Source organism: Klebsiella sp. JN_Kp127 (genome assembly GCF_040062505.1).
GTDB classification, from domain to species: domain Bacteria; phylum Pseudomonadota; class Gammaproteobacteria; order Enterobacterales; family Enterobacteriaceae; genus Klebsiella; species Klebsiella quasipneumoniae.
On record NZ_JBEAHS010000003.1, the window covers coordinates 57,672 to 171,719 of the forward strand.

At 59.0% G+C, this 114,048-nt stretch carries 106 protein-coding genes and 2 pseudogenes (2 of these 108 running past the window's edge); 48 read left to right on the forward strand and 60 right to left on the reverse strand.

The window, feature by feature from the left end; translation table 11 throughout:
• From ABLV04_RS02080 to ABLV04_RS02110, 7 genes are all read left to right on the forward strand, one after another.
• On the forward strand, window positions 1-86 hold the 3' portion of the coding sequence (locus ABLV04_RS02080; RefSeq protein WP_180266434.1) for a SulP family inorganic anion transporter. Its footprint begins 1,384 nt before the window's first position; only the last 86 of its 1,470 coding nucleotides appear in the window; its start codon lies off the left edge, out of view; the stop codon is at window positions 84-86.
• A gap of 111 nt (window positions 87-197) precedes the next feature.
• The gene (locus ABLV04_RS02085) at window positions 198-1,217 is read left to right on the forward strand and encodes an NAD(P)-dependent alcohol dehydrogenase (protein ID WP_348815294.1); all 1,020 of its coding nucleotides are present in this window, start codon (window positions 198-200) and stop codon (window positions 1,215-1,217) included.
• 130 nt (window positions 1,218-1,347) lie between these two features.
• Entirely contained in the window at window positions 1,348-2,232 is an 885-nt protein-coding gene (locus ABLV04_RS02090; protein ID WP_165453662.1) for a sugar ABC transporter permease, read from the forward strand.
• Entirely contained in the window at window positions 2,222-3,109 is an 888-nt protein-coding gene (locus ABLV04_RS02095) for a carbohydrate ABC transporter permease (RefSeq protein WP_147734197.1), read from the forward strand. The genes ABLV04_RS02090 and ABLV04_RS02095 overlap by 11 nt, the downstream gene beginning before the upstream one ends.
• A gap of 10 nt (window positions 3,110-3,119) precedes the next feature.
• On the forward strand, window positions 3,120-3,944 hold the full coding sequence (locus ABLV04_RS02100) for a phosphodiesterase (protein WP_085551683.1): 825 nt from the start codon (window positions 3,120-3,122) through the stop codon (window positions 3,942-3,944).
• A 5-nt stretch (window positions 3,945-3,949) separates the two neighbouring features.
• Window positions 3,950-5,023: an ABC transporter ATP-binding protein gene (locus tag ABLV04_RS02105; RefSeq protein WP_086076502.1), complete on the forward strand. Its 1,074-nt coding sequence runs from the start codon at window positions 3,950-3,952 to the stop codon at window positions 5,021-5,023.
• On the forward strand, window positions 5,016-6,326 hold the full coding sequence (locus ABLV04_RS02110; protein ID WP_147734196.1) for an ABC transporter substrate-binding protein: 1,311 nt from the start codon (window positions 5,016-5,018) through the stop codon (window positions 6,324-6,326). The genes ABLV04_RS02105 and ABLV04_RS02110 overlap by 8 nt, the downstream gene beginning before the upstream one ends.
• A gap of 154 nt (window positions 6,327-6,480) precedes the next feature.
• Here ABLV04_RS02110 and iolE read toward each other — a convergent pair whose 3' ends face one another.
• Genes iolE through iolD form a run of 4 tightly spaced genes read right to left on the reverse strand, consistent with a single transcriptional unit; the run spans window position 6,481 to window position 11,330 of the window.
• Window positions 6,481-7,380, reverse strand: a complete 900-nt coding sequence (gene iolE / locus ABLV04_RS02115; RefSeq protein WP_147734195.1) for a myo-inosose-2 dehydratase — start codon at window positions 7,378-7,380, stop codon at window positions 6,481-6,483.
• 23 nt (window positions 7,381-7,403) lie between these two features.
• Window positions 7,404-8,288, reverse strand: a complete 885-nt coding sequence (locus tag ABLV04_RS02120; RefSeq protein WP_004152193.1) for a sugar phosphate isomerase/epimerase — start codon at window positions 8,286-8,288, stop codon at window positions 7,404-7,406.
• A 41-nt stretch (window positions 8,289-8,329) separates the two neighbouring features.
• Window positions 8,330-9,343: a Gfo/Idh/MocA family oxidoreductase gene (locus tag ABLV04_RS02125; RefSeq protein WP_004152192.1), complete on the reverse strand. Its 1,014-nt coding sequence runs from the start codon at window positions 9,341-9,343 to the stop codon at window positions 8,330-8,332.
• A 46-nt stretch (window positions 9,344-9,389) separates the two neighbouring features.
• Complete coding sequence (gene iolD, locus ABLV04_RS02130) at window positions 9,390-11,330, reverse strand: 3D-(3,5/4)-trihydroxycyclohexane-1,2-dione acylhydrolase (decyclizing) (protein WP_060592105.1); 1,941 nt, start codon at window positions 11,328-11,330, stop codon at window positions 9,390-9,392.
• Between the two features lie 505 nt (window positions 11,331-11,835).
• On the opposite strand from iolD, the gene iolC reads away from it, so the two are divergent.
• Window positions 11,836-13,749, forward strand: a complete 1,914-nt coding sequence (gene iolC / locus ABLV04_RS02135; protein WP_023291778.1) for a 5-dehydro-2-deoxygluconokinase — start codon at window positions 11,836-11,838, stop codon at window positions 13,747-13,749.
• Window positions 13,750-13,900: 151 nt separating this feature from the next.
• Complete coding sequence (locus ABLV04_RS02140) at window positions 13,901-14,758, forward strand: MurR/RpiR family transcriptional regulator (protein WP_004206536.1); 858 nt, start codon at window positions 13,901-13,903, stop codon at window positions 14,756-14,758.
• 1,122 nt (window positions 14,759-15,880) lie between these two features.
• On the opposite strand, the gene iolB is transcribed toward ABLV04_RS02140, so the two are convergent.
• Complete coding sequence (iolB, locus tag ABLV04_RS02145; RefSeq protein WP_023291777.1) at window positions 15,881-16,690, reverse strand: 5-deoxy-glucuronate isomerase; 810 nt, start codon at window positions 16,688-16,690, stop codon at window positions 15,881-15,883.
• An 18-nt stretch (window positions 16,691-16,708) separates the two neighbouring features.
• Window positions 16,709-18,214, reverse strand: a complete 1,506-nt coding sequence (locus ABLV04_RS02150; protein ID WP_023291776.1) for a CoA-acylating methylmalonate-semialdehyde dehydrogenase — start codon at window positions 18,212-18,214, stop codon at window positions 16,709-16,711.
• 351 nt (window positions 18,215-18,565) lie between these two features.
• Here ABLV04_RS02150 and ABLV04_RS02155 point away from each other — a divergent pair, with 351 nt between their 5' ends.
• Together ABLV04_RS02155 and ABLV04_RS02160 are read left to right on the forward strand one after the other, a co-directional pair.
• On the forward strand, window positions 18,566-19,387 hold the full coding sequence (locus ABLV04_RS02155; protein ID WP_180266213.1) for a TIM barrel protein: 822 nt from the start codon (window positions 18,566-18,568) through the stop codon (window positions 19,385-19,387).
• A 97-nt stretch (window positions 19,388-19,484) separates the two neighbouring features.
• Window positions 19,485-20,987: a helicase HerA-like C-terminal domain-containing protein gene (locus ABLV04_RS02160; RefSeq protein ID WP_048336515.1), complete on the forward strand. Its 1,503-nt coding sequence runs from the start codon at window positions 19,485-19,487 to the stop codon at window positions 20,985-20,987.
• Between the two features lie 50 nt (window positions 20,988-21,037).
• Here ABLV04_RS02160 and lptG read toward each other — a convergent pair whose 3' ends face one another.
• Together lptG and lptF are read right to left on the reverse strand one after the other, a co-directional pair.
• On the reverse strand, window positions 21,038-22,120 hold the full coding sequence (gene lptG, locus ABLV04_RS02165; RefSeq protein WP_002886956.1) for an LPS export ABC transporter permease LptG: 1,083 nt from the start codon (window positions 22,118-22,120) through the stop codon (window positions 21,038-21,040).
• A complete protein-coding gene (lptF, locus tag ABLV04_RS02170; RefSeq protein ID WP_023291773.1) occupies window positions 22,120-23,217 on the reverse strand; it encodes an LPS export ABC transporter permease LptF in 1,098 nt (365 codons plus the stop codon). The genes lptG and lptF overlap by 1 nt, the downstream gene beginning before the upstream one ends.
• A 389-nt stretch (window positions 23,218-23,606) precedes the next feature.
• Between lptF and pepA the strand changes: the two genes are divergently transcribed.
• From pepA to ABLV04_RS02185, 3 genes are all read left to right on the forward strand, one after another.
• The gene (pepA, locus tag ABLV04_RS02175; RefSeq protein WP_004206531.1) at window positions 23,607-25,118 is read left to right on the forward strand and encodes a leucyl aminopeptidase; all 1,512 of its coding nucleotides are present in this window, start codon (window positions 23,607-23,609) and stop codon (window positions 25,116-25,118) included.
• A 121-nt stretch (window positions 25,119-25,239) separates the two neighbouring features.
• Window positions 25,240-25,683 carry a DNA polymerase III subunit chi gene (holC, locus tag ABLV04_RS02180; protein WP_048296514.1) on the forward strand — a complete coding sequence of 148 codons (444 nt, stop codon included), beginning with the start codon at window positions 25,240-25,242 and terminating at the stop codon, window positions 25,681-25,683.
• Complete coding sequence (locus tag ABLV04_RS02185) at window positions 25,683-28,538, forward strand: valine--tRNA ligase (protein ID WP_101990711.1); 2,856 nt, start codon at window positions 25,683-25,685, stop codon at window positions 28,536-28,538. The genes holC and ABLV04_RS02185 overlap by 1 nt, the downstream gene beginning before the upstream one ends.
• A gap of 47 nt (window positions 28,539-28,585) precedes the next feature.
• On the opposite strand, the gene ABLV04_RS02190 is transcribed toward ABLV04_RS02185, so the two are convergent.
• Together ABLV04_RS02190 and ABLV04_RS02195 are read right to left on the reverse strand one after the other, a co-directional pair.
• Window positions 28,586-28,780, reverse strand: coding sequence for a hypothetical protein (locus ABLV04_RS02190; RefSeq protein ID WP_348815297.1), 195 nt, complete (start codon window positions 28,778-28,780; stop codon window positions 28,586-28,588).
• Window positions 28,777-29,778, reverse strand: a complete 1,002-nt coding sequence (locus ABLV04_RS02195) for a DUF898 family protein (RefSeq protein WP_348815299.1) — start codon at window positions 29,776-29,778, stop codon at window positions 28,777-28,779. Before ABLV04_RS02195 ends, ABLV04_RS02190 begins: the two co-directional genes overlap by 4 nt.
• A gap of 185 nt (window positions 29,779-29,963) precedes the next feature.
• Between ABLV04_RS02195 and ABLV04_RS02200 the strand changes: the two genes are divergently transcribed.
• A complete protein-coding gene (locus tag ABLV04_RS02200; protein ID WP_023291770.1) occupies window positions 29,964-30,467 on the forward strand; it encodes a GNAT family N-acetyltransferase in 504 nt (167 codons plus the stop codon).
• 283 nt (window positions 30,468-30,750) lie between these two features.
• Here the strand turns inward: ABLV04_RS02200 and miaE are convergent, their stop codons facing one another.
• Both miaE and rraB read right to left on the reverse strand, forming a co-directional pair.
• Window positions 30,751-31,515: a tRNA isopentenyl-2-thiomethyl-A-37 hydroxylase MiaE gene (gene miaE, locus ABLV04_RS02205; RefSeq protein ID WP_023291769.1), complete on the reverse strand. Its 765-nt coding sequence runs from the start codon at window positions 31,513-31,515 to the stop codon at window positions 30,751-30,753.
• A gap of 57 nt (window positions 31,516-31,572) precedes the next feature.
• Entirely contained in the window at window positions 31,573-31,995 is a 423-nt protein-coding gene (gene rraB / locus ABLV04_RS02210) for a ribonuclease E inhibitor RraB (RefSeq protein WP_023291768.1), read from the reverse strand.
• A gap of 163 nt (window positions 31,996-32,158) precedes the next feature.
• Between rraB and argF the strand changes: the two genes are divergently transcribed.
• Window positions 32,159-33,163 carry an ornithine carbamoyltransferase gene (gene argF, locus ABLV04_RS02215; RefSeq protein WP_032454662.1) on the forward strand — a complete coding sequence of 335 codons (1,005 nt, stop codon included), beginning with the start codon at window positions 32,159-32,161 and terminating at the stop codon, window positions 33,161-33,163.
• A 69-nt stretch (window positions 33,164-33,232) separates the two neighbouring features.
• Here argF and ABLV04_RS02220 read toward each other — a convergent pair whose 3' ends face one another.
• On the reverse strand, window positions 33,233-33,685 hold the full coding sequence (locus ABLV04_RS02220) for a YhcH/YjgK/YiaL family protein (protein ID WP_110243617.1): 453 nt from the start codon (window positions 33,683-33,685) through the stop codon (window positions 33,233-33,235).
• 194 nt (window positions 33,686-33,879) lie between these two features.
• Here ABLV04_RS02220 and ABLV04_RS02225 point away from each other — a divergent pair, with 194 nt between their 5' ends.
• The 5 genes from ABLV04_RS02225 to ridA all read left to right on the forward strand — a co-directional run bounded on the left by ABLV04_RS02225 (window position 33,880) and on the right by ridA (window position 35,971).
• Complete coding sequence (locus ABLV04_RS02225; RefSeq protein ID WP_002886930.1) at window positions 33,880-33,984, forward strand: pyrBI operon leader peptide; 105 nt, start codon at window positions 33,880-33,882, stop codon at window positions 33,982-33,984.
• The gene (locus ABLV04_RS02230; RefSeq protein WP_227650304.1) at window positions 33,959-34,018 is read left to right on the forward strand and encodes a pyrBI operon leader peptide; all 60 of its coding nucleotides are present in this window, start codon (window positions 33,959-33,961) and stop codon (window positions 34,016-34,018) included. The genes ABLV04_RS02225 and ABLV04_RS02230 overlap by 26 nt, the downstream gene beginning before the upstream one ends.
• 2 nt (window positions 34,019-34,020) lie before the next feature.
• Window positions 34,021-34,956, forward strand: a complete 936-nt coding sequence (gene pyrB, locus ABLV04_RS02235; protein WP_004206522.1) for an aspartate carbamoyltransferase — start codon at window positions 34,021-34,023, stop codon at window positions 34,954-34,956.
• 13 nt (window positions 34,957-34,969) lie between these two features.
• Entirely contained in the window at window positions 34,970-35,431 is a 462-nt protein-coding gene (gene pyrI, locus ABLV04_RS02240) for an aspartate carbamoyltransferase regulatory subunit (RefSeq protein WP_002886927.1), read from the forward strand.
• A 153-nt stretch (window positions 35,432-35,584) separates the two neighbouring features.
• A complete protein-coding gene (ridA, locus tag ABLV04_RS02245; RefSeq protein WP_002886926.1) occupies window positions 35,585-35,971 on the forward strand; it encodes a 2-iminobutanoate/2-iminopropanoate deaminase in 387 nt (128 codons plus the stop codon).
• A gap of 73 nt (window positions 35,972-36,044) precedes the next feature.
• Here ridA and mgtA read toward each other — a convergent pair whose 3' ends face one another.
• Complete coding sequence (mgtA, locus tag ABLV04_RS02250; protein WP_032454660.1) at window positions 36,045-38,753, reverse strand: magnesium-translocating P-type ATPase; 2,709 nt, start codon at window positions 38,751-38,753, stop codon at window positions 36,045-36,047.
• Between the two features lie 379 nt (window positions 38,754-39,132).
• Here mgtA and treR point away from each other — a divergent pair, with 379 nt between their 5' ends.
• From treR to nrdG, 5 genes are all read left to right on the forward strand, one after another.
• Complete coding sequence (gene treR, locus ABLV04_RS02255) at window positions 39,133-40,080, forward strand: trehalose operon repressor TreR (RefSeq protein ID WP_180266214.1); 948 nt, start codon at window positions 39,133-39,135, stop codon at window positions 40,078-40,080.
• A 130-nt stretch (window positions 40,081-40,210) separates the two neighbouring features.
• Window positions 40,211-41,629 carry a PTS trehalose transporter subunit IIBC gene (gene treB, locus ABLV04_RS02260; RefSeq protein WP_023291762.1) on the forward strand — a complete coding sequence of 473 codons (1,419 nt, stop codon included), beginning with the start codon at window positions 40,211-40,213 and terminating at the stop codon, window positions 41,627-41,629.
• Window positions 41,630-41,680: 51 nt separating this feature from the next.
• Entirely contained in the window at window positions 41,681-43,336 is a 1,656-nt protein-coding gene (gene treC, locus ABLV04_RS02265; RefSeq protein ID WP_180266215.1) for an alpha,alpha-phosphotrehalase, read from the forward strand.
• Between the two features lie 385 nt (window positions 43,337-43,721).
• Window positions 43,722-45,860, forward strand: coding sequence for an anaerobic ribonucleoside-triphosphate reductase (nrdD, locus tag ABLV04_RS02270; protein ID WP_004206513.1), 2,139 nt, complete (start codon window positions 43,722-43,724; stop codon window positions 45,858-45,860).
• Window positions 45,861-46,255: 395 nt separating this feature from the next.
• Window positions 46,256-46,720, forward strand: coding sequence for an anaerobic ribonucleoside-triphosphate reductase-activating protein (nrdG, locus tag ABLV04_RS02275; RefSeq protein WP_012969085.1), 465 nt, complete (start codon window positions 46,256-46,258; stop codon window positions 46,718-46,720).
• 48 nt (window positions 46,721-46,768) lie between these two features.
• On the opposite strand, the gene ABLV04_RS02280 is transcribed toward nrdG, so the two are convergent.
• From ABLV04_RS02280 to pmbA, 14 genes are all read right to left on the reverse strand, one after another.
• Entirely contained in the window at window positions 46,769-47,008 is a 240-nt protein-coding gene (locus ABLV04_RS02280) for a type II toxin-antitoxin system RelE/ParE family toxin (RefSeq protein WP_130941649.1), read from the reverse strand.
• On the reverse strand, window positions 46,998-47,240 hold the full coding sequence (locus tag ABLV04_RS02285) for a type II toxin-antitoxin system RelB/DinJ family antitoxin (RefSeq protein WP_110237778.1): 243 nt from the start codon (window positions 47,238-47,240) through the stop codon (window positions 46,998-47,000). Before ABLV04_RS02285 ends, ABLV04_RS02280 begins: the two co-directional genes overlap by 11 nt.
• A 77-nt stretch (window positions 47,241-47,317) precedes the next feature.
• Window positions 47,318-49,228 carry a PRD domain-containing protein gene (locus ABLV04_RS02290; protein ID WP_032454658.1) on the reverse strand — a complete coding sequence of 637 codons (1,911 nt, stop codon included), beginning with the start codon at window positions 49,226-49,228 and terminating at the stop codon, window positions 47,318-47,320.
• Window positions 49,229-49,250: 22 nt separating this feature from the next.
• The gene (locus tag ABLV04_RS02295) at window positions 49,251-50,405 is read right to left on the reverse strand and encodes a lactonase family protein (protein ID WP_065805920.1); all 1,155 of its coding nucleotides are present in this window, start codon (window positions 50,403-50,405) and stop codon (window positions 49,251-49,253) included.
• A 66-nt stretch (window positions 50,406-50,471) separates the two neighbouring features.
• The gene (locus ABLV04_RS02300; protein ID WP_004206507.1) at window positions 50,472-51,212 is read right to left on the reverse strand and encodes a KDGP aldolase family protein; all 741 of its coding nucleotides are present in this window, start codon (window positions 51,210-51,212) and stop codon (window positions 50,472-50,474) included.
• Complete coding sequence (locus ABLV04_RS02305) at window positions 51,209-52,327, reverse strand: DgaE family pyridoxal phosphate-dependent ammonia lyase (RefSeq protein WP_180266216.1); 1,119 nt, start codon at window positions 52,325-52,327, stop codon at window positions 51,209-51,211. The genes ABLV04_RS02300 and ABLV04_RS02305 overlap by 4 nt, the downstream gene beginning before the upstream one ends.
• Entirely contained in the window at window positions 52,311-53,444 is a 1,134-nt protein-coding gene (locus tag ABLV04_RS02310) for an amidohydrolase/deacetylase family metallohydrolase (RefSeq protein WP_044525199.1), read from the reverse strand. Before ABLV04_RS02310 ends, ABLV04_RS02305 begins: the two co-directional genes overlap by 17 nt.
• Before the next feature lie 112 nt (window positions 53,445-53,556).
• On the reverse strand, window positions 53,557-54,201 hold the full coding sequence (locus ABLV04_RS02315; protein ID WP_004206504.1) for a DUF4310 family protein: 645 nt from the start codon (window positions 54,199-54,201) through the stop codon (window positions 53,557-53,559).
• Window positions 54,202-54,214: 13 nt separating this feature from the next.
• Window positions 54,215-54,991: a DUF4311 domain-containing protein gene (locus ABLV04_RS02320; protein ID WP_002886897.1), complete on the reverse strand. Its 777-nt coding sequence runs from the start codon at window positions 54,989-54,991 to the stop codon at window positions 54,215-54,217.
• A 21-nt stretch (window positions 54,992-55,012) separates the two neighbouring features.
• Window positions 55,013-55,312, reverse strand: a complete 300-nt coding sequence (locus tag ABLV04_RS02325) for a DUF4312 family protein (protein WP_004206503.1) — start codon at window positions 55,310-55,312, stop codon at window positions 55,013-55,015.
• Between the two features lie 2 nt (window positions 55,313-55,314).
• Window positions 55,315-55,677: an SFCGS family glycine-rich protein gene (locus ABLV04_RS02330; RefSeq protein ID WP_032454653.1), complete on the reverse strand. Its 363-nt coding sequence runs from the start codon at window positions 55,675-55,677 to the stop codon at window positions 55,315-55,317.
• A 10-nt stretch (window positions 55,678-55,687) separates the two neighbouring features.
• On the reverse strand, window positions 55,688-56,026 hold the full coding sequence (locus ABLV04_RS02335) for a PRD domain-containing protein (RefSeq protein ID WP_004206500.1): 339 nt from the start codon (window positions 56,024-56,026) through the stop codon (window positions 55,688-55,690).
• A gap of 288 nt (window positions 56,027-56,314) precedes the next feature.
• The gene (cybC, locus tag ABLV04_RS02340; protein ID WP_002886893.1) at window positions 56,315-56,701 is read right to left on the reverse strand and encodes a cytochrome b562; all 387 of its coding nucleotides are present in this window, start codon (window positions 56,699-56,701) and stop codon (window positions 56,315-56,317) included.
• A gap of 36 nt (window positions 56,702-56,737) precedes the next feature.
• A complete protein-coding gene (pmbA, locus tag ABLV04_RS02345) occupies window positions 56,738-58,090 on the reverse strand; it encodes a metalloprotease PmbA (RefSeq protein ID WP_032429082.1) in 1,353 nt (450 codons plus the stop codon).
• Between the two features lie 95 nt (window positions 58,091-58,185).
• Between pmbA and yjgA the strand changes: the two genes are divergently transcribed.
• Window positions 58,186-58,737 carry a ribosome biogenesis factor YjgA gene (gene yjgA, locus ABLV04_RS02350; protein ID WP_004206498.1) on the forward strand — a complete coding sequence of 184 codons (552 nt, stop codon included), beginning with the start codon at window positions 58,186-58,188 and terminating at the stop codon, window positions 58,735-58,737.
• A 511-nt stretch (window positions 58,738-59,248) separates the two neighbouring features.
• Window positions 59,249-60,457: an aldose 1-epimerase family protein gene (locus ABLV04_RS02355; protein ID WP_180266217.1), complete on the forward strand. Its 1,209-nt coding sequence runs from the start codon at window positions 59,249-59,251 to the stop codon at window positions 60,455-60,457.
• A 42-nt stretch (window positions 60,458-60,499) separates the two neighbouring features.
• Here the strand turns inward: ABLV04_RS02355 and ABLV04_RS02360 are convergent, their stop codons facing one another.
• Window positions 60,500-61,027, reverse strand: a complete 528-nt coding sequence (locus ABLV04_RS02360) for a GNAT family N-acetyltransferase (RefSeq protein ID WP_131080050.1) — start codon at window positions 61,025-61,027, stop codon at window positions 60,500-60,502.
• Window positions 61,028-61,094: 67 nt separating this feature from the next.
• A complete protein-coding gene (mpl, locus tag ABLV04_RS02365; protein ID WP_048296492.1) occupies window positions 61,095-62,468 on the reverse strand; it encodes a UDP-N-acetylmuramate:L-alanyl-gamma-D-glutamyl-meso-diaminopimelate ligase in 1,374 nt (457 codons plus the stop codon).
• A gap of 175 nt (window positions 62,469-62,643) precedes the next feature.
• Between mpl and fbp the strand changes: the two genes are divergently transcribed.
• Complete coding sequence (gene fbp / locus ABLV04_RS02370; protein ID WP_004206493.1) at window positions 62,644-63,642, forward strand: class 1 fructose-bisphosphatase; 999 nt, start codon at window positions 62,644-62,646, stop codon at window positions 63,640-63,642.
• A 44-nt stretch (window positions 63,643-63,686) separates the two neighbouring features.
• On the opposite strand, the gene yjfF is transcribed toward fbp, so the two are convergent.
• The 4 genes from yjfF to ytfQ form a co-directional block, all read right to left on the reverse strand.
• A complete protein-coding gene (yjfF, locus tag ABLV04_RS02375; RefSeq protein ID WP_180266218.1) occupies window positions 63,687-64,685 on the reverse strand; it encodes a galactofuranose ABC transporter, permease protein YjfF in 999 nt (332 codons plus the stop codon).
• Entirely contained in the window at window positions 64,672-65,697 is a 1,026-nt protein-coding gene (gene ytfT, locus ABLV04_RS02380) for a galactofuranose ABC transporter, ATP-binding protein YtfT (RefSeq protein WP_023291747.1), read from the reverse strand. The genes yjfF and ytfT overlap by 14 nt, the downstream gene beginning before the upstream one ends.
• A gap of 10 nt (window positions 65,698-65,707) precedes the next feature.
• Window positions 65,708-67,210, reverse strand: a complete 1,503-nt coding sequence (gene ytfR / locus ABLV04_RS02385; RefSeq protein ID WP_044525196.1) for a galactofuranose ABC transporter, ATP-binding protein YtfR — start codon at window positions 67,208-67,210, stop codon at window positions 65,708-65,710.
• Window positions 67,211-67,333: 123 nt separating this feature from the next.
• Window positions 67,334-68,290, reverse strand: a complete 957-nt coding sequence (gene ytfQ / locus ABLV04_RS02390; RefSeq protein ID WP_002886769.1) for a galactofuranose ABC transporter, galactofuranose-binding protein YtfQ — start codon at window positions 68,288-68,290, stop codon at window positions 67,334-67,336.
• 403 nt (window positions 68,291-68,693) lie between these two features.
• Between ytfQ and ppa the strand changes: the two genes are divergently transcribed.
• Window positions 68,694-69,224: an inorganic diphosphatase gene (ppa, locus tag ABLV04_RS02395; RefSeq protein ID WP_002886766.1), complete on the forward strand. Its 531-nt coding sequence runs from the start codon at window positions 68,694-68,696 to the stop codon at window positions 69,222-69,224.
• A gap of 74 nt (window positions 69,225-69,298) precedes the next feature.
• Window positions 69,299-69,502: pseudogene (locus ABLV04_RS02400) on the forward strand (hypothetical protein); the annotation flags it as partial.
• 114 nt (window positions 69,503-69,616) lie between these two features.
• Here ABLV04_RS02400 and ABLV04_RS02405 read toward each other — a convergent pair.
• Genes ABLV04_RS02405 through tamA form a run of 3 tightly spaced genes read right to left on the reverse strand, consistent with a single transcriptional unit; the run spans window position 69,617 to window position 75,470 of the window.
• Window positions 69,617-69,961 (reverse strand): gamma-glutamylcyclotransferase, encoded by a 345-nt coding sequence (locus ABLV04_RS02405; RefSeq protein ID WP_002886724.1) that lies wholly within the window; start codon window positions 69,959-69,961, stop codon window positions 69,617-69,619.
• 2 nt (window positions 69,962-69,963) lie between these two features.
• Window positions 69,964-73,740, reverse strand: a complete 3,777-nt coding sequence (tamB, locus tag ABLV04_RS02410) for an autotransporter assembly complex protein TamB (RefSeq protein WP_348815306.1) — start codon at window positions 73,738-73,740, stop codon at window positions 69,964-69,966.
• The gene (gene tamA, locus ABLV04_RS02415; RefSeq protein WP_023291743.1) at window positions 73,737-75,470 is read right to left on the reverse strand and encodes an autotransporter assembly complex protein TamA; all 1,734 of its coding nucleotides are present in this window, start codon (window positions 75,468-75,470) and stop codon (window positions 73,737-73,739) included. Before tamA ends, tamB begins: the two co-directional genes overlap by 4 nt.
• Before the next feature lie 209 nt (window positions 75,471-75,679).
• Here tamA and msrA point away from each other — a divergent pair, with 209 nt between their 5' ends.
• The 5 genes from msrA (at window position 75,680) to araC (ending at window position 82,200) form a co-directional block, all read left to right on the forward strand.
• On the forward strand, window positions 75,680-76,318 hold the full coding sequence (msrA, locus tag ABLV04_RS02420; protein WP_002886721.1) for a peptide-methionine (S)-S-oxide reductase MsrA: 639 nt from the start codon (window positions 75,680-75,682) through the stop codon (window positions 76,316-76,318).
• A gap of 180 nt (window positions 76,319-76,498) precedes the next feature.
• Complete coding sequence (locus ABLV04_RS02425; RefSeq protein WP_023291742.1) at window positions 76,499-77,836, forward strand: hemolysin family protein; 1,338 nt, start codon at window positions 76,499-76,501, stop codon at window positions 77,834-77,836.
• A 200-nt stretch (window positions 77,837-78,036) separates the two neighbouring features.
• Window positions 78,037-79,269: an oligosaccharide MFS transporter gene (locus tag ABLV04_RS02430; RefSeq protein ID WP_032454642.1), complete on the forward strand. Its 1,233-nt coding sequence runs from the start codon at window positions 78,037-78,039 to the stop codon at window positions 79,267-79,269.
• A gap of 18 nt (window positions 79,270-79,287) precedes the next feature.
• Window positions 79,288-81,297, forward strand: a complete 2,010-nt coding sequence (locus ABLV04_RS02435) for a beta-galactosidase (protein ID WP_180266220.1) — start codon at window positions 79,288-79,290, stop codon at window positions 81,295-81,297.
• Between the two features lie 30 nt (window positions 81,298-81,327).
• Window positions 81,328-82,200 (forward strand): arabinose operon transcriptional regulator AraC, encoded by an 873-nt coding sequence (gene araC / locus ABLV04_RS02440; protein WP_023291739.1) that lies wholly within the window; start codon window positions 81,328-81,330, stop codon window positions 82,198-82,200.
• Window positions 82,201-82,261: 61 nt separating this feature from the next.
• Here the strand turns inward: araC and ABLV04_RS02445 are convergent, their stop codons facing one another.
• Window positions 82,262-82,468 (reverse strand): DUF1107 domain-containing protein, encoded by a 207-nt coding sequence (locus ABLV04_RS02445; RefSeq protein ID WP_002886707.1) that lies wholly within the window; start codon window positions 82,466-82,468, stop codon window positions 82,262-82,264.
• 323 nt (window positions 82,469-82,791) lie between these two features.
• Here ABLV04_RS02445 and ABLV04_RS02450 point away from each other — a divergent pair, with 323 nt between their 5' ends.
• Window positions 82,792-83,349 carry a YtfJ family protein gene (locus ABLV04_RS02450; RefSeq protein WP_023291738.1) on the forward strand — a complete coding sequence of 186 codons (558 nt, stop codon included), beginning with the start codon at window positions 82,792-82,794 and terminating at the stop codon, window positions 83,347-83,349.
• On the opposite strand, the gene cysQ is transcribed toward ABLV04_RS02450, so the two are convergent.
• Window positions 83,339-84,082, reverse strand: coding sequence for a 3'(2'),5'-bisphosphate nucleotidase CysQ (gene cysQ / locus ABLV04_RS02455; RefSeq protein WP_023291737.1), 744 nt, complete (start codon window positions 84,080-84,082; stop codon window positions 83,339-83,341). The two genes, ABLV04_RS02450 and cysQ, sit on opposite strands and share 11 nt — an antisense overlap.
• A gap of 192 nt (window positions 84,083-84,274) precedes the next feature.
• Between cysQ and cpdB the strand changes: the two genes are divergently transcribed.
• Entirely contained in the window at window positions 84,275-86,218 is a 1,944-nt protein-coding gene (cpdB, locus tag ABLV04_RS02460; RefSeq protein WP_348815308.1) for a 2',3'-cyclic-nucleotide 2'-phosphodiesterase, read from the forward strand.
• A 128-nt stretch (window positions 86,219-86,346) separates the two neighbouring features.
• Here the strand turns inward: cpdB and ABLV04_RS02465 are convergent, their stop codons facing one another.
• Complete coding sequence (locus tag ABLV04_RS02465; RefSeq protein WP_032429258.1) at window positions 86,347-86,718, reverse strand: helix-turn-helix domain-containing protein; 372 nt, start codon at window positions 86,716-86,718, stop codon at window positions 86,347-86,349.
• 90 nt (window positions 86,719-86,808) lie between these two features.
• Here ABLV04_RS02465 and ABLV04_RS02470 point away from each other — a divergent pair, with 90 nt between their 5' ends.
• From ABLV04_RS02470 to ytfE, 4 genes are all read left to right on the forward strand, one after another.
• Window positions 86,809-87,657, forward strand: a complete 849-nt coding sequence (locus tag ABLV04_RS02470) for an SDR family oxidoreductase (protein ID WP_048296478.1) — start codon at window positions 86,809-86,811, stop codon at window positions 87,655-87,657.
• A 78-nt stretch (window positions 87,658-87,735) separates the two neighbouring features.
• Complete coding sequence (locus tag ABLV04_RS02475; RefSeq protein WP_023291733.1) at window positions 87,736-88,560, forward strand: AraC family transcriptional regulator; 825 nt, start codon at window positions 87,736-87,738, stop codon at window positions 88,558-88,560.
• A 75-nt stretch (window positions 88,561-88,635) separates the two neighbouring features.
• Complete coding sequence (locus tag ABLV04_RS02480; RefSeq protein ID WP_044525189.1) at window positions 88,636-89,607, forward strand: DMT family transporter; 972 nt, start codon at window positions 88,636-88,638, stop codon at window positions 89,605-89,607.
• Window positions 89,608-89,689: 82 nt separating this feature from the next.
• Complete coding sequence (gene ytfE, locus ABLV04_RS02485) at window positions 89,690-90,352, forward strand: iron-sulfur cluster repair protein YtfE (RefSeq protein WP_032454637.1); 663 nt, start codon at window positions 89,690-89,692, stop codon at window positions 90,350-90,352.
• Window positions 90,353-90,456: 104 nt separating this feature from the next.
• Here ytfE and cycA read toward each other — a convergent pair whose 3' ends face one another.
• Both cycA and fklB read right to left on the reverse strand, forming a co-directional pair.
• A complete protein-coding gene (cycA, locus tag ABLV04_RS02490) occupies window positions 90,457-91,860 on the reverse strand; it encodes a D-serine/D-alanine/glycine transporter (RefSeq protein WP_023291730.1) in 1,404 nt (467 codons plus the stop codon).
• A gap of 305 nt (window positions 91,861-92,165) precedes the next feature.
• Window positions 92,166-92,786 carry an FKBP-type peptidyl-prolyl cis-trans isomerase gene (fklB, locus tag ABLV04_RS02495; protein WP_002886687.1) on the reverse strand — a complete coding sequence of 207 codons (621 nt, stop codon included), beginning with the start codon at window positions 92,784-92,786 and terminating at the stop codon, window positions 92,166-92,168.
• Window positions 92,787-93,005: 219 nt separating this feature from the next.
• On the opposite strand from fklB, the gene ABLV04_RS02500 reads away from it, so the two are divergent.
• Window positions 93,006-93,680, forward strand: coding sequence for a LysM-like peptidoglycan-binding domain-containing protein (locus ABLV04_RS02500; RefSeq protein WP_023291729.1), 675 nt, complete (start codon window positions 93,006-93,008; stop codon window positions 93,678-93,680).
• A gap of 108 nt (window positions 93,681-93,788) precedes the next feature.
• Here the strand turns inward: ABLV04_RS02500 and rplI are convergent, their stop codons facing one another.
• From rplI to rpsF, 4 genes are read right to left on the reverse strand one after another with little or no spacing between them, the layout of a single operon-like run.
• On the reverse strand, window positions 93,789-94,238 hold the full coding sequence (gene rplI, locus ABLV04_RS02505) for a 50S ribosomal protein L9 (protein WP_004206464.1): 450 nt from the start codon (window positions 94,236-94,238) through the stop codon (window positions 93,789-93,791).
• Between the two features lie 41 nt (window positions 94,239-94,279).
• Window positions 94,280-94,507: a 30S ribosomal protein S18 gene (gene rpsR / locus ABLV04_RS02510; RefSeq protein WP_000135199.1), complete on the reverse strand. Its 228-nt coding sequence runs from the start codon at window positions 94,505-94,507 to the stop codon at window positions 94,280-94,282.
• Window positions 94,508-94,511: 4 nt separating this feature from the next.
• Window positions 94,512-94,826 (reverse strand): primosomal replication protein N, encoded by a 315-nt coding sequence (priB, locus tag ABLV04_RS02515; protein ID WP_002885722.1) that lies wholly within the window; start codon window positions 94,824-94,826, stop codon window positions 94,512-94,514.
• Window positions 94,827-94,831: 5 nt separating this feature from the next.
• Window positions 94,832-95,227, reverse strand: a complete 396-nt coding sequence (rpsF, locus tag ABLV04_RS02520; RefSeq protein WP_008807174.1) for a 30S ribosomal protein S6 — start codon at window positions 95,225-95,227, stop codon at window positions 94,832-94,834.
• A 341-nt stretch (window positions 95,228-95,568) separates the two neighbouring features.
• Between rpsF and ABLV04_RS02525 the strand changes: the two genes are divergently transcribed.
• Entirely contained in the window at window positions 95,569-95,844 is a 276-nt protein-coding gene (locus tag ABLV04_RS02525; RefSeq protein ID WP_004206463.1) for a DUF1471 domain-containing protein, read from the forward strand.
• A 149-nt stretch (window positions 95,845-95,993) separates the two neighbouring features.
• Window positions 95,994-97,187: an MFS transporter gene (locus tag ABLV04_RS02530; RefSeq protein ID WP_023291728.1), complete on the forward strand. Its 1,194-nt coding sequence runs from the start codon at window positions 95,994-95,996 to the stop codon at window positions 97,185-97,187.
• A 62-nt stretch (window positions 97,188-97,249) separates the two neighbouring features.
• Here the strand turns inward: ABLV04_RS02530 and ABLV04_RS02535 are convergent.
• Both ABLV04_RS02535 and yjfP read right to left on the reverse strand, forming a co-directional pair.
• Window positions 97,250-97,735: pseudogene (locus ABLV04_RS02535) on the reverse strand (L-ribulose-5-phosphate 4-epimerase); the annotation flags it as partial.
• A 10-nt stretch (window positions 97,736-97,745) separates the two neighbouring features.
• A complete protein-coding gene (gene yjfP / locus ABLV04_RS02540) occupies window positions 97,746-98,462 on the reverse strand; it encodes an esterase (RefSeq protein ID WP_023291719.1) in 717 nt (238 codons plus the stop codon).
• Window positions 98,463-98,671: 209 nt separating this feature from the next.
• Here yjfP and bsmA point away from each other — a divergent pair, with 209 nt between their 5' ends.
• Together bsmA and yjfN are read left to right on the forward strand one after the other, a co-directional pair.
• A complete protein-coding gene (gene bsmA / locus ABLV04_RS02545) occupies window positions 98,672-98,980 on the forward strand; it encodes a biofilm peroxide resistance protein BsmA (RefSeq protein WP_023291718.1) in 309 nt (102 codons plus the stop codon).
• Between the two features lie 137 nt (window positions 98,981-99,117).
• Entirely contained in the window at window positions 99,118-99,393 is a 276-nt protein-coding gene (gene yjfN, locus ABLV04_RS02550) for a DUF1471 family protease activator YjfN (RefSeq protein ID WP_004206450.1), read from the forward strand.
• Here yjfN and ABLV04_RS02555 read toward each other — a convergent pair.
• The 6 genes from ABLV04_RS02555 to ABLV04_RS02580 all read right to left on the reverse strand — a co-directional run bounded on the left by ABLV04_RS02555 (window position 99,384) and on the right by ABLV04_RS02580 (window position 106,604).
• Window positions 99,384-101,021 carry an isovaleryl-CoA dehydrogenase gene (locus ABLV04_RS02555; protein ID WP_348815309.1) on the reverse strand — a complete coding sequence of 546 codons (1,638 nt, stop codon included), beginning with the start codon at window positions 101,019-101,021 and terminating at the stop codon, window positions 99,384-99,386. The two genes, yjfN and ABLV04_RS02555, sit on opposite strands and share 10 nt — an antisense overlap.
• A 124-nt stretch (window positions 101,022-101,145) precedes the next feature.
• Window positions 101,146-101,877 (reverse strand): 23S rRNA (guanosine(2251)-2'-O)-methyltransferase RlmB, encoded by a 732-nt coding sequence (gene rlmB / locus ABLV04_RS02560; protein WP_002885669.1) that lies wholly within the window; start codon window positions 101,875-101,877, stop codon window positions 101,146-101,148.
• Window positions 101,878-101,954: 77 nt separating this feature from the next.
• Entirely contained in the window at window positions 101,955-104,393 is a 2,439-nt protein-coding gene (gene rnr, locus ABLV04_RS02565) for a ribonuclease R (protein ID WP_023291716.1), read from the reverse strand.
• Window positions 104,394-104,429: 36 nt separating this feature from the next.
• The gene (nsrR, locus tag ABLV04_RS02570; RefSeq protein ID WP_002885667.1) at window positions 104,430-104,855 is read right to left on the reverse strand and encodes a nitric oxide-sensing transcriptional repressor NsrR; all 426 of its coding nucleotides are present in this window, start codon (window positions 104,853-104,855) and stop codon (window positions 104,430-104,432) included.
• A 150-nt stretch (window positions 104,856-105,005) separates the two neighbouring features.
• Window positions 105,006-106,304 (reverse strand): adenylosuccinate synthase, encoded by a 1,299-nt coding sequence (locus ABLV04_RS02575; protein WP_012543110.1) that lies wholly within the window; start codon window positions 106,302-106,304, stop codon window positions 105,006-105,008.
• A gap of 102 nt (window positions 106,305-106,406) precedes the next feature.
• Window positions 106,407-106,604 (reverse strand): DUF2065 domain-containing protein, encoded by a 198-nt coding sequence (locus tag ABLV04_RS02580; RefSeq protein ID WP_002885664.1) that lies wholly within the window; start codon window positions 106,602-106,604, stop codon window positions 106,407-106,409.
• 223 nt (window positions 106,605-106,827) lie between these two features.
• On the opposite strand from ABLV04_RS02580, the gene ABLV04_RS02585 reads away from it, so the two are divergent.
• Window positions 106,828-107,118: a hypothetical protein gene (locus ABLV04_RS02585; RefSeq protein WP_023291715.1), complete on the forward strand. Its 291-nt coding sequence runs from the start codon at window positions 106,828-106,830 to the stop codon at window positions 107,116-107,118.
• An 83-nt stretch (window positions 107,119-107,201) separates the two neighbouring features.
• Here ABLV04_RS02585 and hflC read toward each other — a convergent pair whose 3' ends face one another.
• The 6 genes from hflC to mutL form a co-directional block, all read right to left on the reverse strand.
• Complete coding sequence (gene hflC / locus ABLV04_RS02590; RefSeq protein ID WP_004192484.1) at window positions 107,202-108,206, reverse strand: protease modulator HflC; 1,005 nt, start codon at window positions 108,204-108,206, stop codon at window positions 107,202-107,204.
• Window positions 108,207-108,208: 2 nt separating this feature from the next.
• Window positions 108,209-109,471 (reverse strand): FtsH protease activity modulator HflK, encoded by a 1,263-nt coding sequence (hflK, locus tag ABLV04_RS02595; RefSeq protein WP_004206443.1) that lies wholly within the window; start codon window positions 109,469-109,471, stop codon window positions 108,209-108,211.
• Window positions 109,472-109,536: 65 nt separating this feature from the next.
• On the reverse strand, window positions 109,537-110,817 hold the full coding sequence (gene hflX, locus ABLV04_RS02600) for a ribosome rescue GTPase HflX (protein WP_004146725.1): 1,281 nt from the start codon (window positions 110,815-110,817) through the stop codon (window positions 109,537-109,539).
• Between the two features lie 75 nt (window positions 110,818-110,892).
• Window positions 110,893-111,201: an RNA chaperone Hfq gene (hfq, locus tag ABLV04_RS02605; protein ID WP_002885659.1), complete on the reverse strand. Its 309-nt coding sequence runs from the start codon at window positions 111,199-111,201 to the stop codon at window positions 110,893-110,895.
• A 92-nt stretch (window positions 111,202-111,293) separates the two neighbouring features.
• Window positions 111,294-112,244: a tRNA (adenosine(37)-N6)-dimethylallyltransferase MiaA gene (gene miaA / locus ABLV04_RS02610; protein WP_004206442.1), complete on the reverse strand. Its 951-nt coding sequence runs from the start codon at window positions 112,242-112,244 to the stop codon at window positions 111,294-111,296.
• Window positions 112,237-114,048, reverse strand: partial view of a DNA mismatch repair endonuclease MutL gene (mutL, locus tag ABLV04_RS02615; RefSeq protein ID WP_085551710.1) — the 3' portion only. The gene runs 48 nt beyond the window's last position; only the last 1,812 of its 1,860 coding nucleotides appear in the window; its start codon lies off the right edge, out of view; its stop codon occupies window positions 112,237-112,239. The genes miaA and mutL overlap by 8 nt, the downstream gene beginning before the upstream one ends.

Genomic DNA, 114,048 nt, shown 5'->3' on the forward strand with positions numbered 1-114,048 from the left:
ACGTGCAGGCGGTGCTGGATGATTTTGCCGAGAGCGCCCCGCAGCGCGGCATCCACCTTAATCAGTGGCCGCTGGCCAGCCGCTGACCTTAACGGGCGGCTGGTCCGCCCGCTTCGCTACCCCTCCGATTGCCAAGCGCCGGGGAATACCATGCTCTACACTTTCTGGGTTATCACGCCAACCCCAAGGAAATAAACATGAGCATCATTAAAAGCTACGCCGCCAAAGAAGCGGGCGCCGATCTGTCGCTGTGGGAATACGATGCCGGCGAGCTGCAGCCGGAAGATGTCGAAGTTGAGGTGGAATACTGCGGGATCTGCCATTCTGATCTGTCGATGATCGACAACGAATGGGGGATGTCGAGCTACCCGCTGGTGGCCGGTCACGAGGTGATTGGCCGGGTGGCGGCGCTGGGCAGCGCGGCGCAGGATAAAGGGCTGAAGATTGGCCAGAAGGTCGGCATCGGCTGGACGGCGCGCAGCTGCGGCCATTGCGACGCCTGCATCAGCGGCAACCAGATCAACTGCCTGGAAGGCTCGGTGCCGACCATTCTCAACCGCGGCGGCTTCGCCAATAAGCTGCGCGCCGACTGGCAGTGGGTGATCCCCCTGCCGGAGAGCATCGATCTGGCGTCCGCCGGCCCGATGCTGTGCGGCGGCATCACCGTCTTTAAACCGCTGCTGACCCACCACGTCACCGCCACCAGCCGCGTCGGGGTGATCGGCATCGGCGGCCTCGGCCATATCGCCATTAAGCTGCTGCGGGCGATGGGCGCGGAAGTGACCGCCTTCAGCTCCAACCCGGCCAAAGAGCAGGAAGTGCTGGCGATGGGCGCCGATCGCGTGGTCAACAGCCGCGATCCCGAAGCCTTAAAAGCGCTGGCCGGCCAGTTCGACCTGATTATCAACACCGTCGCCGTCGACCTCGACTGGCAGCCGTACTTTGAAGCGCTGGCGTACGGCGGCAACTTCCACACCGTCGGCGCGGTAATGAAGCCGTTCCCGGTGCCGGCCTTTACCCTTATCGGCGGCGACCGCAGCATCTCCGGCTCGGCGACCGGTAACCCGTCCGAACTGCGCACGCTGATGAAGTTCGCCGGGCGCAGCAAGGTGGCCCCAACCACCGAGCTGTTCCCGATGTCGCAGATTAACGAAGCGCTGAAGCACGTTCGCGAAGGCAAAGCCCGCTACCGCACGGTGCTGAAAGCCGACTTCTGATGGTTCTCTCCCGCCGGGCGGCCCGCTCGCCCGGCGTTTTTCCCGTCGCTTCATCAAACCGTCATCTCCCCGCCATGCCTCTGTAGTCATTGCTTACCACAATCCGGGCTTCGATAAATGGCTGAACGAGATGTGCGTCACCATGAGAAAGACCTGGCTTCCCTGGCTGATCCTGTCGCCTTCCCTGCTGTTTTTACTGCTGTTTACCTGGTTCCCGCTGGGGCGTTCGGTGTATGACAGCCTGTTTGATACCCGCATGGCCAGCGACGGCGCGCAGTACGTCGGGCTGGATAATTTCGCCCGCCTGTTTGCCGATAACGTCTTTTGGCAGTCGCTGGGCAATAACTTGCTCTATATCCTGCTGACGGTGGTGCCCGGGGTGACCCTCGCCCTGCTGCTGGCGGTCGCCCTGAGCGAGAACCATCGCGTCAACCGCTGGCTGCGCACCGCCTTCTTCTTCCCGATGATTATCCCGATGGTCAGCGCCGCCGCGCTGTGGCTGTTTATCTTTATGCCCGGCCTCGGCCTGCTCGACCACTATCTGGCGAAGCTGTTCGGGCCGATGAACAACAACTGGCTGGGGCGCAGCAACAGCGCGCTGCTGGCCCTGGCGCTGATCGGCGTGTGGAAGTTCGCTGGCTACTACATGCTGTTTTTCCTCGCCGGGCTGCAGAGCATTCCGGCCTCGACGCGGGAAGCGGCGCTGATGGAGGGGGCTACCCGCACGCAGGTCTTTTTTAAAGTCACGCTACCGCTGCTGCGCCCGACGCTGAGCTTTGTGATCACCACCGCGCTGATCTACTCCATCACCCAGATCGACCACGTGGCGGTGATGACCCGCGGCGGGCCGGACAACGCCACCACCGTGCTGCTCTATTACATCCAGAATCTCGCCTGGGATACCCATGATCTCGGTAAAGCCTCCGCCGCCACCTTCCTGACCCTGGCCGGGCTGTTCGCTTTCTCGCTGATTAACCTGAAACTGCTGGAGAAAGGAGCCCACTATGAGCGCTGACATCTCGCCGCTGCTGGTCCGCACGCCAGCCGCCGCCCGTCCGCTGTGGCTGCGCCTGCGCCGCTCGTCGCCCTTTACGCTCACAGTATTAATGTGCTGCCTGGCGCTGCTGTGGGTCAGCCCGTTTATCTGGATGCTGGCCACCTCGTTCAGCGCCACCACCTTCGGGGAAGATATGGCCTCGCTGCTGCCGCGTCTGCCGCTGACGCTGAATAACTTCCGCGATGCCTGGGCCAGCGCCGACTGGCTGAGCCTGTACGCCAACACCCTTATCTTCACCTTCGGCACCTTCTTCGTGCAGCTGTTGACCATCACCACCGCCGGGTACGTCTTCGCCTGCCACGAGTTTCGCGGCAAGCAGACGCTGTTTCTTCTGTTCCTCGTCCAGTTGATGATCATGCCGGTAGTGATGATGGTGCCGAACATGCTGACCCTGAAAACCTTCGGCCTGCTCAACACCCTCACCGGGGTGATGATGCCCTACTTCACCTCGGCGTTCGGCGTGTTCCTGATGCGTCAGGCGTTCCTCGCCATTCCGAAAGAGCTGGAGGAGGCGGCGCTGATGGAGGGCTGCCGCTGGTGGCAGGTGCTGTTCCGCGTGCTGCTACCGATGTCCTGGCCGTCGGTGCTGGCCTTCGCCACCGTCAGCATTACCTACCACTGGAACGAATACCTGTGGCCGCTGATGATGCTCAACGATCCCGATAAGCAGGTGCTGACCGTCGGGCTGGTCTCCTTCGCCATGGGCGCCGAATCCGGCGGCCAGTGGGGCACCATCGGCGCCGGCACGCTGATGGTCTGTCTGCCGCTGATGCTGGCGTTCATCCTTTTTCAGAAACAGTTCCTGCGGAGCTTCGGCTTCTCCGGGATCAAATAAGGAGTGATTCATGCTGTTAGCGCACATTTCCGATACCCATTTCCGCAGCCGCGGCGAAAAGCTGTACGGCTTTATCGACGTCAATGCCGCCAACGCCGACGTGGTCTCCCAGCTTAACGCGCTGCGCGAGCGCCCGGACGCGGTGGTGGTGAGCGGGGATATCGTCAACTGCGGCCGCCCGGCGGAGTATCAGGTGGCCCGCCAGATCCTCGGCAGCCTGAACTATCCGCTGTATCTGATCCCCGGCAACCACGACGACAAAGCCCATTTTCTGGAGCATCTCCACCCGCTGTGCCCGCAGCTGGGCAACGATGCGCAAAATATGCGCTATGCGGTGGATGACTTCGCCACCCGCCTGCTGTTTATCGATTCCAGCCGCGCCGGCACCTCGAAGGGCTGGCTGACCGACGAGACCATCGGCTGGCTGGAAGCCCAGCTGTTCGAGGGCGGCGACAAACCGGCGACCCTCTTTATGCACCACCCGCCGCTGCCGCTGGGCAATGCGCAGATGGACCCGATCGCCTGCGAAAACGGCCACCGTCTGCTGGCGCTGGTGGAGCGTTTCCCGTCGCTGACGCGCATCTTCTGCGGCCACAACCACAGCCTGACCATGACCCAGTATCGCCAGGCGCTGATCTCCACTATCCCCGGCACCGTCCATCAGGTGCCGTACTGCCACGAAGACACCCGGCCCTATTACGACCTTTCTCCGGCCTCGTGCCTGATGCACCGCCAGGTCGGCGAGCAGTGGGTGAGCTACCAGCACTCGCTGGCCCACTACGCCGGGCCGTGGCTGTACGACGAAAACATCAGTTGCCCAACGGAAGAGCGCTAACCGCCATGCTCAGTCTGCAAAACATCAGTAAACGTTTCGACGGCAAGCCGGCGCTCAGCGCCCTGTCGCTGGATATTCACGAAGGCGAATTCGTGGTGCTGGTCGGCCCGTCGGGCTGCGGGAAAAGCACCCTGCTGCGCCTGCTCGCCGGCCTGGAGCCGGTCAGCGAAGGCCAAATCTGGCTGCATGATGAGAACATCACCGCCACCACGCCGCGCGAGCGCAACTTCGCGATGATCTTCCAGAACTATGCCCTGTTTCCGCATCTGTCGGTGCGCGACAACATCACCTTCGGCATGAAGGTGCGCAAGGAAGAGAAAAGCAGCTGGCAGCCGCGGGTGGACAACGTGGCGCAGATGCTGCAGCTGGAGGCGCTGCTCGATCGCAAACCGGCGAAGCTCTCCGGCGGCCAGCGCCAGCGGGTGGCGATGGCCCGGGCGATTGTGCGTAATCCGCGGCTGTTCCTGATGGACGAGCCGCTCTCCAACCTCGACGCCCGCCTGCGCAGCGAAGTGCGCGACAGCATTATGGCGCTCCATCAGCAGCTGAAAACCAGCACCATCTATGTGACCCACGACCAGACCGAGGCGATGTCGATGGCCGACCGCATCGTGGTGATGAACGGCGGCCACGTGCAGCAGGTCGGGCGCCCGGAGTATCTCTACGCCAACCCGGCCAACCTGTTCGTCGCCGGGTTTATCGGTTCGCCGGCGATGAACCTGCTGTCGCTGCCCTGCGCCAACGGTGAAGTACTGTTGGGAGAACAGCGCCATCCGCTGCCGCCGCGCCACCGGGATCAGACCCGCGTCTGGCTGGGCATTCGCCCGGAACATATTACCGACCGCGTAGAGGAGGGCCATCTGCGCCTGCCGGCCACCGTTCTGCAACGAGAACTGATGGGGGCCGACTACCTGCTCCACGTCAGCACCCCGATCGGCACCCTGCGCTTTAGCCGCCGCCACCGCGGCACGGTGCCGGAGAAAGGCGAGTCGCTACCGATCGGTTTTTCGCCTGCCGATGTGCATCTTTTTCATGCTGAGACCCAGCATAATTTACTGATGGAGTGTAATCATGTTTAAACCTCTTACGGTAGTCGCGGTTAGCCTCAGTCTTGCCCTGAGCGGCGCGGCGCTGGCGAAAGAGAAAATAGACTTCATGTTCCCGGCGCCGGTGGACGGCAAGCTGACCATGGAGATGACCCGCGTCATTAAGCAATTCAACGACTCGCAGCAGGATGTGGAAGTGCGCGGCATCTTCACCGGCAACTACGACACCACCAAGATCAAAGCCGAATCGGCGCAGAAGGCCGGCCAGCCGCCGGCTCTGGTGATCATGTCCGCTAACTTCACCACCGATCTGGCGCTGAAGGATGAGATCCTGCCGATGGATGAGTTGTTTAAATATGGCGATCAAAAGGCCGGCGATTTTCTGCAAAAAGAATTCTGGCCCGCGATGCATAAGAACGCCCAGGTGATGGGCACCACTTATGCGATCCCGTTCCATAACTCGACGCCGATCCTCTACTACAACAAGACGATGTTCGATCGGGCCGGGATCAAACAGCCGCCCCAGACCTGGGCCGAGCTGCTGGCCGATGCCAAAAAGCTGACCGACGAGAGCACCGGCCAGTGGGGGATCATGCTGCCGTCGACCAACGACGACTACGGCGGCTGGATCTTCTCGGCGCTGGTGCGCGCCAACGGCGGAAAATACTTTAACGAAGATTATCCGGGCGAAGTGTATTACAACTCGCCGACCGCCATCGGCGCCCTGCGCTTCTGGCAGGATCTGATCTACAAGGACAAGGTGATGCCGTCCGGGGTGCTGAACTCGAAGCAGATCAGCGCTGCGTTCTTCTCCGGCAAGCTCGGGATGGCGATGCTCAGCACCGGCGCGCTGGGCTTCATGCGCGAGAACAGCAAAGACTTTGAGCTTGGGGTAGCGATGCTGCCGGCCAAAGAGCAGCGGGCGGTGCCGATCGGCGGCGCCAGCCTGGTGAGCTTTAAAGGCATCAACGAGGCGCAGAAGAAAGCGGCGTATCAGTTCCTGACCTATCTGGTGAGCCCCGACGTGAACGGCGCGTGGAGCCGCTTTACCGGCTACTTCTCGCCGCGCAAGGCGTCATACGATACGCCGGAGATGAAGGCCTATCTGCAGCAGGATCCGCGGGCGGCGATCGCGCTTGAGCAGCTGAAGTACGCGCATCCGTGGTACTCCACCTGGGAGACCGTGGCGGTGCGTAAGGCGATAGAGAACCAGCTGGCGGCGGTAGTTAACGATGCCAAAGTGACGCCGGAAGCGGCGGTGCAGGCGGCGCAGAAGGAAGCCGACGCGCTGATGAAACCTTATGTGGATAAAACCGCGCTGGCGGAAGTGAAGTGACGCTTTACCCGTCATCGTCACCCTCTCCCTGAGGGAGAGGGGACGGTCCGGCGCCGGGGTTAAGATCCAGTCAGGCGGTTTGCAAGCGGGAACAGGGATTGAGAAAGGAAAAAAAGCAGGCCATACCCGGTATGGCCTGAAAATGTCACAACGATTAGATCCCTGCCGTTTCGCGGATATATTTGCGCGCTTTTACGGCGTATTCGAAAGGATTGGCCAGAGCAGGATCCTGCTCGGCTTCCACCACCATCCAGCCTTTATAGCCAAAGTCGTCCAGCAGCTTGAACACCGGACGGAAATCGATCACCCCGTCGCCCGGGACGGTGAAGGTGCCTTTTTTCACGCCGTCGAGGAACGACAGGCCGTCGCGGCGCACCTGGTCGATCACCGGCGGGCGGACGTCCTTCAGGTGAACGTGGTTGATGCGCGGCAGATACTTTTTGAGGATCGCCAGCATCGGCGCTTCGCCGCCTTCGGAGTACCAGGCGTGGCCGGTGTCGAACAGCAGGAAGATGCGCTCGTCCACCAGCGACATAAACTTGTCGATTTCCGCAGTGGTCTGGATGCCGGTGCCCATGTGGTGGTGCAGACAGACCTGCATCCCCTTCTCCGCCGCCAGGCGACCAAGGGTGTTGTAGCCTTCCGCCACCCGCTGCCACTCTTCGTCGCTGAAGCACGGCTTCGCATCGCCGAGAATCGGCTTATCCAGCCCCTGGATGCTGCCGCTCTGCTCGGAGCAGCCGATGACCTTCGCGCCCATCGCATGGAGGAAGTTCATGTGATTGACGAATTCATCAATGGTTTTTTCCCGCTGGCCGTTAGCGAAAAAGGTGCTGAACCATGCGTTGCAGATCTGAATGCCGCGGATGTCCAGCATCGGCTTGAGAACCGCCGGATCGCGCGGATATTTGCTGCCGACTTCGCTGCCGGTAAAGCCGGCCAGCGCCATTTCGCTGACGATCTGCTGGAAAGTATTTTCGCTGCCGAGCTCCGGCATATCATCGTTAGTCCAGCCGATTGGGGCGATAGCCAGTTTGACGTTATCTTTGTTCATAGTAGGGCTCCTGCCGCTGCGCCTTAGCGGCGCAGCAATTCACGTTCAATGAGTTCACGGGTTTCCACTGCCTGGTATTTCATTTTTTCCGGGTAGCCAAACAGCGAGGTGGCGACAATCGGCTCCCCGCCGACCTTGAAGGTCTGCTCGGCGAATTTCATTTCGCGCAGGGTGCGGAACAGCGCGTCGAAATCCACATCCCCTTCCCCGACGCCTACGTGCTGGTGCACCACGGCATCCACGCCCGGCGGGTTAACGATATAGCGGCAATGTTTCGTATGATTGCGGGTATCCGCAATCAGGACATGGGAGAGATCGCTCCCGGCATAGCGCAGCATGCTCGCCACGTCGCCGACGCCTTTGTCGTAGAAAAAGGTGTGCGGCACGCTGTAGACGTACTTCACGTTATCGCTGCGGAACGACTTCACGATATCGACGGTTTCATTGTTCTCTTCGCAGAAATCCCAGGGATGCGCCTGGATCTCCACGCGGATGCCTTCCCGCTCAAAAATCGGCAACAGCTCTTCCATCGAGCGATAGAACATTTCATCGCAGATCTCAGGCTGATTCGGATCGCCGGAGAACTCGGTGTTGATCACCTGAACGCCCATCTCCACCGCAATTTCCACCAGCCGTTTCCAGTTTTTCACCGCCGCCTGGCGGCGCAGTTCGTCCGGGCCGGACCAGCGGTAGACGCAGATAAACGACGACAGCTCAAGGCCGGTATCGCGCAGCGCCTGCTTGTACTCGGCCATGATCTCCCGGCTGGCGCGCGGGTGCTTGTAGAACGGGTTAATCTGCGGGTGCGGCGACTGTTCAATGTACTTGTAGCCCCACTCCGCTACCTGATGGACCATGCGGGTGATCCCGAGGTCCTTAATCACATCCACATCAAAGGCAATTTTCATCGTCGTTACCTGTGCAAAGAAGTTCCGTCGGCAAAGCGTGCTTAACGTTTGTAGAATGCCGGGCACTCAGGCAGCGTCACCTCAACCGGCTCGCTGGTTCCCTGCGCTTTAATGCAGGCGTCCGCCGCTACCGACGCCGCATAGCCGTCCCAGGCCGACGGGCCGTGCAGCTGACCGGCTTTGACGTCGTTGATAAAGGCCTGCAGTTCGACGTCGTAGGCTTTGATAAAGCGGTCTTTCCAGTCGGTCAGAATGGCGGTCGACAGGCTGGCGGACTTGCGCATCTGGACGGCAGACGGCTCCGGCAGACGGGCAATCCCGGTCTCGCCGACCACTTCGCACTGGATGTCATACCCGTACTGGCAGTTCACGAACACCTCGACGTCGATCAGGGTGCCTTTTTTGGTTTCAAAGGAGACGATCTGCGGATCTTTCAGGCGCGCATGGGTGTGCGAGGTGGAGCGCGGGAAGCGCACCTGCACGGAACGGTAGTCATCGTTCAGCAGCCAGCGCAGCACGTCCAGCTCGTGGATCAGGGTGTTGGTGATCGCCATATCGGTGGTGTAGTTCTCGCCAACCGACTGGTTGCGGTGGGCGCAGCGCAGCATCAGCGGCGCGCCGATATCGCCATCGTCGATCACTTTTTTCAGCGCCAGATAGCCTTCGTCGTATGGGCGCATAAAGCCAACCTGCACCAGGCGACGGCCGGCCTTCATTTCAGCATCGACGATACGGCGGCAGCCTTCCGCAGACATCGCCAGCGGTTTTTCGCAGAACACCGGCTTACCGGCGGCGATGGCGGCCAGGGTGTACTCTTCGTGGGTCGGGTCCCAGGAGGTGACCAGGATGGCATCGACATCGCTGGCGTTAATCACGTCGTGGCCGTCGGCGTAGACTTCCGCCTGCACGCCCGGCAGCGCGACCGCCGCACGGGCGTTGTCGGCATTGATATCAGACACCGCCACAACGGTGGCGCCCTGCAGAACCTGGGTGCAGCGACGGATGTGTTCTTTACCGATAGCGCCAGCGCCGATGACACCTAATTTGAGCGACATAATGGTTTTCTCCGTAAGTCTGTAGGATTCAGGGTGGATGTTCGTTTTAGTAATCACGCGCCTGGGCGCGCTTTTCATTAATCATTTGCGCAACTTTGCGGATCCGCTCTGAGAGCGCCGTCTGGGCGACCCCGACGTTCCACCAGCTGCCGTATTTGTGCACCATGGTCTTCGGCAGTACTTTAATATCAATCAGGGTGCTGACCGTTTCGCGACGGGCGGCGTCCAGCGCGTGGCGCAGTTCGTCCAGGGTGGTGACGCGCCAGGTTTTGCAGCCGTAGCCGGCGGCGATGGTGGCGAAGTCCACCGGCACCAGACCGCCCTGCAGCTGGCCGGTTTCCGGCTGGCGGTAGCGGAACTCGGTGCCGAAGCTGTCCATCCCGTGCTCCATCTGCAGGTTGTTGATGCAGCCGTTGGCCATGTTGTCGAACAGTACGACGTTGATCTTCGCCCGCTCCTGCAGGGAGGTGACCAGCTCAGAGTGGAGCATCATGAACGAGCCATCGCCGACCAGGGAGTAGACTTCGCTCTGCGGCTGCGCCAGCTTCACCCCCAGCGCCGCGTTGACTTCGTATCCCATGCAGGAGTAGCCGTACTCCACGTGATAGGTGTTTTCCGCGCGGTTGCGCCAGACGCGCTGCAGATCGCCGGGCAGGCTGCCCGCCGCCGCGACGATCACCGCCTCGGCCGGCAGCGTTTCATTCAGTACCCCGAGGACGCTGCTCTGGGTCAGGGTGGAGTCGGTGATCTGGCGGAACTCGCGATATACCGATTCGCGATCGAGATGATCGTCGATCTCCGGCACAAAGGATTTCTCCTGCCACACCGCCTGGTACACGCGCTGGGTCTCTTTTAACTGACGGCTCTGCACGCTCTCGATCTGCGCGCCCCAGCCGGCCTGCCAGCCGCTGTCCGCCAGCGCCGCGCCGAGGGCGGTCATCGCCTCCCGGGCGTCCGCCAGCATGGCAATGCCGTCCAGCTTCCAGGCGTCGAAGTTGCTGACGTTAATATTCAGGAAACGCACCTCCGGGTGCTGGAAAATCCATTTCGAGGCGGTGGTAAAATCGCTGAAACGGGTGCCGACGCCGATCACCAGGTCGGCCTCTTTCGCCAGCAGGTTCGCCGCCAGACAGCCCGTCTCGCCGACGCCGCCGACGTTCAGGGGGTGAGAAGAGACCACCGTCCCCTTCCCGGCCTGGGTTTCGGCAAAAGGCACTCCGTAGCGCTCGGCGAAACGGGACAGCGCTTCGCCCGCGCCGGAGTATTTCACCCCGCCGCCGCAGACGATCAGCGGTTTACGGCTGGCTTTGATGGCCGCCACGGCGTCCGCCAGCTGCGCGGCGCTGGCCGGACGGCGATCGAGACGGTGTACGCGACGCGCAAAGAAGGATTCCGGGTAGTCCCAGGCTTCGCCCTGCACATCCTGCGGCAGGCACAGCGTCACTGCGCCGGTTTCCGCCGGGTCGGTCAGGACGCGCATGGCGTTGATGCAGGCGCTCATCAGCTGTTCCGGGCGGGTAATGCGGTCCCAGTATTTGCTGACCGCGCGGAAGGCGTCATTGGTGCTGATGCTGAGATCGTAGCTCTGTTCAATCTGCTGGAGCACCGGGTCCGGCTGGCGGGTGGCGAAGACATCGCCCGGCAGCAGCAGCAGCGGAATGCGGTTGGCGCTGGCGGTGCCGGCGGCGGTGATCATGTTGGCCGCCCCCGGGCCGATGGAGGAGGTGCAGGCGATAATCTGCCGGCGCAGGGCCTGGCGGGCAAAACCGGTGGCCGCGTGGGCCATCCCCTGCTCGTTGCGCCCCTGATAGACGCGCATGTCGCCGCTATCCTGCTCCAGCGCCTGCCCCAGCCCCAGGACGTTGCCATGGCCGAAAATCGCAAAAATGCCTTTCACGAACTTCAGCTCTTCGCCATCCACTTCCAGGTACTGGTTATCGAGGAACTTCACCAGCGCCTGCGCCGTTGTCAGTCTCAGTTTGCCCATGTTGCACAATCCTTATTGTTCAGTATTTGTGTGTGGCGTCGCGCCGATGCCGCCGGGGCCGTCGTTCACGTCACTGGAATACCTGTGGATTATAGGCAAACATTTTTTTCATTAAATACAAATACAGAAGAAATATTTCATTTTGCGAGAAGGATCAAACTCTCTACCCATTTCATACGTTTCACTTACATTCCTGACACGTTTTCGGGTCCTGTTTGGCGGCGCCAGACGGCAATATCCCCTTAAAAATCATAGGTAAATGGCTATCGTTTGGCGTTTCATTTTTCTCCGGGTCGACAGAGGGGGCGATCCGCGCTAACGCGAGGCTCAGTGCGGCAGAGTGGTAGATCCCTCACACTTTTGGTTTTTTAATTTCGAACGAGTTTGCAAATGAAATATTTATTTCTCAAACTAAGGGTAACCAATAACCCTCAGGCTGTTCACGGAGTCGACGTCGGGATCCCGACCCTTCCAGGCAGCAGACACCAAAAAGGAAATCCTAGCTATGAATGCAGCAGTAAAGCGGCTCGACGTCATCTGTATAGGTCGGGTGGCCGTCGACCTCTATGCCCAGCAGATCGGTTCGCGGCTAGAAGACGTTGCCAGTTTCTCGAAATATCTGGGCGGCTCCTCCGGCAACGTGGCCTTTGGCACCGCGATTCAGGGGCTGAAATCGGCCATGCTGGCGCGCGTTGGCGATGAACACAACGGCCGTTTCCTGCGTGAAACGCTCAACCGCGCCGGGGTGGATACCGAGTATCTGATTACCGACAAATCCCGCCTGACCGCGCTGGTGATGCTGGGGATCAAGGATCAGGAGACCTTCCCTCTGATTTTCTACCGCGATAACTGCGCCGATATGGCCTTAACGCCTGACGACATCAGCGAGGAGTATATTGCCTCCTCCCGGGCGCTGGCGGTGACCGGCACCCACCTGTCGCACGCCAACACCCGCGCCGCGGTGCTGAAGGCGCTGGAGTACGCTCGCCGTCACGGCCTGCGTACCGCGCTGGATATCGATTACCGTCCGGTGCTGTGGGGGCTTACCTCGCTCGGCGATGGCGAAACCCGTTTCATTGAGTCCGGGCCGGTCACCAGCCAGCTGCAGGAAGTGCTGCATCTGTTCGATTTGGTGGTGGGAACCGAAGAAGAGTTTCATATTGCCGGGGGCAGCACCGATACCCTGACCGCGTTGAAAAATGTGCGCCATGCCACCAAAGCCACCCTCGTCTGCAAGCGCGGACCGATGGGCTGCGTGGTGCTGGAAGGCGACATCCCGGACAGCTGGGACCAGGTGCCGCTGCAGCAGGGCGTGCGCGTGGAAGTGCTCAACGTGCTGGGCGCCGGAGATGCCTTTATGTCGGGCCTGCTGCGCGGCTGGCTTAACGACGAGGGCTGGGAGCAGGCTTGCCGTTACGCCAACGCCTGCGGGGCGCTGGTGGTCTCCCGCCACGGCTGCGCGCCGGCGATGCCGACCAAAGTCGAACTCGATGACTACCTGCAGCGCGCCGAATCGGTGCCGCGCCCGGACGTCGACGAGCGCCTCAACCATCTGCACCGGGTGACCAGCCGCCGCCAGCAGTGGCCGGAGCTGTGCATTTTCGCCTTCGACCATCGCAAACAGCTGGCCGACCTGGCGCGGGAGACCGGGCGCGATGAAGCCTGCATTCCGCAGCTCAAGCTGCTGTTGTTGGCCGCGGCCGAAGCGGCGGCGCAGGAGGCGGGACTCGACCAGCGCAGCGGCATTCTGGCCGACGGCACCTACGGCCAGCGTGCGCTGAACGCCATTACCGGCAAGGGCTGGTGGATCGGGCGCCCTATCGAACTGCCCAGCTCGCGCCCGCTGCGTCTGGAGCATGGCAACATCGGCTCGCAGCTGATCGACTGGCCGCTGGAGCATGTCGTCAAATGTCTGGTCTTCTATCACCCGGACGACCCGGCGGCGCTGCGTGAAGAGCAGGACGCTCTGCTGCTCGAGGTGTGGCAGGCCTGTAACAAATCAGGCCACGAGCTGCTGCTGGAGGTGATCCTCCCGGAAAATGGCCCGGACAAAGACGAGCGCCATTACCACACCATGCTGGAGCACTTCTATCAGCTGGGGATCAAGCCGGACTGGTGGAAGCTGCCGCCGCTCTCCAGCGCCAGCTGGCAGCAGATCACCGCCCTTATCGAGCGCGAAGATCCGTGGAGCCGCGGGATCCTGATCCTCGGTCTCGATGCGCCTTCCGACAAACTGCGCGCCGGTTTCGCCGAGGCGGCCGCACACCCGATGATCAAAGGTTTCGCCGTCGGGCGCACCATCTTTGGCCAGCCGTCGCGGCGCTGGATGCAGGGCGAGCTCAGCGATGAGGCGCTGATAGAGGAAGTAAAACGCAACTACCTGACGCTCATTGGCTACTGGCGCGAAGCCCGCCGCTGATCCCCCAACGCCCGTCTCCGTCACCTTGCGGAGCGGGCGTTTTTCTGTTTCTTCGTGAAATGAATCGCGTATTTCGTCGCAATAAATGAAAAATTCGCTTCATTTGGTACACTGGAAGCCATATTCCTTCCATTTTCTCAGAGCGCACTCTATGGCCAATAACCCAACACAGCTGACCATCCTGCAGGATGAAATCAGGCGTCGCTACGATACGTTAAGCAAACGTCTGAAACAGGTCGCCCGCTATATCCTTGATAACAGCAATAGCGTGGCTTTCGATACCGTGGCCTCCATTGCGCAACAGGCGGATGTTCCCCCTTCCACGTTGATTCGTTTTGCCAACGCCTTCGGCTTCAGCGGCTTTAACGAAATGAAACAGATGTTCAAGCAGCATTTGATGGAAGAGACCGCCAACTATACCGAGCGCGCCCGTCTGTTCCGCCAGACCACCAGCGATGAGTCCAGCCCGCCGGAAACGCCGACGGAGATCCTCAATATGTTCACGATGGTGAACAACCAGGCGCTGCAGCAGCTGGCGATGCAGACCTCCAGCGATGAGCTGGAGCGCGCGGTGGCCCTGCTGGGCGAGGCGGAAAATATCTACGTCATTGGCCTGCGCCGGTCGTTCAGCGTCGCTTCCTATCTGACCTATGCGCTGCGCCACCTCGATCGCAAAGCCTTTCTGATCGACGGCCTCGGCGGCATGTTCACCGAGCAGCTGAGTCTGGTCGGCCCGAAAGACGTGGTGGTGGCGGTGAGCTTCTCGCCGTACGCCCGGGAAGTGGTCGAGCTGGTGGAGCTGGGCGCGCAGCGCAAAGCGCGGCAGATCGCCATTACCGACAGCCAGGTCAGCCCGCTGGCGGCCTTCAGCGATGTCTGCTTTGTGGTGCGGGAAGCGCAGGTGGATGGCTTCCGTTCGCAGGTTGCTTCCCTGTGCCTGGCCCAGACGCTGGCGGTTTCGCTGGCGCTGAACAGCAGTCAGGAGTCCGAGGCCAAGCAGAAGGCGTGAGATAGGCCGCCTGGCGTCGATTGCGCGGCGGCGCGGGATAAGCCTGCGGGGGGACCCCGTAGGCCGGATAAGCGTAGTCGTTGTAGGCCGGATAAGGCGAAGCCGCCATCCGGCACAAAGGAGGTTGCGTGCCAGCGCTCATCGCCCGGCGGCGCTGCGCTTGCCGGGCGTGTGATATATGCGCCTGCGGGTCGCCGTAGACACTGTTTTCGGTTTGCAACTTTCCCGGCCAGACAAAGCGTTTATCACGTATAACTTCAGTGAAATTTGCGCTCCCGGTTAATTTTCTGCGTTATGCCTGGCATGGCGCAGGGAGCGCACAGGGGGCGGCCAGTCGCCGCCGCCCCCTGTACCCCCGGGCTCCGGCCAGCAAAATCGCCGCTACGCGGTCCCTTCGACTTATCCCTGCAGGCTTCGGGTCGGGCCGAGGCAGCGTCCGTGCAAAACACGGCCCTCAGCCCGCATCCATGCGGGCTGCCCCGGCCTTCCGGGAACGTCTCAGCGATTTTGAGGCCGTCAGCACCGGCAGTTTCAGCAACAATGGTGAATAAATTAACGACAGGTCGTACGAACGTAGGCCGGGTAAGGCGCCAGCCGCCACCCGGCAACATGACGGGTATCGAGCCTGATATCTTGCCCGGTGGCGCTGCGCTTACCGGGCCTACGAGGTATGAGCCTGTGAGAGGCCCCCGTAGGCCGGATAAGGCGAAGCCGCCATCCGGCACAAGACGGGTATGGCGCCAGAGGTGTCCTGCCCGGCGGCGCTGCGCTTGCCGGGCCTACGAGGTATGAGCCTGTGAGAGGCCCCCGTAGGCCGGATAAGCGTAGCGCCATCCGGCACAAGACGGGTATAGCGCCAGAGGTGTCCTGCCCGGCGGCGCTGCGCTTGCCGGGCCTACGAGGTATGAGCCTGTGAGAGGACCCCGTAGGCCGGATAAGCGTAGCGCCATCCGGCACAAGACGGGTATGGCGCCAGAGGTGTCCTGCCCGGCGGCGCTGCGCTTGCCGGGCCTGGGAGTGGGATTCCGCGGAGCCTTTCGCGAAAAAACACCCGCAGCCCATAGACAAGAAGGCCGGTTAGCATCGCTAACCGGCCTTTTTTATCGGCGTCTGCGCGTCACGTTAGTCGTGGCGCGGATATTCCGGGGTGTTGATCCAGGCGTGGTCCTCTTCCCAGGTGAACAACCATTTCCGATCCGGCCCGGCCATGACGTTCAGATAATAGCTGTCGTAACCGGCAATCGCCGCCACCGGATGGTAACCGCGCGGCACCATCACCACATCGTGGTTATAGGGCGCCATGCAGGCGTCCAGGCTGCGGTCGTCGGTGTAGACCCGCTGGAAGGCAAAGCCCTGCGGCGGATCGAAGCGGTGATAGTAGGTCTCTTCCAGCTGCGTCTCTTTGCCCGGCTGGGCGGTATCGTGCTTATGCGACGGCCACGAGCTGGTGGCCCCTTCGTCGGTGTAGACCTCGACCACCAGCAGGCAATCCGCCTCGGCGCTGTCCGGCAGAATATTATGCACCCGGCGCTGGTTGCGCCCTTTCCCGCGGTGCTCCACGCCGACGTCTTCCGGCCGAATCAGGCGTGCCGGGAAACTGCCTTTGCCCGGCGCGCTACACACCGCCAGCTCCAGATCGGAATCGGCGGTCACCTCGACCCGATCCTGCGGTGGCACGTACACCGACCACGGCGGGGTGCGTTCAAACGGCGACATTCGTTTACCGAGATTCGGGAAATCGGCCTGCTGCGTTTTCACCGACGCCAGGCCGGCGACCAGCACCAGGCACAGCTCGCGGTCGCCGCTCTCCAGCGTCACGGTCTGCCCTTTTTTCAACATCCAGACATCAAAGCCGATATAGCGCCAACCGGCGCTCTGCGGCGTAATGTGCTGGATCTGTCCCTCTTTTCGCGATTTAGCCAGTAACGACATGGCGCTCTCCTTCGCCGATTAACCTAACGTCGGCATGCTGAATTCAGATACGGTCTGCTGCCCTGCCGGCCAGCGTACGGTGGCGGTCTTCATGCGCGTGTAGAAGCGCACGCCGTCCGGCCCGTGGACGTTCAGCGCGCCAAACACTGAGCGCTTCCAGCCGCCGAAGCTGTGGAACGCCATCGGCACCGGGACCGGCACGTTCACCCCGACCATCCCCGCCTGCACGTCATGGACGAATTCACGCGCGGTGTGGCCGTTGCTGGTGAAGACGGCGCTGCCGTTGCCAAACTCGTGGCTGTTGACCAGTTCGAGGGCGCTGTCATAGTCCGCCGCGCGCACAATCCCCAGCACCGGGCCAAAGATCTCTTCGCGCCAGATGGTCATCTCCGGGGTGACGTGATCGAACAGGGTGCCGCCGATATAATAGCCCGCGTCGTAGCCCGGCACGCGCAGTTTGCGGCCATCGACCACCAGTTTTGCCCCTTCGCTTTCGCCTTTATCAATATAGCCGAGCACTTTTTTCTGGTGAGTATCAGACACCACCGGCCCCATCTCGTTCTCTTCCTGGCCGCGCATGCAGCCCGGGCCCACTTTCAGCGCTTCCACCAGCGGCTTCAGGCGAGCGATCAGTTTGTCGGCGGTTTCATCTCCCACCGCCACCACCACCGGCAGCGCCATGCAGCGCTCGCCTGCGGAACCGAAGGCGCCGCCCATAATGGCGTTAACGGTGGCGTCGAGATCGGCATCCGGCATCACTATCGCGTGGTTCTTGGCGGCGCCGAAGGCCTGCACGCGCTTGCCGTGGGCGCTGGCGGTCTTATAGATATACTCCGCCACGCCGGAGGAGCCGACGAAGCTCACCGCCGCAATGCGCGGGTCAGTGTACAGCTGCTCGGCATCTTCATTGCTGCAGTGCACGACGTTAAACACGCCGTCCGGCAGACCGGCCTCTTTCAGCAGCTCTGCCAGACGCACGGCGGCCGTTGGCGCCAGCGCCGGCGGCTTGAGGACGAAGCTGTTGCCGCAGGCCAGCGCCAGCGGGAACATCCACATCGGCACCATCGCCGGGAAGTTGAACGGGGTGATCCCGGCCACCACGCCCAGCGGCTGCATCAACGAGTAGCTGTCGACGCCGGTGCCGACGTCAGAGGAGTATTCGCCTTTAATCAGGTGCGGGATCCCGCAGGCGAATTCGACCACTTCCATGCCGCGGGTCAGCTCGCCCAGCGCATCCGACCACACTTTGCCGTGCTCGCTGACGATGATCCCCGCCAGCTCTTCCACGTGCTGCTCCAGCAACATTTTAAAGTTGAACAGCACGCGGGCGCGGCGCAGCGGCGTGGTGCGAGACCAGCTGTCAAACGCATCGCGAGCAACCTGAATCGCCTCAGAGACTTCCTGCGCGGTCGATACCGTGACTTCGCGCACCGCTTTGCCCGTCGCCGGATCGTACACCGGCATCGTTTCGTTGCTGCTGCTGATAACGGTTTTCCCGCCAATAAAGTTTCCTGTGATCGTCATGTTCTCGCCTCATAGTGAAGAGGGCCAGCGCACGCCGGCCCGTCGCTGATTCTGCTGTGCTATAACCGTAGTAAAATGAAATTTATATTTCAACATTGTTGTGAAATGAAATTTCATTTTGGTGATAACAGTCGCATTTTGCGCTCACGCATCGCTTACGCGCTTCCCCCATCGAGCCGCGCCGCCTCGCGATACCTGGCTCCCGGTCCCGGTCGCTCCCGCCGCGGCAGCCGGGAATATTTTGCGAGGCAGCTCAAACAATCATCATTTTCATTCTTGCTTATTTTGGAATAAACGTTTTGACTGTTAGCCAATTGAACGAACCCAACCCTCTTCCGTCAGGAGTGTCCTATGGCCATCGCAATGCAACGTTTTTGTATTAACCGCAAAATCGCGCCAGCGCTCAGCATTGAAGCGTTTTTCCGTCTGGTGAACCGTCTGGGCCTGAATAAAGTCGAGCTGCGCAACGATTTACCCAGCGGGAAAGTGACCGACGATCTGAGTCATCAGCAGGTGCGCGAGCTGGCGGCGCGTTACCACATCGAGATCCTGACGATTAACGCGGTCTATCCCTTTAACCGCCGTAGCGAAGAGGTGCGGCAGCTGACCGAGTCGCTGCTGAAAGAGGCCCAGGCCATCGGCGCCAAATCGCTGGTGCTCTGCCCGCTCAACGACGGCAGCGAGGTGCCGGCCAGCGACACTCTGAGCGCCCTGCGCGACCTGGCGCCGCTGTTCGCCTTCTACGGCATCCACGGCCTGGTGGAGCCGCTGGGCTTCCCGCAAAGCTCACTGCGATCGGCGCACCAGGCGCAGACGCTGATCCATGACGCCCGCGTGCCGTTTAAGCTGCTGATCGACACCTTCCATCACCATCTCTACCCGCAGGCGGCGGACGAGTTCAGCCAGGTGGAGGTGGCGGACATCGGTCTGGTACACCTCTCCGGGGTGGACGATACCCGTCCGCGCGAGCAGCTCACCGATGCCGAGCGCATCATGCTGACGCCGAAGGATCGCCTCGGCACCTGCGAGCAGGTTAAAGCGCTGGAAGCCCGCGGCTATCAGGGGGTATACGCTTTTGAACCCTTCGCTCCCGAGCTGGCGCAGTGGAGCGAAGCGGATATCGAGCACGAAATTGAGCAGAGCATTGCGCTCATCCAACGCCACTGCGCCTGAGGCCTCTCGCGACAGCGTGCGCGGCGCGTGACGATTTCCCCAACGCCGAACGACGAGGTTGCCTATAATCGTCGCAGGATAAATGGAGGAATCGATCATGAGCTCACCCCTGTTGATTGCGCGCACGCTGGATAACGCGCTCTATTTGTTGCCCGCGATGGCCAACCGCCATGGGCTGATCACCGGTGCGACCGGCACCGGTAAAACCGTCACCCTGCAAAAGCTGGCTGAGTCGTTCTCGGAAATTGGCGTGCCGGTATTTATGGCGGACGTCAAGGGCGACCTGACCGGCATTGCCGCCGCGGGGCAGAGCTCAGAGAAACTGCAGGCGCGGCTGGAGAAGATCGGCGTCAGCGACTGGGAGCCGCACGCCAACCCGGTGGTGCTCTGGGATATCTTTGGCGAGAAGGGCCACCCGGTTCGGGCGACGGTCTCCGATCTTGGCCCCCTGCTGCTGGCGCGCCTGCTCAATCTCAATGAGGTGCAGAGCGGCGTGCTGAACATTATTTTCCGCATCGCGGACGACCGCGGTCTGCTGCTGCTCGACTTCAAAGACCTCCGCGCCATCACCCAGTTTATCGGCGACAACGCCAAATCTTTCCAGAACCAGTATGGCAATATCAGCAGCGCCTCGGTCGGCGCCATCCAGCGCGGACTGTTGACCCTGGAGCAACAGGGCGCCGGGCACTTCTTCGGCGAGCCGATGCTGGATATTGCCGACTGGATGCGCGTCGATGCCAGCGGCAAAGGGATAATCAATATCCTCAGCGCCGAAAAGCTCTACCAGATGCCGAAGCTCTACGCCGCCAGCCTGCTGTGGATGCTCTCCGAGCTGTACGAGCGTCTGCCGGAGGCGGGCGATCTCGACAAGCCCAAACTGGTGTTCTTCTTCGATGAGGCGCATCTGCTGTTCAACGACGCGCCGCAGGTGCTGCTGGATAAAATCGAACAGGTGATCCGTCTTATTCGCTCCAAGGGCGTCGGCGTCTATTTTGTCTCGCAGAACCCGGCGGATATACCCGACGCCGTGCTCGGCCAGCTGGGCAACCGCGTACAGCACGCGCTGCGCGCCTTTACGCCGAAGGATCAGAAAGCGGTGAAAACCGCCGCCCAGACCATGCGCGCCAACCCAGCCTTCAGTACCGAGCAGGCGATCCAGGAGCTGGGCACCGGCGAGGCGCTGATCTCCTTCCTCGATGAGAAAGGCAGCCCCTCGGTGGTCGAGCGGGCGATGGTTATCGCCCCCTGCTCGCGAATGGGGCCGGTCAGCGATGATGAGCGCAATGGCCTGCTGAATCACTCGCCGCTGTACGGCAAGTATGAAGAAGAGGTGGACCGCGAGTCGGCCTTCGAAATGCTGCAGCAAGGGGTGCAGGTCACTACCGAGCAGCAGTCGGCTCCGCCGGCGAAGGGTCAGCAGAGCGGGGATGACGATGGGCTGCTCGGCGGCCTGAAAGATATCCTGTTCGGCAGCACCGGCCCGCGCGGCGGCAAACGCGACGGTATCGTGCAGACCGCGGCGAAAAGCGCGGTTCGCCAGGTCACCAATCAGATCGTCCGCGGCATGCTGGGCAGTCTGCTGGGCGGCCGCAAGCGCTAAAAAAAAGCCCCCTCATCGTTGAGGGGGCTTACGTTCCGTAGCCGAGTCCGCTAGGCCTTGCGCATCATCAGCCAGAGGCTTATCAGGAAGAAGCTGGCGCTTGGCAACAGGGCGCCGATGATCGGCGGTATGCCGTACACCAGGGTCAGCGGGCCGAAAATCTGATCCAGCACGTAGAAGATAAAGCCGAAGCTAATCCCGGTCACCACCCTGACGCCCATCGGCACGCTACGCAGCGGGCCAAAGATAAACGACAGCGCCATCAGCATCATCACCGCCACCGACAGCGGCTGGAAGATTTTGCTCCACATATTGAGCTGGTAGCGTCCCGGATCCTGGCCGCTGGACTTCAGGTATTTCACATAGTTGTGCAGCCCGCTGATCGACAGCGCGTCCGGATCCAGGGCTACCACGCCGAGCTTGTCCGGCGTCAGGTTGGTTTTCCAGGTGCCGCTCACCATCTGCGACCCGGTCACCTGCTTCGGATCGGTCAGATCGGATTCATCCACCTGCGACAGGCGCCACACTTTATTCTCGCTATCGAATTTTGCCGAGGCGGCATAGCGCACCGACTGTAAACGACGCTCCGGGTTGAAGGCATAAATGCTGACGCCCCCCAGCTCATCGTTACCTTTTACCCGTTCGATATAGACAAAGTTATGGCCATCTTTCGCCCACAGCCCCTGCTGGGTGGAAAGCAGCGAACCGCCGTACATCTGCTGGGCGCGGTAGTTGCGCGCCATCTGTTCGCCCTGCGGCGCCACCCACTCGCCGATCGCCATGGTCAACAGCACCAGCGGGATCGCGGTTTTCATCACCGCCAGCGCCACCTGCAGCCGGGTGAAACCGGACGCCTGCATCACCACCAGCTCGCTGCGCTGGGCCAGCATCCCCAGCCCCAGCAGCGCGCCAAGCAGCGCCGCCATGGGGAAGAAGATCTGGATGTCTTTCGGCACGCTGAGGATGGTGTAGAGGCCAGCGCCCAGCGCATCGTAACTACCCTGCCCGGACTTTTTCAGCTGATCGACAAACTTGATAATGCCGGAGAGCGACACCAGCATGAACAGGGTCATCATGATGGTGTTGAAAATCGTCTTACCGATATAACGGTCAAGTACGCCAAACGCCTGCATCAGGCCGCTCCTTTATTAAAACGGGCGCGGAAGCGGCGCATCGGCACCGTGTCCCACAGGTTTAACAGCACCGCCAGCGCAAAATAGAGCAGGTTAATCGCCCACATCCAGATAGCCGGGTCCATTTTGCCTTTGCCGCCGTTCGACTTAATCGAGGTCTGCAGCAGGAAGAACACCAGGTAGAGCAGCATCGCCGGCAGCATTGACAGCACGCGGCCCTGGCGCGGGTTGACCACGCTGAGCGGCACCACCATCAGCGCCATAATGAAGACGGTCGCCACCAGCGTGAAGCGCCAGTGCAGTTCGGCGCGCGCACGATCGGTGTGGGTCTGCCACAGGGTGCGCATATCCATCTGTTCGGTGTCGTCCGGATCGGCGGCCACCGCCTGGTGGCCGATAATGGCCTGATAGTTATTGAAGTCGGTGATGCGGAAGTCGCGCAGCATCGCGGTGCCTTCAAAGCGGGTGCCCTTATTGAGGGTCACCACCTGCGAACCGTCTTTCTGCTGCGACAGCTCGCCGGAATCCGCCACCACCACGGAGGGGCGCGCGTTGCCTTTCGGGCGCAGCTGGGCAAGGAAGACGTCATGGAAGCGGTTGCCGTTCACGCTCTCGATAAACATGACCGCGTTACCATCGCTGGCCTGCTGGAACTGGCCCTGGGCCAGCGCGGCCATGCCGGGGTTGGCCTTGGCTTCCGCCAGCACTTCATCCTGATGGCGCGACGACCACGGCCCCGCCCACATCACGTTGACCGCCGCCACCGCGCCGGTGAACAGCGCGAGGATCATCGCCGCCTTGATCAATACGGCTTTACTCAGGCCGCAGGCGTGCATCACCGTAATTTCGCTTTCGGTGTACAGCTTGCCGAGGGTCATCAGCAAACCAAGGAACAGACTTAACGGCAGGATAAGCTGCGCCATCTCCGGGATGCCGAGCCCCAGCAGCGAGAGCACCAGATTGGTTGGGATATCGCCATCCACCGCAGCGCCGAGGATCCTGACTAATTTCTGGCAAAAGAAAATCAGTAACAGGATGAATAGGATCGCCAACTGGCTTTTCAGCGTCTCACGAACCAGATATCTTATGATTATCACTATAAATACGCCCGTAAAAACCCGTTTTAGTGCAGGAAAATTGCTTGTTTCATGGCTTAAACGTCATTTATTCTCTTTGGTCGTCGAAAACGTCGCTAAGATTAAATGACTCATCGGTTCTGCATGTCAGGATCTTTTCTGACGAACCCAGGCCTTATTAACGTTAAGATTAACACGAAGTCACCGCAACAGCGGACATGAGTTACGAAAGCTTGCAATTATATACTCAATGGATTTCGAGTTGTAAGAAGGCAGCAGGGCTGTGGCCCCTGGCGCGCACAATGTGCCACGTCAGGGTAAGCAGGCGCAGCCGGCGCATCTGCAACTTGAAAGGCGACGAGTATAGCCGTAGCCACCACTGTTGTCTTTAAGATTCAGGAGCATAGTGCATGGAGTTCAGTGTAAAAAGCGGTAGCCCGGAGAAGCAGCGGAGCGCCTGTATCGTGGTCGGCGTCTTTGAACCACGTCGCCTCTCCCCCATCGCCGAACAACTCGATAAAATCAGCGACGGCTACATCAGCGCCCTGCTGCGTCGCGGCGAGCTGGAAGGCAAACCTGGCCAGACGTTATTGCTGCACCATGTGCCGAACATTCTGTCTGAGCGCATTCTGCTGATTGGCTGCGGCAAAGAGCGCGAACTGGATGAGCGTCAGTACAAGCAGGTCATCCAGAAAACCATCAATACCCTGAATGATACCGGTTCAATGGAGGCAGTCTGCTTCCTGACCGAGCTGCACGTCAAGGGTCGTAACAACTACTGGAAAGTTCGCCAGGCGGTGGAAACCGCCAAAGAGACGCTGTACAGCTTCGATCAGCTGAAGACCAACAAAAGCGAGCCGCGTCGCCCGCTGCGTAAAATGGTCTTTAACGTGCCGACCCGTCGCGAGCTGACCAGCGGCGAACGCGCCATTCAGCACGGGCTGGCGATCGCCGCCGGCATCAAAGCGGCGAAAGATCTCGGCAACATGCCGCCGAACATCTGTAACGCCGCCTATCTGGCCTCCCAGGCGCGCCAGCTGGCCGATACCTATAGCAAAAATGTTATCACCCGGGTGATCGGCGAACAGCAGATGCGCGAGCTGGGAATGAACGCCTACCTCGCCGTCGGCAACGGTTCGCAGAACGAGTCGCTGATGTCGGTCATCGAGTATAAAGGCAACCCGTCGGAAGACGCGCGCCCTATCGTGCTGGTCGGTAAAGGCCTGACCTTCGATTCCGGCGGTATCTCCATCAAGCCGGCCGAAGGCATGGACGAGATGAAGTACGACATGTGCGGCGCCGCGGCGGTGTACGGCGTGATGCGGATGGTTGCTGAGCTGCAGCTGCCGCTGAACGTGATCGGCGTGCTGGCGGGCTGTGAAAACATGCCTGGCGGTCGCGCTTATCGCCCGGGCGATGTTCTGACCACCATGTCCGGCCAGACGGTGGAAGTGCTCAACACCGACGCCGAAGGCCGCCTGGTGCTGTGCGACGTGCTGACCTACGTTGAGCGCTTCGAGCCGGAAGCGGTTATCGATGTCGCGACGCTGACCGGCGCCTGCGTGATTGCCCTCGGCCATCACATCACCGGCCTGATGTCGAACCATAACCCGCTGGCCCATGAGCTGATCGGCGCCTCTGAACTGGCGGGCGACCGCGCATGGCGTCTGCCGCTGGCCGACGAGTTCCAGGATCAGCTGGAATCCAACTTTGCCGATATGGCGAATATTGGCGGCCGTCCTGGCGGCGCGATCACCGCCGGCTGCTTCCTGTCGCGCTTCACCCGCAAGTACAATTGGGCGCACCTCGACATCGCCGGCACCGCCTGGCGCTCCGGTAAGGCCAAAGGCGCCACCGGTCGTCCGGTCGCGCTGCTGTCGCAGTTCCTGCTCAATCGCGCGGGTTTTAACGGCGAAGAGTGATTGCCGTCTGATGCCCGGTGGCGCTACGCTTACCGGGCCTACGGAAAGATGCCGTTTGTAAGCCGGGTAAGCGTAGCGCCGCCCGGCTTTACATTTAAATCCACAACAAGAAGCCCCATATATGAAAAACGCAACGTTCTATCTTCTGGACAACGAAGACACCGTCGAAGGCCTGAGCGCCGTCGAGCAGCTGGTGTGTGACATTGCCGCAGAACGTTGGCGCAACGGCAAGCGCGTCCTGATCGCCTGTGAAGATGAGCAGCAGGCGATTCGTCTCGATGAGGCGCTGTGGTCGCGACCACCGGAGAGCTTTGTGCCGCACAATCTGGCGGGCGAAGGCCCGCGAGGCGGCGCGCCGGTAGAGATTGCCTGGCCGCAAAAGCGCAACAGCAGCCCGCGGGACATTCTGATCAGCCTGCGGCTTAACTTTGCAGATTTTGCCACCGCTTTCACAGAAGTGATAGACTTTGTCCCTTACGAAGAAAATCTGAAACAACTGGCGCGCGAACGCTATAAGGCGTACCGCATGGCTGGTTTCAACCTGAACACGGCAACCTGGAAATAATGGAAAAGACATACAACCCACAAGATATCGAACAGCCGCTTTACGAGCACTGGGAAAAGCAGGGCTATTTCAAACCGAATGGTGATGAAAGCCAGGAGAGCTTCTGCATCATGATCCCGCCGCCGAACGTCACCGGCAGTTTGCATATGGGTCATGCCTTCCAGCAAACCATCATGGATACCATGATTCGCTACCAGCGCATGCAGGGCAAAAACACCCTGTGGCAGGCGGGGACCGACCACGCGGGTATCGCTACCCAGATGGTGGTTGAGCGTAAGATTGCCGCTGAAGAAGGGAAAACCCGTCACGACTACGGCCGCGATGCCTTTATCGACAAAATCTGGCAGTGGAAAGCGGAATCCGGCGGCACCATTACCCGTCAGATGCGCCGTCTCGGCAACTCCGTTGACTGGGAGCGCGAGCGCTTCACCATGGACGAAGGCCTTTCCAATGCCGTGAAAGAAGTCTTCGTTCGCCTGTACAAGGAAGACCTGATCTACCGCGGCAAACGCCTGGTTAACTGGGACCCGAAACTGCGCACCGCCATTTCCGACCTCGAAGTGGAAAACCGCGAATCGAAAGGCTCCATGTGGCATATCCGCTACCCGCTGGCCGATGGCGCGAAAACCGCTGACGGTAAAGACTACCTGGTGGTCGCCACCACCCGTCCGGAAACCCTGCTGGGCGATACCGGCGTGGCCGTTAACCCGGAAGATCCGCGTTACAAAGATCTGATTGGCAAATTCGTGGTGCTGCCGCTGGTTAACCGCCGCATCCCGATCGTGGGCGACGAACACGCCGACATGGAGAAAGGCACCGGCTGCGTGAAGATCACCCCGGCGCACGACTTTAACGACTACGAAGTGGGTCGTCGTCACCAGCTGCCGATGATCAACATCCTGACCTTTGACGGCGACATCCGCGAAAGCGCGGAAGTGTACGACACCAAAGGCAATGAATCCGACGTCTACTCCAGCGAGATCCCGGCGGAGTTCCAGAAACTGGAACGCTTCGCGGCGCGTAAAGCCGTCGTTGCGGCGGTTGACGCCCTCGGCCTGCTGGAAGAGATCAAACCGCACGACCTGACCGTCCCTTACGGCGACCGCGGCGGCGTGGTTATCGAACCGATGCTGACCGACCAGTGGTACGTGCGCGCGGACGTGCTGGCCAAGCCGGCGGTGGAAGCCGTTGAAAACGGCGACATTCAGTTCGTGCCGAAGCAGTACGAAAACATGTACTTCTCCTGGATGCGCGATATTCAGGACTGGTGTATCTCCCGTCAGCTGTGGTGGGGTCACCGCATCCCGGCATGGTACGACAACGACGGCAACGTTTACGTGGGCCGCACCGAAGACGAAGTACGCCAGGAAAATAACCTCGGCGCCGACGTGGCGCTGCGCCAGGACGAAGACGTGCTGGATACCTGGTTCTCCTCCGCGCTGTGGACCTTCTCCACTCTCGGCTGGCCGGAAAACACCGACGCCCTGCGTCAGTTCCACCCGACCAGCGTGATGGTCTCCGGCTTCGACATCATCTTCTTCTGGATCGCCCGCATGATCATGATGACCATGCACTTCATCAAAGATGAAAACGGTAAACCGCAGGTGCCGTTTAAGACCGTCTACATGACCGGTCTGATCCGCGATGACGAAGGCCAGAAGATGTCCAAATCCAAGGGTAACGTTATCGACCCGCTGGATATGGTTGACGGCATCACCCTGCCGGAGCTGCTGGAGAAACGTACCGGCAACATGATGCAGCCGCAGCTGGCGGAGAAAATCCGTAAGCGCACCGAGAAACAGTTCCCGAACGGCATCGAGCCGCACGGCACCGACGCCCTGCGCTTCACCCTGGCGGCGCTGGCCTCTACCGGCCGCGACATCAACTGGGATATGAAGCGTCTGGAAGGTTACCGTAACTTCTGTAACAAACTGTGGAACGCCAGCCGCTTCGTGCTGATGAACACCGAAGATCAGGATTGCGGCTTCAACGGCGGCGAGAAGGTACTCTCTCTGGCCGACCGCTGGATCCTCGCGGAATTCAACCACACCGTCAAAGCGTATCGCGAAGCGCTGGATAACTTCCGCTTCGATATCGCCGCCGGCATCCTGTACGAGTTCACCTGGAACCAGTTCTGCGACTGGTACCTGGAACTGACCAAGCCGGTGATGAACGGCGGCAGCGAAGCGGAACTGCGCGGCACTCGCCATACGCTGGTGACCGTGCTGGAAGGTCTGCTGCGCCTGGCGCATCCGATCATTCCGTTCATCACCGAGACCATCTGGCAGCGCGTGAAGGTCATCTGCGGGATCACCGCCGACACCATCATGCTGCAGCCGTTCCCGCAGTATGATGCCTCTCAGGTGGATGACGCGGCGCTGGCCGACACCGAATGGCTGAAGCAGGCGATCGTCGCCGTACGTAACATCCGTGCGGAAATGAACATCGCCCCGGGCAAACCGCTGGAACTGCTGCTGCGCGGCTGCAGCAAAGAGGCCGAGCGTCGCGTGAACGACAACCGCAGCTTCCTGCTGAATCTGGCGCGTCTGGAAAGCATTACCGTGCTGCCTGCCGATGATAAAGGTCCGGTCTCCGTGACCAAGATCGTCGACGGCGCCGAGCTGCTGATCCCGATGGCGGGCCTCATCAACAAAGAAGATGAGCTGGCGCGTCTGGCGAAAGAAGTGGCCAAAATCGAAGGCGAAATTGGCCGCATCGAAAGCAAGCTGGCTAACGAAGGCTTTGTCGCCCGCGCGCCGGAAGCGGTGATCGCCAAAGAGCGCGAGAAGCTGGAAGGCTACGCGGAAGCGAAAGCGAAGCTGATTGAGCAGCAGGCGGTGATCGCCGCGCTGTAATTGCTCGCGATAGAAAAAAGGCCGGAGCTTGCTCCGGCCTTTTTACATTACAGGAACGGCAGCATCGGAAAAAAACCGCCGCATAGTTTGTCAGATACCGTCGGCTGCGGTGGTGCCGCCGGCTGCAGATCGAGCGAATCGAACTCACCGACCATCGTCGTGTTTTCAGCAATATAGCGTAGCAAATCAATCTTGAACCAGGGATAGGCCAGCCCCAGCGTCAGCGGCGTGAGAAACGTCAACGCCAGTAAACGCGGAGCAAGACCGAAAACGTCAGGGTGGAACGAAAATGAACGCTATCCCCCAGCACCAGGTTATTCATCGCGTGATTACGTAAAGCCACACGAAGGTATGCCATGGATAACACGATACCGATAGTGAGGAATATATATCCCCCTAATATCGCCCCAAGATGCCGCAATGCCATAAACAGTGCCGAACCTTCACTGCACAGACCAAACATACAGCCCGTCAGCAGTTGAGCGAATGCGGAAAATAAAAAGCCAATAAAAATGACGATAAACGGCAACAAAATCGCCGTTGCCCATAAAAAAATCACCACACAACGCTTAGTACTCACATAAATATTAAATTTATTTTTGCCTAAGGTTGCGCCTTTGCCGATGAGATCAAGCCAGTGGCTGTAAACCACACCGCTGGTTATTGCCATAATAACTAGCGCCAGCAAAAGCAGAACAACGATCCCCAGCAGCATGCTATTTAGGCCATTGTAAAAGAGCCGACTTCCCAGCATGGCGAACACCACCGCTGTTAGCACGTATATCAGCAAAGGTAAGCCGAGCATAATCCACCATCCGCGCAGCAGATGACACTGAACCCCAAAGCGAATATTCGCGAAAGAGGTCATCGTCGCATGGTAGCTTAACCCCTTAATTATCATTACCGGCAGCAGGATAAGAAATGCCAGCGTCTCCAGCCCTTCGCTACCGGGAGAGAAAATGGCAAGCGCTAAGCTGAGTAAAACCAGCACGACAAATATCAATAGCCAGCTGAGTAAAATCGTGATACCGCGCCCGTGATAGGCAAAGCGGGCGCCATTAACCTCCATATTCTCACAAAGATAACGGCGACTCCGTACCCATGCCCATGGAATAAATAACCCACAAGTTATTACAGAAAAAATAATATTAACCAGACAAATAATAAAATAGCGCCCGACCTGACCATGAAAAACAAAAGAATGGCCAGAACGCTGCAATTGCCCTGAAATCATACTCATAAAAAAGTCGTCCTTGTACTTTAAACCATATATAAAAATAATAAATAATGCACATCGGCATTAAGCGAGCAGAATATATTATTTTGAATTTTCCCGGCAATACATTTCACGCGCACCTTGCGCCTGTAAACGAATAATGGTATTAAAGAAATATATGGTTATTTAAGCTAAAATTGAGTGATTCTATGAATCTTGCCGCGCCACAGACCTTTACTTTACGCCGTATCGCGGTACAGGATAACGCTGCGATAGCGGCCGTCATCCGCCAGGTATCCGCAGAATATGGCCTGACCGCCGATAAAGGCTATACGGTCGCCGACCCGAATCTCGATGAGCTGTATGAGCTGTACAGCCAGCCGGGCTCGGCCTATTGGGTGGTGGAGAAAGAGGGAGAAGTGGTTGGCGGCGGCGGCGTCGCGCCGCTCGCCTGCAGCGAGCCGGATATCTGCGAGCTGCAGAAAATGTATTTCATGACCAGCGCCCGCGGCCAGGGGCTGGCGAAGAAGCTGGCGCTGCTGGCGCTGGACTACGCCCGCGAGCAGGGCTTTAAACGCTGCTATCTGGAAACCACCGCCTTCCTGACGGAGGCGATCGGCTTATATGAGCATCTTGGCTTCGAACATATTGACGGTCCGCTGGGCTGCACCGGCCACGTGGACTGCGAAGTGCGGATGTTGAAAATGCTGTAACGCCTCGATATCGCAGGCGTCCCCGGTAGCGCTACGCTTACCGGGGCTACAGTTCGGTAGCCCGGCTAAGCGTAGCGCGAGCCGGGGCATGTCCCGGATGGCACCGCTTGCACCTTACCCGTGCTCGCGGTGCCGTTTTTTTGTCGGGTGGCGGCTAACGCCTTACCCGACCTACGGCCCGTACCATGGCGAGCTGAAGCTCTCAACGCTATCTCTCCCCCCATGGCTACTGAGACTGCCGGCGTGAGTGGCGACCGGAGCGACGGGAGCCGAACAGCGTGGGCTACGCCGCCGCCGGCACGCCGCTGTGAAAGCGGAACTCGGCCTCCGGACGGAGGATCAGCGCCGCTTCCGCCTCGCCGAGCTGGCGGACCCGTTCGCTGATATCTTCTCCGGCAATCTTCTGCGCCAGATCCAGGTAGTCCTGATAGTGACGCGCTTCCGAGCGCAGCAGCGACAGATAGAACTTCTGCAGATCGTCGTCCAGCCACGGCGCCAGCGCCGCAAAGCGCTCGCAGGAGCGGGCCTCGATATAGGCGCCGCAGATAAGCTTATCGATCAGCATCACCGGCTCATGTGAGCGCACCTCCCGTCGCATGCCGCGGGCATAGTTGCTGGCGGTGATTTTGACGTAGGGGATATCGCGCGCCAGCATCATCTCCCGCACCTGCCAGAAGTGATGCAGCTCCTCTTTAATCAGCAAAATCATGCTGTCCAGCAGCTGACGGCCCCACGGGTCGTCGGTCTGCGGCATGGCGCTTTTGTTGATCCGTTTATGCAGGGCGACAAAATCCGGCTCTGGCCCCCGGCGGTAGGTGAAGTCTTCATACGGCTTCAGGCAGGCCAGCAGCTCGTCGGCGTCGGCTTTATCCGCGACGTAGCGACGCACCAGCAGCATGGCGTTCTGCGCCGCTTTCAGTTCGCACACCATATGGTCGGTCAGCAGCAGCGGCAGGTTTTCCGGCTTGCGGGCTTCGTCAATCCACGCCTGCGGCGTCGGGCAGTGCAGGAAGTTGATAATCGGGGAGAGTATCTGCGGGTAATCCATGGAGGTTCCTTGCTATACGGCGGCTGGCGCCGCCGTATCATCTACATCTTCTGCGACTTAGTGACGAACACCATCGTCGTCTTCATCGACAAAATCTTCGTCATCCTCGCCGTCTTCTTCACCGTTCGGGTCCTCATAGTAGGTGCCCCAACCGTCATACTCGACGTCAAATTTTTCTGCCAGCGTCATCAGCTGTTCCACCTGGGCATCGATCAGTTCTGCGTTCAGGGCGCATTCGCTCAGAATATCGCAGCAGATGACCACTTCACCCTCTTCCACTTCCAGCTCTTCGGGCTCGGTCACTTCGTAGCCCAGCTTAAACGCTTCCACCGCCACTTTCTCCAGGGTTTCGAAATCGTCTGCAGAGAGGTGATGCTCAATCGTGTACAGTGCGTCCGGATCGCTGCCATCTTCCAGCAGCTCTTCGATAATCAGACGCGTCTCTTCACGCTGTTCTTCCAGGTGTTCCGGGTTTGCCATGGCTCGTTCCTCATAATGTGCGGCAGTTATCCCTATTGTCACATACCGCCGTCATTGCCTCCACTTCTCAGTGAAAGATTTCGATCACAGACTTGCAAATGAATATTCATACATATAAATTGAATTTTAATTCAATTAGTGGCCTATGCCAGGTGAGGGAACCATGTCTGCGTTTTACCAGAAGCATTTTTTAAAGTTACTCGATTTTACGCCTGCAGAAATCACCGCCCTGCTCGAGCTGGCGGCAAAGCTGAAAGCCGATAAGAAAAACGGTATCGAAGTCCAGAAACTGGCAGGGAAAAACATCGCGCTCATCTTCGAAAAAGACTCAACCCGTACACGATGCTCTTTCGAAGTTGCCGCATACGATCAGGGCGCCCGCGTGACCTACCTGGGGCCCAGCGGCAGCCAGATTGGCCATAAAGAGTCGATCAAGGACACCGCCCGCGTGCTCGGACGGATGTACGACGGCATTCAGTACCGCGGCCACGGCCAGGAAGTGGTGGAGACCCTGGCGCAATACGCCGGCGTGCCGGTGTGGAACGGCCTCACCAACGAGTTCCACCCTACCCAGCTGCTGGCGGACCTGCTGACCATGAAAGAGCACCTGCCGGGCAAAGCCTTTAACCAGATGACGCTGGTCTACGCCGGCGACGCGCGCAACAACATGGGTAATTCGATGCTGGAAGCCGCGGCGCTGACCGGTCTGGATCTGCGCCTGGTGGCGCCCTCGGCCTGCTGGCCGGAGGCCGCGCTGGTGGAAACCTGTACCGCGCTGGCGAAACAGCAGGGCGGTAACATCACCCTGACGGAAGATATCGCCGCGGGGGTGCAAGGCGCCGATTTTATCTATACCGACGTCTGGGTCTCAATGGGCGAGGCGAAGGAAAAATGGGCCGAACGTATCGCCCTGCTGCGCGACTATCAGGTTAACAGCGCGATGCTGGCGCTGACCGGCAACCCGCAGGTCAAATTCCTCCACTGCCTGCCAGCGTTCCATGATGACCAGACCACGCTGGGCAAACAGATGGCTGCCGAATACGGCCTGCACGGCGGCATGGAGGTGACTGACGAGGTGTTTGAGTCGGCGGCAAGCGTGGTCTTCGACCAGGCGGAAAACCGGATGCACACCATCAAAGCGGTGATGGTGGCGACGCTGAGCAAATAGTCCTTCGCTCGCCGTCAAATCCCGGATCGCTTGGCGCGTATCCGGGATACCGCTCGTCAGGGCGCTTTGTCACGCCATCAGCATCTTCACCACCGCTTTGCGCACCTTCGCCGGGGCGCCCACGGCGCACAGCGGCTTATGCACTTCGCCGGGATAAAACACCACAAAGTCCCCTTCGTTAAGGATCACCGTTTGCTCCTGCGCCCCCTCCGCCAGGAAAGCGATGTCTTTCTCCGCCAGCCAGTCGGTCTGGGGCTCTCCTGCCGGCAGGGTGCTGAAGGTCATCCCCTCGCTGCCGCGGAGCACAATCTGGATATCGAGATAGCGGGCATGAAATTCCGCGCGACGCGCGGCCTGCGGCTCGGTGGTGTCTTCGGAAATCAGATAAAACAGGTTGTTGCCGTCGATATCATGTTTACCCAGCGGCGTCGCCTCGCTGACATGGGCGATAACGTGTTCGATAGCCTCGCGCAGCGCGGCAGGCAGCCATGGCTGCAGATGGTGGATATTGCCAATAATCATCGCTTACCTCAAATATAAAACAACATTTCATTTTTGCGTTTTATACCCCCATCGTCGCTGCCATACCAGTGCAGTTTCACGGTTCTTTGCGCTGGCGCACTTTTCTGCAGGCAAACGATTACCTGTTTGTGAATGAATCGCTTGATCGTCATAACGGTCTGCGTATAATGCCAGTCGTTTTGCCGGGAGGAAGCATGGCCAATTGCGTACGACATTCTGTCTTAGCGCGTCTCAATGCAGACGCTGGCCTGCCGTTTTTCTTTCCGTTGCTCATTGGATTCCCGAAGCCCCTTATTTAAGGGGCTTTTTTTTTGCCCAGGCGTCAGGAGATAAGCATGGCTAACCCGCTATATCAAAAACATATCATTTCCATAAACGATCTCAGCCGCGAAGACCTCGAACTGGTGCTGGCGACGGCGGCAAAGCTGAAAGCTAATCCACAACCCGAGCTGCTGAAGCATAAGGTTATCGCCAGCTGTTTCTTTGAAGCCTCGACCCGCACCCGCCTCTCTTTTGAAACCTCGATGCACCGCCTGGGGGCCAGCGTGGTCGGCTTCTCCGACAGCGCCAACACCTCGCTGGGCAAAAAAGGGGAAACGCTGGCGGATACCATCTCCGTCATCAGCACCTACGTTGACGCCATCGTGATGCGTCATCCGCAGGAGGGCGCCGCCCGTCTGGCGACCGAATTCTCCGGCGGCGTGCCGGTACTGAACGCCGGCGACGGCGCCAACCAGCACCCGACCCAGACCCTGCTCGACCTGTTCACCATTCAGGAGACCCAGGGCCGGCTCGAAAACCTCAACGTGGCGATGGTCGGCGATCTGAAGTATGGCCGTACCGTCCACTCCCTGACCCAGGCGCTGGCCAAATTCAGCGGCAACCGCTTCTACTTTATCGCCCCGGACGCGCTGGCCATGCCGCAGTACATCCTCGATATGCTGGATGAAAAAGGCATCGCCTGGAGCCTGCATAGCGCCATCGACGACGTGATGGCGGAAGTGGATATTCTCTACATGACCCGCGTGCAGAAAGAGCGTCTGGATCCGTCGGAATACGCCAACGTCAAAGCGCAGTTCGTCCTGCGCGCCGCCGACCTCGAAGGGGCGCGCGCCAATATGAAGGTGCTGCACCCGCTGCCGCGCATTGACGAAATCACCACCGATGTCGATAAAACGCCGCACGCCTGGTACTTCCAGCAGGCCGGTAACGGCATCTTCGCCCGCCAGGCGTTACTGGCACTGGTACTGAATAGCGAGCTGGCACTGTAAGGGGAAATGAGAGATGACACACGACAATAAACTGCAGGTAGAAGCGATCAAACGCGGCACCGTGATCGACCACATTCCGGCGCAGGTCGGCTTTAAGCTGCTCACCCTGTTCAAACTGACCGAAACCGACCAGCGCATCACCATCGGCCTGAACCTGCCCTCCGGCGAGATGGGCCGCAAAGATTTGATTAAAATCGAGAACACCTTCCTGACCGACGAGCAGGTTAACCAGCTGTCGCTGTACGCCCCGCAGGCGACGGTAAACCGCATTGATGATTACGAAGTGGTGGGCAAATCCCGCCCGAGCCTGCCGGATCGCATCGACAGCGTGCTGGTCTGCCCGAACAGCAACTGTATCAGCCACGCCGAACCGGTTTCTTCCAGTTTTGCAGTGAAAAAACGCGCTGATGACATCGCACTCAAATGTAAATACTGCGAAAAAGAGTTTTCTCATTATGTGGTGCTGGCCAACTAAATGCGGTTGGTATTGGTGGTAGGCCTCCCTATAATGGCTACCACCCTACGCTTCGTCCTTCGGGCGGCGTCTGCGCCCGGCGGCACAGCGCTTACCGCCTGGCGGCCACCTGAATGATTTTGCGTAACATTACTCAGTTCATCTGGAGATAACATGAGCAAAACTATTGCGACGGAAAATGCACCAGCAGCGATTGGCCCCTACGTTCAGGGCGTTGACCTGGGCAGCATGATCATCACCTCTGGCCAGATCCCGGTCGACCCGAAAACCGGCAGCGTTCCGGAAGACGTATCCGCGCAGGCGCGCCAGTCGCTGAACAACGTGAAAGCCATCGTTGAAGCCGCAGGCCTCACCGTCGGCGACATCGTCAAGACCACCGTTTTCGTCAAAGATCTCAACGATTTCGCTACCGTTAACGCCACATACGAAGCGTTCTTCACCGAGCACAACGCCACCTTCCCGGCGCGTTCCTGCGTTGAAGTGGCGCGTCTGCCGAAAGACGTGAAGATCGAGATCGAAGCCATCGCCGTGCGTCGCTGATCGCGAACTCCGGCATGAAAAAAGGCAGCCCGCAGGCTGCCTTTTTTACGTGGATCATCCGCAAACCTTCCCCTCACTGCCAGCCGTAGCGGCGGCTGTAGAAGCCTTTGACCGTTTGGGTCAGCACCATATAGCCCGCCAGGATCGCCACCAGCCATGGGAAGTAGCTCAGCGGCAGGGCCTGCAGCTGCAGATAGCCCGCCAGCGGCGAGAACGGCAGCGCGATCCCCACCGCCATCACCACCAGGGTCATGGCGAACAGCGGCCAGGCGGCGCGGCTCTGGACGAACGGAATGCGCCGGGTGCGGATCATGTGCACGATCAGCGTTTGCGACAGCAGCCCTTCAATAAACCAGCCGGACTGGAACAGGGTCTGCATCTCCACGGTATTGGCGTGGAACACCCACCACATCAGGCCGAAGGTGAGGATATCGAAAATCGAGCTGATCGGGCCGAAGAAGACCATAAAGCGTCCGAGGTCGGCCGGGTTCCAGCGCTGCGGCTTGCGGATCTGTTCATCGTCGACATTATCGAACGGGATCGCCACCTGGGAGACATCGTACAGCAGGTTCTGAATCAACAGGTGCAGCGGCAGCATCGGCAGAAACGGCAGGAAGGCGCTGGCCACCAGCACGCTGAAGACATTGCCGAAGTTGGAGCTGGCGGTCATTTTGATGTACTTAAGCATGTTGGCGAAAGTGCGGCGGCCTTCGATCACCCCCTCCTCCAGCACCATCAGGCTTTTCTCCAGCAGAATGATATCCGCCGCCTCGCGGGCGATATCCACCGCGCCGTCGACCGAGATGCCGATGTCCGCCGCGCGCAGCGCCGGGGCGTCGTTGATGCCGTCGCCCATAAAGCCCACCACGTGGCCTTCGCGTTTCAGCAGCGTCACGATGCGCTCCTTATGCAGCGGCGCCAGGCGGGCGAAGAGCGTGGTGCGTTTCGCCAGCGCCGCCAGCTCGTCGTCGCTCATGGCTTCAATCTGGCTGCCAATCACCACTTCGCCGGCATCCAGCCCCACTTCATGGCACACCTTCGCCGCCACCAGCTCGCTGTCGCCGGTGAGGATCTTCACCGTGATGCCGCTGGCTTTTAACGCTTTCAGCGCCGGGGCGGTGGTCTCTTTCGGCGGATCGAGGAAGGCGATGTAGCCTTCAAGGATCAGGTCCGACTCATCGGCGCGCTGGTAGTCGCCTTCGCGGGCCGGCAGGTACCTGGTCGCCACCGCCACCACCCGCAGCCCTTGCCGGTTGAGGGTGTCAGTGACCCGGCGGATGCGGCGCAGCATGGTGTCGTCCAGCGGCACGATATCGCCGTTGTAGCGCACCTGGGTTGAGACGTTGAGGATCTCCTGCAGCGCCCCTTTGCAGATCAGCTGATGCGCGGCGTCCTCCTCTTTCACCACCACCGACATGCGGCGGCGTTCGAAATCGAAGGGGATCTCATCCACTTTCTGCCAGCGCGCCGCCAGCCCACGGGCGGCCTCCAGCTCAACGCCCTCCAGCACCGCGGTGTCGAGCAGATTTTTCAACCCGGTCTGGTAGTGGCTGTTCAGCCAGGCGGCATGCAGTACACGCTCGCTGACCTTGCCGGAGACGTCGGTATGGTTCTCCAGCACAATCTTATCCTGAGTCAGGGTGCCGGTTTTATCGGTGCAGAGGATGTCCATCGCGCCAAAGTTCTGAATGGCGTCGAGGTGCTTCACGATGACCTTTTGCTTCGACAGCTTTACCGCCCCGCGCGCCAGCGTCGAGGTGACGATCATCGGCAGCATCTCCGGCGTCAGGCCGACCGCCACCGACAGCGCGAACAGCGCCGCCTCCCACCAGTCGCCTTTGGTGTAGCCATTGATCAGCAGCACCACCGGGGCCATCACCAGCATAAAGCGGATCAGCAGCATACTCACCCGGCTGATGCCTTTCTGGAAGGCGTTCGGCTCGCTCTCCTGCTCGCTGACGCGGCCGGCCAGTTGACCAAACCAGGTGTGGCCGCCGGTGGCGAAGACGATGGCTTGCGCCGAGCCGCTCACCACGTTGGTGCCCATAAAGCACAGGGTGTCGCACTCCAGCGGGTTCTGCTGCAGCGGATCGCGGCTGCGGGCCACTTTCTCCACCGGCAGCGATTCGCCGGTCAGCGAGGCCTGGGCGACGAACAGATCCCGCGCCTGCAGGATACGCAGGTCCGCCGGGATCATGTCCCCCGCCGACAGCCGGATGATGTCGCCCGGCACCAGCTGGTCGATAGGCAGCTCCAGCCAGCGGCTCTCCCCCTGTTCGTTGACCACCCGCAGCACGGTGGCGGTATTGCTCACCATCGCCTTCAGCGCATCCGCCGCTTTGGTCGAGCGCGCCTCCTGGATGAAGTTGAGCAGCGTCGAGATCCCCACCATCAGGGCGATCACCCCGGCGGCGAACAGATCTTCGGTGGAATAGGAGACGATGCCGAGCACCGTCAGCAGCAGATTGAACGGGTTGCGGTAGCAGGTCCACAGATGCACCCACCACGGCGAGGGCTTCTGCGCCGGGATCTGGTTGTCGCCGTGTTTAAGGATTTTCGCCGCCACTTCGCCTTCATTGAGCCCTTCAGGGTGGCTGTCAAAGGCGCGCCAGATCTCCTGGTCGTCCATCGCCGCCACGTCCAGGCACTGTTTGCCCAGCGACTCAGGAATGGGGCCGCTCGCCAGATGGCGGGCGTCCGGCAGCGGATCGCGCTGGACTAAACGGCGTGGCAGATGGCGGCTAAGCTGTGCGAACAGCTGCCGGGTATAATTTTTCAGCATAAACAGTCCCTCCGCGCTCGCGCAAGCGAACGCAGCGTTGCCGACGGGCGTAGCAAAACCTACCTGTCAGGCATGTTATTTTTATGGCAGGGACATCAAGGACGTCACTGCTTTACGCTTTCCGGTAAAGCAGTGTTAAACAGGCTTACCGGAAAGAAAGGTTGCTCCATCGAGGATGAGGAGTGGGATCGGGGTCCATAACTATCTCCGGTAAGTGAATTTAAACGGCGCGGATTATAGCGCCCTCGTTGAGGATTGTGTGGCAATAATGGCGATGATAAACCCGCGCAACTAAACCGAACGTAAACCAGACTTTGCTCATTGCGGTTTGGTTGAGTAGCATTAGGCTCACTTCTACCCACCCTGACGAGAATTCCGCATGCAGAACCGGCTGACCATCAAAGATATCGCGCGCTTAAGCGGCGTAGGGAAATCAACGGTATCCCGCGTCCTCAACAACGAGAGCGGGGTCAGCGAACGGACCCGCGAGCGCGTCGAAGCGGTGATGCAGCAGCACGGTTTCTCGCCCTCCCGCTCCGCCCGCGCCATGCGCGGCCAGAGCGATAAAGTGGTGGCGATTATCGTCACCCGTCTCGATTCGCTGTCGGAAAACCTCGCCGTGCAGACCATGCTGCCCGCCTTTTATGAGCAGGGTTACGACCCGATTATGATGGAGAGTCAGTTCTCCCCTGAGCTGGTGGAGGAGCATCTCGGCATGCTCGCCCGGCGTAATATTGACGGCGTGGTGCTGTTCGGTTTTACCGGCATCGACGAGGCGATGCTCGCTCCCTGGCGCGATACCCTGGTGCTGATGGCCCGCGACGCCCCCGGCTTCGCCTCGGTGTGCTATGACGACGAGGGGGCCATCACGCTGCTGATGCAGCGGCTCTACGAGCGCGGACATCGCCACATCAGCTTCCTTGGCGTACCGCACAGCGACGTCACCACCGGCGAACGCCGCCATCTCGCCTACCTCGCCTTCTGTAAAAAGCATCGCCTGACGCCCACCGCCGCCCTGCCAGGGCTGGGCATGAAGCAGGGGTATGACACCGTCGCCAGCGTGCTGACGGCCGAGACCAGCGCCCTGGTGTGCGCCACCGATACCCTCGCCCTCGGCGCCAGCAAATATCTCCAGCAGCAGGGCCACGATGCGCTGCAGCTCGCCAGCGTCGGCAGCACGCCGCTGATGAAGTTTCTCCACCCGGAAATATTGACCGTCGATCCTGGCTATGCCGAGTCCGGACGCCGGGCCGCCCGGCAGCTGATCGAGCAGATCGCCGGCAGCGTCGATCCCCACCAGATCGTCATTCCCGCCGCCCTCAATTAATCTCGTTCGGGCGATTTATGTGATCGTCGCCGGGTTTCGGGAACGTTCCCATTTTGCAAATCAAGCGGAACGGTTAGGATGCCCTCAAGGTAAAAACGGCATCTCTCCCCTCTGTTTTTGAGGCTTCATCATGAGCAAAGTAAACCAGCAGGACATCGATAAACTGATCGAACTGGTGGGCGGGCGCGGCAATATCGCCACCGTCAGCCACTGTATTACCCGTTTGCGCTTTGTGCTGAACGACCCGGCCATCGCCAGACCAAAAGAGATTGAGCAGCTGCGCATGGTGAAGGGATGCTTCACTAACGCCGGTCAGTTCCAGGTGGTCATCGGCACCGAGGTGGGTGATTACTACAAGGCCCTGCTGGCGACCACCGGTCAGACTTCCGCCGATAAAGAGCAGGTCAAACAGGCCGCGCGGCAAAATATGAAGTGGCATGAACAGCTGATCTCGCACTTCGCCGAGATCTTCTTCCCGCTGCTGCCAGCGCTGATCAGCGGCGGTCTGATCCTCGGTTTCCGCAACGTCATCGGCGACTTACCCATGAGCAATGGCCAGACGCTGGCCCAGATGCACCCGTCGCTGAAAACCATCTATGACTTCCTGTGGCTGATTGGCGAGGCGATCTTCTTCTATCTGCCGGTGGGGATCTGCTGGTCGGCGGTGAAGAAGATGGGCGGTACGCCGATCCTCGGGATCGTCCTGGGCGTGACCCTGGTGTCCCCGCAGCTGATGAACGCCTATCTCCTCGGCCAGCAGGTGCCGGAGGTGTGGAACTTCGGCCTGTTTACCATTGCTAAAGTCGGCTACCAGGCGCAGGTCATCCCGGCCCTGCTGGCGGGCCTGACCTTAGGCTTTATCGAGACGCGCCTCAAGCGCATTGTGCCTGACTACCTCTACCTGGTCATTGTGCCGGTCTGCTCGCTGATCCTCGCGGTATTCCTCGCGCACGCCATTATCGGTCCGTTCGGCCGCCTGATCGGCGACGGCGTGGCCTTCGCAGTGCGCCATCTGTTAACCGGCAGCTTCGCGCCGATCGGCGCCGCGCTGTTTGGCTTCCTCTACGCGCCGCTGGTGATTACCGGCGTCCATCAGACCACCCTCGCCATCGATATGCAGATGATCCAGAGCATGGGCGGGACCCCGGTGTGGCCGCTGATTGCGCTGTCCAACATTGCCCAGGCGTCGGCGGTGGTCGGCATCATCATCGCCAGCCGCAAGCAGAATGAACGTGAAATCTCGGTACCGGCGGCGATCTCCGCCTATCTCGGGGTCACCGAGCCGGCAATGTACGGTATCAACCTGAAGTACCGCTTCCCGATGCTGTGCGCGATGATCGGCTCCGGCCTCGCCGGCCTGCTGTGCGGCCTGAACGGCGTGCTGGCGAACGGCATCGGCGTCGGCGGCCTGCCGGGGATCCTCTCCATCCAGCCGAGCTACTGGCAGGTGTACGCCATGGCGATGGCCATCGCGGTGGTGGTGCCGATTATCCTCACCACCGTGGTGTATCAGCGCAAGTACCGTCAGGGCACCTTGCAGATTGTCTAACTTCTTCTTTCGGGGCGCCTTTGGCGCCCCTCGTTGCAGCAGGAAAGTACTATGAATCATCTCCCCCACTGGTGGCAAAACGGCGTTATTTATCAAATCTATCCGAAGAGTTTTCAGGATACCACCGGCAGCGGCACCGGCGACCTGCGCGGCGTCACCTCCCGCCTCGACTATCTGCAAAAGCTTGGGGTCGACGCCATCTGGCTGACGCCGTTCTACGTTTCACCGCAGGTGGATAACGGCTACGACGTGGCAAACTACACCGCCATCGATCCCTCCTACGGCACGATGGCCGATTTTGACGCCCTGGTGGCGGAAGCGAAGGCCCGCGGGATCCGCATCGTGCTGGATATGGTGCTGAACCATACCTCGACCGAACACGAGTGGTTCCGTCAGTCGCTGAATAAGGAGAGCCCCTACCGTCAGTTCTATATCTGGCGCGACGGCGAACCGGACGCCCTGCCGAACAACTGGCGCTCCAAGTTTGGCGGCAACGCCTGGCAGTGGCATGCCGACAGCGGTCAGTATTATCTGCACCTGTTCGCCATTGAGCAGGCGGATCTCAACTGGGAGAACCCGGCGGTGCGCGCCGAGCTGAAAAAGGTCTGCGAATTCTGGGCCGACCGCGGCGTCGACGGCCTGCGCCTCGACGTGGTCAACCTGATCTCGAAGGATCAGGCCTTTCCCTGCGATGCGGACGGGGATGGCCGCCGCTTCTACACCGACGGCCCGCGGGTGCATGAGTTCCTGCAGGAGATGAGCCGCGATGTCTTCACGCCGCGTCATCTGATGACCGTCGGCGAGATGTCTTCCACCTCGCTGGAACACTGCCAGCAGTACGCCGCGCTGGACGGCCGCGAGCTGTCGATGACCTTTAACTTCCACCATTTAAAAGTCGATTATCCCGGTGGGGAGAAGTGGACCCTCGCCCGCCCGGACTATGTGGCGCTGAAGGCGCTGTTCCGCCACTGGCAGCAGGGGATGCACAACCGGGCGTGGAACGCGCTGTTCTGGTGTAATCACGATCAGCCGCGCATCGTCTCGCGCTTTGGCGACGAAGGCGAGTACCGGGTGCCGGCGGCGAAGATGCTGGCGATGGTGCTGCACGGCATGCAGGGCACGCCCTATATTTATCAGGGCGAAGAGATCGGCATGACCAATCCGCACTTCAATAGCATCGGCGATTATCGCGACGTCGAGAGCCACAATATGTTTATCGAACGTGCGGCGCAGGGGCAAAGTCCGGACGAACTGCTGGCGATCCTTGCCAGCAAGTCGCGCGACAACAGCCGCACGCCGATGCCGTGGCATGGTGGCGAAAACGGTGGCTTTAGCGATGGCGAACCGTGGATCGGCCTTGGCGATAACTACCGGGAGATCAACGTCGAGGCGGCGCTGGCGGACCCTGATTCGGTGTTTTATGCCTATCAGCAGCTGATTACGCTGCGTAAAACCCTGCCGCTGCTGACCTGGGGCGATTATCAGGATCTCCTGCCTGACCATCCGTCGTTGTGGTGCTATCGCCGTCAGTGGCAGGGACAAACGCTGGTGGTCGCCGCCAACCTGAGCCGCGACCTGCAGGCCTGGCAGCCTGAGGACGCCCCGGGCGAGTGGAAGATGATCATCAGCAACTATGCCGAGACCACGCCCCGCCCAACCGGGCTGACGCTGCGGCCGTTCGAAGCGGTATGGTGGCTGCAGGCGTAAGGTGTCCCCTGCCCTCCCGAAATGAGAAGGTCATGCCTGGCGCCGGTGGCGAACGCCAGGCATTTTTGCTTATTTTCCAGCCAGATAAATTTACATTTATCGCCAGCGCCCATCATCCGTACTCTCACCTTTTTACCTTGTTCTGGGTCAATAAAACCGCAAACATCTTTGATGCAAATCACTACATATAGAACTTAAAATGCGTCCCGGCCCTACATGTTGTATTAATCGTCTATTATGTCACCATATCTTGTCGATGTCTGGCGGTGATGAGATGTGGATAAAACGGGCCGGATCTGAAGGCAAACAGCACGAGCCGTAGCGTAAAGCGCCTTCGGGATAACCTCCGCCTCTGTGGATAACCTGTTCTATATATGGAGTGATCATGACACCGCATGTGATGAAACGTGATGGCTGTAAAGTGCCGTTCAAGTCAGAGCGCATTCAGGAAGCAATTCTGCGTGCAGCTAAAGCAGCGGGAGTCGATGACGCAGACTATTGCGCCACCGTCGCAGAAGTCGTTAGCCAACAAATGCAGGGCCGCGCCCAGGTCGACATCAACGAGATCCAGACCGCGGTGGAAAACCAGCTGATGTCCGGCCCCTATAAGCAGCTGGCGCGCGCCTACATTGAGTATCGCCATGACCGCGATAGCCAGCGTGAGAAGCGCGGCCGCCTCAATCAGGAGATCCGCGGCCTCGTCGAGCAGACCAACTCCGCGCTGCTCAACGAAAACGCCAACAAGGACAGTAAAGTCATCCCGACCCAGCGCGACCTGCTGGCCGGTATCGTCGCCAAGCACTACGCCCGACAGCACCTGCTGCCTCACGATGTGGTGATGGCCCACGAACGCGGCATGATCCACTATCATGACCTCGATTACTCGCCCTTCTTCCCGATGTTTAACTGCATGCTGATCGACCTGAAAGGCATGCTGACCCAGGGCTTTAAGATGGGCAACGCGGAGATCGAGCCGCCGAAGTCTATCTCTACCGCCACCGCGGTGACCGCGCAGATCATCGCCCAGGTCGCCAGCCATATTTACGGCGGCACCACCATCAACCGTATCGATGAAGTGCTGGCACCGTTCGTCAGCGAAAGCTTTAACAAGCATCGTAAAATCGCCGAAGAGTGGCAGATCCCGGATGCCGAAGGCTATGCCCGCGCCCGTACCGAAAAAGAGTGCTACGACGCCTTCCAGTCGCTGGAGTATGAGGTTAACACGCTGCATACCGCCAACGGCCAGACGCCGTTCGTCACCTTCGGGTTCGGTCTCGGCACCAGCTGGGAATCGCGGCTGATCCAGCAGTCGATTCTGCGCAACCGCATTGCCGGCCTCGGTAAAAACCGTAAGACCGCGGTGTTCCCGAAACTGGTGTTCGCGATCCGTGACGGCCTGAACCATAAGTTCGGCGACCCGAACTACGACATCAAACAGCTGGCGCTGGAGTGCGCCAGCAAGCGCATGTACCCGGATATCCTCAACTACGACCAGGTGGTGAAGGTTACCGGGTCGTTCAAAACGCCGATGGGCTGCCGCAGCTTCCTCGGGGTGTGGGAAAACGAGAACGGCGAGCAGGTGCACGATGGGCGCAATAACCTCGGCGTCATCAGCCTCAACCTGCCGCGCATCGCCCTGGAAGCGAAAGGCGACGAAGCCGCCTTCTGGGCGCTGCTGGACGAGCGCCTGCAGCTGGCGCGCAAAGCGCTGATGACCCGCATTGCCCGCCTGGAAGGGGTAAAAGCGCGCGTGGCGCCGATCCTCTATATGGAAGGGGCCTGCGGCGTGCGGCTGAAAGCCGACGACGACGTCTCCGAGATCTTTAAAAACGGCCGGGCGTCGATTTCGCTGGGCTATATCGGTATCCATGAAACTATCAATGCGCTGTACGGCAACCAGCATATGTACGACAGCGAGGCGCTGCGCGAGAAGGGTGTGGCCATCGTCCAGCGCCTGCGCGACGCCGTCGATTTGTGGAAAGAAGAGACCGGCTACGGCTTTAGCCTGTACAGCACGCCGAGCGAAAACCTGTGCGACCGCTTCTGCCGTCTCGACACCGCCGAGTTTGGCGTGGTGGAGGGCGTGACCGACAAAGGTTACTACACCAACAGCTTCCACCTCGACGTGGAGAAGAAGGTCAACCCGTACGACAAGATCGATTTTGAAGCGCCGTATCCGCCGCTGGCTAACGGGGGCTTCATTTGCTACGGCGAATACCCAAACATCCAGCACAACCTGAAGGCGCTGGAAGACGTATGGGATTACAGCTATCAGCATGTGCCGTACTACGGCACTAACACGCCGATCGATGAGTGCTACGAGTGCGGTTTCACCGGCGAGTTCGAGTGCACCAGCAAGGGCTTTACCTGCCCGAAATGCGGTAACCACGACGCCTCCCGCGTTTCCGTTACCCGCCGGGTGTGCGGCTACCTCGGCAGTCCGGACGCGCGTCCGTTCAACGCCGGCAAGCAGGAAGAAGTGAAGCGCCGCGTGAAGCACCTGGGCAACGGGCAGATCGGTTAATTCCAGCTGGTTTAGCCCCTCCCCCTCTCCCCAACGGGGAGAGGGGACCGGCCCCGTAGCCGTTTGGCCACTAAGGCGCCGTTCCCGGATCGCGGCGCAAAGCGCCTTATCCGGGCTACAACCGCGTATGCGGCTTTTCGTAGCCCGGGCGAGCGCAGCGACGCCGGGAGCCGTTCCCTTTACAAATGCACAGCACCTCCGTTTTCGCAAAGCCATTAGCGTCAGAGCAAGGCGGCAAACGAGGGAATCCCAAACAGCCAGGTGGGTTTCCTCAAATCAGTTGGCGTTGTAGCAAGGCGGCAAACGAGTAAGTCCCGGGGAGCTTACTGGAGTAAGTGACCCGGGCGAGCGAGCGCAGCCAACGCCGCTACATCGGCAAATGAGAAGAGGAAACAATGAATTACCATCAGTACTACCCGGTAGATATTGTCAACGGCCCCGGCACCCGCTGCACCCTGTTTGTCTCTGGCTGCGTCCATGAGTGCCCCGGCTGCTACAACAAAAGCACCTGGCGGGTGAACTCCGGCATGCCGTTTACCGCCGAGATGGCCGACCGCATCATTGCCGATCTCAACGATACACGCATCAAACGCCAGGGGATTTCACTCTCCGGCGGCGATCCGCTGCATCCGCAGAACGTCGCGGAGATCCTCAAACTGGTTCAGCGCGTGCGTGCCGAATGCCCCGGCAAAGATATCTGGGTCTGGACCGGCTATAAACTGGATGAGCTGAATGAGGCGCAGATGCAGGTGGTGAACCTGATCAACGTGCTGGTCGACGGTAAGTTTGTGCAGGATTTAAAAGACCCGGCGCTGATCTGGCGCGGCAGCAGCAACCAGGTGGTACATCATTTGCGATAGCGTTTAGAGCCGTTTATTCGCCTGATGATAAACGGCCGCTTTCTCTCTTTAGCCACTGGCAATAACGTAAACCACCACCACACTATCCCGTACTTGATACACCAACCGATAACCTGACGCCTTAAGCTTGATTTTGTAGCAATCCGGTAAATCACTCAGACTGGCCGATGCAATTCGCGGATTCTGCACAACCTGCTGGAGCTTATTTTTGAACTGTTTTTTGATCGTCTCGCCAAGCTTCTGCCATTCGCGCCAGGCACGCGGATCAAACGCCAGTTCATAGGTCATCCAGACTCACCTTCATCTCCGGCTGCGGGTTTTCCAGCCGCTCGCGGACGGTGCGTAATAATGCCGCTTCGCTATCGCTGATAGTCATACTTTTCACTGGCATGCGGCCATTTTCCGCAATGTATTGAAACAGCAGGCGCACCGCCTCCGTTGGCGTCATATCGAGTTTCTCCAGCACGGCATAAGCCTCTTTTTTGAGTTTATCGTCCAGTCGAACGTTGAGCGTGGCCATTATGCCTCCAGAAAGGGATATTTTGTAATGCATTATAGCATTACATTTGCATTACACTCGAATCTGGAAAACGCCTCTCAAAACCGGCTGACGCACTCCATCGCCACCGTTTTAAACTCATCGAAGCTGCGGGTCGCGGCGAGGCGGCTCATGGCGCGCTCGCGCAGGAAAGTCACGAAAATATCGTAGATCGCCATCGCCTCTTCATACTCGCGCTTGCTGATAGCGAGCAGGAAGATGATATGGGCGGTTTCATCACCCCAGGCGATGCCCTGCGGGGCAATGACGGTATAGACCACCGTCTTTTTCGCCAGTAGCCCCAGGGAGTGCGGCAGCGCAATGCCATCGCCGAGCATGGTGCTGACAATCGCTTCACGCTCCACCACCGAAGCATGAAACTCGGCGTCAACAAAGCCTTCCTCCAGCAGCTGCTGGCACAGCTCGGCGAACAGCGTTTGCTGATCCATCGGCGTATCGACCACCCGGAAGTGGGCGGCATCGAAGTACTTATTCAGCATCCATGGACGGGTACGGTCCACCAGCACCAGCTTGCCGATCTGATCCAGTTGATAGTCAGTGGGGAACGGCGCGATGGTCACTACCGGCTTGTCTTTTTCGCTGATCCGCACCGTGGAGATAACAAAATCCGCCTCGATCGCGTCCCGCTGTTCGTATTCGCGCTGGGAAATGGTGGCGGCGATCTCCAGCTGCGGATATTTGCGCTGCAGGATCGCCTCGATCATCCGCACCATCGCATTGCTGGTATCGCACACCAGCAGCACCTGCGGCTGACGCTGGTAGCCGATGTTGTAGTGGCGCTCCAGCCCGACGCCGATATGCAGCACCAGAAAGCCGATTTCGTTTTCGCTGATGGTGTACGGAGTATATTTGCCCCAGCTGGAGACCGCGGCGAGGGTCATATCCCAGGCCATCGGGTAGTGCTGTTTGATGTTATCCAGCAGCGGATTGGGGATCATGATCTGGTAGCGTACGCGGGTGATCATGGTCTTTATGTGGGTTAGCAGATCGGCGTGCAGCTGGGCATCGTCCAGCAGGTTGTAGTTATACTGGCTGTTGATGTAGCGCAGGATGTAGTTGACCAGCGCTTCGTCATCGTCGGCGCTGATGGTTTCCGGGTCCACGTCCTGTACCTGACGGGCGGCGATATGCACGCACAGCCACTCTTCTTCCGCGGGCGATAAAGGTTTACCGGCCAGCCGCTGCAGTTCGCCCGCCAGATCGCGCGCGGCATCGCGGACGTTCTGCGCCACATCTTCAGCACTAAAATCCGCCAGCGGGTAGCCTTCGCTGACGCGACGCACCACCACTGCCCCGTACAGGCAGATAAAGCGCTCGCCGACGTCGGTGAGACGAATATGGTGGCGCGTGAGCGTCTCCTGCAGCACCGGCTCCAGCAGCGCAGGCACCTCCTCTGCAAAGGCCTCGGCGCCGATCGGCGGCGCGATACCGCCCTGCTGGGTTAGCTCCCACAGCAGGTCGGTGAGGCAGGCGCGAACCGATACCTCGCTACCGAACAGCTTCATGCCGTGGCGCGGGCGGGTTTCAAGGGTTAGCTGATAGCGCTGGAAGCGCTCGCGCACCTCGACCATATCGTTTTGCAGCGTGGCGCGGCTGACGAACCACTCATCCGCCAGGTCTTCCAGCTTGATCGAGAACGCCGACGTCAGAAAACGCACCAGCAGGAAAGTGATGCGATCCTGGGCGGTACGCGGGACATGCTGCGCCTTCGGCGCCGTCTCCTCCAACGCCTGAAAGCTCGCCGGGTTATCAATTTTCAGCTGATAACCGCTGCCGCGGTTAAGGATAAACTGCGCGCCATACTGCGCCAGTAGCGCATTCAGGGCGGTAATATCGGCGCGCACGGTACGGGTGGAAACCGACAGGCGTTGCGCCAGCTCATCCTGCGGCAGCGTTTCATTCCGCAGCAGGGTGAAGAGTTGCGCTAAGCGTTGGTTGGGAAATCGCATGTCAGTTCCTTGTGGTTACGGCTCAGGGTTGGGCGGAAATCACCATCTGCGATGGGCTGCCGACCGGCGTGTAGTCTGAGACAAAGGTCAATTTGCCATCCTTCGGCGCCACGCTGAAGCGGGTAATATTATCGCTACGCTGGTTCATGACGTACAGCCACTGCCCTTGATTATCCAGGGTCAGCGTGCGGGGGTAATCTCCGCGCGTCCAGATATCCTCCTGGTGGCGCAGGCGGCCGTCGGCCTGCACCGTAAAGTGGGCGATGCTGTTATGCAGACGATTGGCGACGTACAGCTGTTTGCCGTCGTTGCTCAGCGCCAGGCCGGCGGCAAAGCTGGTGCCCTTATACTCTTTCGGCAGCGCGGAGACGGTTTTGCCTTCGCGCAGCAGGCCGCTTTGCTGATCCAGATGATAGAAGGTCAGCGTCGACGCTTCCTCGTTAATCAGCCACAGACCGTCGCCCTTTGGCGTGAAGACGAAGTGGCGCGGGCCGGCTCCCGGCGACGAGGCGGCGATAAACGGCGGATCGTTCGGCGTCAGCTTGCCGCTGGCGCTATCCAGCCGATACTGATAGATCCGATCCAGCCCCAGATCGGTGGAGTAAACAAATTTCCCGCTGGGATCGGCGGCGATCATATGGGCGTGCGGGCCATTGTGATCGCTGATGGCGAAGCTGCCCTCGACGGCCGCCGCCGGGCGTTCGGCGCCTGCCGGGCCTTCATCCTGATGCCTGTCCACCGCCTCACCCAGGCTACCATCCTCTTTCACCGGTAGCACGGCGATGCTGCCGCTGACGTAGTTGGCCACCAGCAGCTGTTTACCGTTCGGCGTCAGGGAGAGATAAACCGGACCAGCGCCGCCGGAGGCGACCTGATTGAGTGCGGTCAGCTCGCCGTTCTTCTCAATGCGCCACGCCTGCACCACGCCTTTCTCCACTTCGCTGGCGGCATACAGCGTCTTGCCATCGCGCGAGACGGTCAGCTGCGCGGCGTTCGGCAACGAGCTCACCAGCGTCCTGTCACGTAGCGCGCCGGTTTGGCTATCAACGGTAAAGCGGTACAGACCTTCACCATTGGGATTATAGGTGCCTACCCAGGCATAGTGAGTTTGCGCGGCGCCGGCGGCGGCGGCAAACAGGGACAGTGAAGCGACAAGCAGATGACGAGCGACAGGCATAGCAACTCCTTGATAGTTCAGTGGGATAAGCTGCCCCTCACCCTTTGAGGGTGAGGAGCAAGGGCACTACTTCACTAACTGTTTGGTCATCTCCAGCAGCTGGCGAACATCGGCCGGGCGGGTGTTGCCGCTGGCCTTATCGATAATCGAGCTGTAGATATGCGGGATGATTTTGCTCACCCCGGCATCGAGGGCGATCTTCAGAATCTCGCTGTAGTTTTCCAGATCGATACCGCCGGTCGGCTCCAGCCAGAAATCGTGCGCGGCGCAGGCTTTGGCCACCGCCTCGAACTCGTCGCGGTGCTTCAGGCCGCCCATCGGGAAGTATTTGATGGAGCTGCCGCCCATATCTTTTAACAGCGCGATGGCGGTTTCCAGCGGCACAATCCCATCCGCCGCGCCGCTGCTCAGCGGGCCGGTGGAGATCTTCACCATACCCGGGGTGCCGGTGGGCGAGACCAGGCCGTTGACCACCGTTTCGTTCTGCCCGAGCAGCGCGCGGCTGGTGGCCACGCCGGTGAAGACCTGATTGACGTGCTGCGGCTGCACCTGGCGCGAAATCTCGCTCACCATCGCCGACTGATTCGGATCCCCTGCGCCCAGCCCGACGGAGAGGGCGTTATCAATCAGCTTCGCGTAGTCGCGCATATCGGCCACCGCGCTGGCGACGTCCGGGTAGTTTTTGGAGAGCACGCCGACCAGGACATGACCTTCCGCCGCGTCGTAGATTTCCCGGGCGTTGTCTTTGCTACCCGCCAGGACGTTCAGGCACACGCGGTCACGGTAAAAGTTTGGGGTCAGTTTCATGCTTGTTTCTCCTTGTTCAGAACTTCCGCGATACGGCGGGCGACTACCGCCAGCTGCTGGGCGTCAACGCTGCGGACATCGGCTTCGATAATGCCTTCATTCGCTTTATAGCCGCGGAAGTAGATGGCGTATTCGCCCTGCTTCAGCGCGTTAACCAGATCGCCGGTCTTCACGCCGGTCACCGCTTCGTCGAATTTGATTTCGGCGCGGGCGATATCGCGGCCGGCGCTGTCCCATACCACGCGGGCAGTGACGCCGTTGAGGGTATTGAGCTGTTCGATAAACGGCGTCATCTTCGCCACCATCTCTTCACCGCTCTCTTTGCTTGCCGTCAGGTAGTGTTCAATGGCGCAGGTCAGGCCGAGGATCCCCTCTTTACCCACTTTCATCGCCCGGCCAATGCCCATCGACTGGCGTTTAACCCACTCAACGTACTGCGTTTTGCCGATCACCAGCCCGCTGGTCGGCCCTTCAATCGCTTTCGCGCCGCTGTAGATAACCAGGTCGGCGCCCATGCGGTAGTAGCACTGCAGATCTTCCTCCGCCGCCGCGTCGACGATCAGCGGTAAATGATGCTGACGCGCTACTTCCGCGGCCTGCGCGACGTTGAGCATGCTTTTCTGCACGCAGTGGTGGGATTTGATGTAGAGGATCGCCGCGGTGCGCGGGGTGATCGCCGCCGCCAGCTGTTCGGCAGAGCATTCGTTGGCGTAGCCCGCTTCCACCAGCTTACCTCCGCCCAGCGCCACCATGGTGCCGACCGGCGCGCCGAAGTTGACGTTGTGGCCCTTCGGCAGGACGATTTCGTTATTCTCTATCGGCGTAACGTGCAGGTTCTCCAGCAGCCAGTCGCTGTCTTTCACCAGCACCGCCGCCACCGACTGGGCAATCCCTGCCGACGCGCAGGAGACCACGGTCGCCCCTTCCACATCCAGCAGCCTGGCGATGTACTCGCCGGTCTTATTCACCAGGTCTTTCATTTCAAAGTACTGGTTCATACCGGCCATCGCGGCTTCCACCACTTCCGGGCGCGGGGTGGAGACTCCCAGCGCTGTCATCCGGCCGGAAGTGTTAATTACTTGTTTTAAATGGTATTTTTCAAAAATCGAAGGCATGTTCCGCGCTCCCTTGTTCGGTCAGATAGCCTTTGCCCGCGCGGATCGCGGCCAGCGGCACCAGAATGTTGTCTGCCTGGAGGCTCTCTTTTTCGGCATCCACCAGCAGCGTTGGCTGGCGCTCCAGGCGAAATAGCGTGAGATCGGCGTCGAAACCCACTTCCAGCCGCCCTTTTCGCGACAGGCGCAGTCCCTCGGCAGCGCTGACGGTCACGCAGGCAATCACCTGCGGCAGGGTCATGCCGATGGCGAGAAATTTCGACATCACCAGCGCCAGCGAACGCACCGGGCCGTCGATGCGGTTACGGCAGTAAATATCCGAGCTGATGGTGTGCGGCAGAATGCCCAGCGCAATCGCCCGGCGCGCCACTTCAAAGCTGAAGCTGGCGGTACCGTGGCCGACGTCGAGGCGCACGCCGCGCTGCAGGGCGCGAGTAATCGAACTGCGCAGTTCGCCGGCAGGATTCAGAATGCGGTTCGGTTTGCCGTTATAGCAGTGGGTAATGATGTCGCCGCGGCTCAGCAGATCGGCGATTTCATCGAGGTTCGGCGGATTGTTGCCAATGTGCACCATCAGCGGCAGATCGCCGTTTTCCTGCTGAATCGCCTTGGCGCGCGCCAGCGGCGTAATGCCGTTTTCTCCCACCACGCTGCTGCTCATCCGCGCCTTCAGACCAACGATAAAATCGGGATGACGCTGCACCGCCTGCTTCACCGCCTCGGCGTCAATATTGGTCATATTGGCCAGTTCATTCTGGGCAATCAGCCCGACGCGGGAGATATTGAGCAGGGCATAGACTTCCGTCGCCGCTTTACGGGTCAGTTGATAGAACTCATCGACATCGTCGGCGCCGGTGCTGCCGGCATCAATCACGGTGGTGACGCCGGTGGCGATACCGACGCTGTCCGGCTCATCGTGATAAATTGGCGAATTCGGGTAGCAGTGAACGTGGGAGTCAATCCAGCCGGCGCTGACGTAGCTGTTGCCCTGCAGATCGAGGGTTTTGCGGGAGGGCGCGCTAATCTCGCCCAGCGCCGCGATTTTCCCGTCCTGAATGGCGATATCAGTCAGGGTATCGTCGACGAGGCGCGCGCGGCGCAGGAGTAAATCAAACATAGCTATCTCCTGATGAAAGAGTGTATCTGTTGCCGGATGGCGGCGTACCACCTTATCGGGCCTACCAATCGCGCTGACGTGTAGGCCCGATAAGCGCCGCGCCATCGGGCGATTAGCTAATCGCCACCGGGAAAATGGAGCCGAGGATCATCGCGCCGAGGATGGCGCCGCCGGTGATCGGTTTCTGCCAGATGTAGAACAGCAGGGCGCCAACCAGCGAGCCGATCCCGATAGGAATCGAGGCGGTCATTGCGCTGAGGATGATCAAGGGGCCGAGGAAGCGGCCGGAGGCATTACCGGCCCCCATCATCACGTCGGCGCCGTAGGTGGAGTCGCTCTGGTTGATGGTGAACTTACGCGCCAGAATGATGATGTAGCCCACCGCCAGGCCGAGGATCAGGCCGGTTGCCAGCGAGGCGGCGAAGTTCGCCACCGGGAAGACAAAGCCCGCGCCGAGCAGCAGCGCCGGGACGCCAAGACCGATCCCGGTCTGAATAGCGCCGCCGATATCGAGGATCCCCACCAGCGACCCTTCGATGATGCGGGCGAACAGGAAGCTGGCGCCAAACGCCGCCACCGCGCCGTAAACGCCGGTATCAATTCCCGACTTCAGCATCGCCACGAAGGCGACTTCGTTAAAGGCGCCGATGCCGTACAGGTAGTACATGTGGGTCCCGGCGAAGACGCCGGAGGAGAGCAGGCCAACGAAGATCGGGAACGACCAGTCGGCATACCAAAAACCTTTATTCTGTTCCATTATCAGGCTCCCGTTACTTGCCGCTGAGTGAGTTGTGGATCATGTCCAGCCAGTTCGGCACGGTCAGATGGAAGGATTCGATCATCTTCATGTCGAAGCCGCGGAAGAAGCCGCTGAGGACGAACAGGGCGACAATGGCCACCATCATCACTTTGGTGACCCGGTTCCAGCCGCTCTCTTCAACGCCTTTGCCGATCAGGATGCCCAGCACCAGCCCTGGTACGGCGTTGCCCATAATCAGCTGCGCCGCGCCGCCGAAGATGGTCGCCCAGAAGCCTGATTTTTTACCGGCGTCGATCGCCGCCAGCCAGAAGATCACCGGCATCACGGTGTTCACCAGCAGGTTTGCCGCCGGGACCAGTACCTTAACTGCGGTCACCTGCAGCGCTTCCGGTACGGACGAGGCGGTGAGGTTAAGGAAGGCGACGACGATCATGCCGATGATGCCGCAGGAGATGGCCATTTTTTTCGGATCGTGCAGCGTTTCGCCGACGTTACGATTTTTCAGCATCAGCGCCGCCGCGCCCCAGTTGGGGATAATGCGGTGGTCAACATCCTGGGTGAAGGAGCCTGCTGCAACGGAAGAGGCCCAGGCGTTAAAGAAGAAACCGAGGCCAAAGGAGAAGTGGGAAGCCGGATCGCCCTCACAGGAGTTCAGCTCGCCCAGGGTTCGAAACGCCCCCATCCCCTGGGTGGTAGGGGCATGAAACATGCGTGCCGCTCCGGCGCCCACGCCGACGCCGACCAGGCCGCCGATGATAAGCGATTTTATTAATATTATCAGGAACATAGTCAGACCCTTTGCTAACAATCAGGTTTGCGTGACGAAATCCACTTTATCGAGATCGATGGCGGTCACGTTGACGGTGACGTCCAGCTCCACGCTGTAGGTCCGTCGTTCACGGCGCAAAAAGAAAAACAGGAAGGCCTCTTTTCGTACCGCTTCGCGCGCATGAACAACCGTCACGTCCTGTGGCTCAATACGCAGCAGAATGTGCGATGACGTTTTCATCACCGCAGCCTGCACATGGTTCAGGGCATCGGCGAAGGCCCGTGATTTGCTTTCGCCTTTGCCGGCAACCCTCACCGTGGTGGTGAATTGCTCTTTCATACTTATGCGCCGTATTTCTTTTTCCAGGCCTCTACCAGCCGCTCGCCCAGCTCTTCTTTATCCATAAAGCCAAAGCCCAGCACGTTGCAGCCTTCGTTGATGGCGGTGACGCCCTCTTCCACGGAACGCATGCCGTATTTCGCTTTGTAGCCGTGTTTAGTCTGGGCGGTGATGGCGCCGGCGCCGCCGCTGCCGCAGAAGGAGATGCCGAAGGTGGCGTTTTCCGCTTTCATCATGTCGCCAAGCTTCATGTCGGCAGCAACGCCAGGGACGACCACTGCACGTGCGCCGGCTTTCTCTGCGCCTGCGGCGACTTTTTGGCCTTTACCCAGACGGTCGCCAATAACTACGGTGATTTGTTCCATGTTTTGCTCCTTACAGGTTTTCTTTTGCGACTTCGAAATGGACGGAGAGCAGCCAGGCCTCTTCATCAGGCAGGTTGCCGAACTGCGCGACCACTTCGCGGGCCAACGTCATTGAATCTGGTGAAATCTCTTCGAACAGGCTGGCATCCACTTCCGGCAGCGGTTCCCCGCTGATTGACCGGTGGGCCATCGCCCGCACGTGGGAGGTCAGCATTTGCTCCTGAACGTCGTTAGGGACGATGCCGTGACGGCTTAACAGGGCAAAAACCTGCTGCAGCATCTTGTCAGCCAGGCGTTCGGTCTGCGCTGCCTGCTCCCCTACGTCGTGTATTACCGCTCCGTTATTCACTTCTGATACCCCGCTGATGTCTCTGGGAATCAAAGTAGCGCCGGGGGATGGGAGTTTGTAGCGAGTTGTTTTCCACTTCGAAGTGGAAAGGGAGACGGCAGGCGTGATCGACCCCACACATTCACTGGAAAAATGAAAAAACAGCAATTATGGCGTGAGACGTATCACAACAATGCGCGTGAATGCGCAGCCCGCGGCTGCGGAAAGGCCGGAAAAAGAGATCGAAAAGTGTGATATCGGTAGGCTTTGAGGTGGGAGACATCGGCTGATGCCTCCCGAAAACGGCAGTTAGCGGTACTTCTTATGGTAGGTGTTGCGGGTGGTTTTAAACTCCTCCGCGGCGGCCTGCGCCTCTTTCACCTTGCCTTCATTCGCCAGCTTCAGCGCGCCGTCGATCTGGCCGATCAGAATATCCAGACCGTGACGGTAATCTTTCATCTCAGCGCTGTCGGCCGCTTTGCCTTCCAGCTTCGGCGGCGTCTCTTTCTGGGCATCAACCGCGGCGGTACGCATCTTATTCAGCGCCGCTTTCAGCTCGCCGGCGTCGGAGGTTTTCTGTACCACTTGCAGATTTTCTGCCAGAGTGTCCATGTCTTCGCCCAGGTCGGCAAAGGCCGAGGCTGAACCGAGCGCAAAAGCAGAGACAGCCAGCATCGCTAACAGTTTTTTACGCATTGCTCACTTCCTTTTTATTATTTAAGCAAACAGGTGTTATTGCCCGGCGATTTTCATCTCCGGCAGCAGCACAGAACCGCACTGAATGTTGCTGCGCGTTTCAATATCATCGCCGATGGTCACGATATTACGCCACATTTCTTTCAGATTTCCTGCAATGGTGATCTCACTGACAGGATATTGAATTTCGCCATTTTCTACCCAGAAGCCGGATGCGCCGCGTGAGTAGTCGCCAGTGACGCCACTGACACCCTGCCCCATCAGTTCGGTAACCACAAGACCGGTGCCCATCTCTTTAAGCATCTTTGCAAAACTCAGGCCGCGGCCGTTGATGCGCCAGTTATGGATGCCGCCGGCGTGGCCGGTGCTTTTCATCCCCAGCTTGCGGGCGGAGTAGTTGGTCAGCAGCCACTGGGTCAGCACGCCGTCTTTGACGATATCGCGACGCTCGGTGCGCACGCCTTCGCTGTCGAACGGCGTGGAGGCCAGTCCTTTACGCAGGTGCGGATGCTCTTCAATGGTCAGCCACTCCGGCAAAATTTGTTTGCCCAGCGAATCGAGCAGGAAGGTGGATTTGCGGTATACCGAACCACCGGCAATCGCTCCGACCAGGTGGCCAAACAGCCCGGTCGCCACTTCATTGGCGAAAATCACCGGCGCCTTCATGGTCGACAGCTTACGCGGCGCGAGGCGCGACAGGGTGCGGCGGGCGCACTCTTCCCCGACCCATTCCGGGGACTGCAGATCCTCAATCGCCCGGCCAATGGTATAGGCGTAGTCGCGTTCCATGTCGCCGTCATCTTCCGCGATCACGCAGCTGGAAAGGGAATGGCGGGTCGAACAGTAGCTCTGCAGCATGCCATGGCTGTTGCCGAACACTTTGATGCCGTAGTGGCTGTTAAAGCTGCCGCCTTCGGTGTTGGTGATGCGTTTATCGGCCTTCAGCGCCGCTTGCTCTGCGCGGGCGGCCAGTTCGATGGCCTCATCCGGGGAGACCTCCGCCGGGTGGAACAGGTCCAGATCCGGGGCGTCAAAGGCCAGCAGCTCTTTATCCGCCACGCCGGCGAAGGGATCCGGGGAGGTGTAGCGGGCAATATCCAGCGCCGCCTGCACGGTGCGGGCGATGGCGTCCGGGCTGAGATCGGTGGAAGAGGCGCTGCCCTTGCGGTTCTGGTGGTAAACCGTGATGCCTAACGCCCCATCGCTATTGAATTCTACATTCTCCACTTCGCCATAGCGGGTGCTGACGCCGATGCCCGTCGTCTTGCTGACGGAGACTTCCGCGCCATCGGATTTACCTGCCGCCAGTTCCAGCGCCGTGGTCACGGCCTCTTCCAGCGTCTTACGTTGCTGGGCAACTTGAGAGATCACTTTCATTGCTAATGCCATAATGTAAGAAGGAGTTAACTGAAGTCTAACAGAGAACCGTTTTTCAGTGCGCGCCTTAACTGGTAACATTAGCCTCTTTTTTTAAGGAGCCTGAGATGACAAAGCAGCCCGAAGACTGGCTCGACGACGTTCCCGGTGATGATATCGAGGATGAAGACGATGAAATTATCTGGGTCAGTAAGAGTGAAATTAAGCGCGACGCGGAAGAACTGAAGCGTCTTGGCGCGGAACTCGTTGACCTGGGGAAAAACGCGCTGGATAAAATTCCGCTGGATACTGACCTGCGCGACGCCATCGAACTCGCCCAGCGAATCAAAAAAGAGGGTCGCCGCCGCCAGCTGCAGCTTATCGGTAAGATGCTGCGCAATCGCGATGTCGATCCGATTCGTCAGGCGCTGGATAAGTTGAAAAACCGCCACAACCAGCAGGTTGCGCTGTTCCACAAGCTGGAGCAGATCCGTGACCGACTGATTGACGACGGGGATGACGCCGTAGCTGAAGTGCTGAACCTGTGGCCAGATGCTGACCGTCAGCAGCTGCGTTCCCTGATCCGCAATGCGAAGAAAGAGAAAGAAGGCAACAAACCGCCGAAATCCGCGCGCCTGATCTTCCAGTATCTGCGCGAACTGGCGGAAAACGAAGGCTAATTCCCGCCGCTTTTGCCGCACAAGTCACCCGGATGGCGGCGCGCTGCGCCTTATCCGGGCTACTCCGCTTTGTCTGGTGGGCGGCTATGCCTTATCCGGCCTACGGAAGGCTGCTGAACCTGAGTTATCAAACAGTTGTTCAACTCCGCAGGCCCGCGCAAGCGCCGCGCCGCCGGGCAGGCTGTATCCGGCCCACCTTCCCCTTCTTCAACGCAAGCATCGCGTCAGCAGGGGGTTCCCCGCAGCCTCCCCTGAGCCCCCAAGTCCACACAACGAGACTGTCGTTTATTGCCTTCTCTAAAGCTGAATCGTTAAAGCTAAAAGCAATGCAGATCACATCTTGTGGTGATAATTAAGCATGGTTTAGCACAATAATCCGACGACTATCGCATTTAATATCTTAAAAACGGCCACTTTCTCACCAGGTGAGGCGCTTCACATTTTAATCACCCCCATGCCGGTAGATTTCACATGTCAACGACACAATCGATTCAGCAAAAAGGGAATGAAAATGAAAAAGACACTGGTTCTGACGGCTATCGCTCTGCTGGTTTCTGGCTCCGCCGCGGCAAAAACATGGGTGCTGACGAATGCTGAAGAGGGCATGGATAAAGGAAACTGGCAGATCGGCAGCGATCAGCTGAAGGTGAAAGACCATGCGTTCAGCATTGAGCAGAAAGTCCTGCACAGCGGCAAGCAGGAAGGCAGCAAAATCCTCACCATTCGCAGTAAAGACGGCCTGACCATCACCCTCAGCCCGACGCGCGGCATGAACTTGCTGCGAGTGGAAGGCTTCGGCAGCCGGATGGGTTGGGATTCGCCGGTCAAAGAGGTTGTTAACCCGGCCTTTATCAACCTGGAGAGTCGCAACGGGCTCGGCTGGCTGGAAGGGTTCAACGAAATGATGGTCCGCTGCGGCTACGAGTGGACCGGCCATCCGGTGACTGCGGACGGGCAAATTTATACCCTGCACGGCAAGGCAGGCAACACGCCGGCCTCTCTGGTGGAGGTTGAGGTGGCCGACAGCGCGCCGTATGAAATTCGCGTCCGCGGGCTGGTGAAAGAGAGCACCTTCAAAAAAGCCGATCTGCAAACCATGACCGAGCTGCGCTATATCCCGGGCAGCAACAGCTTCAGCCTGCACGATGTCTTAACCAATCACGCCGACTATCCGCATGATTACCAGATCATCTACCACAGCAACTTCGGCACCCCGATCCTGGAAGAAGGCGCGCGTTTCCTCGCCCCGATGTCCAGCATCAGCCCGTTCAATGATTACGCTAAGAGCGGATTAAAAACCTGGCAAACCTATCAGGGGCCGACCAAAGACTTTGACGAGATGGTGTTTAATATTCAGCCGCTGGCCGATGAAAATCACCAGACGCTGGCCGCCGTGGTCAACAAAGCGGGCGATAAAGGAGCCTCCATTCAGTTCGACACCCGCCAGCTGCCGGTCCTGACGCTGTGGAAAAACACCGACACCGTCAAACAGGGCTATGTCACCGGTATCGAGCCGGGGACCAGCTACGCCTATCCGGTGACCATTGAACGCGAGCAAAAACGCGTAAAACAGCTGCAGCCGGGCGCCAGCGCGCAGTTTGATCTGACCTACACCCTGCTGCATGACAGTGCCCAGGTGGCCGCCGTCGAGCAGAAAATCGCGCAGATTCAGGGCGACAATAAAGTGGCGGAGAACGACACGCCGATCGCCAAAGAGTAAAAATACCCCAGCCGAACGCCCGGAGCGGTACGCCGCGCCGGGCTACGCCCGCCCCATCACCTCGCGCCCGAGATCCCGGGCAAACTGCTGATACTGTCGCTCATCGATCGGCTGCGGGTAGCTCAGCACCAGCAGCTCATGATCCGCGATGCCCTGATGATAGGTCGGATGACGATGCGCCCAGGGGTTAGCGTGGAATCCCATCGACTGATAAAAGCGCAGCCGTTTATGGGCGATCTCGCTGCTCAGCGGATCGATTTCCAAAATGGTCAGCGGCGCGCGCGTCAGGATCTGCGCCAGCAGCTGTTTACCATAGCCGCGGGAGCGCAGCGTATCGTCGATCGCCAAATGTTCGACATAACAGTAGCCGGCAAACTGCCAGCAGCCGCTGAGGCCGATAAATACGTCCTCATCGAACCACGCCTCCAGCGCGTAGTGCGCGTTGCTCAGCGCCTGACGTTTGGCCTCGCTTTCGCGCTGCTCGTGCCAAGGAAAGGCGCGCGCGTAGAGCGCGTCCAGCATGGCGAAATGGGGCGAGTCGGTAGAAAGTACGCTTTCGCAGGTCAGCATCACACCATCCCTGTTGGCAAAAAACAAAACTGCCCTCACGCGGAGGGCAGTGACCGGAGGCGGGACGTTACTCTGTCGCGGCCGCTTTTTGCGCCAGTTTATCCAGCAGCTTTTGATGAATGCCGCCGAAGCCGCCGTTGCTCATCACCAGGATATGGTCGCCAGGATGGGCGGTTTTGACCACCATCTCCGCCAGGGTATCGACGTCGGCGCTCCAGTGAGCCGGCTGGACGCAGGCTTCCGCCACTTCCGCCACCTGCCACGGGATATGCTGCGGCTGCAGGAGGAACACCTCATCGGCGCGGCCAAGAGACGGCGCCAGATCGTCCTTGCAGACGCCCATTTTCATGGTGTTAGAGCGCGGCTCCAGCACGGCGAGAATGCGCGCGGTGCCGCCCACTTTGCCGCGCAGCGCCTGCAGCGTAGCGAGAATGGCCGTCGGATGATGAGCGAAATCGTCATACACGGTGACGCCGTTGGCTTCGCCGCGCAGCTCCAGGCGACGGCGGGCGTTGATAAAGCTGCCCAGCGCGTTCGCGGCATCCGCCGGCAGTACCCCGACGTGACGCGCCGCGGCAATGGCCATCAGGCCGTTATGCATATTATGCTCGCCGACCAGCGCCCATTTCACCTCGCCGACCTTTTCACCGTCGAATAGCACTTCCCACTGCGAGGCGTCAGCGTTCAGCTTCTTCGCCTGCCAGTGGCCCTGCTCGCCCACCAGCTCCTGCTCGCTCCAGCAACCCATCGCCATCACCTGCTTCAGGTTGATGTCGTTCTCCGGCAGGATAATTTTGCCTTTGCCCGGCACGATGCGCACCAGATGGTGGAACTGCTTCTGAATCGCCTTCAGGTCGTCAAAGATATCCGCGTGGTCGAACTCAAGGTTGTTGAGGATCAGCGTCCGCGGGCAGTAGTGAACAAATTTGGAGCGCTTGTCGAAGAAGGCGCAGTCGTATTCATCCGCTTCAATGACGAAGAACGGGCTGTCGCCCAGGCGCGCAGAGACGTCAAAATTGCCCGGCACGCCGCCGATCACGAAGCCCGGCTGGTAACCGCAGGCTTCAAGGATCCAGGTCGCCATGCCGGCGGTGGTGGTTTTGCCGTGGGTCCCGGCGACGGCCAGCACCCAGCGATCGCGCAGCACGAAGTCGTGCAGCCACTGCGGGCCGGACATATAGGGAATATTGTTTTCCAGCACCGCTTCAACGCACGGGTTGCCGCGAGTCATGGCGTTACCGATGATCACCAGATCCGGCCGGGGCTCCAGCTGGCTGGGGTCATAGCCCTGAATTAAATCAATCCCCTGGTTTTCCAGCAGGGTGCTCATCGGCGGATAGACGTTAGCATCCGACCCCGTTACCTCATGACCGAGGGAGCGCGCCAGCATGGCCAGGCCCCCCATAAACGTGCCACAGATTCCTAAAATATGAATGCGCATTCGTCATTTCCTTCTCTTATCCGGGGCACATTTTACCCATATCCCGGGCCCTGGCGAAATGCATTTCAGGCGAATCTGTATTTTGCTGGCGCGATTCACTAGTGCGCACTTTTTTGATTCTTTGTTAAGATTGTTGCGTTCGTTTTACTCAACATAAAAATGCAGGGAACGAGTTATGAAAACGTTAGGTGAGTTTATTGTTGAAAAGCAGCACGAGTTCTCCCACGCCACCGGTGAGCTGACTGCTTTGTTGTCAGCAATAAAGTTGGGCGCCAAGATCATCCACCGCGATATCAACAAGGCCGGTCTGGTCGATATCCTGGGTGCCAGCGGTGCTGAAAACGTTCAGGGCGAGGTGCAGCAAAAACTCGATCTGTTCGCGAATGAAAAATTAAAAGCCGCACTGCGAGCACGCGATATTGTTGCCGGGATCGCCTCTGAAGAAGAAGATGAGATTGTCGTCTTCGAAGGGTGTGAACACGCCAAATACGTGGTGCTGATGGACCCTCTGGATGGCTCCTCTAACATCGACGTTAACGTCTCTGTTGGTACGATCTTCTCTATCTACCGCCGCGTGACGCCTGTTGGCACGCCGGTGACAGAAGAAGATTTCCTGCAGCCGGGCAACAAACAGGTGGCAGCGGGCTATGTGGTCTATGGCTCTTCGACGATGCTGGTGTATACCACCGGCTGCGGCGTCCACGCCTTCACCTACGACCCGTCCCTCGGCGTCTTCTGTCTGTGCCAGGAGCGCATGCGCTTCCCGGAAAAGGGCAATACCTACTCCATTAACGAAGGCAACTACATCAAATTCCCGCAGGGCGTGAAGAAGTACATTAAGTACTGCCAGGAAGAGGACAAAGCGACGCAGCGTCCTTATACCTCACGCTATATCGGCTCGCTGGTGGCGGACTTCCACCGCAACCTGCTGAAAGGCGGCATCTACCTCTATCCAAGCACCGCCAGCCACCCGGACGGCAAGCTGCGCCTGCTGTATGAATGCAACCCGATGGCCTTCCTCGCCGAACAGGCGGGCGGTAAGGCCAGCGATGGTAAAGAGCGTATTCTGGATATTGTTCCGGAAAGCCTGCACCAGCGCCGCTCCTTCTTCGTCGGCAACAACCACATGGTGGAAGACGTCGAGAACTTTATTAAGTCGTTCCCGGACGCCTAAGCGCCCTGCCCGCTCCTCCCGCGCCTGCGGGAGGAGCCTCTCTCTTAGCGACTCCCCGCCCCGCTCACCCGCGTGACCGCCGCATTCTGCCGGTTTTCCCACAGCACGGTCAGCCCACGCTGCAGCGCGATAAAGATAAACAGCAAAATGCCGATGGCGATTTTGGTCCACCATGAGCTGAGGGTGCCGTCGAAGTTGATGTAGGTCTGAATCAGCCCCTGGATCGCCACCCCGAACAGGGTTCCCAGCACAGTGCCGACGCCGCCGCTGAGCAGCGTGCCGCCGATCACCACCGAGGCAATGGCGTCCAGCTCCACGCCGACGCCCGCCAGCGCATAGCCCGCCTGGGTATAAATGGAAAAGACGATCCCGGCCAGCGTCGCCAGCCCGGTGGAGAGCATATAGATACGGATCGTGGCGCTGCGGGTGGAAATCCCCATTAAATTCGCCGACGTCGCGTTGCCGCCAATGGCATACACCTGGTTGCCGAAGCGGGTGCGGTGGGCGACAAAAATACCGGCCACCACCACCAGCAGCATCAGCAGCCCCATGGCGCTGAGGCGTCCGCCGCCGGGAATGGTCCATGCCAGCCCGGACAGGGTTTCGTACACCGGGTGGTTAATCGGGATCGACTCCTCTGACACCAGATAGCTCACGCCGCGCAGGAAGAACATGCCGGCGAGGGTGATGATAAAGGCCGGGATCTTCAGGGCGTCAATCAGCAGCCCCATAAACGCGCCGAAGGCGCAGCCCATCACCAGCACCAGCGGAAACGCCACCAGCGGTGATATTCCCCAAAAGCCAATCGCTTTGGCGAGAAAGACGCCGGTAAAGGCGATCACCGACCCGACAGACAGATCGATCCCGCCGGAGAGGATCACGAAGGTCATGCCCACGGCGATGATCCCGAGGAAGGCGTTATCCGTCAGGATATTGCAGATCACCCGCGTCGAGGCAAAGCCGGGGAATTGCGTCAGGCAGTAGAGATAGCCCAGCACAAACACCGCGAGGGTGATCATCAACGGTAAATTACGTTTTATCATGGCCGCGTACCCCTTTCAGTAAACCGATAAAGCGCGGCGACTGGACAATCAGTACGCACAGCACCACCACCGCTTTCACCACCTGGTTGAGCTCCGGCGGGAAGCCGGAGAGCAAAATCCCGGTGTTCATTCCCTGGATAATCAGCGCCCCCACCACCGACAGCAGCAGGTTGAAGCGCCCGCCCATCAGCGAAGCGCCGCCGATGACCACCGCCAGAATGGCGTCCAGCTCAAGCCATAGCCCGGCGTTATTGGCATCCGCGCCGCGAATGTCCGCCGCCACGATGATCCCGGCGATCGCCGCGCAGACGCCGCTCAGGACATAGGCCAGCATCACCACGATGCGGGTATTGACGCCGGCGTTTTTCGCCGCGCGGATATTGATCCCTACCGCTTCGATAAACATGCCCAGCGCCGTTTTGCGGGTAAACAGCCAGAACAGCAGCAGGGTCGCGGCGGCGATGATCACCGGCGTCGGAAACAGGAGGAACGATCCGCTGCCGAGCCACGCCAGCGCCGGGGAATCAAAGGTGACGATCTGCCCGGCGGTGATCAACTGCGCCACCCCGCGTCCGGCCACCATCAGGATCAGCGTCGCCACAAAGGGCTGGATCTTAAGGACCGCCACGAGAATGCCGTTCCACAGCCCGGCCAGCGCGCCCGCCGCCAGCGAGGCCAGCAGCACCACCGGCAGGCTGTGACCGGCGACGGTCATCGAGGCGGCCGTCGCGCCGGCTATCGCCATCACCGCCCCCACCGACAGGTCGATGCCGCCGGTGGCGATCACCAGCGTCATGCCGATGGCCAGCAGCGCCACCGGGGCGGCGCGGTTGAGAATATCGATTGGGCTGCCAAACAGGCGGCCATCCTGGAGCACCACCTGATAAAAATGGGGCGCCACCAGGCTGTCGACCAGCAGAACCAGCAGCAGGGCAATGATCTGCGGGGTGCCCTTCGGCCAGGTGAAGCGTCGCTTCTCCGGGCCGGTTTGCGAAAGAGATCGAGGCATCATGGGTTACTCCTTATGCCGCAATTGCGTTCATGATCGCCGGTACAGAGAGCTCGGCGAGCGGGATCTCGGCCACCTGCCGGCGATCGCGCATGATAATGACCCGATCGGCGTAACCCACCAGCTCCTCCAGTTCAGAGGAGATGACCAGCAGCGCCAGGCCATCGGCGCAGAGGGTTTCAATCAGGCGAATGATTTCCGCATGGGCGCCAACGTCGATGCCGCGGGTCGGCTCATCGAGGATCAGGAACTGCGGTTTGGTCAGCAGCCAGCGGGAAAGCAGCACCTTCTGCTGGTTGCCGCCGGAGAGAAACTCGATCGGCTGCTCCGCGCTGGGGGTGCGGATCCCCAGCTGGCGAATAAAGCGCTCGGCGATCTCGTTCTGTTCGCGCCGGGGTATCGGCCGCAGCCAGCCGCGCTGCGCCTGCAGAGCGAGGACGATATTTTCCCGCACCGAGGCGGCGGCGATAATGCCGTCGGTTTTGCGATCCTCCGGACAGAAGCCGATCCCGAGGCAGGAGGCCTGATGCGGAGAACGCAGGGTTTGCGGTTTGCCTTTGATCCACGCCTTCCCGCTGTCCGCCGTTTTAATACCGAAGATCACCTCGGCGGTTTCAGTGCGGCCGGAACCCAACAGGCCGGCGAGGCCAACGATTTCGCCCGGACGCACCTGCAGGTCGAACGGGGCGATGGTGCCTTTTTTACCGTAGCCTTCAAATGCCGCCACCGGCTTATCGCTCAGCAGGGTTCGGCCCGCCCGCTGCAGGGCGTTGTGGTCCAGTTCGCGGCCCAGCATCATTTTCACCAGCTCAATCTGCGGCAGTTCGCGGGTCTCGCGGCAGCCGACGAAGCTGCCGTTGCGCAGCACGGTAATGCGGTCGCTGACCGCATAGACCTGGTCGAGAAAATGGGTGACGAAGATCAGGCTGACGCCGTTATCCCTGAGCTGGCGCATCAGGGTAAACAGCATCTCCACCTCCTGGGTATCGAGGCTGGCGGTGGGCTCGTCGAGGATCAGCACCTTGGCCGACAGGTCGATGGCCCGGCAGATAGCGACGATCTGCTGCATCGCCACTGAAAAGCGGTTCAGCGGCTCGCGCACATCGAGGGAAAAGCCGTAGGAGGCCATCAGCGCCGTTGCCCTGGTCTCCATCTCTTTCCGCCGCAGCAGGCCAAACCGCCGCGGCTCACGGCCGATGAACAGGTTATCCGCCACCGACATATTGGGCAGCAGGTTCACTTCCTGGTAGACAGTGCCGATCCCCAGCTGCTGGGCATGGGCGGTATTTTTCGGGGAAATGGCCTGGCCTTCCAGCCAGATAGTGCCGCGATCGGCATGGTAAACGCCGGTAAGCGCTTTGATCAGCGTCGATTTCCCGGCGCCGTTTTCGCCCAACAGGGCCATGATTTCGCCGCGCCGCAGGCTAAAGTTGACGTTATCCAGCGCCTTAACGCCGGGGAAGAATTTACTGAGTCCTTCGGTGCGAAGGATCTCCTGGTGTGCCTCGGCGCTCATAATCGATATCACCTTCAAATGATGTCAGGTTGCCCCGGCTCGCGCTGTGCTTGCCGGGGTTGCTGGAACGCTGCCTGTTACCCTCTCCGGCTGAGGAGAGGGGCGGGATGAGGGGCTATCCACTCAGTAGCCCATATTTTTCTTCTTCTCTAATTCTTCTTTCGCCGTATCCGGCAGATACAGCGTCGATTTGGTAATGGTCAGCTTCTCCGGCAGGGTGCCGTCTTTTTTGTATTTCTCCAGCGCATCAAACGCCGGGCCGGCCATATTTGGCGTCAGCTCGACGCTGGCGTTGGCTTCGCCGGCGATCATCGCTTTATAGATATCCGGCACGCCGTCGATGGAGCCGGTCAGAATATCTTTGCCCGGCTTCAGGCCAGCTTCTTTAATGGCCTGGATGGCGCCGATGGCCATATCGTCGTTATGAGCGAATACCATGCAGATGTTTTTGCCGTTATTCTCAGCCTTGATAAAGCTCTCCATAACCTCTTTCCCTTTGCTGCGGGTGAAGTCGCCGGACTGAGAGCGGATGATTTTGATATTCGACGCTTTGGCGATGGCGTCAGCGAAGCCTTTCTTACGGTCGATGGCCACGCTGGCCCCGACGGTGCCCTGCAGTTCCACGACGTTACACGGCTTACCGTCGACGGTTTTCACCAGCCAGTCGCCAATCAGCTGACCTTCCAGCACGTTGTTGGCGGTCACGGTGGTCATGTAGAGATCTTTATCTTTCACATCAATGGAACGGTCGAGGAGGAAGACCGGGATTTTGGCCTCTTTCGCCTCTTTCAGCACCGGCTCCCAGCCGGTAGCCACCACCGGCGCAATGAAGATCGCGTCTACCCCCTGGGCGATAAAGGAGCGCACCGCTTTGATCTGGTTTTCCTGTTTTTGCTGACCATCTGCGATCTTCAGCGTGATACCGCGCTTGGCGGCTTCCTCTTTCGCGACGCTGGTTTCTGCCGCACGCCAGCCGGATTCAGAACCGACCTGCGAAAAACCTACGGTTAGCGGGGCAGCTATCGCCATAGACGACATAGCTGCGGAAACTGCTGTGACAAGAAGTAAGCGCTTCCACATAAGGGTATCCTCGTAGGGTTATTGTTGGTTAAAGTCTCACCTGCGGACAAACTATAGACAATCGGTGATGTAACTGAATGCGTTACATCACACTTCAAAAAAGTAAATGAGATGTTAATGACGGCCCCATTGCCCAGCGGAGAGCCGATAAGGCTTCGCAGGGAGCGCGGCTGTTGCGGTTTATGACGTTTTTTTAAGCGGTTTGATAAATCAATCACATGCAATGAAAACGGTTACATAAATTTATTCATGATGTGGCTATGTTTATGGATTTTCATGCCATTATTGCGCGCAAAATTCAGAGCACTCCACGGCGAGATCGGGAAAAAGAAGCGAAGACATTCGATGTGAGTTGGCTATAATACCGAGCACTTGTTTGCCATACATTTTAAAGGAAACAGACATGAGCTTACTCAACGTACCTGCGGGCAAAGATCTGCCGGAAGACATCTACGTCGTGATCGAGATCCCGGCGAACGCAGATCCCATCAAATACGAAGTCGACAAAGAGAGCGGTGCACTGTTCGTTGACCGTTTCATGTCCACAGCGATGTTCTATCCGTGCAACTACGGCTACATCAACCACACCCTGTCCCTGGACGGCGACCCGGTTGACGTGCTGGTCCCGACCCCGTACCCGCTGCAGCCGGGCTCCGTGATCCGCTGCCGTCCGGTTGGCGTTCTGAAGATGACCGACGAATCCGGTGAAGATGCGAAACTGGTTGCGGTACCGCACACCAAGCTGAGCAAAGAATACGATCACATCAACGATGTGAACGACCTGCCGGAACTGCTGAAAGCCCAGATCACTCACTTCTTTGAGCACTACAAAGATCTGGAAAAAGGCAAGTGGGTTAAAGTCGACGGTTGGGACAACGCAGAAGCGGCGAAAGCTGAAATCGTTGCCTCTTTCGAGCGCGCTAAGCAGAAGTAATTCTGTCTCAGGCAGGGTCATACCCTGCCTGATTGCGGCACGGATAGCCGCGATAACACCATGGAGGGTGTCCCGTGAAAAGCGTTCGCTATTTCACGCTTAACTTTTCTGGCTTCACAACCGCCGCCTCTGAAAAACAGGGGTATCTGCGCCTTATCGCCGGCGACCATGTCTTTTATACCGATAAACGCTATTTTAACGACCCCTTGCTTTTTGACCGCCTGAAGACTCATCAGCCTCTGCATCCTGGCGCCCGCCGCCTGGACAACGGCAGTTATTCCACGCGCTGACGACGCTGGCTTCCACGATGTGGCTGGCGAGAGATTATCTGCCGCTCTGGTAAGAGGCGGGCGCAGAAAAAACAACGCCACCCGAAGGTGGCGCTGTCGTGGTTAATACTGGTCGCGATCCAACCAGTTGCCGTTCGCTATCAACGTACAACCCTCAACGGAACGTTGATAGACATACATCCATGCGCTGCCGTAAGGCGTCTGAATCAGGTGGCGCGCATACTCGCCCCCCTTGGTGCGGAGCGCATCCAGTTCGGCCAGCGTCGATGCATCAATACGATAAACTTCACCATGTACTGTGCCTTCGCCGGGCACCGCGCCTGGATAGTGGCCCAGGCTGTACAGCTGATAATCGTCGACACTATGAGCGCCCAGCCACTGGGCGTTGGTCATCCAGTGGCTGTTGCCTTGTTTGCGTCGTAAACTGCCGTAAACAAATATTCGCATTGCTAAAACTCAAACTGATAGAGCAAATCGAGCGCCTGGTCGATGCCAGACACCGCTTCCACATATAGCTTAGGCATCAGGCGATAACGTAAAGTCAGCGTCGCCAGGGAATCGAAGATACCGACCCCGTATTTTACCTGCAGACCCGGCAGTACATAGCCGCTGACCACCACCTGGGAAGAGTCGCCTACCCCTTCGGTGTCCAACGCCAAATTGCTTACGCCAAACGTCTCGCCGATTTTACCCACAACCTGACCACTTTGTGCAACCCCCATACCAATAAGCATTGAGGTCATCGCGGCGCTATCGCTCTGTCCGCTGCTCAAACCCTGGCCGCGCAGCAGATAAGAGAGCGCTTCCTGCTGGGACATAACCGGGTCGGAGAAGATCTCCGCTTTCGGCTGATCGGCGGAGCCGGTGACGCGAACGCCAGCGATCACGTCGTCTTCGGTGGCATCCGGGTTACGAATCGCTTCGATATTCAGCAACGGCTGATCCGGCGGACCGGAGAACAGCAGCTCCCCTTTGCGCACAATCAAATCCTGGCCATAGGCGTGGAAGCGGCCGTCCGGAATATTGATCTGCCCGTTGAGTCCCAGCCCCTGCTTGTCCTGCGCCACTTTCAGATCGCCGGTCAGACGCGCTTTCAGACCGAAGGCTTCCAGACGAACGTTGTTGCCGACGTGGATCGTCAGGTTGCTGTTGATCGGGATCCCGGCGCTCTGCTGCTTAATCGGCTTGAGGTTTTTGTCGAGCATCACTTCGTCCGACGACACGCCGACCGCGCTCTCCGGCACCTCGTTGACCACGATCCGCGCCCAGGGCACATCCACCTTGCCATCGAGGTTGAACAGGCTTGGCGTGGCGGTAAACACCACGTCCGGCGATACATCGAGACGGACCATCGGCGGCACGGTGATCCGCACCCGGCTGCCTTTCGCCGCAATCTGCGCCCGCCAGTTATCGATCTGCGTCCAGTCGGCGTTCCCGCTAAGGGCGATTTGCCCCTGACGGGTGTTCACCGTCCCCTGCAGGGTCGAGCGCGTACCGTTGAAGTTCATCGCCAGCTGGCTCGGCTGCATATCAAACGGCATAAAGTTGCCGTCGATATCCACCCCGCTTAGCTGCATCTGGCCGAACAGCTGTGGACTTTTCACGTTGCCGCCCAGGCGCAGACGGGCATTGAGCCGTCCCTCCGCCTTTTCACCGCGGGCGAAAATCGGGTTGATCATCGCCAGCGAGAAGTTGCTGATATTGACGTTGCCGCCGAGGTTACGCCGCCCCTGCGGGTCGGTGACCTGCACCTGCCCATCCAGCTGGCCATTGTTGGTCAGGCGGATAAGCCAGCCCAGCTCCGCGCGATTGTTGTGCAGATCGGCGCTGAGGTTCAGCGTATCGAACGCCACCGGCAGCGGGGCGTCATTGACCACCTGGGTCACTTTGACGTTGCGCCCGCTGAGGGTCACTTTGCCCTGCGGCAGCCCCTCTTTGGTGGTGTCCCAGCTGACATCGGCATTACCGGTAAACACGCCGCTGGCCTGGGTCGCCTCCGGCATAAACGGCTTAAGCATCGCCAGGTCGAAGCGGTTGAGATTCACCCGCGCCCGCCCGCTGGCGCCCGCGTCAATGGTCTCAGGCACGCAGAGTTCGGCGTTCGGGTTGGTCCAGCAGTGTGGCCCGATGCTGATTTTCTGCTCCTGGTTACGGTAGTCCAGCGCAATACTGCGCGTCAGCGCTACTGGCCCCACCGGCGTCTGGAAGCGGGTATCGCTTAGCGCGCCTCTCCAGCGCTCGGCCTGACGATCGAAGCTGCCCGCCAGCGCCAGCTGGCCGGAAACCGGATCGCCCTGCACCCGCAGCCGCAGCTCATGTTGCTTCTCAGTGCCTTTGGCATTGAGCTGCACCAGGCTGATATTCACCCCCGGCTGGCTGATGCGATCCACCCGCACGTCCAGGTTGCCGCCAATCTGATCGGTGGATTTCACATCCCCTTTGACGTTGACCTGGGCGATGCTCAGCTCCTGCCAGCGCAGCGCCCGGGCGGTGATGTCCGCCAGCAGCTGCGGCGCATCGACAGTGCCGCGCACTTTCACCAGCCCCTTCGCCGTCCCGCCGAGCCCCGGCAGCGCATTATCCAGGTGCGGCGCATCGATGGTGGCGTCGAGATTCAGATCCTTCACCCCCAGCTCGCCTTTGATATCGGCGCTGTTCGGGCCTAACGCCAGATGCAGCCCCGGGATCTTCCACTGCAGATAGCTGTTGCCCTGCAGCGAGCCGGAGACATCCACCTTGTTCTGTTTCACGTTGCCGGTAATTTTCAGCTCCGGCACCGACATCTGCCAGCTGCCGCCGTACAGGCTGCCCTGGGTCTTGATCCTGCCGTTGAGCTTCGACGGCCAGTCCGGCACCTCTTTGGCGGTGTTGATGCCATCGAGGGTCAGCTCGCCGCGCCAGCTGATCGCCTGCTGCCAGTCGAGGAGCGCCTTCAGCTCGGTTTTCCCTTCCAGGGCATTGACCGTCAGCTTGTCGAGATTGATCTGCCGCTCATTGCCTTTGGCGTTGAGGGCGATTTTCGCCGGCGGCAGCGACTGGCCTTTCACCGCGGTGGAGAAGGCCAGCGCGTAGTCGGTCATTTTGCCGCTGAACTTCAGCTGGACGTCGTCGGCCTGGAACTGCTTCTCGCCGCTGAACGGCCAGGCGAGCTGCTTGCTCTTCAGCTCCATATTGAGCGGCAGCCCGGCCTCCGCCAGCTGCGCGTCCGCCCGCAGCGTGGCCGCTACCGGCCCGCTTAAGTCCACCCCGACCTTAAGCGTTTTACGTATCTCGCCGCCCACCTTCAGCTGCACTTTCTCCCCTTTCATCGGGTCGATGTTCAGCGTTCCGTCGAGGGTGATGTCTACCGGCCAGTTATCCTGCAGCTGGGCGCTGCCCGAGGCGGTGACTTTGCCCTGATCGGAGTCGATGTCGAGGGCGTCGAGCTTCATCTGCCCGTCGATACTGCTGACTTTCAGCAGCAGGTTATACACGGTGATATCGGTATCGCCGGTGAGGCGCAGCTGCTCGCCGCGGAACGCCTCAATATTGAGGTTCAGCGGCAGATGGACGTCGGTCATCGCCGGCAGCACCGGCTGCGAGAAGAGGTCGGTCATCGTCTCGCCGAGCGGTTTTTCCTGCGGCTGCGGGTTGTCGATTTTCGGTTCAACCACCTGCTCCTGCGCTACTTTCGCCACCTTCGGCAGGGCGATCAGCAGCCCCTGCAGCGAGGTCGGCGTCAGGGTCAGGTTTTTCTCCTGCCAGTTCAGGCCGGTGGAAAAATCGCGCACAGAGACCGCGGTATCGTCGATTTTGACGTTGACGTTATGCAGCGCGACGCGGCTGAGGGCGATCGGATAAGGGGTGGAGAGATTCAGCGGCCCGCTGTCCTCTTCCTCGACCGGCGCAGAGGGCGGCATCTTCTTCGTATCGACGGCGACGTAAATATCGCGCAGCGAGATGTCGTTTACGCACAGACTGCTGTCCCACAGGCAGCGCAACCTGACGCTAAGATGAAACTGGCCGGCGGTGACCGCCACGCCGGGCTGCTCATAGCGGACATTATCGAGGGTTAAATCACGCCAGCCGCCGGTCACTTTGCCGATTTCCAGCCCCGGTACCCAGCGATCCGCCGCTTTGAACACCAGATGCAAGCCGGTGGTGGTGCCCACCAGGAACCCGACGGTGCCCAGCAGGAGGACCAACACGATTAAGACGCCGAGGCTTATCTTCTTCCATAAACTCATAATTCAGGCCCCAGACCGATGTAAAACTGTAAACCATGCTCTTCTTTGTCGCCGATTGGCCGGGCGATATCCAGCTTGATCGGCCCCACCGGCGACTGCCAGCGCACGCCCACCCCGGCGCCGGTTTTAAAATCACTTTCGCGAATATCGCTGACCGCTTCGCCGCTATCGACAAACACGGCGCCCCACCATTTGCCGCTGACGTTGTACTGATATTCCAGCGAGCCGGTGGCCAGCTTCGAGGCCCCGATCAGCTTGCCGTCATCATCCTTCGGCGAGATGGATTTGTATTTATAGCCGCGAATACTGCGATCGCCCCCGGCGAAAAAGCGCAGGTCCGGCGGCACCTTGTCAAAGTTGTCCGCTTCGATCCAGCCCAGGTTGCCGCGCACCACAAAGCGGTGGCGGTCATAGAGGGTACGGATCCAGACGTCCTGGGCCTGCATCACGATGAAGTTGATGTCCGAGCCCCACATGGTGTTGGAGTAGTCCACCGAGTAGCGCTGGGAATCGCCCCAGGTGGGCATCAGGCCGCCGCGGGAGCGAGTGCGGTTCACCGAGACCCCAGGGTAAATCAGCATGGTGGTGTTGGTGACGTTCGCCTGGGTAAAGTGGTCCAGGCTCCAGCGCAGGTTGATCGCCCGCTGCCAGCCGCTCGACATCTCCCAGAAACGCGACAACCCAAGGGTGGTAGAGTCAGCCTGGGTGTCATTGAGATCGGTACGCTTAAAGCCGCCCTGCATCAGATAGTACTGCTCGAGCGGGCTCTTGAGCAGCGGGACTTTATAGGTGAAGTCGAACTGCTGCTCCGGGGCGGAGAGGCTGACGCTGGAGGTCAGGCTGTGGCCATAGGAGTTCATCCACGGTTTTTTCCACGTGGCTTTTACCCGCGGACCGACGTCTGTGGAGTACCCTACCCCGGTTTCCACGGTGTTCTCTTTGCGTGGCGAGACAACGCCCTGCAGAGGCAGCACCTTGGTTTTCCGTGACTTAGCAAAATCAGGCGCCACCACCACCGAACTGAACCACCCGGTCGCCGCCAGGCGGCGGTTTAGCTCGGCCAGGTCCTGAGAGGTGTAGTAGTCGCCCTCTTTAAACGGCACGAGGTTTTGCAGGTATTCATCACGGATTTGCGATCCGGAGAAGGTGACGTGGCCAAAGCGATAGCGTTCGCCGCTGTCGTAATCGATATCCCAGAACGCCTGATGGCGGTCGAGGGAGACCCCCAGCTGGCTTTTATTGAACTCGCTGTCAAAGTAGCCTTTGCGCAGGGCGACGCGGGTCAGGGAGCTCTTGAAACCGTCGTAATCGCCGTGGTTGAGCACCGTCCCGATGGCCGGGCGGGTTTTCAACAGCGCCAGATAGTCGCTGTCGGTGCGGGCGCCGCCGCGCAGAATCACCTCGGTGCCGCCAATGCGCACCGGCTCACCCGGGGTCACTTTGGCGATCAGCACCTGACGGCCCCTTTTCGGCGGCGGACGAAGATCAAATTCAATCGTCGGCTCGTAATACCCCAGCGCTTTCAGACCTTCGCGAATGGCGTCATCGACGCGCGCGCGAAAGCGACGATCCGGCGTGACCTCATCACTCTGGATGGTGGAAAGCTGGGCGCGAACGTTTTTCTCCAGCTCCCCGGATAATCCTTCAACCTGCAAACGCACATTCGCTGCGCTGGCGATCCCGCTGACCAGCAAAAGGCTGGTGACACATAACTGGCGGATTTTTAGCACATTTTCTCCTGAATATCCCTGTTTCCCCCTACAGGAAACACTGGCGCCGCTCCACGGCTTAACAAAACCCTAACAACGTAGGGTTGAAAAAGTGGCAATAACCCAAATAATTCTTATGTATTAATCTAGACGTATTACGCGTATTTATTGTGTTAAAAGACACGCTTCGTTACAACCTTAACGACGATTTCTGTATTGAGAGGCCCACCGTGAGTCTATTTGATAAAACGCATCTTGTCGCCCAGGCGGATGCGCTGCCTGGACGCAATACCCCGATGCCAGTGGCGACGCTCCACGCAGTTAACGGCCACTCGATGACCAACGTCCCGGCGGGGATGGAAGTCGCGCTGTTCGCCATGGGCTGCTTCTGGGGAGTTGAACGTCTGTTCTGGCAATTGCCGGGGGTTTACAGCACCGCCGCCGGCTACACTGGCGGCTATACGCCCAATCCGACCTATCGCGAAGTGTGCAGCGGCCAGACCGGTCACGCGGAAGCGGTGCGCGTGGTCTACGATCCGCAGGTCATCAGCTATGAGCAGTTATTGCAGGTGTTCTGGGAAAATCACGACCCGGCGCAGGGAATGAGACAGGGTAACGACCACGGCACCCAGTACCGTTCGGCGATTTACCCGTTGACGCCGGAACAGACGGAAGCGGCAAAGGCCAGCCTCGCGCGCTTCCAGGCGGCGATGAACGACGCGCACGATACCCGGCACATCACCACCGAGATCGCCACCGCCAAACCGTTCTACTATGCCGAGGACGATCACCAGCAGTATCTGTATAAGAACCCGCACGGCTATTGCGGCATCGGCGGCATTGGCGTCTGCCTGCCGCCTCAGGCGTAATTCTGATTTCCGCCTCAACAGCGAGGCGGTTAATGAACGCTCTGGCGGCTTTACATTCCCTTACGCTATACTACCCAGTGTGACAGCCGGTCCAGCGCCTTCGGACCGGTTTTTTATGTATTCCACATTTGAGTTATCAACTTCCCTTCCGAGGATCTGACCTCAACGGTCAGAAAAGATATGTTAAACAGTATTTTAGTAATACTCTGTCTGATAGCCGTCAGTGCCTTTTTTTCGATATCGGAAATCTCACTGGCCGCCTCACGTAAAATCAAACTGAAACTGCTGGCCGATGAAGGCAACGTCAACGCACAGCGGGTGCTGAAGATGCAGGAGAACCCGGGCACCTTCTTTACCGTTGTGCAGATTGGCCTTAACGCCGTCGCCATTCTGGGCGGTATCGTGGGCGACGCGGCCTTCTCCCCGGCGTTTTATAGCCTGCTCAGCGGGTATATGTCACCGGAGCTCTCCGAGCAGCTGAGCTTCATCATCTCTTTTACCCTGGTCACCAGCTTGTTCATCCTGTTTGCTGACCTGACTCCGAAACGCATCGGTATGATTGCGCCCGAAACCGTGGCACTGCGCATCATCAACCCGATGCGCTTCTGCCTGTTAGTCTTCCGCCCGCTGGTGTGGTTGTTTAACGGCATGGCTAATATGATCTTCCGCATCTTCAAACTGCCGATGGTGCGGAAAGACGATATCACCTCCGACGATATCTATGCCGTGGTCGAGGCCGGCGCGCTGGCCGGGGTGCTGCGCAAGCAGGAGCATGAGCTGATTGAGAACGTGTTCGAGCTGGAGTCCCGCACCGTTCCTTCCTCCATGACCCCGCGTGAAAGCGTCATTTGGTTTGATTTGCATGAAGACGAGCAGAGCCTGAAGAATAAAGTGGCCGAGCATCCGCACTCGAAGTTCCTCGTCTGTAATGAAGATATCGACCATATTATCGGCTACGTCGATTCCAAAGATCTGCTGAACCGCGTGCTGGCGAACCAGAGCCTGGTGCTGACCGGCGGCGTGCAGATCCGCAACACGCTGATCGTCCCGGATACCCTGACCCTCTCCGAAGCGCTGGAAAGTTTCAAAACCGCCGGGGAAGACTTCGCGGTGATCATGAATGAATATGCGCTGGTGGTCGGGATCATCACCCTTAACGACGTGATGACGACTTTGATGGGCGATCTCGTCGGCCAGGGGCTGGAAGAGCAGATCGTCGCTCGCGATGAAAACTCGTGGCTGATCGATGGCGGTACGCCGATTGATGACGTGATGCGCGTGCTGGATATCGACGAGTTTCCGCAGTCCGGGAACTACGAGACCATCGGCGGCTTTATGATGTTTATGCTGCGTAAAATCCCCAAGCGCACCGACGCGGTGAAGTTCTCCGGCTATAAGTTCGAGGTCGTGGATATCGACAACTACCGTATCGACCAGCTGCTGGTGACCCGCATCGATAACAAGCCAACGGTGCTGGTGCCCAAGCAGTCGGAAGCGGCGGAAAGCCAGAACGCCTGAGCGTCATCTTTTCTCTCTCTTAAGGGCGGATGATCATCCGCCCTTTTTATTGCCCGAATGTGAAGCGGCTCACGCCCCTCTGCCGATAGCAGATTATTACTGCTCCATAGCGAAACGTTCATGACTCCCCCGTGCGCAAAAAGGTAACGTTGCTCGCGTCTACACGATCATATTCCTGAATAAAGGAAGCGAGGGTTACCATGATAACGTCGAATAAAAATTACTTTATCAGCTGTCTGTTTTTCCTGTTTTTCTTTATAGGCTGGGGATGCTGCTACCCCTATTTATCACTGTGGTTAACGGAAACCATCGGTATTAACTACACGGACGTCGGTCTGGTTTATTCTTTCACCGCCATTGTGGCCGTCTGCGTTCAGCCATTATTCGGTTTTATATCGGATAAGCTGGTGTATCGTAAGAATTTGATGTGGATGCTGGCGATCATTATCACCTTATTCGCCCCATACTGGATCTATGTCTTCGCGCCTCTGTTAAAAATAAATGTGTTCCTCGGCGCACTGGCTGGCGGCCTCTATATTGGCATGGCCTACGGCGCAGGCTGCGGGATTTGCGAAGCCTACATCGATAAGGTCAGCCGCGCCTCCGGCTTCGAATTTGGTCGGGCGAGGATGTTTGGCGGCATCGGCGCCGCGATCGGCACCTTTGCGGCAGGAAAGCTCTACGGCATCGATCAGAACATGATTTTCTGGCTGGCCAGCGCGGCAGGTGTCTGCCTGCTGGTGATTGTCTGGAAAATGCAGATCAGCACCCATCAGCAGCAGGGGCTACTGTCTGGCAAAACGTCTCCGGTCACCCTCCGCGATGCCGCCTCGCTGCTGAAAATTAAAAAATTCTGGTTCTTCGCGCTCTATGTGATTGGCGTGGGCGCGGTCTATGAAACCTATGACCAGCAGTTCGCTATCTACTACAGCCACTTTTTTGAGAGTAAAGCCCGGGGCGCAGAAGTCTTCGGTTATTTAACGACAGGACAGATTTTCCTTGATGCCGTCGTCATGTTCTTTGCGCCGTGGTTTGTGAATAAAATCGGCCCCAAAAATGCGCTGTTATACTGCGGGCTGATTATGAGCTTGCGCATTATCGGTTCCGCGTGGGCTATTGGCCCGATATCCATCAGCCTGATTAAACTTCTCCATGGATTTGAAAGCTCGGTGTTACTCGTCGCGGCGCTTAAATATATTACCGCTAACTTTAACCCCCTGCTTTCAGCGACGGTTTACTTAATTGGCTTTCAGTTTTCAAAAAGCTTTAGCTCTATTTTCCTCTCCACCGGCATCGGCCATATGTACCAGAGAATGGGCTTTACCAGCAGCTATATCGTGCTGGGAAGTATCGCCCTGTGCTTCACGCTCATTTCGTTTATCACGCTGGATAAAGCGCGCGTGTTCTCTTCACAACCTGTGCCCGCGAATTAATGTCAGGAGGTAGTCTGCATGTCTCAGTTATTTTATGGCGTGGCGTATTACGATGAATATATGCCGGAAGATCGGCTGGCCAAGGATATTGCCTTAATGCGCGAAACTGGCATTAACGTGGTGCGTATCGCCGAGTCCACATGGAGTACGCTGGAGCCCGAAGAGGGCCAGTACAATTTCTACCATATCGACCGGGTGCTGGCGGCGATGCATGAGGCCGGCATCGCGGTCATCGTCGGGACGCCGACCTACGCGGTCCCGGCCTGGCTGGCGGCGAAACATCCCGATATTCTGGTCACCACCGTCACAGGGCAGCAAAAGTATGGCCCGCGGCAGATCATGGATATCGTCAACCCGACCTTTCGCCGCTATGCCGAAAAAATTATCCGCACGCTGATGGCGCATGTGCAGCACCATCCGGCAATTATCGGCTGGCAACTGGATAACGAAACCAAGCATTACGACAATATCGGCCGCTATATGCAGGAGGGCTTTGTGCGCAGCCTGCAGGAGAAATATCCTGACCTCCGGCAGCTGAATCACGATTTCGGTCTGGATTACTGGAGCAACCGCATTGACCGCTGGCAGGATTTTCCGCCGGTGGAAAATACCATCAACGCCAGCCTCGCCTGCGCCTTTTTCCGTTATCAGCGCCAGCAGGTCACCGAGTATCTGGCCTGGCAGGCGGAGATCGTGCGCGAGTACGCCCAGCCGCACCAGTTCGTCACCCACAACTTCGATTTTGAATGGCGCGGTTACTCTTACGGCGTGCAGCCGCGGGTCGACCATTTTGTGGCAGCGCAGGCACTGGATATCGCCGGTGTTGATATCTATCACCCGAGCCAGGCGCACCTGACCGGGCGGGAAATCGCCTTCGGCGGCGCCATCACCCGCTCGCTTAAGCCGGGCCAGAACTACTTCGTGCTGGAAACGCAGGCGCAGGGTTTCGCCCAGTGGACTCCCTTCCCGGGCCAGCTGCGCCTGCAGGCGTTCAGCCATATCGCCTCCGGCGCCGCCATGGTTTCCTACTGGCATTGGCATTCAATTCATAACGCCTTCGAAACCTACTGGAAGGGGCTGCTCAGCCACGACTTCTCGCGTAATCCGACCTGGCAGGAGGCCACCACTATCGGGGCTGACTTTGCCCGCCTGTCGCCGCAGCTGGCGGAGCTGAAGGCCGAAAACGACGTTGCGCTGCTGATAAGCAATGAGGCAATGGACGCCCTTAACCAGTTCCGCCCCGGCGACGCCGAGGGCAATATTTATAACGATATTTTCCGCCGCTTCCACGATGCGCTGTATGACCACAATATCAGCCTCGATATCATCCACGACGTCAACGAGGAGACTTCTCGCTACCGGGTGCTGATCGTTCCCGGCCTGTACGCTGCCGATGATGGCCTGCTGGCGCGTATCAACCACTATATCGCCGAGGGCGGCAGAGCGCTTATCGGCTTTAAATCGGGCTTTAGCGATGAAAACGTCAAAGTGCGCCGCAGCGCGCAGCCTGGGATCCTGCGGCAGAGCTGCGGCGTCAGCTACAGCCAGTTCACCCTGCCGGAAGGGACAACGGTAAGCTCATGCTGCGCGGATATTGATTGCCGCAACGACAATCAGGCGGAGCTGTGGATGGAGCTGCTGACGCCCGATGCCGGGACCCGCACTCTGCTGCGCTATCAGCATCCGGCATGGGGCGAGTACGCGGCCGCCACCGAAGCGGATTATGGCCGGGGACGATCGATGTACGTTGGCTTCCTGCCGCAGAAGCGATTGATTAGCCAGCTGTTTGATGTACTCACTGCCGATCTCGCATTGCGCTCGCGCACTTCCGCCTATCGCTACCCATTAGTGGTCAAAAAGATGCGTAATCGCGCCGGGAAAACCATCCACTTCCTGTTCAATTACTCTGGCGAGACGCTCGATTTCGGTAGCGAAACGGCGGGGAACGACCTGCTGAGCGGGGAAACAGTGCGCAGCGGCCAGCCGTTGCGCCTCAGGGCATGGGAATTTACTATCATCGAAAGGTAATGACGCTGCGACGCTCAGGTGGGAGAGAGAATGGAACTTGATATCAATGAGCTACTCAATTTCTCGCCATTGATGAAAACCTTTACCTTCAATGCCTGGGTTGTCGCGGGCTTCACGCCGATAACCCGCGGCTCCAAACTGGACTACTACATTAATCGTCCGCAGGGGATGAAAGGTTACATCATCAATCTGACCCTGCGTGGCCAGGCGCGGGCGAAAGCGGGCGATGGCTTTCTTCTGTGTCGGGAAAACGATCTGCTGCTGTTTCCCCCCGGCGTGCCTCATCATTACGGCAGAGACGAACACAGCGAGTATTGGGACCATCTCTGGATCTACTTTATTCCCCGCCCCTACTGGATAGACTGGCTAAAATGGGACCAAACCACGCACGGCATCGGCAAAACGACCGTTGCTGACCCCGACCAGCTCCAGCACCTGCGCGATCTGTTCCATGAAGTGATACGCCACCACTCGGCCTCCGCGCCGCTGTCGGAAGCGCTGGCGATGAACGCCCTGGAAAGGTTGATCCTCCGCTGTTTTCAGCAACAGCCCATCAGCAACCGCCACGCCCACGATCCGCGAATTAACGCCGTCTGCGACTACCTTAACGCCCATATCGCGCAAGAGGTAAAAATCGAGACCCTGGCGGCGATGGTATTTATCTCTCCTTCACGTCTGGCGCACCTTTTCAAAAATGAGCTGGGGCAGACGGTTTACGCCTGGCGGGAAGCTCAGCGCATCAACCGCGCCAGGTGGCTCATTCAGAGCACCACACTCCCGCTTAACAAGATTGCCTTATCGGTGGGTTACAGCGATCCGGTCTATTTCACCCGCTTGTTTCGTAAACATAACGGCATTCCACCGGGGGAGTATCGCAAACGCTATGCGGAGATGAAGGGCTGAAAACATCAACGGCCCCCATCGGGAGCCGTCTTTTACCTACTACGTACTGCTACGTGTCAGGTTATGCCATCTCAGTTTGCAGACGCAACACCTGACGATTGACTTCGGACATCACTGACAGATGCAGCTTGTCCTTGACCTTCGGGATAAGGATTTTGCCCTTATCAAATTCAAATGCGCCAACGTCCTTGATGTACAACCGTCCACGAAACAGGATCTTCACGTACTTCGCCACTTGCAGCGGATTGTAGCGTTGGAAAATTTTCATTCTTCTCTCCTGCCAGGGTTACGCTCCTGTGGTGCCACAGTTAGCCCACGTATCGGGAGCGCAAATTTTAATGCCCTAAAACTATAGTCCAGAATCTCAGAGGGACCCAGTGTGTATAAGTTTATTTACCGTTTGATGACAATAATTCAGAATTTTCGTTTCGGACATACGATGAAGTAAGTATAAGTCGCCGTTTTTCGACTAATTTGTGCGTCAACACGCAAACTGGCATCCTCATTGCGGGTAATCGTCGCCAATCGCACTTATCATTAAACGAGACCAAGTGGTCGGATCACCTGCACAAAAATGATTAAGGATTCCGCATGACCCTACGTAGCATACTGGCCGCCTCGTTACTCCTCTTCCCGCTGCTGGCCTCAGCGCATAACTTTGTCGACGGCCAGCGCGTGGCGCCGGTCGGCGTCGCGGATCGGGGCGAACTTATTCTGGATAATGATAAGTTTAGCTATAAAAACTGGAATAGCTCGCAGCTGGTGGGAAAAGTGCGAGTCATCCAGCACATCGCTGGACGCTCGTCAGCAAAAGAGAAAAATGCCAACCTGATCGAGGCGATTAAAGCGGCGAGCTTCCCACACGATCGCTATCAGACCACCACCATTGTCAATACCGACGATGCCATCCCGGGCACCGGCATGTTCGTGCGCAACAGTATCGAGAGTAATAAACAGCTCTTCCCGTGGTCGCAATTTATCGTCGACAGCAACGGGCTGGTGCGGAAAGCCTGGCAGCTGGACGAGAAGAGCTCCGCGATTGTGGTGCTGGATAAGAGCGGGCGCGTACAGTGGGCCAAAGACGGCGCGCTCACCCAGCAGGAGGTGCAGCAGGTGATCGACCTGCTGCGTAAGCTGCTTAATAAATAGAGACCCGGAAGCCGGGGTTGAGGAAGGATTCACGCGGCGTGTAGTCGAGGGTTTTCCCCTGCCAGTCGTGAACATGCGCCCCGGCGGCGACCGCGACCGCATGGCCGGCGGCGGTGTCCCAGGTGCTGGTCGGCCCGAAGCGCGGATAGAGCTGGGCCTGACCTTCCGCCACCAGGCAGAACTTCAGCGAGGAGCCGATAGAGGTGGTCTGGTGCTCGCCCAGCTGCTCAAGGTACTCCTGCAGCTCCGGATCGTTGCCATGGGAGCGGCTGATCACCACCAGCGGCGGACGGGCATCGCGGACCTGGATCTGCTTGCGCACGCCGCACTCTTCTTTCCAGGCTTTGCCTTTTTCCGCGCTGTACATCACCTTCATCACCGGCGCGTAGACCACGCCCAGCGTCGGCTTGCCGTTTTCAATCAGCGCGATATTGACGGTGAACTCGCCGTTACGCTTAATAAATTCTTTGGTGCCGTCCAGCGGGTCGACCAGCCAGTAGCGCTGCCAGTGCTGACGCACTTCCCAGGCCGGCGGGTCCTCTTCCGACAAAACAGGAATGGTGGCATCCAGCGCCTGCAGGCCGCTGACAATGACTTTATGCGCCGCGATATCCGCCGCCGTGACCGGAGAATCATCTTTCTTGCTGGCGACGTTGATCGGTTGGTTTCCATCGTAAACTTCCATGATGGCATCGCCCGCGTTCCGTGCAAGCTGACATACTTGTTCTAACATTCTCCACCTCGTCTGGTTACAGTGGCGTTAACTCGTTGTTTTATTTATATCGCATCACCGCAAGTTCCGCTATCTGTGATAACGATGGCGGTTTCGCTGCCCACTTTTCTGGCAAGATTCACATTTCTGTAAGCAACAGAATATAAATACATTTTCTTCTGTGCTATCGCTCATAAAAAAAGGACGCCTCTGATGATTAAGTTTAGCGCAACGCTCCTGGCCACGCTGATCGCCGCCAGCGTCAGCGCCGCAACGGTCGACCTGCGGATCATGGAAACCACCGATCTGCACAGCAATATGATGGACTTTGACTATTACAAAGATGCCGCCACGGAGAAATTCGGCCTGGTGCGTACCGCCACCCTGATCGAACAGGCGCGGGCAGAAGCGAAAAACAGCGTACTGGTGGATAACGGGGATGTGATCCAGGGGAGCCCGCTGGGCGACTACATGGCCGCCAGGGGGCTGAAAGAGGGCGATGTTCATCCAGTGTATAAGGCGTTGAACACCCTGAATTATGCCGTCGGCAACCTGGGCAACCATGAATTCAACTACGGCCTCGACTTCCTGCACAAAGCGCTGGCCGGGGCGAAATTCCCCTACGTGAACGCCAATATCATCGATGCCAAAACCGGCAAACCGATGTTCACCCCCTACCTGATCCAGGACACCCCGGTTCAGGACAGCGACGGTCAATCCCATACCCTGCGCATCGGCTATATCGGCTTTGTGCCGCCGCAGATCATGACCTGGGATAAAGCCAATCTTAGCGGCAAAGTGACGGTCAACGACATTACCGAAACCGCGCGCAAATATATCCCGGAGATGCGGGCGAAAGGCGCTGACGTGGTCGTGGTGGTCGCGCACTCCGGCCTCTCCGCCGACCCGTATCAGGCGATGGCCGAGAACTCGGTCTACTACTTAAGCCAGGTGCCCGGCGTTGACGCCATCATGTTCGGCCACGCCCACGCGGTGTTCCCCGGCAAAGACTTCGCCAACATTAAAGGCGCGGATATCGCCAGAGGGACGCTGAACGGCGTGCCGGCGGTAATGCCGGGAATGTGGGGCGATCACCTCGGGGTGGTCGATCTGGTGCTGAACAACGACAGCGGAAAATGGCAGGTGACTCAGAGTAAAGCGGAAGCGCGGCCAATCTACGACGCGGTGGCGAAGCAATCGCTGGCGGCGGAAGACGGCAAGCTGGTGGCGGTGTTGAAAGCCGATCACGACGCCACTCGCGAGTTCGTCAGTCAGCCGATCGGCAAGTCCGCCGACAACATGTACAGCTATCTGGCGCTGGTGCAGGACGACCCGACGGTGCAGGTGGTCAACATGGCGCAAAAAGCCTACGTCGAACACTACATTCAGGGCGACCCGGACCTGGCGAAACTGCCGGTGCTCTCCGCCGCCGCGCCGTTTAAAGTCGGCGGGCGTAAAAACGATCCGGCGAGCTTCGTGGAAGTGGAAAAAGGCCAGCTCACCTTCCGCAACGCCGCCGACCTCTATCTCTACCCCAACACCCTGGTGGTGATGAAGGTCAGCGGGAAGGAGGTCAAGGAGTGGCTGGAGTGCTCGGCCGGGCAGTTTAACCAGATAGACCCGGCCAGCAGCAAGCCGCAGTCGCTGATCAACTGGGACGGCTTCCGCACCTATAACTTCGATGTGATTGACGGGGTGAACTACCAGATCGACGTCAGCCAGCCGGCCCGCTACGACGGCGAGTGCCAGATGATCCATCCGCAGGCAGAGCGCATCAAGGGCCTGACCTTCAATGGCAAACCGGTCGATCCGCAGGCCACTTTCCTGGTCGCCACCAATAACTATCGCGCTTACGGCGGTAAATTCGCCGGCACCGGCGAAAGCCATATCGCCTTTGCCTCACCGGATGAAAACCGTTCGGTGCTGGCGGCGTGGATCGCCGCGCAATCGAAGAAGGATGGCGCGATCCATCCGGCGGCGGATAACAACTGGCGCCTGGCGCCGATCCACAGTAAGACGCCGCTGGATATTCGTTTTGAGACCTCGCCTGGCGACAAAGCCGCGGCGTTTATCAAAGAGAAAGCCCAGTATCCGATGCGCCAGGTGGCCGCCGATGATATCGGCTTCGCCATTTATCAGCTGGATTTGAGTCAGTAATGCCTGTTCCCCGGTGGCGCTGCGCTTACCGGGGCTACAAACCGGAGCTGACGGGTAGCCCGGATAAGGCGCCAGCCGCTATCCGGGTACATCTCACCGGTGGCGGGGCTACAGGGAGTGATACATTTTCACTCCCCGTGGCTCGCCAGCACCGCGGGCAGATTAACCTCGATCCAGTCCGCCAGGGCGGCCACCTTATCGCTCACCTGCAGACCGAGCGGCGTCAGGCTATATTCAACGTGCGGCGGCACCACCGGATAAGAGACGCGGTCGATAAAACCATCCTGCTCCAGGGCCTGCAGCGACTGCGCCAGCATCTTTTCGCTGACCCCGCCCATTTTGCGCCGCAGATCGCTGAAGCGATGGGTCCCCTCGCGCAGCGCCACCAGAATCAACACGCCCCAGCGGCTGGTGACATGTTTAAGCACATCGCGCGACGGGCACTGTTCCGCAAACAGATTGCCGTTGCGCAGTTTATCGCTCAGCGTCGGTTCGGCCATTTTCATACTTACCTTTTTGTACGTACTTACTAAAAGTTAGTTAAGGTGTTAGCTTACCACAACTGCCAATAAACACGAAGGAGAAGCCCCATGATCGCCCTTACCGGTGCCACCGGCCAGCTTGGCCACTACGTTCTGCAAGACCTGCTTAAAACCGTTCCTGCCAGCCAGATTGTGGCGATTGTCCGCAACCCGGCCAAAGCCCAGGCGCTCAGCCAGCAGGGCGTCGTCGTCCGCCAGGCCGACTATAGCGACGAAGCGGCATTGACCGCCGCGCTGCAGGGCGTGAATAAACTGCTGTTAATCTCCTCCAGCGAAGTCGGCCAGCGTGCCGTACAGCACCGCAACGTCATCAACGCCGCCAAAGCCGCTGGGGTGACATTCATCGCCTATACCAGCCTGCTGCACGCCGACACTTCGCCGCTGGGCCTGGCCGCAGAGCATATTGAAACCGAGCAGATGCTGGCCGACTCTGGCATCGCTTACGCCCTGCTGCGCAATGGCTGGTATACCGAAAACTATCTGGCCAGCGCGCCGCCGGCGCTGGAGCACGGCGTGTTTATCGGCGCCGCCGGCGAAGGTAAAATTGCCTCCGCTACCCGCGCGGATTATGCCGCCGCGGCCGCCCGCGTTATCGCCGGTGAAGGCCATGCAGGGAAAGTTTACGAACTGGCGGGCGATAACGCCTGGACGCTGAGCGACCTGGCTGCCGAGCTGAGCACGCACAGCGGGAAAAACGTGGTCTATCAGAACCTCAGCGAAGCCGACTTCGCCGCCGCGCTGAAAAGCGTCGGCCTGCCGGCGGGTCTGGCGGATATGCTGGCGGACTCCGACGTCGGCGCCTCGAAAGGCGGGCTGTTTGACGACAGCCACACCCTGAGTACATTGATTGGCCGTCCGACCACTTCCCTTGCCGAAAGCGTGAAAGGCATTCTGTAACCGCCCCTCTCAGCTTTTGCGGTTGCGTCCCGGCGGTTCCTCTCTCATATTGAAGAGATCAACCGTCGGGAGGCAGGCATGCAGGGCGTACCACCCCAATTTAGTGATGAAAAAGATCGTGCGCGCTTTCGCCATCTCGAACAGCTGCCCGGGGTGGAGCTTTACCACGCCCATATCTCCCGCTACGCCTTTGAACCCCATACTCACGAAGCCTTCGGCATCGGCGTGATTGAGCAAGGCGCCGAGCGCTTTCGCTACCGTGGCAGCCAGCATATCGCCGCCGCCAACGCTATTGTCACCATGAATCCCGACGAGCTGCACACCGGCGAAGCGGAAACCGCCGACGGCTGGCGCTACCGGATGATTTATCTGGAGCCGGACCGTCTGGAGGCCATCACCGGGGTACGCGACTGGTGGTTCAGCGAGGTGGTCCGCGAGGATCCCCTGCGGTCCCGGCGGATTGGCCAGCTAATATATGGCCTGTGGCACAGCGACGATGCGCTGGCCCAGCAGGGAATGCTGCTCGACCTCATCGACACCTTCCGCCCTCTGGCCCACCATGCCTCGGCGCAGGGCGAGACAGGACATCGCTTCGACCGCGTGCGCGACTACCTGCACGATAACTATATGCGCCCCATCACCCTCGACGAGTTGGCTCAGGTGGCGGCGCTTAGCCCGTACCACTTTCAGCGCCAGTTTAAAGCCCACTATCATGTGACGCCCCATCAGATGTTGATGGCCATCCGCCTGTGGCGCGCCAAGGCGTTTCTCACCCACGGCATGCCCGCCGCCGAAGTGGCGATAGCCGTCGGCCTTACCGACCAGTCTCACCTGACCCGCGCCTTCACCCAGCGTTACGGCATTACGCCGGTACGCTATCAGAAGCAGGTCGCCAGGCGCTGATGCGCAATCTCATACAATATTCCCGCCCGCCCTCCTTCTACACTGCAGACAACCGTGATGACAATGGATGCAATGATGATTAGTGGTGTGTTGTACGCCCTGCTGGCGGGGCTGATGTGGGGATTAATCTTTGTCGGGCCTTTGCTGGTGCCCGAGTATCCGGCGATGCTCCAGTCGATGGGACGCTATCTGGCGCTGGGTCTGATCGCCCTGCCGCTGGCATGGCTCGGGCGCGCGCGTTTGCGCCAACTGAGCCGGAACGACTGGTGGACCGCGCTGGGTCTGACGATGATGGGAAATCTTATCTATTACGTCTGTCTGGCCAGCGCCATTCAGCGCACCGGGGCGCCGGTCTCCACCATGATTATCGGCACGCTGCCGGTGGTATTGCCGGTCTTCGCCAATCTGCTCTACAGCCAGCGCGACGGAAAGCTGCCGTGGCGGCGCCTGTTTCCAGCGCTGGTCTGCATCGCCGTCGGCCTGATCTGCGTTAACGTCGCGGAACTGCGCCAGGGTTTGCCTGATTTTAGTCCGTGGCGCTACGGCTCCGGCATTGCGCTGGCGCTGGGGTCGGTGGTCTGCTGGGCCTGGTATGCGCTGCGCAACGCCCGCTGGCTGCGGGAGAATCCGCATCAACCGCCGATGATGTGGGCTACCGCTCAGGCGCTGGTGACGCTTCCGGTTTCGCTGGCCGGTTATCTCGCCGCCTGCGCCTGGCTGCACGGTCAGCAGGCCGGGTTCCCCCTGCCCTTCGGCCCGCGCCCGGCGGTGTTCATTACGCTGATGCTGGCCATCGCGGTGCTCTGCTCATGGGTCGGCGCGCTGTGCTGGAATATTGCCAGTCAACGGTTGCCGACGGTGATCCTCGGGCCGCTTATCGTTTTCGAAACCCTGGCCGGGCTACTGTATACCTTTCTGTTGCGGCAAAGTTTACCACCGCTGCTGACCCTGAGCGGTATCCTGCTGCTGGTGCTCGGCGTGGTCTCCGCCGTACGCGCCAGGCCGGACAAACCGACGTTGCAACCGCTGACGCACGAAAAAAAGTAGCTGGGCCCTCTTAAGGGGTATTCCCTCGCCATAAAGATGCATTTAAAATACATCTTATATTCCTGATGACGAGGTAACTGCTATGGCTTTCCGTGACCAACCTTTAGGCGAGCTGGCGCTGACCATCCCCCGCGCCTCCGCCCTGTTCCGTCAATACGATATGGACTACTGCTGCGGCGGCAAACAGACGCTGGCGCGCGCCGCATCGCGTAAAGCGCTGGATGTCGCGGTGATCGAAGCCGAGCTGGCGAAACTGGCCGAGCAGCCCGTCACCCACGACTGGCGCGCGGCGCCTCTCGCGGAGATTATCGACCATATCATCGTTCGCTATCATGATCGGCACCGCGAACAGCTGCCGGAGCTGATCCTGCAGGCCACCAAGGTGGAACGGGTCCATGCCGATAAACCGAACGTGCCGAAAGGGCTGACGAAGTACCTGACCATGCTGCAGCAGGAGCTCTCCAGCCACATGATGAAAGAGGAGCAGATCCTGTTCCCGATGATCAAACAGGGGATGGGCGCCCAGGCCGGGGGCCCCATCAGCGTGATGGAAAGCGAGCATGACGAAGCGGGTGAACTGCTGGAGGTGATCAAACATATCACCCATAACGTGACGCCGCCGCCGGAAGCGTGCACCACCTGGAAAGCGATGTATAACGGTATCAACGAGATGATTGACGATCTGATGGAGCACATCAGCCTGGAAAATAACGTGCTGTTCCCGCGTGCCCTCGCAGGAGAATAACGAAAAAGGCGCCCGCAGGCGCCCTCGACATTGTCCGTCTTATTTGGCCACTCCGGGTGGCCTTTTTTATGACGGTCCGTTGCAAGCAACGTTAAAATGCTCTTTTATTTCGCCAGACGTTTTTTGCCGGCAAACAGCCAGCCCGCACCCAGCAGAACGAACCACAGCGGGGTGACCATCAGCGCTTCACGGGTGTCATCTTCGAGGGTCAACAGCACCAGTACGAAGACGAAGAAGGCCATGCACACCCAGCACATTAATTTGCCCAGCGGCATCTTATATTTGGACTTCTCGTGCAGCTGCGGACGCTTTTTACGGTAGACCAGATAAGAGCAAAGGATGATGGTCCAGACGAACATGAACAGGATCGCCGACACCGTGGTGATCATGGTGAACGCGGCGATCACGCTCGGGTTGACCATCAGCATCACCACACCGCCCAGCAGGCACATGCAGGAGAAGGTTAAGCCCTTCGCCGGCACCGCACGCTTCGACAGCTTGGCGAACATCTTCGGCGCCTGACCATCCTGCGCCAGACCGAACAGCATACGGCTGGTGGAGAAGACACCGCTGTTGGCCGATGAGGCTGCGGAAGTCAGCACCACGAAGTTAATCAGGCTCGCCGCCGCCGGCAGACCGACCAGCACGAACAGCTCGACGAACGGGCTCTTGCTCGGCACCACGGAGCTCCACGGCGTCACCGACATAATCACAATCAGCGCGAAGACGTAGAACATAATGATACGCAGCGGGATGGAGTTAATCGCTCGCGGCAGGGATTTTTCCGGGTCTTTGGTTTCGGCCGCGGTGGTACCGACCAGCTCGATCCCCACGAAGGCGAATACCGCAATCTGGAAGCCGGCGAAGAAGCCGCTCAGTCCTTTCGGGAACCAGCCGCCGTCATTCCACAGATGCGCGAAAGAGGCTTCGACGCCGGTCGGCGATTTGAAATGCATCATGACCATCACCAGGCCGACCACGATCAGCGCCACGATGGCGACGATTTTGATCATCGCGAACCAGAACTCCATTTCGCCAAACATTTTAACGGTGGCGAGGTTCAGGCCCAGCAGCAGCAGGATCACCGCCAGCGACGCGACCCAGTCGGAGAGTCCGGGAAACCAGAACTGCGCGTAGGCGGTGATCGCCACCACGTCCGCCATCCCTGTCACCACCCAGCAGAACCAATAGGTCCAGCCGGTAAAGTAGCCCGCCCAGGGGCCCAGCAGATCGGCCGCAAAGTCGCTGAAGGATTTATATTCGAGGTTCGACAGCAGTAATTCGCCCATGGCTCGCATAACGAAAAACAGCATAAAACCGATAATCATATAAACAAAAATAATGGATGGCCCGGCAAGGCTGATGGTTTTGCCAGAACCCATAAATAATCCAGTGCCGATCGCCCCGCCAATTGCAATCAGCTGAATATGTCGGTTTGTGAGATTTCGCCGTAGCGATTGTTCAGTCGGCTCCTGCTCGACAGCAGCGACTTTAACCTGATCTACCATGTGATTTCTTCCTGTTGTACCTGTCTGTGTTGTTCAGGCTCTGATGGCCTGTCGTCTGTCATTAACCCCAGCAAGGGCTAGTCGATATTAGGTAAGAATCGGAGGGATGAATACTATGATTTAGATATAATGTTAATTTTATGTTTAAAGTGAGTGTTATATCACTCATCTAACGCGAAATAGCTCACAAAAATACACCCATACGCGATGAATGCAAAACATAATTCCAATTAATTTTTAACTTAAGGATTTTACGCTATTTTTGTGGCTTCCCCCGCCGCCGGGGAAGAGGAAGCCTCTGCTGTTTAGATAATATCCAGCAGTTCAACTTCGAAGATCAGAGTGCTGAACGGAGGGATCGACGCGCCAGCGCCGCGCTCGCCGTAGGCCAGGTTGTGCGGGATGGTCAGTTCCCATTTGGAACCTACCGGCATCAGGGTCAGCGCTTCAATCCAGCCGCCGATTACGCCGGTCACCGGGAACTCTGCCGGTTCGCCGCGGGCGACGGAGCTGTCGAAGACGGTGCCGTCGATCAGTTTCCCGGTGTAGTGCACGCGTACGCGGTCGGTACGGGCCGGGATCGGGCCTTCGCCCTGGGTCAGCACGCGGAACTGCAGACCGGACTCGGTGCTGTTCACACCCTCTTTCTCGCGGTTTTCATCAAGGTATTTCTGGCCGTCAGCGGCCATCGCCTGGAAACGCTCGCGACGCACGGCGTCGGCGCGCTCGTGGATTTCACGCAGCGCACGGTGGACGGCTTCTACCGGCACCTGCGGCTGGTTACCTTCCAGCGCATCGGCGATACCCGCCACCAACGCTTCCGGCAGCAGCCCCTGCAGGCCGGATTCGCTCAGCTGTTGTCCAACCTGCAAGCCGATACCGTAACTTGCCTGCGCTTCGATAGTGTCAAAAGTTGGGGTTGCCATCTTTGTTCCTTTTTTGGGTGATAAACATCAAGAGAAAAGCGTCCGGAAGCATAACAGCCATAGCGAAATGGGTAAAACTTTGTCGGCGGATGATGACAAATCTCAGCGAAAAAGAAACAATAGGCGGCATCAGGTTAACTTCACTTTGTTCCGGTCATCAGGACGTTAGCCATCTATACTCATAGGCAGGATAAAAATATGCGGAGCAGGAGGAAAGCCATGCCCGGGCGCTTTGAACTGACATCTACCCTGGCGAAAATCTGGCACGCCCCGGATCATTTTCGCCTCCTGGACCCACTGCCCCCGATGCACCGCCGGGGAATTATCGCTGGCTTCCTGTTGGTGATTATCGGCATTCTGCTTCCCTCAGACGATAGCCAAAACCCGGCGTCCACCAGCCGTGAAGCAAACCTGAATCTGCAGTCGCAGTCCCAACCGCAAGCTGGCGGCAATCAGGCCGTTCCGCTGCCGCCGATCACCAATACGCCTACCGTGAGCGATGCCGACCAGATGGCGCCGGTCGCCCCGGAGCCGATTCAGGATGAGCAGCCGGATCAGGCGCAGACGCAGCAGCCCGCCGCCTCCCAGCCCTATCAATCCTCATCGCAGCAGTCCGCGCCGGGCATTGAGCAGCAATGGCGGACCTATCGCATCGAGTCAGGCAAAACCCTGGCCCAGCTGTTCCGCGATCATGGGCTGCCGGCCACCGACGTTTACGCCATGGCGCAGGTTGAAGGCGCAGGTAAACCATTAAGCACGTTGCAGAGCGGACAGACGGTGCAGATTCGGCAGAACGCCAACGGCGTGGTCACCGGGCTCACTATTGATACCGGCAACGGCCAGCAGGTGCTGTTTACCCGCCAGTCGAACGGCAGCTTTGTGCGTGCGCGCTAGCAGCGAAGACGACAGCGAGCGTTACGCCGCCGCAAAATGAAAGGCGCTAAAAAGCAAAACGCCGGCACAAGGCCGGCGATTTGTTGTTACCAGAACGTCAGAGGCCGATTACTCAGCAACCACGTTGATGATAACTTTAGCGAAAACTTCGCTGTGAACCTGGAAGTCCACTTCGTGCTCGCCAACGTTACGCAGAACGCCGTTCGGCAGGCGAACTTCGCTCTTAGCAACTTTAACGCCTGCTGCAGTGACAGCGTCAGCGATGTCGCGAGTACCGATGGAACCGAACAGTTTACCTTCGTCGCCAGCTTTAGACGCGATGGTTACGGATTCCAGGGCGTTGATCTGCGCAGCACGAGCTTCAGCAGCTGCCAGAACGTCAGCCAGTTTGGCTTCCAGTTCAGCGCGACGTGCTTCGAAGAATTCAACGTTTTTCTTGGTAGCAGGAACAGCTTTACCCTGCGGGACCAGGAAGTTACGAGCATAGCCCGCTTTAACGTTAACCTGATCACCCAGGCTACCCAGGTTTGCTACTTTATCAAGCAGAATAACTTGCATTACCTTATCCTCTCAAAGTCGTATTAATGGACCGTGACCGATTACTGATGACGATCAGTGTACGGCAGCAGGGACAGGTAGCGAGCGCGTTTGATAGCGCGAGCCAGCTGACGCTGGTATTTTGCACGGGTACCGGTGATACGGCTCGGGACAATCTTACCGCTTTCGGTGATGTAGTTTTTCAGCGTAGCGATATCTTTATAGTCGATCTCTTGAACGCCTTCCGCGGTGAAACGGCAGAACTTGCGACGACGGAAATAACGTGCCATATGGCTAGTCTCCAGAATCTATCAATTCAATCTGCTCGGCATGCAGAACCATTTTGCTCAAGCCGTTCTTTGCCTTATGGCAAGAGATGAACCCTCGAACGGTTACTGCGCTACCGACCGTTATACTGTGAGTAATGGCCTGGTTCTCGTGACCGCTAATAATAACGGGCATTTGACACCATGCCTGCCGGTGAAAACCGGCTTCCTCCTGCACTGAACGATGCTCAAGCACGAACTGGCAGTGAGGAATTCCTGACGGGCTGACCTTACGAAGTGGAGTCCTGCAAATAATGCCGGACAGCTCCAGACGGTTGGTCATCAGGATTACTCTTCAGAATCCCCAGCTTCAGAATCATCTGCGGTTTCGTTGGCGAAATCTTCGCGACGCTCACGGCGCTCGTCTTTCGCTTTAACCATCGGAGATGCTTCGGTAACAGCGTGCTTAGTACGCATTACCATGCTGCGGATAACGGCGTCGTTGAAGCGGAAGTTAGTTTCCAGCTCATCGATCGCTTCCTGCGGCGCTTCAACGTTCAGCAGAACGTAGTGAGCTTTGTGCAGTTTGTTGATCGGATAAGCCAGCTGACGGCGGCCCCAGTCTTCCAGACGGTGGATCGTACCTGCTGCTGCAGTGATTGCACCAGTGTAACGTTCGATCATGCCCGGAACCTGTTCGCTCTGGTCAGGATGGACCATAAAAACGATTTCGTAATGACGCATCGAATTGCTCCTTACGGATTATTCAGCCTCCTGTCTGGGTCAGCCGCGGCCCATGGAGGCAAGGAACGTGTTAAAGGGCGGCTGAAAAATTGACGCGTCATTCTAATGGCGGCCCCCCAGGAACACAAGCGCATTTGCACAAATAATTCGCACTAAGCGCCAAGTGGCGCTAAGTGGGTGATTTAAAATTAACCAGCAAAGGAAGCGGCATTTTTTTGAACAACTGCATCAGAAAAGGTCGCGATACGCCGTTCAATCAGCGATTACACTTAAATCAGAAACCCAATGACCACAGGAGAGCCCCGAGTCAGCGTCAGGACTGTCAGTCAGGAGCGTAGTATATGAAACTGAAAATCATCGCCATGATGGCTGCGCTTTTCTTCAGCGCCAACGCGTTGGCAGCTATCCAAATCACCGAACGACAGGCCCGCAACATGGACGATGTGCAGAGCCTCGGCGTTATCTATATCAATCACAATATGGCCACTGAGCACGAGGCCGAACAGGCCCTTAGCCAGCTGAGCGATGCGCAGGGGGCGAAATATTTTCAGCCCATCCTGATGCACGAACCCGAAACCAACGGCCCGCTTCGCGCCAGCGCGGTGATTTACCGCTAATGCCAGGTCAATTCTTCGCCTCTCCTCGCGAGGGGCGAAGCAAGGCCAGCGGCTAAACGCAATTGAGAATTATTTTATAAACCAACTTATCAGCGTCATCGCAACCTGATTTAATCAGCCACTCGCCATTTGATATTCAGGAGTGATTGATGGTTCCGCGTTTCGCCACCTTAGGCCGCATCCCCAAAGGCGTTTGGGTACTCGGCGGCGTCAGCCTGCTGATGGATGTGTCGTCCGAGATGATCCACAGTCTCTTACCGCTGTTTATGGCCACCACCCTCGGCGCCAGCGTGATTATCATCGGTCTTATCGAGGGGCTGGCGGAAGCCACCGCCCTGATCCTGAAAATCTTCTCCGGCGCGATCAGCGACTACGTCGGTAAGCGCAAAGGGCTGGCGCTGCTGGGCTACGGCCTGGGCGCGCTCAGCAAGCCGCTGTTTGCCATCGCCCCGACCGCCGGCGTGGTGTTTAGCGCCCGCATGATCGACCGCGTAGGCAAAGGCATTCGCGGCGCGCCGCGCGACGCGCTGGTCGCCGACGTCACCCCACCGGAGATCCGCGGCGCCGCCTACGGGCTACGTCAGGCGCTGGATACCGTTGGCGCCTTTCTCGGCCCGCTGCTGGCGGTGCTGCTGATGTTTATCTGGGCCAACGATTTTCACGCTATATTCTGGGTGGCGGTTATTCCCGCCGTGCTCTCTATTCTCCTGCTGGGTTTTGGCCTGCAGGAGCCAAAATCCGCCATCGACCATCAACGCAGTAATCCGCTGAAGCGCGAAAATCTGCAAAAGCTCTCCGCCGCCTACTGGTGGGTGGTCGCCATCGGCAGCATCTTCACCCTCGCCCGCTTCAGCGAAGCCTTTCTGGTGCTGCGCGCCCAGCAGATGGAGATCCCGCTGTTTACCATTCCGCTGGTAATGGTGGCGATGAACCTGGTCTACAGCGTTACGGCCTACCCGTTCGGCAAGCTCTCTGACAGCATGAGCCACAGCAAACTGCTGCAGTGGGGACTGCTGGTGCTGATCCTCGCCGATATCGTGCTGGCCCTCAGCGCCCACTGGAGCACGCTGCTGGTCGGGGTCGCGCTGTGGGGAATTCATATGGGGATGACCCAGGGGCTGCTGGCGGCGATGGTCGCCCATACGGCGCCGCCGGCGCTACGCGGCACGGCGTTCGGTATGTTCAACCTGATGAGCGGCCTGGCGCTGTTGCTGGCCAGTACCGGCGCAGGCGTGCTGTGGGAAACCTTCGGCGCCGCTTCGACGTTTTACGCTGGCGCGATAATTTGCGTGGTCACGCTCATCGGCATGCGCGCTATGCCGTCGGCTTATCGTCAGGGCTAAAAACGGCTCCGGGGCCAGACCAGTTGCTTCACCGTGACGGTGAAAGCCTCGGAGCGCGTCGTTTACTTCTGCCCGTAGTAGGCGTTCGGCCCGTGTTTACGCAGAAAATGTTTTTCCATCAGCCAGCTGTCAATCGGCTGCAGCCGCGGATTAATGCCGCGGGCAATCCACGCCATGCGCGCCACCTCTTCCATCACCACCGCATTGTGCACCGCCTCGTGGGCGTCTTTCCCCCAGGAGAACGGCCCGTGCTGATAGACGACGATCCCCGGCATATGCAACGGGTTTGCCTCGCCCAGCGTTTCGATAATCATCTTCCCGGTGTTCAGCTCGTAGGCCTCATCCACCTCCTGCGCGCTAAGCGCCCGGGTGCAAGGGATATCACCGAAAAAGTAGTCCGCATGGGTGGTGCCGAGCGCCGGGATCGCCAGCCCCGCCTGCGCCCAGGCGGTAGCGTGCGTCGAATGGGTATGCACCACCCCGCCAAGGCCGGGATAACGGCGATAGAGCGCCAGATGGGTAGCGGTATCAGAGGAGGGACGCCAGCGTGATCCGCGTTTAAAGATGCTGCTGGAAAAAGGCGACCGTCGTGGCCAGCGCCTCCGGGGTGATGCGATGGCGGACGCCTTTCTGCCAGACGCAGGTCAGCCTGGCGGCAAGATCGCTCTGCCTGAGCGCCTGCTCAAGCCGGAAGGTCTCTGCCGGCGGCACCACGTCGTCGGCATCGCCATGCCAGAGCAGCAGCGGCCGCCGGGCGAGCGACGCCAGCTGATGACTGACATCCCACTCGCTGAGGCTGTCGCCATCAAAGCCAGGCGAGGGAAACAGGGTTTGCGACAGCGAACGAAAATAACCCGACCCCATCAGGCAGGCGACGCTGTTCAGCTCGGGATGATGCGTCATGATACCCAGGGCCGTCATTCCCCCCATCGACGCCCCCGCCACCGCTAGTCGCTCTCCTTCCAGCCAGCCTTCGGCGATAATCGCCTCGCGCAGCGCGGGAAACTCTCTGAAATTCTGCTGCAGGATCGGCCAGAAGCGCTGCATCCGCCCGGTCTCATCACCGTGATAGCGCGCGCCATGCTCCGGCGCGTCCGGCATAATCACCCGGAAACCCGCCTGGGCCAGCGCCACTGCAAAGTAGCTGTAAACCAGTTTTGACGAGGTAAAGCCATGATAAAAGACGATACAGGGCAGTGGCTTATCCAGACTCTCCTGCGGGCAGGCATGCAAAATTTCGCCACCGCCGAGGTTGCGCATTTCTAGTGCAATCATTTATCGTCTCCCTTCTCTATTGTGGTTAGGCGGCATGGGAAAATGCATTCACCAGGCAACCCCGTTTGCTACGATTCATAATGTTGAGAACCCGGTTACGCTTTCACAACATTTTCATTCGAAAATCGCGTCAGAGATAACAGTTCGGGAACATTCCCCGGAAATCCTGTTAAGGCTACCACTACACTATCACTATCAGGAAACGAGATATGGTTATGCGCAGGTTTTGTCCGTGGTTACTGGCTATCGTCCTCAGCGGGTGTAGCGCTCTGCAGGGAACGCCGGAAGCCCCGCCGCCCGCCACCGACCATCCGCAGGAGATCCAGCGCAACCAGACGGCTGGCCTGCAGAAAATGGCCACGGTGAGCGTACTGATGTACGGTTCGCCGATGGATGTCGAAGCGGCGCTGAAGGCCAAAGCAGAAGCGGCCAAAGCCGATTACTACGTCATCATCATGATCGATGACACCATGGTACCCGGCCAGTGGTATTCGCAGGCGATCCTCTATCGTCGATGACGAGGCGGCGTCTTTAAATCTGCTTTACACAGCTTTGCGTCCATTCACGTTCTCCTGTGCATAATAACGTTCGGCCAGCCACCTGGCAGGACGTTAGCAACGGACTGCCCTTGGGACTACGCGAAATGGAGCTGACGATGAAACGATCTTTTACCCTATCCAGCCTGCTGTTAACCACTGCGACGGCCAACACCTCCGCGCAGTCAGCCGAATTCGCCAGCGCGGATTGCGTCACCGGCCTGAATGAAATCGGTCTGATCTCCGTCGCTAATCTTTCCGGCAGCCAACAGGATGTGGAGCACGCCATTGCCCGCAAAGCGGACGAGCAAGGCGCCTCGTGGTATCGCATTATTCAGATGTACGAGGAACAACAGCCGGATAGCTGGCGCGTGCAGGCCATTCTCTACGCCTGAGGCGCCTGGCGCCCCCGCCCCATGGCCCGCAGCAGCAGGTCGTCAAGGGTCGGCGCGTCAAGACGTATGCCGCCGCGCGTGTCGAGCATCATCCGGCACCAGGCTTCGGCCAGCGGCGGCGAAGCGAAACGCAGCATCTGCGCCCCCGCCCCCAGACGATAGACCAGCCGGGCAATCTCTCTGCCCTGCTCTTCGGCGGGTCGTTTCAGCAATTGCTGCAGCTGACGCCATGCGCGCTCGAGATGGCGGTTCTGTCCTTTCACCTCCGTACACTCCGCGGCCAGCAGCTCCATCGCCGCCGGCTGCTTGCTCAGCACCCGCATCACATCGAGGCACATAATATTGCCGGAGCCTTCCCAGATGCTGTTGACCGGCATCTCGCGATACAACCGCGGCAGCTCACTCTCCTCGCAATAGCCGATCCCTCCCAGGACTTCCATCGCCTCAGCGACGAACGGGATGCCTGCCTTGCAGATGGCAAACTTGGCCGCAGGCGTAAACAGACGCGCCCAGGCGCTTTCCCGGGCATCATCCCGACGGTCCCAGGCCCGCGCCAGACGAAACAGGAACGCGGTTTGTCCTTCAAGACGGAGCGCCATTTGCCCCAGCAGCTGGCGCATCATCGGTTGATCGACCAGATTTTTACCGAACGCCTGGCGCTGTAGCGCATGATACAGCGCCACCGAGAAGGCCCGGCGCATCAGGGCATGGCTACCCAGCGCGCAGTCAAAGCGGGTCAGGCCGCCCATCCTGAGGATCTGCCGCACGCCGTCGCCCTCATCGCCCACCAGCCAGCCGCAGGCGTCATAAAACTCCACTTCGCTACTGGCGTTGGAGCGGTTGCCGAGCTTCTCTTTTAAGCGCTCCAGCCGCACGCCGTTGCGCTGTCCGTCGGGCAGCAGGCGCGGCACAAAGAAGCACGACAGGCCCGCAGGCGCCTGGGCCAGCACCAGGTGGGCATCGCTCTGCGGCACCGAGAAGAACCATTTGTGTCCCACCAGCCGGTAAAACCCTTCGGCCGTTTTCTCCGCGCGGGTGGTATTGCTCAGCACATCGGAGCCCCCTTGCTTCTCGGTCATCCCCATGCCAATCAGCAGGCCGCGCTTCTGGCCGCCCGGCGCGAGGTGGGGATCGTAACGGTCGCTCAGCAGCGGCGACAGCCAGTCGCCAAAAGGCGCAGGCAGGGCGTGCTGCAGCAGAGGCGTCGCGGCGAAGGTCATGGTAATCGGGCACAGCGTTCCGGCCTCTACCTGGGCGTGGAGCAGAAAGCGAGCGGCGCGCGCGACAAACGCGCCTTCACGGGCCTCCTCCTGCCAGGCGAGATTATGCACCCGGTTCGCGCACAGCCCCTGCATCAGCAGGTGCCAGGCGGGGTGGAAGCGAACGTCGTCCAGTCGGGCGCCGGTGGCGTCATAGCGCAGCAGCTCCGGCGGGTTGCTGTTGGCCAGGCGTCCCAGCTCCAGCGATTCTGCGGTCCCCAGCTGCTGGCCAATGCTGGCGAGCAGATCGCCATCCCAGCCGGCGCCTTCACGGACCACCGCTTCACGCAGGGCGGTATCAGACAGGAACAGATTGCTGTTATTCAGCGGGGTCGGTTGATTAAAAACGGTGTGCGTTTGCCAGTGCATCGTGTCTCCCTCCATCAATGGCGATAACCATAAGTATGGTTATCCAGGGAGATACTCGCCCGCGAGAGCGGTCACAAAAAAGCCATCCCGGAGGATGGCTTTTCAGTTCCGTCAGCGGATCAGCTTAGCTGCGCTGGCGTACCGCCTCAAACAGGCAGATGCCAGTGGCCACCGAGACGTTCAGCGAGGAGACGCTGCCCGCCATCGGGATGCTGATCAGCTCATCACAGTGCTCGCGGGTCAGGCGGCGCATACCTTCGCCTTCCGCGCCCATCACCAGCGCCATCGGCCCGGTCATTTTGCTCTGGAACAGCGTATGGTCGGCTTCACCTGCGGTTCCGACGATCCAGACGTTCTCCTCCTGCAGCAGGCGCATGGTGCGCGCCAGGTTGGTGACGCGGATCAGCGGGACGTTCTCCGCCGCGCCGCAGGCCACTTTCTTCGCCGTCGCATTCAGCTGCGCGGAACGATCTTTCGGCACAATCACCGCGTGCACGCCGGCAGCATCGGCGCTGCGCAGGCAGGCGCCGAGGTTATGCGGATCGGTCACGCCGTCAAGGATCAACAGGAACGGCTGATCGAGCTGCGCCAGCAGATCCGGCAGATCGTTCTCCTGATACTGACGCCCCGGCTTCACACGGGCAATGATCCCCTGGTGTACCGCGCCTTCGCTCTTCTCATCGAGGAACTGGCGGTTGGCCAGCTGAATCACCACGCCCTGCGCTTCCAGCGCGTGGATCAGCGGCAGCAGGCGCTTATCCTCACGGCCTTTCAGAATATAAACTTCCTGAAAACGCTCAGGTGCGCGCTCCAGCAGTGCCTGCACCGCATGGATGCCGTAAATCATTTCACTCATTGATGTACTCGTTTTAGGTTCTGTTATCCGCCCTTCACCCCGTTCTGCGTCAGCAGACTTCAGTGAAGGGTGGTCAATCACTCGGCGCTCTTCTTCTTTGCCGCGCGCTTGGCTTTGGTCGCGGCGGCGATTTTCTGCGTTTTCGCCGACGGTTTTTTCGCTTTCTTCTCGCCTTTCGGCTTCGCTTTCGCCTGGTCTTTTTCTTTGCGGAACGCGCTGTCCGGCTCGAAGTTCACCTGCTTACCAACCTGACGACGACGGCCGCCCGGTTTGCCGGAGGTGCTCTTTTTCGCTTTCTCACGGGCGGTTTTGCCGACATTACGCGGCGCGCGCTCGCTGGAGATCAGGGTAAAGTCGATTTTACGCTCGTCCATGTTGACCGCTTCCACACGGACTTCCACGCGGTCGCCCAGGCGATAGGTCTGCCCGCCGGACTCGCCGATCAGACGCTGCCCCACCTGGTCGAAACGATAGTAGTCGTTATCGAGGGAGGAAACATGCACCAGGCCGTCGATAAACAGATCGTTGAGACGAACGAAGAAGCCAAAGCCGGTCACGCTGGCGATAACCCCGGAGAAGATATTGCCTACCTGATCCTGCATGAAGTCACACTTCAGCCAGTCGGAGACTTCGCGCGTCGCTTCATCGGCGCGACGTTCGGTCATCGAGCAGTGCTCGCCCAGCTGCAGCATCTCTTCCATGCTGTAGTGCCAGCCGCCGGTCTCCGTGCTATTGCCTTTATGCCCCTGCTCTTTGGCCAGCAGATATTTGATGGCGCGGTGCAGCGACAGATCCGGGTAACGACGGATCGGCGAGGTGAAGTGGGCATAGGACTGCAGCGCGAGGCCAAAGTGGCCGCGGTTTTCCGGATCGTAGACCGCCTGCTTCATCGACCGCAGGAGCATCGTCTGCAGCATTTCCGCATCCGGGCGATCGGCGATGGAGGTCAGCAGTTCGGCGTAATCGCGCGGCTCCGGCTTGTTGCCGCCCGGCAGTTCCAGACCCAGCTCCGCCAGCACGCTGCGGAACGCGGTAATCGCCTCGGTGCTCGGCTTATCGTGAATACGGAACAGCGCCGGCTCCTGCGCCTTCTCAACGAAGCGCGCAGCGGAGATGTTCGCCAGGATCATGCACTCTTCAATCAGCTTGTGCGCATCGTTACGCTGGGTCTGTTCGATACGCTCGATACGGCGCTCGGCGTTGAAGATGAATTTAGCTTCTTCACTTTCAAATGAGATACCGCCGCGCTCTTCGCGGGCGCCATCCAGCACCTTGTAGAGGTTATGCAGTTCTTCAATATGCTTCACCAGCGGCGCGTAGTGCTCACGCAGCTCCTGGTCGCCCTGCAGCATATGCCACACCTTGGTATAGGTCAGGCGAGCATGTGAACTCATCACCGCTTCATAGAATTTATAACCGGTCAGACGGCCTTTTGACGAAATCGTCATCTCGCACACCATGCACAGGCGATCGACCTGCGGGTTCAGCGAGCACAGACCGTTAGACAGCACTTCCGGCAGCATCGGCACCACCTGCGACGGGAAGTAGACCGAGGTTCCGCGGCTGCGCGCTTCAGCGTCCAGCGGCGTCCCTGGACGCACGTAGTAGCTGACGTCGGCAATGGCTACCCACAGGCGCCAGCCGCCGCCGCGTTTCTTCTCGCAGTACACCGCGTCATCGAAGTCGCGGGCATCTTCGCCGTCAATGGTGACCAGCGGCAGGGAGCGCAGATCGACGCGCCCGGCTTTCGCCTCTTCCGGCACCTGCTCTTTCAGGCCGGAAACCTGGTTTTCTACCGCCGGCGGCCAGACGTATGGAATTTCATGGGTGCGCAGCGCCATATCGACGGCCATGCCGGTACCCATGTTGTCGCCCAGCACTTCGACGATTTTCCCCACGGCTTTGGTGCGGCGGGTCGGGCGCTGGGTCAGCTCGACCACCACCACGTAGCCCATCCGCGCGCCCATAATCTCTTCCGGCGGGATCAGGATATCGAAGCTCAGGCGACTGTCGTCCGGGACGACGAAACCGACGCCAGCGTCGGTAAAGTAGCGGCCAACAATCTGGCTGGTTTTCGGCACCAGGACGCGGACAATGCGCGCTTCGCGGCGGCCCTTACGGTCCGCGCCCAGCGGTTGGGCCAGCACCTGGTCGCCATGAATACAGGTTTTCATCTGCTCTGACGACAGGTAGAGATCGTCTTTGCGCCCTTCAACGCGCAGGAAACCATAGCCATCGCGGTGGCCGATAACGGTACCTTTGAGGAGATCAAGGCGCTCCGGCAGCGCATAGCACTGACGGCGGGTGAAGACCAGCTGACCGTCGCGCTCCATCGCGCGCAGGCGGCGGCGCAGCGCTTCGGTTTGCTCTTCGCCCTCGATATTTAACTCGATAGCCAGCTCATCGCGGCTGGCAGGCTTTTCCCGTTTGGTTAAATGTTCGAGGATAAATTCCCGGCTCGGGATTGGGTTCGCGTACTTCTCAGCTTCGCGTTCCTGGAATGGATCTTGTGACATATCGGTTCCTCCGTTGTCATCTCCGGCAGAGTGGCGTCACTCCACCAGCAATAATTTATAAAGCGGTTGATTCTTCTCAACCAAATCAGCCAGCGTATAGTTATCCAGTTCCTTGAGAAAACTCTGCGCGGCTTCAGCTAGCGCCTGTTTCAAACGACAGGCTGGTGTAATGTGGCAAAACTCGCTGCTGCAGTTGACCAGCGATAAGGGTTCAAGGTCGCGCACCACGTCACCGACGCGGATCTGTCCTGCTGGTTTGCCGAGGCGAATGCCCCCGTTCTTCCCCCGCACGGCAGTTACGTAGCCCATGCGACTTAACTGATTGATTATTTTAACCATATGATTACGGGAGACGCCATAGACCTCGGTCACTTCCGAGATACTGGTCATCCGTCCTTCCGGCAGCGACGCCATATAAATCAGCGCCCGTAGTCCGTAATCGGTGAAACTCGTTAACTGCACATAAACCTCAGGGAAAAGAAAACAGGGTATGTCGAGCGACATCATTATTATTGATGATAAACCAGCCAGCGCTCAGGCCGCTAATTTATTTAAAATGGGGCGGGCGAACAGCAAAAACAAGGGCGCCCGAACGGCGCCCCTTGCGAGTGATTATGCGTCGAACGGGTCGCGCAGAATCATGGTCTCGGTACGGTCTGGACCGGTAGAGATGATATCAACCGGAACGCCGGTCAGCTCTTCAATACGCTGGATGTAGTTCAGCGCTGCCTGCGGCAGGCCGCTGCGCTCTTTCACGCCGAAGGTGGTTTCAGACCAGCCCGGCATGGTTTCGTAGATAGGCTCGATACCTTCCCAGTTGTCGGCTGCCAGCGGAGTGGTGGTCACTTCGCGGCCATCCGGCATACGGTAGCCAACGCAGATTTTCACTTCTTTCAGGCCGTCGAGGACGTCCAGTTTAGTCAGGCAGAAGCCGGACAGGGAGTTAATCTGCACCGCGCGACGAACCGCGACGGCGTCCAGCCAGCCGGTACGACGACGGCGACCGGTGGTGGCGCCGAATTCGTTACCCTGCTTGCAGAGGAACTCGCCGGTTTCATCAAACAGCTCGGTCGGGAACGGACCCGCGCCTACGCGAGTCGAGTAAGCTTTGATGATACCCAGAACGTAATCCACATAACGCGGGCCCAGGCCGGAGCCGGTCGCCACGCCACCGGCGGTGGTGTTGGAAGAGGTTACGTACGGATAAGTACCATGGTCGATATCCAGCAGCGTGCCCTGAGCGCCTTCGAACATCACGAAGTCGCCACGTTTACGCGCCTGATCCAGCAGGTCGGAAACGTCCACCACCATGCCGGTCAGGATGTCGGCAATCGCCATCACATCGTCCAGCACTTTCTGGTAGTCAACGGCTTCTGCTTTGTAGAAGTTCACCAGCTGGAAGTTGTGATATTCCATCACTTCTTTCAGTTTATCGGCGAAGGTTGCTTTATCGAACAGATCGCCAACGCGCAGACCGCGACGAGCGACTTTATCTTCGTAAGCCGGGCCGATGCCGCGACCGGTGGTGCCGATAGCCTTCGCGCCGCGCGCTTTTTCACGTGCCACGTCCAGCGCCACGTGATAGTCAAGGATAAGCGGGCAGGCTTCAGAGAGCAGCAGACGCTCGCGAACCGGGATACCACGGTCTTCCAGGCCCTTCATCTCTTTCATCAGCGCAGCCGGAGACAGCACGACGCCGTTACCGATGATGCTGGTGACGTTTTCACGCAGAATGCCTGATGGAATAAGATGGAGAACGGTTTTTTCACCGTTGATTACGAGAGTATGGCCGGCGTTGTGACCACCCTGGTAGCGCACAACATATTTAGCCCGTTCTGTCAGGAGATCGACGATCTTCCCTTTACCTTCGTCACCCCATTGGGTGCCCAGTACGACGACGTTGTTACCCATTTTTCAAAATCACCGTTTGCTTAAAAATGGATTCTACCATCGCTTTTTCAGAGTTACAGCACTTTTTGCATCCAAAATAAGGCAAATCCGACCACTTTTTGATCAGCCAATCGATTTCCTCAACATGTAGTAGATCACAATCCCGGCAACCACAAGTCCGCCGCCAAAGCGCCGCAATAAATTATCCGGGAGCTGGCTCAGGCTGGCGACCATCTTGCGCCAGGCGCGCGGATAAAGTAGCGGGCCAAGCCCTTCGAGTACTAAAACCAGCGCCAGCGCCAGCCAAATGGTGGAGTTCATCGTCAACCCTAATTGAAAAGTATCATCGCCGCCTTCGCAGGCGTCATCGGCCAGCACAGTGAATTCATTCACTCATTTCACATTGTCCCGTATTTCAGCTTCATTATGAACCAGCAAAGTGAAACATAATTCACAACTAATTGTATTGATGGATATTTTTTAAACTGTAACTATGCCGTCGCGTACTACAACCCGGTACGTCTACATAATCAGGAAGATTATCATGAGAGAATTAACCGCATTTGAAATCGAAAATGTGAGCGGCGCAGGTTGGTTACAGGATGGCCTGGCCTCCTTAGGTAGTAAGGTCGGCGCCGCCGTATGGACCATGGGCACCGATGCCCTGAGCATCAACCTGCCGCTGCTTGGCACCATTAATCTGGCCGATCTGGCGCCGGATCTGGGCAAAACCCTGGGCGAAAGCGTTGGCTCATCTATCGGCGGCACCATCGAGAGTACGCTGGCGAGCCTGCCGGTGATCGGCGGCCTGCTGAACAAGCTGCTCGGCAACTAATTCACGCCGTCGTAGCATAAAAAAAGGCGCCTGTCTCAGGCGCCTTTTTGCATTAACCACTGTAGGTTACTGTCATCTTCGACTTATTTACGCACCGAATCCGGTGAACGCATATAGCGGAAGAAATCGCTATCCGGGCTCAGGACCATGACATCCTGATTGCTCTGGAAGCTCTTCTCATAGGCGCGCAGGCTACGAATAAAGGAATAGAAGCCCGGATCCTGGCTGAACGCGTCGGCAAACAGTTTTGCCGATTCCGCATCGCCTTCACCACGCAGGATACGGCCCTGGCGCTCGGCTTCCGCCAGCGTCTTGGTGACTTCATAGTCCGCGGTCGCGCGCAGTTTTTCCGCCTCTTCCTGACCCTGTGAACGGTGGCGACGAGCAACCGCTTCACGCTCCGCGCGCATACGGTTGTAGATCGCTTCCGACACTTCCGCCGGCAGGTTGATCTGCTTGATACGCACGTCGACGACTTCAATACCCAGCGCCGCCATACTGTTCGGGTTGATCACCTGCACTTTGCCGTTGGTTTCAGCTTCCACGCGCTCTGCCGCTTTGGCAATCGCGTCGTCAGCTGCCGGCGTGCTAACCTCGTCTTCCGTACCGGCCGACCCTGAGTTCAGCGCATCACGCACTTCCAGCGTCAGGCGGCCACGGGAGTCGGTGACGATGTCTTTCACATCCAGACGGCCGATTTCAGAACGCAGACGGTCCGAGAATTTACGCTTCAGCAGCACCTCTGCCTGGGAGACGTCGCCGCCGCCGGTGGCCAGGTAGTAACGGCTGAAGTCGCTGATGCGCCATTTAATATAGGAGTCGACGATCAGGTCTTTCTTCTCTTTGGTGACAAAACGGTCAGCCTGGTTATCCATGGTCTGAATACGCGCATCCAGCATTTTCACCGATTCGATAAACGGGATCTTGAAGTGCAGGCCTGGCGCGTATACCAGCGGCTTGTTTTCGTCGTCGCGCAGAACTTTACCGAAACGCAGCGTGATACCGCGCTCGCCCTCCTTCACGACAAAGACTGACATGTAGAGCACTACCAGCACGATGACAATGATCGCGATAACAGATTTACGCATCGTTATTCCCCCTGACGCTGGTAGTCGTTACGCTGCGCGTTAGCGCGGCGTTGGTCCATAATGCTACCCCCGGTTGAGCTCGAGGTTGATGAGGTGCTGGCGCTGCCAGTGCTGGATGCAGGCGGCAGACGCAGCAGATCGCTGGCGTCACTGCTATCGCTCTTTGCTGCCGGCGCAGCGGCGCCTTTCAGCATCTGGTCCAGCGGCAGAACCATCAGATTGCCGTTTTTGCTGTCATTAACCAGCACTTTACGGGTGTGGCTCAGCACTTTTTCCATCGTTTCGATGTACAGACGCTCGCGGGTAATCTCCGGCGCGGCTTTGTATTCCGGCAAGATCTTAGCAAAGCGAGCCACTTCACCCTGGGCTTCCAGGACGGTCTGGGTCTTATAGGCGCGTGCCTCTTCGAGGATACGCTGCGCCTGACCATTCGCGCGCGGCTGGACTTCGTTGGTGTAAGCCTCCGCTTCACGAATGTACTGCTGTTCGTTCTCACGCGCGGCAATGGCATCGTCAAACGCGGCTTTCACCTCTTCCGGCGGACGTGCCGTCTGGAAGTTGACGTCCAGCAGAGTGATGCCCATGTTGTACGGGCGAATCGTCTCTTCCAGCTCACGCTGAGTATCGCTACGGATCACGGTACGACCTTCGGTCAGAATGCGATCCATGGTGTATTTACCGATCACCCCGCGCAGCGCGCTGTCGGTGGCCTGACGCAGGCTGTCGTCCGCGCTGGTGACGCTAAACAGATAGCGCTCCGGATCGGTGACGCGGTACTGCACGTTCATCTCAACGCGCACCACGTTTTCGTCAGAGGTCAACATGACGCCGGACGCCGCCAGTTCACGTACCGACTCCACGTTCACTGCCTGCACGTTATCGATAAAGGTCGGCTTCCAGTTCAGGCCCGGCTCAACCAGATGGCTGAACTTACCAAAACGGGTGACCACGCCGCGTTCGGCTTCTTTAATAGTATAGAAACCGCTGGCCGCCCAGATAATCACTGCCGCCGCGGCAACGATGCCGACAATACGCCCGCCCATCGGTCCGCGAGGTCCCTGCGCGCTATTGCCGCCGCCCAGTCCGCCCTTGCCGCCGCCGAGCCCGCCAAGTTTTTTACTTAACTTGCGGAAGATATCATCCAGATCCGGCGGCCCCTGCTCGCGACCGCCTTTGTTGCCATTTCCCTCAGAGTTGCCGCCAGGTTTGCTGCTCCCCCACGGGTCGCGGTCCTGTCCGTTATTACCGGGCTGATTCCACGCCATGTATATGCTCCATATTTGTTTTTGATATCCCCACAGGGGTCAATATCTTCAGGCAAGCTGCAAGGTCAAACCACATAGTCAACAAGCGTTGGCTCTTGCTTACAGAGGCGCCGCCAGTCAACGATCGGCATGCGCACCTGCAGACTCACGCTGCCGTCATCCTCCATCCACTCTTTTTCTATCGCCTGAAGCTGATAGAAACGGCTTCTCAGTCGCCCTTCTTTCGGCGGTAAGCGCAGCGTATGCTGGGCCACTTCACCGGAAAGGCGCTCCGTTAACGCCTGAAAAAGCAGTGGTACGCCAACCCCGGTCTGAGCGGAAAGCCAGACCCGAATCGGTTTATTTTCATCGTCGCGATCGATGCGCGGTTCAAAATCGTCCAGCATGTCGATTTTGTTCATCACCAGCAGCGCCGGGATCTCATCGGCCTCAATTTCAGCGAGAACCGTATTTACCGCATCAATGTTTTCCTGCACGCGGACATCCGCCGCGTCAATCACATGCAGCAGCAGCGTCGCCTGACGCGTCTCCTGCAACGTCGCTTTAAACGCGGCCACCAGATCGTGCGGCAGGTGGCGAATAAAGCCGACGGTATCGGCCAGCACCGTTTCGCCGACGTCAGGGACGTCAATGCGGCGCAGCGTCGGGTCCAGGGTCGCGAACAGCTGGTTCGCGGCATAGACCTCGGCGGCGGTGATCTGGTTAAAGAGCGTTGATTTTCCGGCGTTGGTGTAGCCCACCAGCGACACGGTTGGAATATCGGCTTTCGCGCGCGACCGCCGCCCCTGCTCACGCTGTTTTTCGACTTTTTCCAGCCGCGACAGGATCTGCATGATGCGGTTACGCAATAAACGACGGTCAGTTTCGAGCTGGGTTTCACCCGGGCCACGCAAACCGATCCCGCCCTTTTGTCTTTCAAGGTGGGTCCAGCCGCGGACAAGGCGGGTCGCCATATGGCGCAGCTGCGCCAGCTCGACCTGCAGTTTCCCTTCATGGGTGCGCGCGCGCTGAGCGAAAATATCTAAAATAAGACCGGTACGATCGATAACCCGGCATTCGCACAGGCGTTCCAGGTTGCGTTCTTGCGCCGGACTCAGGGCATGATCGAAGAGCACGACCGAAGCGCCGGTCGCTTTAACGGCTTCCGCAATTTCGACTGCCTTACCTTCACCAACAAAATACTTCGGGTGCGGTGCTTTACGGCTACCGGTAATCACCTGCATTGCTTCGACACCGGCGGAAGAGGCCAGAGTTTCAAACTCCTGGAGGTCTTCCATATCTTTGTCTTGCGAAAAATAGATGTGTACCAGTACCGCCTGCTCACCGGCGTCATAACGGTCAAACAAGCGTAAACCCCTTATAAAATACCAGCGGGGAACACAGAAAACCTGGCTCCCCGGCGTGGAAAAACAGCACTAGCCTTATTCGGCGTCGTCGCTGTCTTGTTGTGGCGCAGAAGAGCCCTGCGCGCTACCACCGTGGTGATAGTTACTGGAACCGCCGCCAGCATTGTTGCTGTGGTGAGACACCGGGCGAGACGGGACAACAGTAGAAATTGCGTGCTTATAGACCATCTGGCTGACCGTGTTCTTCAACAGGATCACGAACTGATCGAAAGACTCAATTTGCCCTTGCAGCTTGATACCATTCACCAAATAAATAGAAACCGGAACGCGTTCCCGACGCAAAGCGTTCAGGAACGGATCTTGTAAAGATTGCCCCTTAGCCATTCTCTCTTTTCCTTATATGTATGCTTGTTTTGTACTCAGAACCTTACGATTCTCAAAAAAAATTACGCACGATACCGTTTAATTGTACACGTTCAGTTCTGGCTCGCACCAACAACCTGTAATACTTTGTTGAGCGCTTGTTCAGGTTGTTCACTGTCTAACCAGTGCACACCTTCCCAACCGCGCAGCCAGGTGACCTGACGTTTGGCTAACTGTCTCGTGGCGCAAACACCTCGATAAACCATCTCATCATATGGGATCTCGCCATTGAGATATGACCACATCTGGCGGTATCCGACACAACGGATGGAAGGCATATCCGTATGCAAATCTCCGCGGGCAAAAAGCGCCCGTACTTCTGCTTCAAAACCTGAAGCTAACATCTGATGAAAACGCTGTTCTATGCGTTGATGGAGCAGTTCACGGCTCGCCGGGGCGATGGCGAACTGATGCACCTGATATGGCAGAGCGTCTCCTGACGTTTGCGTCAGTTCCGTTAAAGTTTTACCCGAAATGAAAAAAACTTCCAGTGCCCGGGAAAGCCTTTGCGGATCATTTGGATGAATACGCGCAGCCGCCACGGGATCGATCTCCTGTAACTGCTGATGTAACGCGTTCCACCCCTGCTCTGCGGCCTGTTGCTCAATCCGCGCTCTGACCTCTGGGTCAGCGGACGGTAAGGGCGACAATCCTTCCAGCAACGCTTTGAAATACAACATCGTCCCGCCGACTAACAGCGGAATTCGCCCGGCGGCGACAATTTCCGCCATCGCCGCCAGCGCATCGCGGCGAAAATCCGCCGCGGAATAGGCCTCTGCAGGATCCAAAATATCCAGCAGCCGGTGCGGCGCGGCGCTCAGCTCTGCGGCATCCGGTTTGGCGGTGCCAATATCCATTCCCCGATAAATGAGGGCGGAATCAACACTAATCAACTCTACTGGCAAAACTTTACGTAAGGCTATCGCCAGCGCGGTTTTGCCGGAGGCCGTCGGGCCCATTAAAAAAATTGCCTTGGGCAGGCTCGCCTCGGTTACATCATTCATCTTTCAGGGCATTCATCGCCGAATGGAGATCTACAGGTTGTAACAGGCCACCCGGCGGCGTTCTCACCAGCTGCGGGCAAAGACGCTCAACGTCCGCCAGCAGCGCAATCGCCTGCGCCATATTCCATGACGTCTGTTCGCTCGTCAGATTACGCGCCATCCATTGGGCGATATTGCCGACGTCGAATGCGTTTTGCTGCGCCAGGTAGCCTATCAGTTCAGGAATCAAGATTTGTAAATTTTGTTGTCTTAAGGGTAAAGGGACCGCGCGCACCGTCACGTGCAGGGCATCGGTATGCATATCGATCCCCAGCTGCGTCAGCGCCGGCTGCGCGGCGGCCAGCGCCTGTTTTTCCCCTTCCGTCACTTTTAACCGCAGGGGGATCAGCAGCGGCTGGGCACAGACGGCCTCTGCTCCCGGGGTTAACTGCGCCTGGCGCAGCCAGCGCTCGGCAACGGTCAACGACAGCAGCGCCAGGCCGCCCTCGCGCTCGAGCAGCGCGCAGTCGCGGCTCACAATCGTCAGCACTCTGCCAAAGCTCTGGCTGTGACCGGCCAGTTCCGCCGCGCCCGGAGTCTGTAACGCGGGCTTTGGCGCCGTTGGCGTGTCGAGCAACTGACGATAAAGCGCCCCTTGCTGCTTCTGGTAACCCGGCTGCGCGTGCGGCCAGCTCGCGCCGCCCGGCCTGCCGCTGGAGGCCGCAGACTCACGCGATGGCGTGATGCTGAAACGGGTTGCCGGTTCACGCGCTTCCGACGGCCGCGCAAACTGGTTGCCGCCCGCCGCGATCCGGTTCTCCGGCATCGCACGGGGCGCCGGCGGGTCGTCTTTTTCCGCCAGCGGCGCGTCAAGTTGCTGCTGCAGCACGCTCAGTACGCCCTGGTAGATAAAGTCATGCACCAGGCGCGACTGATGGAAACGCACCTCATGCTTGGCCGGGTGGACGTTCACATCCACCTGATGGGGATCGATCTCCAGATACAGCACAAACGCCGGCTGCTGATCGGCCCCCAGTTTGTCTTCACAGGCCTGGCGGATAGCGTGGTTGATCAGCCGGTCGCGCATCATCCGCCCGTTAACATAGCAATACTGAATTTCCGCCAGCGCAGGGGTGGTATGCAGCGGATCGGCGACCCAGCCGCGCAGGGTCAGATCGCCATGCTGCCACTCAATCGCCAGGGCATGTTCAAGAAAGGCGGCGCCACAGATGGTTCCCAGCCGCCGCTCCCGCTGGCCATCCTGAGCGACTGCCCGATACTGGCGCATCACCTTGCCGTTATGGCTGAGGTTGATGGTGACGTCGAAGCGCGCCAGCGCAATGCGGCGGACCACCTCGTCAATGTGGCCGAACTCAGTCTTTTCGGTACGCATAAATTTGCGCCGCGCCGGGGTGTTGTAGAACAGATCGAGGACTTCCAGGGTGGTGCCGACCGGGTGCGCCGCCGGCTTCACCGTCACCGCCTGATCGCGGCCTTCGGCATACGCCTGCCAGGCTTCCTGCTGTTCCGCCGTGCGCGAGGTGAGCGTCAGACGCGCCACCGAGCTAATACTGGCCAGCGCTTCGCCGCGAAAGCCGAGGCTGATAATGGCTTCGAGATCGTCGAGCGAGGCGATTTTGCTGGTCGCGTGGCGAGCCAGGGCCAGCGCCAGCTCGTCTTTTTTGATGCCGCAGCCGTTATCGCGAATGCGAATGAGCTTCGCGCCGCCGCGTTCGATATCAATATCAATTCGCGTAGCGCCCGCATCAAGGCTGTTTTCAACCAGCTCTTTCACCACCGACGCGGGCCGTTCCACCACTTCGCC

Bases quoted from the DNA above. Each gene is read 5' to 3' on its own strand.
- ABLV04_RS02195 (WP_348815299.1), bottom strand. From the start codon at position 29,778: ATGAGTATGATTTCAGGGCAATTGCAGCGTTCTGGCCATTCTTTTGTT.
- treC (WP_180266215.1), top strand. From the start codon at position 41,681: ATGAATCATCTCCCCCACTGGTGGCAAAACGGCGTTATTTATCAAATC.
- ABLV04_RS02355 (WP_180266217.1), top strand. From the start codon at position 59,249: ATGAAAAAGACACTGGTTCTGACGGCTATCGCTCTGCTGGTTTCTGGC.
- ABLV04_RS02525 (WP_004206463.1), top strand. From the start codon at position 95,569: ATGAAACTGAAAATCATCGCCATGATGGCTGCGCTTTTCTTCAGCGCC.
- ABLV04_RS02290 (WP_032454658.1), bottom strand. From the start codon at position 49,228: ATGCGATTTCCCAACCAACGCTTAGCGCAACTCTTCACCCTGCTGCGG.
- ABLV04_RS02300 (WP_004206507.1), bottom strand. From the start codon at position 51,212: ATGAAACTGACCCCAAACTTTTACCGTGACCGCGTGTGCCTGAACGTC.
- ABLV04_RS02585 (WP_023291715.1), top strand. From the start codon at position 106,828: ATGAGAGAATTAACCGCATTTGAAATCGAAAATGTGAGCGGCGCAGGT.
- pepA (WP_004206531.1), top strand. From the start codon at position 23,607: ATGGAGTTCAGTGTAAAAAGCGGTAGCCCGGAGAAGCAGCGGAGCGCC.
- ABLV04_RS02105 (WP_086076502.1), top strand. From the start codon at position 3,950: ATGCTCAGTCTGCAAAACATCAGTAAACGTTTCGACGGCAAGCCGGCG.
- cysQ (WP_023291737.1), bottom strand. From the start codon at position 84,082: ATGTTAGAACAAGTATGTCAGCTTGCACGGAACGCGGGCGATGCCATC.
- lptG (WP_002886956.1), bottom strand. From the start codon at position 22,120: ATGCAGGCGTTTGGCGTACTTGACCGTTATATCGGTAAGACGATTTTC.
- ABLV04_RS02155 (WP_180266213.1), top strand. From the start codon at position 18,566: ATGGCCATCGCAATGCAACGTTTTTGTATTAACCGCAAAATCGCGCCA.
- pyrI (WP_002886927.1), top strand. From the start codon at position 34,970: ATGACACACGACAATAAACTGCAGGTAGAAGCGATCAAACGCGGCACC.
- ABLV04_RS02095 (WP_147734197.1), top strand. From the start codon at position 2,222: ATGAGCGCTGACATCTCGCCGCTGCTGGTCCGCACGCCAGCCGCCGCC.
- hflC (WP_004192484.1), bottom strand. From the start codon at position 108,206: ATGCGTAAATCTGTTATCGCGATCATTGTCATCGTGCTGGTAGTGCTC.
- treR (WP_180266214.1), top strand. From the start codon at position 39,133: ATGCAGAACCGGCTGACCATCAAAGATATCGCGCGCTTAAGCGGCGTA.
- ABLV04_RS02480 (WP_044525189.1), top strand. From the start codon at position 88,636: ATGATTAGTGGTGTGTTGTACGCCCTGCTGGCGGGGCTGATGTGGGGA.
- ABLV04_RS02220 (WP_110243617.1), bottom strand. From the start codon at position 33,685: ATGATTATTGGCAATATCCACCATCTGCAGCCATGGCTGCCTGCCGCG.
- cycA (WP_023291730.1), bottom strand. From the start codon at position 91,860: ATGGTAGATCAGGTTAAAGTCGCTGCTGTCGAGCAGGAGCCGACTGAA.
- holC (WP_048296514.1), top strand. From the start codon at position 25,240: ATGAAAAACGCAACGTTCTATCTTCTGGACAACGAAGACACCGTCGAA.
- pyrB (WP_004206522.1), top strand. From the start codon at position 34,021: ATGGCTAACCCGCTATATCAAAAACATATCATTTCCATAAACGATCTC.
- ppa (WP_002886766.1), top strand. From the start codon at position 68,694: ATGAGCTTACTCAACGTACCTGCGGGCAAAGATCTGCCGGAAGACATC.
- ABLV04_RS02100 (WP_085551683.1), top strand. From the start codon at position 3,120: ATGCTGTTAGCGCACATTTCCGATACCCATTTCCGCAGCCGCGGCGAA.
- iolC (WP_023291778.1), top strand. From the start codon at position 11,836: ATGAATGCAGCAGTAAAGCGGCTCGACGTCATCTGTATAGGTCGGGTG.
- rplI (WP_004206464.1), bottom strand. From the start codon at position 94,238: ATGCAAGTTATTCTGCTTGATAAAGTAGCAAACCTGGGTAGCCTGGGT.
- cpdB (WP_348815308.1), top strand. From the start codon at position 84,275: ATGATTAAGTTTAGCGCAACGCTCCTGGCCACGCTGATCGCCGCCAGC.
- ABLV04_RS02405 (WP_002886724.1), bottom strand. From the start codon at position 69,961: ATGCGAATATTTGTTTACGGCAGTTTACGACGCAAACAAGGCAACAGC.
- ABLV04_RS02325 (WP_004206503.1), bottom strand. From the start codon at position 55,312: ATGAAAGAGCAATTCACCACCACGGTGAGGGTTGCCGGCAAAGGCGAA.
- araC (WP_023291739.1), top strand. From the start codon at position 81,328: ATGGAACTTGATATCAATGAGCTACTCAATTTCTCGCCATTGATGAAA.
- ABLV04_RS02445 (WP_002886707.1), bottom strand. From the start codon at position 82,468: ATGAAAATTTTCCAACGCTACAATCCGCTGCAAGTGGCGAAGTACGTG.
- pmbA (WP_032429082.1), bottom strand. From the start codon at position 58,090: ATGGCATTAGCAATGAAAGTGATCTCTCAAGTTGCCCAGCAACGTAAG.
- rnr (WP_023291716.1), bottom strand. From the start codon at position 104,393: ATGTCACAAGATCCATTCCAGGAACGCGAAGCTGAGAAGTACGCGAAC.
- ABLV04_RS02450 (WP_023291738.1), top strand. From the start codon at position 82,792: ATGACCCTACGTAGCATACTGGCCGCCTCGTTACTCCTCTTCCCGCTG.
- yjfN (WP_004206450.1), top strand. From the start codon at position 99,118: ATGAAACGATCTTTTACCCTATCCAGCCTGCTGTTAACCACTGCGACG.
- ABLV04_RS02185 (WP_101990711.1), top strand. From the start codon at position 25,683: ATGGAAAAGACATACAACCCACAAGATATCGAACAGCCGCTTTACGAG.
- priB (WP_002885722.1), bottom strand. From the start codon at position 94,826: ATGACCAACCGTCTGGAGCTGTCCGGCATTATTTGCAGGACTCCACTT.
- ABLV04_RS02160 (WP_048336515.1), top strand. From the start codon at position 19,485: ATGAGCTCACCCCTGTTGATTGCGCGCACGCTGGATAACGCGCTCTAT.
- ABLV04_RS02125 (WP_004152192.1), bottom strand. From the start codon at position 9,343: ATGTCGCTCAAATTAGGTGTCATCGGCGCTGGCGCTATCGGTAAAGAA.
- ABLV04_RS02475 (WP_023291733.1), top strand. From the start codon at position 87,736: ATGCAGGGCGTACCACCCCAATTTAGTGATGAAAAAGATCGTGCGCGC.
- ABLV04_RS02470 (WP_048296478.1), top strand. From the start codon at position 86,809: ATGATCGCCCTTACCGGTGCCACCGGCCAGCTTGGCCACTACGTTCTG.
- treB (WP_023291762.1), top strand. From the start codon at position 40,211: ATGAGCAAAGTAAACCAGCAGGACATCGATAAACTGATCGAACTGGTG.
- ABLV04_RS02465 (WP_032429258.1), bottom strand. From the start codon at position 86,718: ATGGCCGAACCGACGCTGAGCGATAAACTGCGCAACGGCAATCTGTTT.
- ABLV04_RS02150 (WP_023291776.1), bottom strand. From the start codon at position 18,214: ATGACGATCACAGGAAACTTTATTGGCGGGAAAACCGTTATCAGCAGC.
- ABLV04_RS02120 (WP_004152193.1), bottom strand. From the start codon at position 8,288: ATGAAAATTGCCTTTGATGTGGATGTGATTAAGGACCTCGGGATCACC.
- rlmB (WP_002885669.1), bottom strand. From the start codon at position 101,877: ATGAGTGAAATGATTTACGGCATCCATGCGGTGCAGGCACTGCTGGAG.
- ABLV04_RS02530 (WP_023291728.1), top strand. From the start codon at position 95,994: ATGGTTCCGCGTTTCGCCACCTTAGGCCGCATCCCCAAAGGCGTTTGG.
- ABLV04_RS02360 (WP_131080050.1), bottom strand. From the start codon at position 61,027: ATGCTGACCTGCGAAAGCGTACTTTCTACCGACTCGCCCCATTTCGCC.
- ABLV04_RS02320 (WP_002886897.1), bottom strand. From the start codon at position 54,991: ATGTTCCTGATAATATTAATAAAATCGCTTATCATCGGCGGCCTGGTC.
- rpsF (WP_008807174.1), bottom strand. From the start codon at position 95,227: ATGCGTCATTACGAAATCGTTTTTATGGTCCATCCTGACCAGAGCGAA.
- nrdD (WP_004206513.1), top strand. From the start codon at position 43,722: ATGACACCGCATGTGATGAAACGTGATGGCTGTAAAGTGCCGTTCAAG.
- ABLV04_RS02435 (WP_180266220.1), top strand. From the start codon at position 79,288: ATGTCTCAGTTATTTTATGGCGTGGCGTATTACGATGAATATATGCCG.
- argF (WP_032454662.1), top strand. From the start codon at position 32,159: ATGTCTGCGTTTTACCAGAAGCATTTTTTAAAGTTACTCGATTTTACG.
- rpsR (WP_000135199.1), bottom strand. From the start codon at position 94,507: ATGGCACGTTATTTCCGTCGTCGCAAGTTCTGCCGTTTCACCGCGGAA.
- ABLV04_RS02200 (WP_023291770.1), top strand. From the start codon at position 29,964: ATGAATCTTGCCGCGCCACAGACCTTTACTTTACGCCGTATCGCGGTA.
- yjgA (WP_004206498.1), top strand. From the start codon at position 58,186: ATGACAAAGCAGCCCGAAGACTGGCTCGACGACGTTCCCGGTGATGAT.
- miaA (WP_004206442.1), bottom strand. From the start codon at position 112,244: ATGAATGATGTAACCGAGGCGAGCCTGCCCAAGGCAATTTTTTTAATG.
- fbp (WP_004206493.1), top strand. From the start codon at position 62,644: ATGAAAACGTTAGGTGAGTTTATTGTTGAAAAGCAGCACGAGTTCTCC.
- ridA (WP_002886926.1), top strand. From the start codon at position 35,585: ATGAGCAAAACTATTGCGACGGAAAATGCACCAGCAGCGATTGGCCCC.
- mgtA (WP_032454660.1), bottom strand. From the start codon at position 38,753: ATGCTGAAAAATTATACCCGGCAGCTGTTCGCACAGCTTAGCCGCCAT.
- fklB (WP_002886687.1), bottom strand. From the start codon at position 92,786: ATGGCAACCCCAACTTTTGACACTATCGAAGCGCAGGCAAGTTACGGT.
- ABLV04_RS02425 (WP_023291742.1), top strand. From the start codon at position 76,499: ATGTTAAACAGTATTTTAGTAATACTCTGTCTGATAGCCGTCAGTGCC.
- ABLV04_RS02330 (WP_032454653.1), bottom strand. From the start codon at position 55,677: ATGGAACAAATCACCGTAGTTATTGGCGACCGTCTGGGTAAAGGCCAA.
- ABLV04_RS02110 (WP_147734196.1), top strand. From the start codon at position 5,016: ATGTTTAAACCTCTTACGGTAGTCGCGGTTAGCCTCAGTCTTGCCCTG.
- hflK (WP_004206443.1), bottom strand. From the start codon at position 109,471: ATGGCGTGGAATCAGCCCGGTAATAACGGACAGGACCGCGACCCGTGG.
- ABLV04_RS02315 (WP_004206504.1), bottom strand. From the start codon at position 54,201: ATGGAACAGAATAAAGGTTTTTGGTATGCCGACTGGTCGTTCCCGATC.
- miaE (WP_023291769.1), bottom strand. From the start codon at position 31,515: ATGGATTACCCGCAGATACTCTCCCCGATTATCAACTTCCTGCACTGC.
- mpl (WP_048296492.1), bottom strand. From the start codon at position 62,468: ATGCGCATTCATATTTTAGGAATCTGTGGCACGTTTATGGGGGGCCTG.
- yjfF (WP_180266218.1), bottom strand. From the start codon at position 64,685: ATGATAAAACGTAATTTACCGTTGATGATCACCCTCGCGGTGTTTGTG.
- yjfP (WP_023291719.1), bottom strand. From the start codon at position 98,462: ATGATTGCACTAGAAATGCGCAACCTCGGCGGTGGCGAAATTTTGCAT.
- ABLV04_RS02285 (WP_110237778.1), bottom strand. From the start codon at position 47,240: ATGGCCACGCTCAACGTTCGACTGGACGATAAACTCAAAAAAGAGGCT.
- iolD (WP_060592105.1), bottom strand. From the start codon at position 11,330: ATGGGCAAACTGAGACTGACAACGGCGCAGGCGCTGGTGAAGTTCCTC.
- ABLV04_RS02140 (WP_004206536.1), top strand. From the start codon at position 13,901: ATGGCCAATAACCCAACACAGCTGACCATCCTGCAGGATGAAATCAGG.
- bsmA (WP_023291718.1), top strand. From the start codon at position 98,672: ATGGTTATGCGCAGGTTTTGTCCGTGGTTACTGGCTATCGTCCTCAGC.
- iolE (WP_147734195.1), bottom strand. From the start codon at position 7,380: ATGAACAAAGATAACGTCAAACTGGCTATCGCCCCAATCGGCTGGACT.
- ytfR (WP_044525196.1), bottom strand. From the start codon at position 67,210: ATGAGCGCCGAGGCACACCAGGAGATCCTTCGCACCGAAGGACTCAGT.
- ABLV04_RS02430 (WP_032454642.1), top strand. From the start codon at position 78,037: ATGATAACGTCGAATAAAAATTACTTTATCAGCTGTCTGTTTTTCCTG.
- cybC (WP_002886893.1), bottom strand. From the start codon at position 56,701: ATGCGTAAAAAACTGTTAGCGATGCTGGCTGTCTCTGCTTTTGCGCTC.
- ABLV04_RS02580 (WP_002885664.1), bottom strand. From the start codon at position 106,604: ATGAACTCCACCATTTGGCTGGCGCTGGCGCTGGTTTTAGTACTCGAA.
- ABLV04_RS02225 (WP_002886930.1), top strand. From the start codon at position 33,880: ATGGCCAATTGCGTACGACATTCTGTCTTAGCGCGTCTCAATGCAGAC.
- iolB (WP_023291777.1), bottom strand. From the start codon at position 16,690: ATGTCGTTACTGGCTAAATCGCGAAAAGAGGGACAGATCCAGCACATT.
- ABLV04_RS02310 (WP_044525199.1), bottom strand. From the start codon at position 53,444: ATGTTTGATTTACTCCTGCGCCGCGCGCGCCTCGTCGACGATACCCTG.
- ytfQ (WP_002886769.1), bottom strand. From the start codon at position 68,290: ATGTGGAAGCGCTTACTTCTTGTCACAGCAGTTTCCGCAGCTATGTCG.
- hfq (WP_002885659.1), bottom strand. From the start codon at position 111,201: ATGGCTAAGGGGCAATCTTTACAAGATCCGTTCCTGAACGCTTTGCGT.
- ABLV04_RS02280 (WP_130941649.1), bottom strand. From the start codon at position 47,008: ATGACCTATGAACTGGCGTTTGATCCGCGTGCCTGGCGCGAATGGCAG.
- ytfE (WP_032454637.1), top strand. From the start codon at position 89,690: ATGGCTTTCCGTGACCAACCTTTAGGCGAGCTGGCGCTGACCATCCCC.
- ABLV04_RS02305 (WP_180266216.1), bottom strand. From the start codon at position 52,327: ATGCCTTCGATTTTTGAAAAATACCATTTAAAACAAGTAATTAACACT.
- tamB (WP_348815306.1), bottom strand. From the start codon at position 73,740: ATGAGTTTATGGAAGAAGATAAGCCTCGGCGTCTTAATCGTGTTGGTC.
- rraB (WP_023291768.1), bottom strand. From the start codon at position 31,995: ATGGCAAACCCGGAACACCTGGAAGAACAGCGTGAAGAGACGCGTCTG.
- ABLV04_RS02555 (WP_348815309.1), bottom strand. From the start codon at position 101,021: ATGCACTGGCAAACGCACACCGTTTTTAATCAACCGACCCCGCTGAAT.
- ytfT (WP_023291747.1), bottom strand. From the start codon at position 65,697: ATGATGCCTCGATCTCTTTCGCAAACCGGCCCGGAGAAGCGACGCTTC.
- ABLV04_RS02090 (WP_165453662.1), top strand. From the start codon at position 1,348: ATGTGCGTCACCATGAGAAAGACCTGGCTTCCCTGGCTGATCCTGTCG.
- ABLV04_RS02575 (WP_012543110.1), bottom strand. From the start codon at position 106,304: ATGGGTAACAACGTCGTCGTACTGGGCACCCAATGGGGTGACGAAGGT.
- ABLV04_RS02085 (WP_348815294.1), top strand. From the start codon at position 198: ATGAGCATCATTAAAAGCTACGCCGCCAAAGAAGCGGGCGCCGATCTG.
- ABLV04_RS02500 (WP_023291729.1), top strand. From the start codon at position 93,006: ATGCCCGGGCGCTTTGAACTGACATCTACCCTGGCGAAAATCTGGCAC.
- nrdG (WP_012969085.1), top strand. From the start codon at position 46,256: ATGAATTACCATCAGTACTACCCGGTAGATATTGTCAACGGCCCCGGC.
- ABLV04_RS02295 (WP_065805920.1), bottom strand. From the start codon at position 50,405: ATGCCTGTCGCTCGTCATCTGCTTGTCGCTTCACTGTCCCTGTTTGCC.